The organism is Paenibacillus andongensis, from assembly GCF_025369935.1.
Taxonomy (GTDB): Bacteria; Bacillota; Bacilli; order Paenibacillales; family NBRC-103111; genus Paenibacillus_E; species Paenibacillus_E andongensis.
This window is the reverse complement of record NZ_CP104467.1, coordinates 6,452,940-6,568,282: the sequence shown is the minus strand read 5'-3', so window position 1 is coordinate 6,568,282 and position 115,343 is coordinate 6,452,940. Positions and strand designations below refer to the sequence as shown.

The window sequence follows — 115,343 nt, the reverse complement described above, 5'->3', positions numbered from 1 at the left end:
GAGCTGCATTTTCAAAAAAACGATACATTTTGGGAGTTGATATCATAATGACCCAATATCTCCGGATGAATGATTATGAGGCTATCCAGCTTGATATGGAATGGATTATTTTGAACACGGATGAGTATACCTTAACGAAGCTAAATGGCGTGGGCGGATTCTGCTGGTCATTGCTTGGTGAAGCTCAGACGGTTATCTCGATCAGCGAAGCAGTGCGGAAGGAGTACGAATCCGCCAGCGATACGGTCGAAGAAGATGTTGAAGCGTTCCTAAATGATATGATTAGGCGCGGCTTGGTTCAGCATGCCGTTTCATAAAGAATTCGTTCAAATGGTTTCTCATGTCATGGAGAAGAGAGGATGGATTGAGCTTCCAGCCGAGGGAACGAGTATGTATCCTTTCATCAAAAAGGGGGATATTTGCCGGTTTGTTTTAGCAGAGGCTGGAAACCTGAGGAAAGGTGATATTATCCTATTTCGTACGTCACACGGCAGCTTAGTCGCCCATCGTTTTTGCCGAACATTAACTAGGAACTTGCAACTGCATTTCCTCTGTAAGGGAGACACCAACCTAGCACATGATGAAGTGATTCGTATGGATCAGATGATTGGTAAAATGAGCTGGATAGAGCGCAATGGACGGATTATTAAGGTAACAGATCCTGCTTATTATGTTTGGGGCCAACTCATCCTCACTTTCCCTTTGATATCGTTACTTTTAAGAGTTTATCTCAATCGAAGAAAAATCATGTAAACTTTGAATTGCATGGAGTGTCGCCCCGTATGATTGGTAGGTTGGCCGTGAAAGATATTCGCAGAACGTATACCGTTTTGAAGCCCTATATCCTTGAGCATCGTACAGCGTACATGGGACTCTTCCTCCTGTTATTCGTAGATATTGCTCTAACCTTAGCCTTCTCATGGTTCTTTGGTCATATTACCGATGCGGCTATCCATAGCCAATTTAACCGAATGAAATGGCTAGTACCCCTAGGCACTTCACTGGTTATAATTAGCATTGCATCGACCTATCTAAATACCCTGTGGGAGGCCATTGCTACGAATGCGGTCAAAAGGGACTTCTCTGCACATGTATTCAAACATATCTTGCAATTACCTGGAAAACAAATAAGTGGCATACATTCTGGGGATCTACTGTCGCACTTCACCAACGATATTCACAACCTTGATGGTGTCATTGGCAGCAGCCTTATTAATCTAATCAAATTACCTTTCATCTATATTGCTGTATTTATTTATCTGACCCAAATCAATTGGAAATTAGCATTGGTATGCGTATTCGTTGCGCCGGTTGCGATGGTCTCTGGTGTTATATTCGGAATTATGCTCCGAGATAATAACCGGAGGATACAAGATCGGGTCGTACAAATCAATACGCTGCTTAATGAAACGTTCCATGGATTTTTCGTCATTCGTTCGTTTCTAATGGAAAGATCGGTATTTACCAAATATGTAAGTAAAAATCAAAAACTGTACAACTTAGAGCTGAGCAACGCCAGATTGCGCGGTTGGTTCTATGTAGGAAGCCAAGCAGCAGCTTCCTTCACTTTTCTAATTAGCCTATGTTTAGGTTCATACTATGTCTCGGGCGGTGTCATTACCGTTGGTGCTTTGCTAACGTTCGTTAACTTGGTAAACCATTTGGTATATCCACTGACAGAGCTGGCTGGACATTGGGCAGGGTTGCAGAAATCGGCATCAGCTATGGATAGAATTTTTAAGATTTTGGACATAGAAACGGAATCAGACAGCTTACCAGCCGAAAGCCCTTCTATGCCTATATTAACATCGATTCATTTCAAGGATATTACGTTCAGTTACGATGGACAAAAGAACCTATTTGAGCATTTTAATTTGCAAATTCCGGTCGGGAAAGTCGTTGCTATTGTCGGCTTGAGTGGGGCAGGGAAGACAACGTTATTTCATTTGCTTCAGGGATTTTATAAACCACAGTCAGGCAGCATCTACATGAATGATCGTTCAACCGCAACCCTTTCCGTTTCCGAGCATAGGAGCTTCTTCGCACATGTTTCTCAAGAAACCGTTCTATTTAGCGGTTCGATAAGGGAGAATTTGTTGTTGGCGCGACAGGACATTACGGATGTCCAGATGATGCAAGCTGCAACGACTGCGGGTATTCATTCCTTTATCACATCTCTTCCACGTGGTTATGATACCGAGATAGGGGAAAGAGGGTCTAAACTGTCCGGCGGACAACGACAACGATTGGCCATTGCGCGAGCCTTATTAAAGAATGCACCCGTTCTTTTACTGGATGAAGGAACATCAGCCTTGGATAGTGAAACGGAATATCTAGTGCAAGAGGCCATGCAGAGACTACGGGGTAATCGTACGACGCTAGTTATTGCTCATCGACTATCAACGATTCGAGATGCTGATCTTATCATTGTCATGGATGAAGGGAAGATCGTGCAAATGGGACACCATGAAGAAATCATCAGGCAGGATGGGCTATACCGTCGATTAAATCGCATGCAATCGCAGAAAGGAGATCCGAGATTTGATTATTCCTTTGATACAAGCGTTGTATGATCCGCGAACTCCCCTACCTCATGATTTACTGTTTTATGAGAAGGCACTCCAGGATATTGAATATTTTACGCTGTCGTCACAAATTTATTATTTATTCAATCAGCAAAGCAGATGGGGGCAAGTGCCGCTTTTTTTCCAAGAAAGATTAAAACAGAAATATGACGAAACCCTATATCTCAATTTGTTCATCAAAAATCAAACGAACCAACTGCTTCTGAAATTTGAAGAGCTGGGCATCCCAGTGATCCCGCTTAAAGGTGTATATTTTGCTGAAAAATACTTCGGTCATTTAGGAGCCAGGGGCACTACCGATATTGATTTGTTACTGCAGAAGCATGATTTGGAGAAAGCTATTGCGTGTGTGAAGCAGCTTGGTTACACCATAGAGCAGGAGCGGACTCCATCACATTTCCATTGGAGTTTCTCTAAGTTATTGCCGCACAGTTCCATTCCGCTAACCGTAGAGCTTCATTGGGATTTACTCATCGAAAAAACATCAAATTTAAATATGAGCGAATTTTGGGAACAGGCATCTCCATTGTCATCGTTCCGGTTTGTTAAGGAGTTATCTGATTATCATACGTTCTATATGATTTGTTTGCATGGCTGGAGTCATTATATGGATTCTCCGAAGTATTTTATAGACATTATTCAAATGATTCATGTGCGCCATGAGCATATTAACTATTCCCATCTATTAAGTGGTGCTGCTACTCACCAAACCTTAAGAAGAATGATCCGAACATTAGTCAATGTCTATCACCATTTTCCCCATTTGACTCACATCAAAGAGCTTCCCATTCACCGAAAAATCAGCTTATACGTGGAGTATAGAGCAATCAGAAGCCGAAATTTCAAACCATTTTTAAATAAAATTTATAACAAGTTTTTCAATTTTGATTCGTTAGGGCATACTTGGGCAGCGTTCGTTAATTTCACGTATAGCGTAGGAATTATGAGGTTCTCGCATAAGATAAAAAGGATGTAGGAAGTTGTTGACAGTCATGACAGAAGATGATATTCTGAAATTGTTCTCGATAAAGAACGGAATCGAAGTGAATAAATGAAATGCTTACATCATCATGTAAGCAAATAGAAGCATATTAATGAATAACGACGTTCTTTAACGAGAACATCGCAAGGGCGAGATTCCCTTTTACCAGTTAGCAAAGTGGAGGAAAAGAATGAGTGCAATAGCCGGAATCTTTCACCTAGATCAAGAGCCTGTGTATGCTGAACATGGCCAACTATTGATGGAAGGATTTGCAAAGTATCCTTCAGACGATGTTCAGATATGGCTGCAAGGGAAAGTTTTCCTGGGTTGTCATGCACAGTGGATTACGCCCGAATCGGTCGGTGAACGAAATCCTTACTATGAATCTGAAAGCCAACTGGCCATAACAGCTGATGCGATCATCGATAATCGTGAGGAATTATTTCAACTATTGCAAGTGGAGAATAGTCGGAGAAATGAAATGCCTGACAGCGAGCTGATATTGCTTGCTTATATGAAATGGGGAGTAGACTCGCCGAAATATTTAGTGGGTGACTTCGCCTTCATGATTTGGGATGAAAGAAACCAGCGGCTTTTCGGTGCAAGAGATTTTTCTGGAAGCAGAACGCTGTACTTTTTCCGGAGTCGCGAGCGATTTGCCTTCTCCACGATCATCGAACCACTGCTGTTGTTGCCCTATGTGAAGAGGGAGCTGAATGAACAATGGCTCGCTGAATACTTGGCTATATCTTCAGTGGTTGATGCGGTAGATGCTTCATTAACGCCTAATAAACATATTGAACAAGTACCTCCATCGCATAGTATTTCCGTAGTTGGAGATCAAATAACGCTGACCAGATATTGTACTTTAATTCCTGGAAAGCCATTAAAACTAAGTTCAAATGAAGAGTATGTAGAAGCGTTTCAAGAGGTCTTTCAAAAGGCTGTAACAGCGCGATTGCGTACTTACCGTGGCGTGGGGGCTCACTTGAGCGGTGGACTAGATTCAGGTGCAGTAGTTAGCTTTGCGGCAAAGGCATTACGTGCTGGAAAGAAACAACTGCATACATTCAGTTATATTCCTCCAAGTGATTTTGAAGATTATACGCCTAGACACTTAATGCCAGATGAAAGACCTTTTATTCAATCGACTGTACAGCACGTAGGTGGTATCAAAGACCATTACTTAGCTTTCGAAGGGGCAAACTCCTTTTCTGAGATAGACGATTTCCTGGAAATGATGGAGATGCCGTATAAGTACTTTGAAAACTCCTTTTGGCTCAAAGGTATGTTTGAGAAAGCCCAGGCGGAAGGAATTGGAGTTCTGTTAAGCGGTGCGAGAGGGAACTTGACCATATCTTGGGGTTCTGCCCTAGATCATTACGCGATCCTTTTGAAAAAAATGAAGTGGATTCACCTCATCCAAGAATTGCACCATTATAGCAATACCATGGGAGGACCCAGGCTGCGCAGGCTTCCTGTTGTGGCAAGAGTAGCATTTCCCTTTATTGATCGACTTTTTTCTTCAGATAAACCATATACGTTTCCAAAAATAATTAATGAAGAATTTGCCCAAAGGACTAATGTTTTCAAAAGACTAAGCGATTATGGCATCGATCAAACAGGATGGTTCTCGTCATCGAATTTATTTGAACTAAGAAGAAGGCATTTTGCAGATGTGTTTCATTGGAATGCTACGAACACGCTGACAACCAAATTGTCCCTGCGTTATTCCTTATGGCAGCGCGACCCAACTAACGATTTGCGTGTCGTCCGTTTTTGCTTATCTGTGCCTGAAGAACAATATGTTCAAAATGGTGTGGACCGAGCTCTTATCAGAAGGTCTACAGAGAAAATATTGCCTGATAAAGTGAGGTTAAATCAACATTATCGGGGGGTGCAAGGAGCGGACTGGCTGCATCGTGTGATTCCGTATTGGGATACATTTGTAGACGAGCTGAGGAAGCTTAGTACAGATCAAACCATTCTAAAGTTTTTGGATGGCAAAGTGATCCAAGCCGCGCTCTTAAAGGCTGAGGCTGGAGCCAAGCCAGAAGACGCTACGGATCCCGATTATAAGGTTTTAATGCGCAGTTTAATTTTATATCGATATATGAAAAAATTTGCTTGAAAGGAGGTGAAATATATGAAAAAAGAATGGTTGAAACCTGAGCTTGAAGTATTGGATGTTAATCAAACAATGCTTGATCCGAAAAATGGTAACCACCTTGATCATGCTTATCCGACAGGTACTCCTAAAGACCAATTAACATGGAGCTAAGATTGATTTAGATTCAAAGCTACTTACGAATTCGTACATATGTTAAAAGCCCTTATACATCAAGAGAGTATAAGGGCCTTTAACATAATAATGGATGTATTGGAGTGAAAAAATGATAGAAGTCGAAAAAAAAGTCGTCTACAAAGCTTTCGGTTTAACGATCGTAAGTGATGTCGCTTTACCGGAGCTGACGAAAGTGGACGAACAAATAGAAGACATCGATATCGAAATCAAAATAGATAACGATCTGACTAGGCTATATTTTGAATTAACGGATCAACTTCATCAATTTGTAGTGAAAGATCATGTCGTCCTATTTCATATTCCCGAAGTTGCTACATTTTCAATCAAAGAAGGAAAAAGTATCACCTATTCACCTATGAAAGAAGCAGAAGATGGCGAGATTCGACTTCTTATTCTAGGAACTTGTATGGGTGCCATATTGATGCAGAGGAAGATATTTCCGCTGCATGGCAGTTTAGTGGCTATTCAAGGAAAAGCATATGCCATCATTGGAGATTCAGGAGCAGGGAAGTCTACACTGGCATCAGCTTTCCTCAACGAAGGCTATCAACTGCTAAGTGACGATGTCATTGCTGTATCGCTTTCGGGGGACAACATGCCATATGTGACTTCTTCATATCCCCAACAGAAGCTATGGCAAGATAGTCTCACTAATTTTGGCATGGAGACGAGTAATTACCAATCCTTATACGGTAGAGTGGATAAATACTATATCCCAGTATCCTCCAAATACTTTACTGGCTCTTTACCGCTTGCCGGGGTGTTTGAACTAGTAAAAACAGAGGATAAAGAGATTACTATTCGTCAAATTGCAAAACTTGAACGGTTCAAAACCCTTTTCTACCATACCTATCGTAATTTCCTTATTCCGGGTTTAGAACTAACCGAATGGCATTTTAACACTTCTGTGAGTATTGTAAATAACGTTCAGATGTTCCAACTAAGCCGCCCGGCGTCTGGATTTACGGCTCCTCAATTAGTAACAACTATCTTGGAAACATTAAATTTGGAGGCATAGATCATGATCAAAAACCAAACGCTTTCGCTGCAGGACGTTGTTGTTCAAGGTAAAGGAAACATTGTAAGTGATATGGGCGGAGAAAAAGTCATGCTGAGTGTTCATAATGGAAAGTATTACAATTTAGGTGAAATTGGCGGAAAAATATGGGACTCTATTGAGGCGCCTATTACAGTTACGCAGTTAGTCGCGACCTTAGTGGCTGATTATGAGGTGGATCAAAGTGAATGTGAACAGCAGGTTATCTCTTTTTTGACTCATTTAATGGATGAAAAGTTAATTGGCGTGGAAAATCAATGGGCAATTTGAATAAGGTAAAAAAACTTCTCTCATTAGATACGAAAACAATGCTTATCTTTATAGAAGCTTATTTATATTTGGCATGGGCGCGGTTCCTTATCTTCCTGCCCTTTTCTAAAGTCGCACCCTCGCTAGGCGCGCAAATGGAGGAAACTTCGAATGCCCAGCTCCACAGTCACACAGCTACATTGATGAAAGTGCATGATGTGATTCAAATCATGAGTCAACATACATTTTGGGAAAGTAAATGTTTGGTTAAAGCGATAGCAGCTTTGAAAATGCTTGAAAAGCGCCATATCGAAAGCACGCTCTATTTAGGGACGGGTAGGGACGATTCAGGCAAAATGGTTGCTCACGCTTGGCTTCGCAGCGGACCGTTCTATATTACCGGAGCAGAAGGAATGGAAAGATTCGCAGTTGTCGGCAAATTTGCCAAATATATTAGTGAATAGAGAATGAAGGGGATTAAGATGGAAAACGATTTCCGTTCGGATTCGATGCGCTTTTCAAATGAATTGACGTTATTGCTATCCATTATGAGAATGGATAAAGGGGAATCTATGTTATGGCAAGATCAAGACCAGGCAAATGAAATCGATTGGGGAGCTTTTCTGCAGCTCGCAAGACACCATAGGGTCTTTTCCCTGCTTTATACCAATCTTCGGAATACAGATTCAGCTTGGGTCCCCCCGTATGTCATGAATGCCTTGCAAAAGGATTATCAAGAAAACACCTTTAACATGCTGCGCTTGAGTGCAGAGATGGAACAACTATGTAAACTGTTCTCCGAATCTGACATCCGTACGATTGTCTTGAAAGGGCCGGTTCTTGCGGCAGACCTTTATGGAGATGTATCCCTTCGTACATCGCGTGATTTAGATATTCTGATCCCGATACAGAATGTGGACCAAGCCGAGGAACGGCTCAGAAGTCAGGGCTATGTGAAAGAAGAAGAATACAACACGATCTTGAATGACTGGAAATGGAGACATCATCATGCCACCTTTATCCACGCGGATAAAAGGGTGACACTCGAAATTCATTGGAGATTAGGTCCAGGACCTGGGAAAGAACCGGGTTTTGATGAATTATGGGAAAGAAAACGGATAAGTACGATTACCAATCATCCTGTCTATTATTTAGGGAGAGAGGATTTATTTCTATTTCTTGCTTCTCATGGGGCACGACATGGATGGTCGCGGCTTCGCTGGTTGGCGGATATCGATCGGATAACCAGACAAAATGTGGATTATGCCAAGCTTCACTCGCTTCTTATGAAAAATAGGCAGCTTCATCTTGGGGCACAAGCAATGATTTTGGCTGCGCAACTTCTACATACACCTTTGACGGCTGAAATGGAGTCAATGACTACAGGAAAGCGCGCAAGGCGCTTGGCTAAGGATGCACTGTTTTACATTCGTCAAATGGTAAATCTGCATACAGCTCCCGTTCCGGAGCACGTGTCCAAGTATCATCAAAAGCATTTATTTTCACTAATGTCAGCTCAGCAAAAAATATTATTCGTGATGAGTTTCTTTTACCCTTATCCAGAGGATGCCGATACGTTGTCATTACCCAAAGGGTTGCATTTCCTCTATTTCCCCTTGCGACCTGCCTTGTGGGCCTGGCGAAAAACAAAGAAATATTCCTTATCACAGAGAGGGACTTAAACGAAATGGAACATCTCTTCTATTTTACAAAACAGATGCATGCCTTCGCCGGCAAAATTTTATATGTGAATCTTCTGGGGATGGTGTTGATCAGTTTCCTTGATGGTATGGGGATCTTCTTATTACTCCCATTACTGAGTATTAGCGGAATCATGAACATGAATATGGGATGGATATCACAGTTAGGTGTCATTGAAATTTTCAATGAGATTCCTAAACCACTGGCACTACTGTTGATCGTGGGCATATACGTCATACTTATCTCGGGTCAAAGTTTGATTCAACGGAATCTTAATCTACGAGATATCAAAATTCATACTGGTTTTATTAATCATGTAAGGTTAGAGACTTATAACGCTTTACTACAGGCGAACTGGGATTTTTTCATCAAGAAAAGAAAATCGGACCTGATCAATTCGCTGACAGGGGAATTGGGACACGTGACTAGTGGAACCTACATCTTCCTTCAATTTCTAACCTCTATTGTATTTACCCTGATTCAAGTTGGAATCGCTTTGTTCTTATCCGTTAAGTTGACGTTATTCGTGTTATGCTGCGGTCTGGCCGTTGCTTTCTTCTCCCGCACATTCATTAAAAGATCAAGAACACTGGGGAATCAATCGTTAGAGCTCGGACGCAGTTATATCGGGGGGATCACGGATCATTTTAATGGAATTAAAGACATCAAGAGCAATATGTTGGAGGAATCCCGCAGGAGTTGGCTCATAAACTGGAGTCAAAAATTCAGTCAGGAACGACTTGAACAAACTAAGTTAAGCGCAAACTCTCAGCTTTATTATAAGATTTCTTCCTCATTGATTATTGCATTTTTTATTTATGGAGCTAACCTGTTCTTTCAAACCCAAGGTCAGCAACTGATGTTGATCATTCTCATTTTTTTCAGACTTTGGCCGCGATTTCAAGGTGTTCAGACGAATCTGGAACAAATTTCTGCGGCAATACCAGCTTTTAAGTCTTTGAAAGAATTGCAAAATGAATGTATGGAAGCCAGAGAGATCAAGGGAAGCAGCGGTAATTATAACAATGAGAAGCCGATTCGTATTGAGGAATGTATCGAGTGTCGCGATGTATCTTTTCGGTATAACCGTAATGAACAGTTATATGCTCTCCAAGATGTAAATTTGCGTATCATGTCCAAGCAAATGACAGCGGTTATCGGTCGATCCGGTGCCGGCAAGAGCACCTTAATCGATATCTTGATGGGGCTGCTGCAACCGGAGAGAGGGCAAGTCCTTGTCGATGGAGTTCCCCTTACGGAAGCTAATTTATTATCTCTGAGGAAATCAATTAGTTATGTTCCCCAGGATCCATTCCTATTTAACGGAAGCATAAGGGAGAACATGCTGATGATTGATCCAAGCGCAACCGAGGAACAACTCTGGGAATCGCTCGAGTTTGCCGCATCAACCGAATTCGTCAATAAACTTCCACAGGGTCTCGATACGCTGATTGGAGACAGAGGTATCCGTCTGTCCGGCGGAGAAAGACAACGGCTTGTACTGGCCCGAGCGATATTACGTAAACCATCAATCCTTATATTGGATGAGGCAACCAGTGCGCTTGACTCCGAGAATGAGGCGAAGATACAACAGGCGCTGGAGCGACTGCAAGGAAAATTAACGATAATCGTCATCGCTCATCGTTTATCGACCATACGTAACGCGGATCAAGTCATTGTGTTAGATAAAGGAAGGATTATACAAAGTGGCGGATTTACCCAATTAACTGGAGAAAAAGAAGGATTGTTTGCCAGCTTATTAGGAAATCAAATTCAAGAAACCAATAAATCCTCTGTCACCTACTTGGGTTCGGTTGCAACTTGATATATCTGAGAAGACGTGTGTTGACATGTTCTCTATAAAGAACTAAAATGGATGTAGGTCTAAAATATATGCTGAGAACTTCAACCATTGTTCTTTATAAAGAAATTGTAACGAGGAGACAAGAAATGACAATTCCTAGAATCATTCATTATTGCTGGTTTGGCGGGAAAGAAAAGCCCGATATCGTGAAGCGATGTATAGCAAGCTGGCGTAACCATCTAACCGGCTATCAATTCATAGAGTGGAATGAAAACAACTTTGACACCAGCAGTAATGTATATGTAAAAGAAGCGTACGAAGCTGGCAAATTTGCGTTCGTCAGCGATTATGCGAGAGTGTACGCGCTTTATCACTATGGCGGTATTTACTTAGACACCGATGTGGAAGTGTTCAAATCCTTTGACGATCTGCTGCATCACGAATCATTCTGGGGATTTGAACAAGAGAACTTCATCGCGACAAGTACGATTGGAGCCGCGAAAGAAAATAAGCTGATCCGAGTATTTATGGATTCTTATCATACCAAGAGCTTCATCTTTGCGGATGGGACTTTTGATTCGCTAACGAATGTCGCGATGATAACGAAGATACTAAGCGATTGGGGGGTTACTCCCGATGGCAGCTATCAAGACATAGAAGGTGTTGGAACCTTTTATCCGCAAACGTATTTCTCGCCTTACGATTATATTAACTGTCGAACATTTAGGACAGAAAATACGTATGCTATGCACCATTTTTATAAGAGCTGGTTGCCGCCTAAGGCCAGATGGAAGGGGCGGATGAAGTTGTTTCTTGCTAGGATTATTGGTGGACATAATATTGCTAGATTAAGAGGGTTATTGAGATGAATTTATTGAGAAAAGTTATGACGACGCTTATTGCTGAAAGCCGCGGAAGGGGAATTTATTATACCGTAATGATGAATATTTCACACGTAATAGGTATCCTAAGAGCGTATATGAATAAACTTTTTTATCTTAAGAACATTGAATCCTCGATATTCTCTCTTCAAGCAAACAGCAGAATAGAAGCATTTAGTAAGCATGCCAAAATCCATATTGGGAAGTTTGTATTTATCAGGAAAAATGCGAGCATTAGAGTCGATCATTACGGCAAGCTCCATGTTGGCGATAAAGTGTTTATAAATGATAACTGTAACATTAATTGTGTACATAAGATTTCTATTGGAAAATACACCAAAATAGCCCCGAATGTAAGTATCAATGACCATGATCACAATTTCAAAAATGCAACAGATGATCACCTTATTAAGGGAGAGGTCATTATAGGTGAAAATGTGTGGATTGGCTCTAATGTTGTTATTTTAAGGGATACGTTCATCGGGGATAACGCTGTTATCGCAGCAGGAAGTGTTGTGAAGGGAAATGTTCCTGCGAATACTTTATTCTTAAATAAAAGGGAAAAGAGCTATATTCAATATGCATAAAAATAAAATCTTGATAACTGTTTACGATATGGAGATTGGCGGTATTGAAAGAAGCCTAATCAACATGCTGGAGAGCTTTGATTATGATAGATATGACGTGGATTTATTCATTTGTAGTCACTCAGGGGATTTCTTGAGTTTAATACCGGATAAAGTAAATCTTCTACCGCAAATACCTAACTACACAGTTTTTAGAAAATCAATGATCCGTTGCTTTAAAGAAGGACATTTCTCGGCTTTAATTATTAGATTACTTAGCAAAGCAATCGCAGGCATGAAAGCTAGAGTTAGACTTCTAAAAGAGGGCTCTGGCTATATTCAAATGCAGCTTGATCTTAAATATACATCATACGTGCTACCAAAATTAAAGAATAATTATGATTTAGCCATCAGTTATGCGTGGCCTCACGATATTGTGGCGAATAAGGTTGAAGCAGCTAAGAAGATCGCCTGGATCCATACAGACTACAGCGAATTAGAAATAGACAATAAGATAGACCTAGCTGTATGGAGCAAGTTCGATGCAATTGCTTCTATTTCAGATGCATGCACAGAGGCATTCATAAAGACTTACCCCTCTCTTGTAGATAAAATTAAACTAATTGAGAACATAACTTCTCCTATATTTATAAAAAAAATGGCCGATGATCCATCACAAATTAACGAGAGTGTTCAGGGTGCCTTCCATATTGTATCGGTTGGTAGATTGTCTTACGTGAAAGGTTTTGATATGGCGGTAAAAGCATTAAGGCTTTTACATGATAAGGGACTTACCCAAATCAAGTGGTTCATTGTTGGATATGGTGGATATGAAGGCGAACTAAGAAAGCTAATCGCAGAGAATCAACTAGAGGACAGCTTTGTACTTTTGGGGAAGAAAATAAACCCATATCCATATATTAAGAATTGCGATTTATACGTTCAACCGTCTAGGTATGAGGGCAAAGCAGTGACAGTAACTGAAGCGCAGATCTTAGGGAAGCCTATAATAATAACGAATTACCCGACGGCGGGTAGTCAGATAGAGGATGGTGTTAGCGGCGTAATTTGTGGGTTAAGTATCGAAGAAATAGCAGAAGAGATAGAACGATTATATTCGGATACTGCTCTAAGAAATAGCTTAGCCAATAACTGCTTGCAGACAGATTACAGTAACACCTATGAATTAAATAAACTATACAACATGGTGAATGTACCTGAACAGAGCTATGTCTTGAAGGAAGTGACCGTATGAAGGTTTGTACAATTACTTGTCATGATGTATATAATCATGGTGCTTCGCTGCAGGCTTATGGATTAATGAAATATCTAAAAAATTGCGGTCATGACGCAGAAATTATTGATTATAAACCTGATTATTTAAGTAATCATTATAATCTATGGAGTATTGATAACCCTAAATGGGAAAAGAATGTGCTAACAAAGTACCTCTATTTAACATTAAAAATACCAAAAAGATTACGTGAACGCCCTAGGAAAAGAGCATTCGATAAATTCAAAACTGAATTCTTACAAATAACAGATATAAGATATAAGTCAAATGAGGATTTAAAGAACGACATTCCTTACGCGGATGCTTATCTATGCGGCAGTGACCAAATTTGGAATTGTTTACATAAGAATGGCAAGGACCCTGCGTTCTACTTGGACTTCGTCCCAGATGAAAAAATAAAGGCCTCCTATGCGGCAAGCTTTGCTACGGACACCATTTCTGCTGAGTATCAACCGGTTGTGAAACAAAGAGTTGAGAAATTAGATGCGGTTGGGGTGAGAGAAAAAAGTGGTGTTGAAATCTTAAATAAGCTGAATATCAATAAAGCTAATCATGTCGTGGATCCCGTGCTCTTATTAGATAAAAATGATTGGAATCAAATTTGTAAAGAGGAGTTCCAAGATAAATACATATTAATATACGATTTCGATAACAGTAGACTAATAAAGAAAATAGCTTTGGAAATGGCGGAAGAAAAAGGTTATAAAATTTACTCGATTCATTCTGGTAAGCTCAAATACGCGGATAAGTATTTTACACTAGATGGACCCGAAACCTTTGTATCCCTCGTTAGAGATGCACAATTTGTCATATCGAATTCGTTTCATGCAGCTGTGTTTTCTGTTCTCTATGAGCGGTCGTTCGTTATTGTGAACAGGGAAGAAGCAATAAACACAAGAATGAGAGATCTATTAGATGATCTTCAGCTAAAAGACAGACTAGTAGATGAAAACTACAACTTAGAACAATTACTTACAGAAATTGATTATGGAGAAAGTAAGAAGCTATTGGACGAAAAAATTAGATTTTCAAAAAAATATTTACAAGATGTACTTTCCATTCAGAAATAAAGCGAGAGGACTCCTGTATGAAAAAAATAATCTTTGTGATTGATTCCTTGTCTAGCGGGGGAGCCGAAAAAAGCTTACTTTCATTACTTTCGTTATTTGACTATGAGAAATATAAAGTAGATTTACTTATGTTTTCACAAGGTGGGCTATATCTCCCCTTACTTCCTAAAGAAGTTACAGTGCTAGATGTGCCAACCTTTATACAAAGGCAAGCTGGTGGCGTAAAAAATTTAATCATCAACAAAAAATATAAAGATTTGTACTTAAGATTTAGAGGGTCCTTATCGCTGAGAAATCCATATAAAATCAGAAACATGCATGGCGCACAAATTAGTTGGAGTTGGACGTCAAAAGGAATCGACATGATAACTGAAAAATATGATGTAGCAATTGCATATAGTCAAGGAACTCCCACCTACTTTGTTGCAGAGAAAGTTATTGCAGATAAAAAGTTCTGTTGGGTCAATACTGATTATAAAGTAGCGCCCTATAATAAGAGCTTTGACATCGCCTACTATGAACAATTTGATAACGTCATTGCTGTTTCTGAGCTTAACAAAGAAGTATTCATTCAAGAAATGCCTATTGCTAAGGAAAAAACAAATGTTGTTTATGACATTATTTCACCAAGTTTAATTAAATCGATGGCTAATCAGCAAGGCGGGTTCACGGATGAATGCGATGGCGTAAGAATTTTAACTATTGGTAGGTTGGTAGATGCAAAAGGCTACGATATGGCAATTGAAGCCTGTTTTAAATTGAAAACTCAGGGTTTTAAGCATAAATGGTATGTAATCGGTGAGGGGCAGTTAAAGGAAAAGCTTGAAACGATGATTAAGAAATATAAATTAGAAGACACATTTATACTATTAGGGACCTTTCATAACCCCTATGTATATTTAAAACAATGCGACATTTATGTTCAGCCGTCCAGATTTGAAGGGTTTGGCTTAGCAATTGCTGAAGCTAGAATTTTACAAAAACCTGTAATTGCAACAAACTTCACTGTCATCCACGATCAAATAAAGGATGGTGAAAATGGCATAATTGTCAATATGAATTCTGAAGATTTGCATGTGGGAATAAGCAAAATATTGGGGGACAGCAGCTTAAGGGAACATATTCGTGAAAATTTAGGTAAGGAAAATATAGGAACAGAAGAAGAAATTAATAAAGTGTACGCTATGATCGAGTCATAATCAAAGATGGTGAGCTAATAATGAGAGTTCGAAAGGCAAGTATAAACGTTATCGTAAATTTATTAACCTTCATGCTAGGGCTTTTACCATCATTCATTGTTAGAAAAGCTTTCCTAGATTCACTGGGTAATGAATTGCTAGGCTTAACCTCGTTATATACCAATATTATAGGATTACTCTCCATAGTGGAACTTGGTATAGGGAGTGCTATTATATATTCCTTATATAAGCCCTTTGCAGAAAATGATCAAGTAAAGGTCAAGGGTTATTTGAACTTTTATTCCAAATTTTATAACAACGTTGGGTTTATCATTTTTGCTCTTGGCATAATCATGACTTTCTTTTTGCAGCTTTTTATAAAAGACCAAATTAACTTACTGGATGCACAGCTATATTTTCTATTATTTTTGATAAATACACTGATTAGTTACTTTTTTTCGTATAAAATTTGCATTTTAAATGTGGCACAAGAAGGTTATAAAGTATCTATAGGAACTACGGCCAGCAAATTATTAGTGTCTATTCTACAGTTATCAATGTTGAAACTTTATCCAAGTTTATATGTATTTTTAATTGTTCAAATTGTGGTTAGTGTACTCTATTTTTTATTTATGAATTTATACATAGACAAAAAATATCCTTGGATTAAGAAGACAGTGGGGAGAATAAACACCGAGGAAAGAATTTCGTTAATTAAAAATGTCAAAGCATTGTTTATGCATAAGATTGGCGGCATTTTAGTGTTAGGGACTGGTAATGTAGTTATTTCTGCTTTTATTAATTTAACGGTTGTAGGCATATTTAACAGTTATAGTATGATCCTAGGCGCAGCTCAAGGTTTGATTTCCAGCTCGCTTTCAGGCGTCTCAGCTAGCGTTGGTAATTTATTGGTAGAGGGAGATAAAGGTTCGGCTTATAGAGTCCATAAGAGGCTGTTCTTCTTAAGTTTCTGGCTAGTTTCCTTTGCAGCCATTTCACTACTGAATACGATTGAACAATTCGTACGGTTATGGTTAGGTGATAGCCAGTTACTTGATCCGTTGACTATTATCTTGCTAGTCATAAATTTCTATTTCTTTTTAATGCGCGGTTCTGTTGAACGTTTTAAAGAAGGGGGAGGGATCTATGTCCAAGATCGGTATGCCCCACTGGTTGAGGCAGCTATCAATTTAAGTACATCCATTGTCTTTGTTAATTTAATAGGGTTGCCTGGTGTGCTTTTAGGAACTTTATTAAGTAATGTGACTGTTATATTTTGGGTGAAACCAAAAATGGTTTATAAGTATATTTTTAAAGTCAGTTTAGTGGAGTATTTTAAAATGTATATAAAATACCTTCTAATCGGATTCATTCCTTTAACAATCACTTATTTGGCAACAATACCGTTGAAAGATATCAAAAGTATATATGCCTTATCGGGGAACTGTATCATCAATATCATTCTGATAAATGTTATTTATTACATCATTTTTAGGAAAAACGAGGAATTCGCTTATTTTAGAAATTTGCTCGGTAATCTGATTGGAAAATCTAAAATGCGATTGGTTACAGTGCGCTTAAAACAAAAAGATTTATAATTGATTTTTAATTTCAATATCGGGGGTGAATGCCATGACGACAATGGTACAGGGCAATAACAGATTTCCAGAATTAGATTTTGTCAGAGCTATAGCTGTAATCGCGGTTATTGTTATCCATGTGACTAGTATTACATTGACGAAGATGTTGCCAGATCAATTCACATTTCTTTCTAGTATTATATTGAATCAATTGAGCCGGTTTTGTGTGCCGGCATTTTTATTTGTTTCTGGCGTGTTAGCTTTTCACAGTTATAAGAAGAATAGTTATTCGCAATTAATCAAAGGAAAAATAAAGGATTTAATTGTTCCTTACCTAGCTTGGACTAGTTTGGGCTTATTCTTGTTCCTATCTTTCTCCAGTAATTATAAAGGCATCATTATGATTTTTCTAACAGGTAATGGCCCCTTCTACCAGCTTTATTATATCCCCCTTCTGTTTCAGATGTTTGTCCTCTTGCCATTGATAATGAAACTTGTTGGTAGTAAGAAAATAGTAATCAGTATCTTGCTTATAAACATTTTAATGTATGTTGGATATCAAGCTTTATTAGTGGGGGAAGTATTCAGCAAGGATTTAGTTGGATCCGCGAGCTCAATCTTGCAATCTACCTTTGTTGTTTGGATGGGTTACTTCTGTTTAGGCGTATGCGCGGCACAATATTATCCGAAATTACTTGAATTTGTACAATCAAAGTCAACAGCTTTCTTTGTTACTATTTATGTAATTTCTGCAATCGCATTAATTGCTGATGCTTATATAGGCTTTGTAATAAATAAACAAATGGAATTAATGGGCTATTTTAGAGTAACTGTCATGATCTATTCTCTTACATCTTTGGCACTACTCGTAAAATTGGGAATGACATATAAACTGAAATCAATAACATCCCTATATCGAAATTCCTTTGGTATTTATCTCATTCATGTGGCTGTTATAAAGGTTATTTTTATGTTGTCATCGGTTTTCTTCTCAAATCTATTTTTTATAATACTAAGCACACTTCTAACTCTAACTGTCTCATACTGGTGCGTTGAACTTATTAAAAGGACTCCTATCTCATCCTTATTACTCGGACAGAAAAATAAAAGCGTGAGGAAGTCTGTTTCTCTGGAACCTATAGGCAATAGGTTGGAGCGTTAATACGGTGCAAAAAAATTTAAATTGAGGTGTTTAATGAAAAATCGTTTGGAAGAGCTTGATTCATTGAGAGGTCTTGCTGCAATTTTCGTTTTATTTTTACATATGTATCTGATGGTACCGGGAAATAAGTTTTCAAAAATCATCTTTGAGTACAGCCCGTTTCGTTTATTAATCTCTGGTGGAGAATCTGTCGTATTATTCTTTGTGTTAAGTGGGTTTGTTTTGTCATTGCCATATTTTAATAATAAACAGTCAAGTTATTTATCTTTTATAGTAAAAAGGATTTGTCGAATATATTTGCCATACTTATTTACGGTAATCGTTGTAATTGGTTGTAGAGAATTATTTTATAAAGGGCAATTAAAAGGATACAGTGAATGGTTCAATTCCTATTGGGTATCTCCAATAAACATGGAAGTTCTTAAGGATCATGCCCTATTAATGGGTACATTCCTTAGTAATCTAGACCCTGTTATATGGTCTCTACTACACGAAATGAGAATTTCAATCATTTTCCCATTATTAATGTTAGTAATAGTCAGACTGGACTGGAAAAAAGGGTTAGCGCTAAGTCTATTATTTAGCATAATAGGAATTATCGTCTATCAGCTATCGAAACCCTCTAACACTGGGACAGAACTTGTAGCTACACTTAATTACACTGCCATGTTTATTGTAGGCGCACTACTTGCTAAATACAGAATACCTATTGCAAATAAATTTTCTCTTCTTACTAAAACGTTTAAGATCATATTATTCGTAAGTGGTCTTATTACCTATTTATTCATACATCCTTCTTTTGGAATTAAGCGGTTTTTATATCCACAGATATCACCATTTTACAGAACGGTTATTGACTCTTGGGCAGTAACAGGCGGAGCCGTTATTATAATCATATTTGCCCTTAACTCAAGTCTTTTTTCTAGATTGCTAATGAATTATCTGATTAACTATTTAGGTAAAATATCATACAGCCTTTATTTGATACATGTTGTAGTTTTATTTACAGCCGTTTACAGCTTGCACAATATACTTCCATTGTGGTGTGTTTTCCTTCTTACATTATTTGTTAGTTTAGCTATCTCGGTTGGCATGTATCATCTGATAGAAAGGCCATCCATCCAATTAGGCAAGACTCTAACAAGTAATCTATTCATAAGATCAAAGCCTCATTTTAATAATGGAATTGAAAAGGAATTTAATTAATTTATAATGGCTAATAAATCCATTTCTCATGGAGGTATTATGTGAATAACCGATTTGATGAATTAGATTCTTTAAGAGGATTAGCTTCATCGTCTGTATTAATTTCTCATTTATTCCTTGCCATTCCTAGCGCTTACCTACTTGAGAAGCTTAAGAACACTCCGTTTCATGTTTTTTGGAGTGGGCACGAGGCAGTAATTTTATTTTTTGTGCTTAGTGGGTTTGTGCTTTCGTTATCCTATTACAAAGATAAGACGCCTAAGTACAAAGATTATTTGATAAAACGGATATGCCGAATTTATCTTCCGTATTTAGCATCAATATTGCTTTCCATTGTCCTAATGAGTATGTTTTCCCGTATGCCATTAGTAGGGTTAGATAAAGCGATTAATAATACATGGGCTAGTCCTTTTTCAATTGAATCATTAATAAGTCATATGATCTTTTTGGGTGACTTCCAAAGTCAAAATTATAATCCTGTTGTATGGTCTCTCATTCACGAGATGAGAATATCTATTATTTTTCCATTCTTGATGTATTTTTTGATAAAGCTCAGTTGGAAAAAAAGTATAATGATAGGTCTGGCTTGCACAGTCCTTTATTTTTTAATTTGGTATTTTGTTTTTAATGTTTTACATGTAAATCCAACCTATCTGATTACCTTACACTATATTGGATTTTTCATCCTGGGTGCTTTATTAGCTAAGCATAGAGACTATCTAAAGAGTCTATATACTAAATTATCAAAAATGGTAAAGTTAACCATACTGCTTGCAGCCATCCTTTGTTATACGTATTCGTGGTGGTTCTTACCCAATGTTGTTTATGCCCATCTTACAATTATTAACGATTGGGCAATAGCTGTTGGGAGTTCTGTCTTCATTGTCTATAGCATTAATACAGCAATTATTAGAAGGCTGCTGCTTTTCAAGCCGATACATTTTGTAGGTAAGACATCGTATAGCCTTTATCTCTTTCATTTGCCAGCCTTTTTAACCTTGATTAATGTATTTTACGGGAAATTTCCAATTTGGTTAATACTAGTTTTATCGTTCTTCGCTTCCTTTGTTTTAGCTGGAATCATGTATTACTTAATTGAGAAGCCATCTATTTTATTGGGTAAAATACTGACAACTAAGAAAAAGATGACTTCAAATAGCAATCGATTAAACGAGATAAATGAACAAATTGTATAGGTAACTAGAAGTAATCCCCCACTGGCTGTATTGGCTGGCGGGGGATTTTTATTACTGAGACAACTCTTCATTTTTATTTTTAATGTCGTTTGTTTTTAAAATTAACTTTGCAACTTGAAAAATATTGTTGGAAATCGTATAGGCTGGTGCTCCTGTTCCTGCATCCATTGAGTTTATTCCGTGTAGAGCTTTATTCGTTATTATTGTGCTATTCCTGAATGTAAAGGATTTGACTTGAGTTGGTTTCGTTGCGCCACCCAATGATCCTATTTTGATATAAGGCGTATTATTAAGAGTAAGATTTTTAGCAGTAAACGTGCTGTTTAGAATCGATAACTGGTTTGCTCCTTGTACATAAATTGCAGCCGCGTAACCAACATCTTTGGAAATATTAAAATTAGAATTGTTAAAAGTGATATCAGGTACCCCATACAAACTATTCATTGTAAATATCTTACCTAAAGCATTAAAAGAACAATTGTTGAAAGCATATTTACCTGATTGATTAATACTTAAACCAACAGACTCTTTAGTTGTGGACGAAAATTTGCAATTATTATAAGTACCAGCTGGAAGTGTAGTACCATTGTATGCATTATAATCTTGGACGTAGACATTATCATAGATGCTTTGAGCGGTTCCTTTCCCGCCTAACGTTGAAAGCTTTGTTGATCCTTGTATGGTAATATTCGAAAGATGAACGGGATGATTACCAACATTTAGAGAAGTGAATACGGATGAATCCGTATTGGTCATTGTTATATTCTCTACTTTTGATCCAAAGGGATCCGTATTATTTAAGTTTAAATTACTATTAATGAAAGTAGCATTTGTTAATGTATTGCTTGTAGCGTTTAGATTAACTTCGGCGTTACTAAATTTGTTTAAATCCGCAGTTCCCGTACCGCCCATTGTAAGTCCACCATTATTAAAAGTGTTATTTTTAATGACGGTATTTGGAAAGGCCTTATAAATGTATACTCCTTTTTCGCTCTCAAATAGATTATTGCTTATTGAAGCTGTATCTCCATCAGCAAATACAATGTCTCCCCCTTTATTGTTATAAAAGTGATTATTAATAATAGTAAGGTTATTGTTGGGGAAAAAGCCTCCAGCCTCTGAATCAATTCCATACTGTGGTGCAGTACCTTTGATGTCATGAATTTTATTGTTACTAATTTCAATGCCATCGACACCAACAAGTGAAATTCCTTGCCTTCTATTAAACGCTAACTCTGAATTCTTGATCGTTACATTTCTAGAAACATCGTTGCTAAACAATTTAACAAAAAATTTAGCAATGCTATTAGAACTAAAAACAGGATAAAAGCTCTTAGCATCTTGCGGGATTTGAACTAGATCAATTCCGAATCTGACTTGTTTAACTGAAGATAAATACGTTCCAGCGCTATTATAGAAAAAGACATCGTAGTTATTGCTCATGACACCTTGCGGTTGCTCAAAAGCAAAATACTTTCTCCCCTTATAGTTGGGATTTGTGAAGTCCATTGCGATTTTAGGTCTAATCTTTGATGTCGAATTAATAAATTTGCCTGAACCGTCAATATCTCCATAAATATAGTCTTTCCCGTAGGTGCCTGAGATTCCAACGATCGAACCAGCGATGGTAATTCCATCACCTGTGAAATTAATTGTCTTAACTCCGTCTATAGTTAAATTGTACGCGCCTTCCGCGGATATTCCGCTTCCAAACTCATGGGTTCCTGCACTGCCAACAGTGTCTTTCCGACTATAAGTATGAGTTTCTCGATCTCCTTGATACGTACCGCCTTTTATTGTTGCATTATTTACTCCATAGCCAACATATAAGGTTCGATAATTCTCATATCCATTCGTTTCTTTTTGGATAATTGCTAAATCATCAAGTAAGAAAGTCATATTACTAACCATGTTAATTTGTGCTTGTGGATCATTAGGTTTATTTCCTTTACTAATTAGATATTTGCCAGTGGGTACTTTAAAGATTTGATATCCCTGTTCGCTCGACCACTGTAATGCTTTGTTTATTCCATTGGTCGTTTCAATTGGATGTGTTCCGTCATTATATACATTCCAACGGGAAAGTTCTAAGTTGTAAGTTCTGGGCCCTATTGTTTGCGTAGAGTCTCCTGGGGAAACAGCTTCAACAATTAAAGTTTGAAAAGAAAGCATGAAAAATAGTAGTGCTATTATTGCCTTTTTAGTCATTTTCTTACCATCCTTGTGAAGTTATTTAAATACTTGTACTATTGTACACCAAAAAAATGGAAATTTATCGAAAGAAGTCATAAAATGGATTTTAAAATTTTGTTGTAATTTCAGTTCTTAAATACATGTGCATATGACCAAATATTAAGATTTGGTATCATTCTGGCTATCTAGTGAATATCTTTCTATTAGGGAGGTGTTTGCAAGATGGCGGATGTAGGAAGTGCTTACATGATTGAGTTAGTTCGGTGGGGTATAAAGAATGATGGAACGGATGCGATAAAAACAAGTAAGGGGATAAATGATGCACTAAAGTTTGCATTTGATCAGGGATATGCAGAAGCACTTTTACCAAAGGGAATCTACTTGATAGATGAAAATAACCCTATTGAACCTCAAAGTTTTATGACCTTCAATCTCAACGGCGCAACGTTAAAGATAAAGCCGAATGGTTTGACCAATTACGCAATTATATTACTTCAAAGAAATCAGCAATTCTGTCGAATAACCAATGGAAAAATTGAAGGCGATAGAAATGCACACGACTATACGACGATAACGAGTACCCATGAGTGGGGACATGGTATTAGGGTAGATAATACCCCAATAATTGGCTCCAATATTAGGTTCATTTTAATAGATAATCTAGAGATTTTTAATTGTACAGGTGACGGTATTTCGCTAGAAAGTTTATATGGCCAGATTCCAGGTTATAATTTCGATGGTAAATTTGAGAAGGGCGGAATTAACCTGACTGATGGTTCGCTTGTAGTAGATGAAACTAGAATTAGATCTACTTTAAAAATAGATATGAATCAGGCTAATATTGCTAAGTGGGGCTATTTCGGGCTGTATGGCGGCAGTTATGGTGGATTAGGAACTGGAATACTCTCTAATCTGTATGACCTTGTATTTTACAATAATGATAACACATACCATTCAGCTAAAACGAATATACAGTTTTTTGACGAAGTAGAGGTTCCTTTAGGCGCTAGTTATGCAAAATTTATTATCCATCAGAATACAGTACCTACTGCTGGCCAAAGTTCAATAACCTTGAAAGTTGTAGAGTTTGCTAAACAGGTATATATCGAAAAATGTAATATACATGATTGTAGAAGACTTGGAATAAGTGTTAATGGTGCGAAGTATGTTTACATTAAAGAGTGCGAGATTCATCATATCAAAGGAACAGCCCCACAGGGTGCAATCGATATTGAAGATATGTATGATTTTAATCAATATATTTATATAGATAGTAATAATATCCATGATAATGCTTCTTATAATATTATTGCGATAGCTGGAAGGCATATAAGTATTACCAATAATGCGGTAAGAGGCGGTACACTTGCAATCAATGAGAACGTGGATAAGGCACTAATACATGGAAATGATTTCAGGGACATGGGTGGTCTAGTTGCGGCAGAAGTGATTATATCAAATAATCATTTTTATGGCTCCAAAATAATTCTAACGCAAGGAAGTAAAGAAGCTCTGGTAAATAATTGTTTTTTCCATAATAGTCCTCTAAATATAAGTAGAACTAAAGCATACTGTGTTCAATTGGACAATTGCAGCTTTTCAAATGACAGTGATTACAATAGTTCATTCGCAAATTTAGGCTCAACGATATCATTTTCTACTGAACCACAGACGTTGTCAAATTGTACGATTGAGGGCACTGGTCCTAAAGGCAGCGGCTTAACTTGGGTATCAAATACTTCAAAGAACGGATGGCTATTTAATAATGTTTCATTTGTAAATACTAAACATGAACAAAATGTTGTAACTGGTTTGCCTCCCGGAAATTATTCAAGCTGCAAATTTAAAAATCCTGGAGCAATTTCTACAATAAACAATCCTCAAGCAGAGTATCAATTTAACAATTGCTCCTTTGAGTGGGATGGTTATACGTTATTCACATTTGATCAAAATAAAAAGATTTCTTTACTAAACGTAAATGATAGCACTTTTGTTAGTAAAGAAAATACGGCCTTCTTTTTTAGAGATGTCGGTGGTGAAGTGATGTTTATTAATAATTCCTTTAACTACAATCCCACAAACGCTGGAACTATGATCGATTTTTGGTGGCCTTCGTTTGTCGGTAAATCATTAATCCTAGAAGGAAATATCTTTAGGTCTGAAAAAGTGATGAAAGCAATAAATGCAAACGATCCCAGATCTGCTGCAACTGAAATTATATGTAACAATAATATTGTTAGGACGGCCAAAATAGAAATTCTAGAGCATCCAAAGCATACAAAAATAAATAATTATATAGACGGTTTAGTAGATCCCTATTACAACTTAACAGCACAACCTACTTCTGGAAGTTATAGACGAGGCCAGGTCATATACAACTCCAATCCAGTTTCAGGTAGCTATGTAGGATGGGTCTCCACAGCGGCTGGGACTGCAGAAGATACTCCGTGGGCTCCGGATACTTCATATGTAATCAATACATTCATATATTCGAACGGTAAAGTTTATAAATCTAATACAGCAGGCAAAAGTGGTAAAGTGGCTCCTTCACATAGTAGTGGTACTTCAACTGATGGAAGTGTAATTTGGGAATTTGTAGATGTATTGGCGGAATTCAAACCATTTGGATTAATAAGCTAGATGAATGCTAGTTCAAAGGCCACCTTACAGCCGAGTGTGGCCTATTTTGATTTAATAAGACAGAAGAGTAGGCAACTTAGACGAAATTAAAAACTGTGTTGACACGTTCTCTATAAAGAACTAAAATAAGGTTAAGTGAATTTGTTCTTTATTGAGAATATTCTTTTGCTGTAGCAATCAGACTATCAACAGAGTGATTGTATGGAAATAAAAAGGAATAAGCAAATTTTTTTACATGATCGTTCTTAATAACGGACGATTAACCGGTGATGCCTCCTTACCGTTATCAATGGAAGCACTCGACCATGCTGTGGGTTGAATCAACCTTAGACGCGAGTCGTCAAAAGTGTGGTGCGAGGAAGGGTTAGATGCCCTAGAACATATTAAAGGATTTAATTATATGGTCTTTCTCCAAAGGCCTTATACTTAAGAACTTTAGTGAGAGGGTGGATTTATTTGTCATACCGACAAAGGTTATCTCTATTAGTCTTCATAGACTCCTTCATTGTATTAACGTCCATTTTTTTTAGCCGATTTTTATTGAGCGCAGATCTAAACGTCATAACGCTGCCTTTAGTCGTTAGTTCAATTACGTTACTCATTAGTCATCATGTGTTTTCGTTTGTGTATAAGCTGTATAAGAAAGCTTGGGAACATGCGAATATCGACGAATTATTATTTATTGTTAAGGCAATAACGTTTTCTATTATTACTGTGGCGTTCATTCAACAAATTATTGTGCAGGATATTTACTTCCGTTTACTCGCAGTCACTTGGATGCTCCATATCATGCTAATAGGTGGATCGCGATTCTGTTGGCGACTCCTTCGGAATCGTTATATCCATAAACAAGTGAATAAAAAACGTACGTTAATCGTTGGAGCCGGTTCGGCAGGGATGATGGTAGCCAGACAATTGATTAAAAATAATGACGCGGATCTAGAGCCTATTGCATTTATTGATGATAACGTACGAATACATAACCTGGATATTTTGGGAATACCCGTTGTTGGCGGCGTTGATCGCATGGAGATGACAGTAAAAGAGCTGCAAATCGATAATATTATTATTGCTATTCCTTCTCTAGGTAAAAAGGATCTTAACTTCATATTCCAAGAATGTGCGAAGACGACAGCTAAGACCCAAACACTCCCTAAGCTAGAGGATCTAATAACGGGCAAGCTTTCCGTTAATCACTTCTTAGACGTTCAGGTGGAAGATTTATTGGGTAGGGAACCTATAGAACTTGATATTGAAGGTATTTCCGAATTTATCACGGACAAAGTGGTCCTGGTAACGGGGGCTGGAGGCTCCATTGGTTCGGAAATTTGCCGACAAATTACGAAGTTTCTTCCTCGAAAGCTGATTCTCTTAGGACATGGGGAGAACAGCATTTATTCGATCGAAATGGAATTAAAGGATATTTGTTTACATACTGAGATTGAATTCATTACGGAAATTGCCGATATTCAGGACTCCTGGAAGATGATGTCGATCATGAACAGACATCGGCCTGATGTCGTATACCACGCAGCTGCCCATAAACATGTACCGCTCATGGAGCGAAACCCGGAAGAAGCGCTAAAGAACAATGTCATCGGTACGATGAACGTTGCCAAAGCAGCCAGCAAGTTCGAAGTAGGTACATTCGTCATGATATCAACGGATAAAGCGGTGAATCCGACCAGCGTCATGGGTGCCACCAAAAGAATGGCTGAGATGATTATTCAGGATATGGATAGAAGCAGCAATACCAAATTCGTTGCTGTTCGTTTCGGCAATGTACTAGGAAGCAGGGGCAGTGTCATTCCCAGGTTTAAACATCAAATTGAAAAAGGCGGGCCGGTTTCAGTCACTCATCCCGACATGATTCGCTACTTTATGACGATTCCTGAAGCATCCAGATTGGTCATCCAAGCCGGAGCATTAGCGAAAGGCGGAGAAATCTTTATCCTAGACATGGGAGAGCCCGTGAAAATTGTGGATCTGGCGAAAAATCTCATTAAGCTATCTGGCAACTCGCTCGAGGACATCGGGATTGAGTTTACCGGTATGAGACCGGGTGAGAAGCTCTATGAAGAGCTGCTGAAAGCAGACGAAATCAACGAACAGCAAGTTTATCCAAAGATTTACATAGGTAAAACCGCGGATCTTTATGTGGAAGAAATTAAAGAGATGATTTCCATTTACACCTCTCTAGATAAAGAGAGCCTAAGGGAATATCTCGTAAATTTAGGGAATAGCAATATTATTCCGTTACCGAAGAAACTAGTCTCAATTGGCTAAAAAGGAGAAGACATCTATGAAAGTAAGAAAAGCCATTATTCCAGCCGCTGGTCTGGGGACAAGATTTCTACCTGCAACCAAGGCCATGCCCAAAGAAATGCTGCCCATTGTCGATAAACCAACCATTCAATATATCGTTGAAGAAGCCGTTGAGTCAGGCATTGAAGATATTATTATTGTGACGGGTAAAGGGAAAAGAGCCATTGAGGATCATTTCGATATTTCCTTTGAGCTTGAACAAAATTTATTAGAAAAGCAAAAGTTTGACTTATTAACTGAAGTGCAGAAGTCATCCAAAGTAGATATTCACTATATTCGTCAGAAGGAACCCAAGGGACTGGGACATGCCATCTGGTGTGCGCGCAAGTTCATTGGGGATGAACCCTTCGCTGTGTTGTTAGGTGATGATATCGTTCGAGCAGAAAAGCCTTGTCTGAAGCAGATGATGGATCAATATGAATCTCGCTATGCTTCCGTCATTGGAGTGAAGCACGTATCCGATGAAGAGGTGTCTAGGTATGGAATTGTCGACGGAATTGAAATTGAGAAGCGTTTATATAGCATCAATCATTTAGTAGAGAAGCCCAAGAAAGAGGAAGCACCGTCTAATCTTGCGATTATGGGTCGATATATCCTGACACCAAGGATTTTCGACATTCTTAATAATCAACAGCCGGGAGCTGGCGGTGAAATTCAACTTACCGATGCCATCGCGGAATTGAATCATCTCGAATCGGTGTACGCTTATGAATTTAAAGGCATGCGATTCGATGTGGGTGATAAGTTAGGTTTTATACAGACAACGATTGATTACGCACTGCAGCGTGAGGATTTAAGATACGAATTACTGAGATACCTTTCTTCTACCTTGGAGAGAGAATTAATTAAGTAGGGGATGCAGATGCCTAAGAAAGTGCTGCTATGTGCCACGGTTGATTATCACTTTAAAGCTTTTCATGTGCCCTATATGAAATGGTTTAAAGAGCAGGGTTGGGAGGTCCATGTTGCCGCTAACGGGAATATGGACCTTCCTTATGTCGACGCGAAGTTTAACGTTCCGATCCAACGGTCGCCTTTTCATCGAACCAACATAAAGGCTTATACGGAGCTAAAGTCAATGATTGACGAAAATAAATATGATATTATCCACTGCCATACCCCGGTGGGGGGCGTACTGGCTCGTTTAGCAGCGAGGCATGCACGAAGAAATGGGACTAAGGTCATATATACTGCTCATGGGTTTCATTTTTGTCAAGGAGCACCCGTGCTTAATTGGTTGGTTTACTATCCCCTTGAGAAATTTCTTTCTTATTTCACGGATTGCTTGATAACCATTAATGAGGAAGACTACCAACTAGCCGTAAATCGCCGATTCGGAGCAAGTCGCATTGAGTATGTGCATGGCGTAGGTGTGAATACGGAACGGTTTAAACCTGTCCAAGAATCAGATAAGCGTGAGTTGAAGCAGGGAATCGGTTATCAACCTGATGATATCCTTCTATTCTATGCGGCTGAATTTAATACGAATAAGAATCAACAATTGCTTTTACGAGCTCTAGCTTCGGTCAAAGATGACGTTCCTAATGTCAAACTTCTGCTTGCTGGTGAGGGTCATCTGAAAAAACAATGCCAAGAGCTAGCCAAGGAGATAGGTATTGCGGATCAGGTTGATTTCTTGGGTTTTCGCAATGATATTGATCGCTTATTGCCGATGTGTGACATTGCTGTTGCTTCCAGTCTTCGTGAAGGGCTGCCGGTGAATATCATGGAGGCTATGGCTTGTGGACTTCCCATCATTGCTAGTGAGAACAGAGGCCACAGAGAACTGGTTCATAGTGACCAGAACGGTTGGATTACAGCGCCTAATGATCAAGCGGCAATGGCAGAGAAGATCAAGTTGTTAGCTCACAATAAGCAATTAAGAGTGAAGCAGGGAATGTTGGGTAGAGAAATGGTTGAAAGAAAATACGCCACCCAGCAGGTATTGAATGAGAAGAGTACGATATATTCCCTATATATGGGCGAAAAGGTGGAGGGCATGTGGGCGATCCAATAAGAATTCTACACGTTGTAGTCAATATGAATCGAGGCGGAGCGGAAACACTCCTCATGAATTTATATCGGAATATGGATCGTTCCAAGGTTCAATTCGACTTTCTAACCAGTAAAGTAGGTGCGTATGATGCCGAGATTATGGAGATGGGTGGAACCATTCACAGAATCCCCTATGTATCGGATATTGGTCATACCAAATATATTCAGGCTTTGGATCAATTCTTTATGACATATCCCAATTACAAAATTGTGCACGCCCATATGGACAAAATGAGTGGTTTCGTATTGCGCTCCGCTAAAAAAGCGGGAGCACCCATACGGATTGCGCACAGTCATAATACAAGCAGTGAGGGCGGTATTGCCGCCAAAATATATAAGTGGGTTGCTGGAACATTTATAGCGTCTTGTGCAACTCACTTTTTGGCATGTTCGAATAAAGCAGCCCAATGGTTATTTGCAAACAAGGAAAATAACGTCGTGATTTTGAAGAATGGGATTGAGAGTGATAAATTTGCCTTCTCACCTGAGGTTAGAGAGCAAGTGAGGCGAGAGCTGAATATTCCCTCAGCGAGCTATGTCGTCGGACATGTGGGGCGATTCGCTCATCAGAAGAATCATTCCTTCCTCCTTGATATTTTCGCCCAGTTGAACCGAGAACTGCCGGATACGGTGCTTGTCTTGGCAGGGGATGGGCTGCTTCGTCCAGAGATGGAGAAGAAAGTGAAAGCTTTGCAGCTGCAAAGTAAGGTGAAATTTCTTGGCGTTCGAAGTGACATTACGAGACTGCTACAAGCTTTTGATATGTTCGTATTTCCCTCCTTACATGAAGGACTGCCCGTTACGTTAATCGAGGCGCAGGGCGCAGGATTACCTTGTCTTATTTCCGATGAAATTACTCAAGAAGTGGATATGGGCATCCATTTGGTAGAGCGGTTATCGCTGAGTGACAAATTGCTTTGGGTAGAGCGAATGAAGAGTGTGATCGCAAGGAAATCACCAAGGCAGATCCCCGCTTTATCCTTATCAAACAAGGGTTACGATATTAAGAATACAGCGGCGTGGACAGAGGGTTTTTATTTGGGCATATCGAGGTGAATGATGAAGAAGCTTACTGTATTTACACCGACTTACAATAGAGCATATTGCCTTCACGTTTGTTACGAAAGTTTGAAGCGGCAAACATCCAGAGATTTTATTTGGTTGATTATAGATGATGGCTCTACAGACGATACGGGGGAATTGGTAGCAGGCTGGATGGCAGAGGATGAGATCGATATCCGTTATCATCGGCAGGATAATCAGGGGATGCATGGAGCTCATAATACGGCTTACAGACTAATAGATACGGAGTTGAATGTATGTATTGACTCTGACGACTATATGCCGGATGGCGCCGTGGAACAAATAATCTCTTTTTGGGAGCTGCATGGCAGCGAAGATGTAAGTGGTATCATCGGTCTTGATGCTTTTACAGATGGCCAGATCATTGGTTCAAAGTTGCCGGAAGATCTCAAGAGCTCCACACTTTTTGAGTTGTATAGTAAGCATCGTGTGACCGGTGATAAGAAGCTGGTTTATCGAACTGCATTAACCAGACAGTATCCTTATCCTATTTTCGAAAATGAAAAGTATGTTGGTTTAGCTTATAAGTACTACATGCTGGATCAGCAGTATGAAATGCTGCTCATGAATGAAGTGCTTTGCTGCGTGGAATATTTACCGGACGGTTCCTCGATGAACATGCTTAAACAATACCGCAAGAATCCGAACGGCTTTGCCTTTTACCGTAAGGAGCTAATGAAACTGCCTTTTGCCAGCTTACTTTTTAAATTCAGGCAATCGATCCACTATGTGTCCAGCAGTATGACATCAGGTAATCGTAGGTTTATGCAGGAAACACCTGCCAAGCTCCTCACATTTCTCGCTATTCCCCTAGGACTCATGCTTTATTGGTATGTGATTAGAAAAACAAGAATCTCTTAAGTATTCGAAAGGAATCAAATATGGCCATACTATGGGTTAATCTGGTTGTCGTCTATATCGCATCTTTCTTCTCTAGGCATTTGGCCACACCAGTGACAATCGGCGGTGGACCAGTATGGTATAAGCCCAATAAATGGCTGGCTGCAATCGTGATGGCAACATTCGTATTGATAGCAGGGCTTCGCAATAACATCGGGGATACGTTCTTTTACATGTATTCCTACACATTAAGTGATTTTACTTGGGCAGAAGTTAAAGTTGAGAAGGATATTGGCTTCGGCATCTTACAAATGATATTGAAATCATTCACTCAGGATCCTCAGTTGTTAATATTTATAACGGCGTTAGTGACCAATGTTCTTATCGTCTATGTTTTATACAAGTATTCTAGATTGTTTGAAGTGAGCATCTATGTATACATAACATCTGGACTTTACATTGTATCGATGAATGGAGTCAGGCAATTCTTAGCTTCGGCCATTGTATTCGCTGCTACCAAATATTTATTTGCTGGAAGTTGGCAGAAGTATTTTCTCGTTGTTGCCTTCGCAGCCACCTTTCACGAGAGCGCCTTAATCCTCATTCCCATTTATTTCATTGTGAGAAGGAAAGCGTGGACGTCATCTACTTTCGTTCTCATTATTTTAGCTGTGATGATAATTCTAGGATACAACGTATTATCGGATGCTATTTTCGCAGCTATCGCGGACACGCACTATAGCGAGTATAAGGAATTCCAAGAAGGCGGAGCTAACATTATTAGGGTAGCTGTTGGGGCTGTTCCTTTGATATTTGCTTATCTAGGAAGACACAAACTTAGGGAGATATTTCCCCATGGCGATTATGTCGTAAATATGTCTTTATTGAATTTTATTGTTATGGCTGTCGCTACACAAAATTGGATATTTGCAAGATTTACCATATATTTCGGGTTATATAATGTCATTCTCATGTCATGGGTCATCAGTTTATTCGTGAAAAGACAACAGAAATTTATTTATTACGCGATCCTAGGCTTTTATTTGATTTATTTTTACTACGAGAACGTGGTTACCTTAAACATTATTTATAAAAGTGATTACTTGAGATTCTGATAAACAGTTTGGGGGTCAAATGATGGCAGTTCTCGTAACGGGTGGAGCCGGTTATATTGGAAGTCACACCTGCGTGGAGTTATTGAATGCTGGATATGAAATAGTCGTTGTGGATAACCTTTGCAACAGCAGTTCGGAATCCTTAAGGCGGGTAAAAGAATTAACGGGAAAAGATTTCGAATTCCATCAGATTGATCTATTAGATCGTCAGGATCTTGAAATTGTCTTTCAGCAAAATAATATTGAAGCCGTTATTCATTTCGCTGGGCTTAAAGCAGTAGGCGAATCCGTTCGTTTACCGCTTCGCTACTACCATAATAATATCACGGGGACGCTCGTGCTTTGCGAACTCATGCAAGAATACGGGGTGAAAAGAATCGTATTCAGTTCATCAGCAACCGTATATGGAATGTCGGAATCCGTACCGATCTCCGAGGATTCTTCACTTGGTGCAGCGAACGCCTATGGGCGAACGAAGCTAATGATTGAAGAAATCTTGCAGGATATGTACGTTTCAGATCCAATATGGAGCATCGCGATCCTGCGTTATTTTAACCCTATTGGTGCCCATAGCAGCGGAAGGTTAGGCGAAGATCCAAACGGCAAACCGAATAATCTGATGCCCTTTATCACACAGGTGGCGGTAGGGGGATTAAAGGAATTGCAGATTTATGGGAATGACTACCCGACCCTGGATGGCACAGGTGTAAGGGACTATATTCATGTTGTGGATCTAGCGAGTGGGCACTTGAAGGCAGTGGAGAAGGTCATGGCATCCACAGGTGTGGAAGCTTACAACCTTGGGACAGGACGGGGATATAGCGTTGTCGAAATGGTTTCCGCTTTCGAAAGAGTAACTGGCAGACGCATTCCGTATCAGATAACGGATCGAAGACCTGGGGACATCGGGATTAGTTATTCGGACCCGACCAAAGCTGAACGGGAGCTGGGATGGATCGCCGAGAAAGGCATTGAAGAGATGTGTCTCGATGCATGGCGTTGGCAATCCAATAATCCGTGCGGCTATATTGAAGAGGAAGAAGTGTTGAGGACGACATGAATATTTCAGATATTTCACATCATCATAATCATATCATTCAGTTCCTGTCAGCAGGAGGGATCGTGGAGGTTAAGAAATTATTCATCGTTCCTTCCATTAGCCTCAAAATCTTCAGGAAATTGAAAAATGTATATTCGCTATTTCTGAAAGGGATTATTGTATCCAATTGGTCGATTACCGTGTTCGTCACCGATGACTTTGTATCTGGAGCTCTTCCAAATAGCAAATTGAACACTCCCTCATTACGCGCAAACGATGTAACGGACGTTTCGGCAGAATTTGTCGCGGATCCATTTATTATCCAACAGGATGCTTCATTCTATATGTTCTTCGAGGTTCTAAATAAGGCTTCGGGTCGAGGAGAAATTGGATTAGCTTCGAGTTCCGATGGATCCGAGTGGAACTATAAACGTCTAGTGCTTCGCGAAAATTACCATTTATCCTATCCTCAAGTGTTTGCCTATCAGGATGAATATTATATGTTGCCTGAGACAGCGGAAGCGAATGGAGTCCTGTTATATAAAGCTCGAAATTTCCCTTATGATTGGGAAGTGGAGTGTGAGTTGTTCAGCGGCAGGTATTTGGATCCCTCTATTGTGAATGTGAATGGGACATGGTGGATATTTGCAGGTACGGATGAAGGGAATTTACATCTGTTTTACTCCGATCATTTAAAGGGCTCTTGGCGCGAACATCCTCAAAGTCCGCTCTTGTCAAATAACATGATGATTAGCAGACCAGGAGGAAGATTAGTCGTTGCAAATGGAAGCGTATATAGATATACACAAGCTGACTATCCACACTATGGAGATTCGGTCCGTATATTCAAAGTCAATAAACTCTCTGAGTTTGAATACGAAGAAGAAGAAGTTTCCTGTATTTTAAGCGGCTCCCATATTGAGAATGATTGGAGAAAAGATGGGATGCACCATATCGACCAGCTTCAGATGAATGATAACCAATGGCTAGTAGCCGTAGATGGTCATTCGTTAAAGAATGTGAATTATCTATTATGGAAGCTTGACCGCATGAAATCAAAGTATTTTAGATGAAATCAGTAGGAGTAGATCATTCATGAAACGATTTTGTGACTTGTTGGTATCCGTGCCACTATTTGTCCTATTTCTTCCGATTATCGGGATCGTTGCCATACTGGTTAGGCTAAAGTTGGGATCTCCCGTCATATTTAAGCAGCAAAGACCGGGCTTATACGGGAAACCGATTAATCTTTATAAATTCAGGACCATGACGGAAGCGAGAGATCATGAAGGGAATTTATTACCCGATTCGATAAGACTAACCCCATTTGGCATGTTTCTTAGAAAATATAGTCTAGATGAATTGTTGCAATTAGTAAATGTCATCCAGGGAGACTTAAGTTTAGTCGGGCCAAGGCCCTTGTTGATGGATTATCTGCCCCTATACACCGAAGAACAGGCGAAACGGCATCAAGTTCGACCCGGAATTACCGGATGGGCTCAAGTCAATGGCAGGAATAAAATCTCATGGGAAGATAAATTTAAGCTAGATGTCTGGTACGTTGAAAATCAAAGCTTCCTCCTGGATGTCAAAATTCTAGCCTTAACTTTTGTTAAAGTAGTCAAGTCGGACGGGATCAGCCATGGAAATCATGTGACCATGGAGAAATTTTCCGGCTCAAATCTCTCATGAAAGAGGTGAGGCATGATGGATCTTGTTGTTATTGGTGAAGGCGGTCACGGTAAAGTGATAAGGGAGTTAATTCATTCTAAGCGTGACTACAAGATCATAGCCATTTTGGACGATAAGTACGATGAACTAACTGTAACCAATGACATATACATAGGACCAATTTCTTCTGCACACGATCTAATGAACCGAATGAATCATCTTAAATTTATTATCGCGATAGGGAATAACGAAGTTCGTAAGTTGATTGTATCGAAGCTAGGCTTATCCAAGGAAAACTACATTTCACTCATACATGATACAGCCGTTATCAGCCCGAGTGCTTCTATAGGGGATGGGACGGTTGTCATGGCGGGGACAATTGTCAATGCCGAAGCGGTGATAGGCGATCATGTCATTATTAATTCAGGCGCGATCGTTGAGCACGATAATCAACTTGGGGATTATGTCCACGTTGCGCCGAAAGCCACGTTAACTGGCTCCGTTATCGCGGAAACAGGAGCTATGATAGGTGCGGGAGCGACCATCATCCCCGGGAAAAAGGTTGGCGAGTGGGCGGTTATAGGAGCCGGTGCCACAGTTATCAGTGATGTCCCTTCGTATAGATCAGCTGTTGGGACTCCTGCGAGATTGATAGCAAAAGCCATGTTTGTTTAGTTGATAAACGAGCCCATGCTTGAAGGATAGCGAGGGGCGTATATCTTTGAGGCGCCGAATGGCGTTTTTTTTGTTTTATTAACCTCTGGAAAGGCTGTGAAGGCGGCAATGACTACACATAACAAAAGAATTTATCTTTCCCCTCCGCACATGAGCGGGAATGAAATGAACTACATCCAGGATGCTTTCGATACGAATTGGATCGCTCCTCTAGGCCCGCATGTAGATGCATTCGAGAAAGAACTTGCTTCTTATGTCAGATCTAATGCCGCAGCTGCCGTCAGTTCAGGAACCGCGGCAATCCATCTGGCCTTGCGACTGATAGGTGTCAAAGAAGGGGACAGCGTTTTCTGCTCAAGTCTCACCTTCGTGGCTAGCGCCAATCCGATTGTTTATTGTGGAGCGAGGCCGGTATTTATTGATTCTGAGCCCGAGACATGGAATATGTCACCTAGGGCATTGGAAATCGCTTTGCAAGATGCTGCTCTAGAGGGGAAATTGCCTAAAGCTGTTATTGTTGTGAATCTGTATGGCCAAAGCGCTAAAATGGATGAAATCATGTCGTTATGTGAATCCTACGATGTTCCTATTATTGAGGACGCAGCGGAATCGCTGGGTTCTACGTATAAAGGAAGGGCAAGTGGGACTTTCGGAAGATATGGTGTTTATTCCTTCAATGGGAATAAGATCATCTCCACCTCAGGCGGAGGAATGCTGGTTTCCGATGATGTAGAGGGATTAAAGCAAGCTCGTTTCCTCGCTACACAAGCACGGGATCAAGCCGTTCATTACCAACATAGTCAAGTGGGATTCAATTATCGAATGAGCAATGTATTGGCTGGAATTGGCAGAGCACAGCTTGAGGTGTTGGATGAGCGAGTCAATGCCAGAAGAGCGGTATTTAACCGCTATGATGAAGCCTTGTCCCATTTGCCAGGCATTGAATTCATGCCGGAACTAGCAAATACGCGCTCGAATCGGTGGCTCACCGTACTAACGGTAGAGGAGAAAGAAGCCGGGGTAACTGCAAAGCAAGTGTTAGAAGCATTGACAGAGCTAAACATCGAAGCCCGTCCAGTCTGGAAGCCGCTTCATCTGCAGCCGATTTTTGATGGAACTCGGTACTATCCGCATAGCAAGAACGAAAGTGTGTCGGAACGATTGTTTCAAACAGGGGTATGCTTGCCGTCGGGGTCACAATTGATGGAAGATGAACAACAACGGGTAATCACTAGTATCAAGAAAACGATTATGCAAACAATGCCGTTCAAGGTAATTATCTAATCTTAGGGGGAATAATCATGAGTGTAAATGTCCGTTATATCGGAAAACAAGGCGCGAATGAAATCCTGATAAAAGGGAACCTCGAACAAATAAATCTACCCAAAAGTGTCACCGTGGAGTGATGATAACCATGATCGGTCAAAACATTTCAAGTATCCGTAAGCAAAGGGGGTATACGTTGTCCGAGCTTTCAGAGCGGACCGGTATTTCCAAGTCTTATTTAAGTAACATTGAAAGAAATTTAAAACAGAACCCTTCTATTCATGTCATGGAAAAAATAGCGCTGGTTTTAAAAGTAGACTTGAAAACGCTATTAAAAATTGCCGCTGATGCGGAAACTAACCAACAGCTTGATCAAGAGTGGATGGATTTTATATCCGATTTGAAGCAGTCAGGCATTGATAAGGAACGGATTCATGAATTTAAAATTTTAATTGAGTTTATGAAGTGGAACAATGATAAAATTAAATAACATGAAACCATTGTTATGGTGGACTCTATTGATTATGTTCATACTACTTAAAATAGCCCCTCTTGGGGCTTTTTTGTTCTTTATAAGATACAAGTTTGTTCGTTAGAAGAAATTCTGATATAATAACATCAAAAGCAACATAACTTATAATAAGGGAAGATCCGAAAATGATTGGAAAACGTGTTCAACAATTGAGGAAAGAGAAGGGTCTGTCTCTTACAGAACTGGCAGAACGTGCTGGGGTTGCTAAGTCTTATATTAGCAGCTTGGAGCGGGATATTCAGAAGAATCCTTCGATTCAGTTTCTTGAGAAAATTGCAGCTGTTCTGAAAGTACCCGTCGATAGGCTAATTGATGACCAAGAAGAGATGGCTGCTAATGACCGTGAGCTCGATCCGGAATGGTATGAGATCATTAAGGAAGCCATGACTTCTGGGGTTGACAAGCAGCAGTTTCGGGAGTTTCTGGATTTCAATAAATGGAGAATGAAACGTCCAAACGACGAATAGTTCTATTTAGTTCTATGAAGATTGTGTGATGAATCCTTTCGAGGACATGAAACGATCATTTTCTGTTGAAAGTGAATTTATCGTGGGTTGGAAGGGGCTTCTTAGGAATGCGCGGATATCTTCCATCGTAAGACCCATCTTACGTGCGCTCATAATAAGATTGACCCACTCCACATCAAATTCTTCGGTATCTACTTGATTAATCCGATTCACAAAAGACCCCTCCAAATCATCTATCGCGATACAAAGTGTATCCGTTTATTTATTATCGCACGTTTTTTCCGTGAAATCAATCCCGAACACATTAAAATTATACAAATTGTATCACCATTTAATTGGGTCCCCTCGACAAAAAACGCGCAAATGATTAGAAATAGGCTCGAAAAATAGGAGAGGGGAGGGTACAGAAAGTGAAGAATATTCGCATAAATCGCAGGACGTTTCTTAAAAAAAGTCTGTTTGCGATGGAATCCTTAGCCCTATTAATTGGAGTTAGCGGATTATACGGCATCTTCGGAGAGAGGTATTGGATCCAGTCGACAACGGTTCGTCTGGCGTACCGTCGTTATCCTGCATCATTTGAGGGCGTGCGTATTGTTCAATTCAGTGATACGCATATCGGCAAGTATTATAGTCTGGAACAGATGAACAAAGTAGTTGATCTGCTGCAGCGGCAAAAACCTGACATCATCTGCTTTACAGGTGATTTATTTGATTCCAAGTACGGTGAAGTGAGTGATGAGGTGATTCCGATCCTATTGCGGCTCCGAGCAGAAATGGGTAAATTTGCAGTGCTCGGCAATCATGATATGCGACTGGATGCCAATCGAGTAAAGGATGTACTCGAGCGATCCGGCTTTACCGTCTTAGTTAACGAAAGCCGATCTATTAAACGTGGAAATGGACGCATACAGGTGGTCGGAATAGACGAAATGTTCTATGGTAAACCGGATTTGCCTTTAGCCTTGAAAGGTGTAAAGAAGGACGATTTCGTGCTGCTGCTTGCGCATGAGCCAGACTTCGCAGATACGTCACTGGCAAGCCAAGTCGATTTGCAGCTCTCTGGTCACAGCCATGGCGGACAGATTAGGATTCCATTGTATGGGAGTATATTCACGCCGGACCTAGGACAAAAGTACCCTATTGGCTTGTACGCCTTTGAAGGAAGCGAGTTCCACGTTTATACAAATCGCGGAATAGGTACAACGTTATTTCCAATTCGGTTCAATTGTCGACCAGAAATTACGGTGTTTGTCCTGGAAACGAAGGCCATAAACACATAAAACTCCGTTAGCCAAAGCCAACGGAGTGTGTAGTCATCAATAGCAAAACCATTTTTTCCAAATATCAAACGAATCTTTACAATCAATATCATCCCATTTGATATCATCCCAGTCTTTGTCGTTCCAGTGATTGTTGTTGTTGTTGTTGTTGTTGTTGTTGTGATTGTTATTATTATTGCTGTTATTGTTGTTATTACTTTTTCCTGTATTACTTGTAAAAATTGAAATAAACTTAGAAATAATGCTGTTTTTCTGAGAACCTCCTGATTCATTACCTGAGGCGGAAGCATAAGCAGGGAACATGATTGCACTAAAGAGTAAAATCAAACAAGATATTCTGATGATTTTTAACAATGTACATAACCTCCCTTCCCCATAAGTTATTGCATGCAATCGTTCTTTATTAAGAATTATACAGCAAATATTAGGTTTTGAGAACTATAAAAGGCATAGATCATTCTTTTATTTTATGATACAATATGTAACATAATATAGATAGGAGGAATGATAGAGCAAAATTAAGAGTTTTCCAGCTGTTATAAGATACAATTCGTAACATACAAATGGAACTGATTAAAATCATGCGAGGTGCAACTCATGCAGGTTGTTCAACCGATTAGAGAACAAGAGAAAATCGAACAGATACAGGCCGTATTGAAAGAACAATCGATTCGGGACTGGCTTCTTTTCACTATTGGGATTAATTCAGGGCTTCATCTGAGCGATCTATTGTCTTTGAAAGTGAGCGATGTGAAGGATCGGAGTGTAGTCAGCATCAAGGAAGAAAAAACGGGTAAAGCAAAGACGTTTCAACTTTCTCCACAGCTTAAAACTTATATTGAAGAATATATCCAATATATGGATGGTGATGCTTATTTATTTCCATCCCAACGAACGGGGAATCCGATCAAAAGAATCCGTGTTTACCGTATTTTAAATGAAGCGGCCAAGCAAGTTGGACTAAACGACATAGGTACACACACACTTCGAAAAACATACGGCTATCATTATTACCTAAGAACGAAAAACGTTTCGGTCCTCAGAGACTTATTCAATCAATCGGCTCCATCAGTGACTTTAAAGTACATTGGCGTGAAGGAATAGAAAATCAATCTAAGTTGACGATTGGTGAAAGCAGTGATTTAGGTTAGATACATATTGTATCAGGGTGATTACTACAATTTTAACTCTTTTTTAAAGTTAATAGCTGAGCGTTGGGAGTGGAGTTTCTTATGAAACAAGAAGAAAAGATTTTAGTGGAAATTCATCATGTTCTTCAGCAGTTAGGGATCGACCAGCAGAAGTTTCAGGATCAAGTTATGATGTCTTCCTCACAATCTACTCCAAGGAACGCTCAGCTCTTACAAAAGCGATGAATCGTTTTGCTTCCTCTGGGGTCAGAACTCGACCATCCACGGTTAATGAAAACTTTTTCAAAATGCTCTCATCCGTTAAATCGAGATGCTCGACGAACTCTCTAACATCATGATCAAGAACCGTTTGCGGCTGGTCAGTCCGGCCAAGCAAATAATCAACAGTAACATTAAAAAAATTGGCGATCTTGTTAATCGTTTCATAGTCCGGTTCACGTCGATTGGTTTCGTAGTGAGAAAGGGCTGCTCTAGATATGCCAATTTTATTGGAAAGTTCTTCTTGCGTTAATCCTCTTTTTTCGCGTAAAAGGGCAATGCGATCTCCATATTTCAGCGTGATCATTCCTCACTGTTTAATTATTCTTTAACATTATTACCACTGTGTTTCCGGCTATATACAGACAACTATTATAACAAAGCAGAGATTCATTGACTAGATACAAGATGTAACAAAAAGGAGGGATGAGGCAATTGGCGTTGGAGAGAAAAAGTAAATTATCATTAGTCGTACCACTTGATGGAAAGTTGAATATTATTCGAATTCGAAATCAACTCATTAATAGTAAATATGCACTAATCGAAATTACAGCACTTGAAAAGTCCCAATTCACATTTGCTAGTCCCCTATGTTTACCAACCAGCCATCAAGTCACCTACGGTTTTGAATTTACGATTTTCGGTCAATCATTTCAAGTGAATGGCAGCATAGAACTAGAAAGTAATAACGATAATGAATACATCTATAAAGCAGCTATTCAATCTGAGGATCATGTGGATTCTGAAATGCTCTATGCCATCAATCAACTTGCGGTCACACAGAATACGGAATACGTTAAGCTTTCTAAAAGCTACACCTCAGAACCTTCTTCAGCTGTAAATACAGTTGATTTGATTTGTTGAGGGAGAAATAAAGCCGCTCTGCTTGTGCTAATCCGTTTGTTGCTCTCATAAGGTTAGTATAAAAACCAATGAATGTCGAATAAAAATATGCGAATACATAATTTCTGTATCCATACACGAAAAAATGAATTCACCCCCTTGCAATGTTACAAAACGTATCTTATAATCAAGATATATACAGAATGTAACAACATACGACATTTTGAGCACGCAAGGGGGAGGAATATCATGAATTCGGATATCGTATATTGTATTCAATGTAGTTCAATTATAGGTAGAAGTAATTCAGATCAAATATTTAAGACGGGCTTCTATCATACAACGATTCCACTATGTCTCTGCAAAACGTGTGCATCCACGGAAGAGAACAGGTTAAGTATAGAAATTATAAGCAGTCCCCATAAGTGCTATTCCGATTTTGCCTTGCCCTTGTCTATCTAGCCTTAGGGTGGTGTAAGACGGTTTTTTTTGGTCATAATGGTAAGCGTTTTCAAAATACATGTAAAAAAAGCCTTCCTCTTACTTAATAAAGCGGAATGGCTTTTTTTAATTATTGCAGCAAATGCTTATGCGCACTATAGTCAATCTCCTGCTTTTCGAGAAAGCTAGTCAAGCTCTTATAGTCTCGCCGCGGTGTTGCAAGAATGTAACCCTGAATACAGTGGTCACGTGTTACTTCATTTGCTTGCGCCTCTAAAGCAACCTGTCCAATACGAGCTGCGATGGAATGTTTGGCAATATCTCTAAAGGCTGTCGGAACAGGTGATACCAATTGATCAAGAAATGCTTTGGAGTCCTCAGTCCATAAGTGCCGCGAACTATCCACATAATGATTTTGCCAATCCAGCTTCGATTTGCCATCTTCCTTGGGCAGCACCTTAAGGAACTTCCGGAACATGAAATAACCGCCAATGGACATGAACAAAAGCAGGACACATACCCAGAAAATGATGAACCACATGAAAAAATCATTTGCCATTTATTTGTCACCTCACTAGCCTGCATCAATAACTCATAAGAATTATACCTTATTTCTAGATTTCTTGCGACAATCCTAGTAAAATAGAAAGGTAGTAGACGTAGCTACTTTGGTCTTCCATACCTAAGTTGTTGCGTAGTAGACACACACAAAGGAGTTATCGATTATGCCCAAAATTGGCTCGCACGTTTCGTTCTCAGATAAAGGCTTGTTAAATGCAGCAGAAGAGGCAGTCACATACGGTTCTTCCACATTTATGATATACACAGGTGCCCCGCAAAATACGCGCCGCAAACCGATTGAAGAGCAATTTATCGAAGAAGGTAAGGCTGTGATGGAGAAGCATGCGATGAACGAAATCGTTGTACATGCTCCCTACATTATTAATCTAGGTTCTTATAAAGACGATACCTTTGAGCTAGCTGTACGTTTCCTTCAGGAAGAAATTCGTCGGACAGACTATATTGGCGTTCGCAATATCGTTCTTCATCCTGGGGCTTACACAGACAAAGATGCGGAGTATGGCATTGCCAGAATCGCGGAAGGTCTGAACGAAGTACTTGCAGGAGTTAAAGATACGAATGTGAACATCGCGCTGGAAACAATGGCTGGCAAAGGGACGGAGATTGGCCGCAGCTTTGAGGAATTAGCTGAAATTATGGAACAAGTAGAGTTCAACAACAAATTATCCGTTTGTTTGGACACTTGCCATATTCATGACGCTGGGTATGATATTGTGAACGACCTTGACGGCGTTCTGCATCATTTCGACAAAGTAATCGGTCTAGAAAAGCTTGGTGTTATTCACTTGAATGATAGTAAAAATCCTCGCGGAGCCAGCAAGGACCGTCATGCGCCTCTTGGCTCAGGTTGGATTGGTTTTGAGGCTATGAATAATGTTGCCAACCATGAGAAGCTGCAGCATTTGCCTATGATTCTTGAGACTCCTTGGATCGGTAAAGAAGACAAATCACAGCGGCCGATGTACGAAGCAGAAATAGCGCTGTTGTCCGGTAACCTTAATGGACGTTTTGGCAGCGAATTCTTGGATCATGTAGAGCGAATTGACTTTTTGTTAGCCAAAAAAGAGATTCATCACCGTGATTTCGTTCTGAATACTTGGGAATTGTTGAAAAATGATGCCAAAGCCAAGAAAGCGGACGGACGTGAGCCGCTGGAGCGATTGTATGATATTCTACACGAAGAGAATCTTTTCTCTGATCTTAGCGAGGAGCAGATTAATCAACGATTGATCGTTTGGCTCGCAGGTAAAGATATACTCAAGAAGGCTTAATAGAATGACAGCAAATTAAAAAGAAAACTTTCTTACAGAAAGTTAAAGCTATTAGGGGGATTAACATGGAACAGGGAAGTACGAATAACTTATTACGCAAGGAGAGCGTAATGGAGAATAGGGCGAGAATGCTGATCTCTTGTCCGGATCAGCCGGGAATCGTCGCGGCGGTCTCGCAATTTTTGTTTGAATATGGTGCGAATATCGTACAATCCGATCAATACACAATGGATCCTGAAGGCGGCATGTTTTTCATCCGGATCGAGTTCGATTTAACGGAGCTTGGGAGTCGGGTTGACCAGTTGAGAAAGGATTTCTCTGTCGTTGCGGACAAGTTCTCCATGGATTGGAGCCTTTCTCTTGCCAGCCACAAGAAGCGCATCGCTATTTTCGTATCGAAGGAAGATCATGCTTTACTTGAACTGCTTTGGCACTGGCGTGCAGGAGATCTCAACGCAGATATCGCGATGGTCATTAGTAACCATCCGGACATGCAGTCGCTGGTCGAGCCTTTCGGAATTCCTTATCACCATATTCCGGTTACCGCAGATACGAAGGCAGAAGCCGAGCGTCGTCAGCTTGAAGTCGTTGGAGACAATGTGGATGCGATCGTATTGGCTCGCTATATGCAGATCGTTTCGCCTTCATTTATTAAACACTACGCTAACCGTATTATTAATATCCATCACTCCTTCTTGCCTGCCTTTGTCGGCGGGAAGCCTTATGCGCAAGCGCATAATCGAGGGGTGAAAATCATAGGCGCTACCGCACATTATGTGACCGATGAATTGGATGGCGGCCCGATTATTGAACAAGACGTTCAAAGGGTAAGCCACCGTGATAACGTCGAAGATTTGAAGAGAATCGGTCGACATATTGAACGGATCGTCCTTGCAAGAGCGGTAGCATGGCATGTAGAAGATCGAATTATTGTGCATAATAATAAGACAGTTGTATTTAACTAAGTATAGACATAGGCTGTGTCCGTTGCTGGATGCAGCCTATTTTGTAAGAGACAACTGATGAGGTTTTAGTGAGTTATTGTGGCAAAGCCTTAAAGCAAATGGTACAATAATGCAAGCGAGAATAGTCACTTGTATGTACAAGTCATTGATTGACGAAAATACAGAAATATAGGAGGGAATTTTCGAATGACAGTAACAAACAAAACAATTGAACAATTAGCGGTCGACACGATCCGTACTTTGGGTATCGATGCCGTTGAGAAAGCCAAATCAGGTCACCCAGGTATGGTCATGGGGGCTGCTCCAATGGCTTACGTGCTGTGGAAGCAGCATATGAAGCACAATCCATCTAATCCTAAATGGGTCAATCGTGACCGCTTTGTGCTTTCTGCTGGCCACGGATCCATGCTGCTATACAGCCTGCTTCACCTTTGCGGATACGACCTGCCAATGGAAGAGATCAAAAACTTCCGCCAATGGGGAAGCAAAACGCCAGGGCATCCGGAATACGGTCATACAGCAGGTGTTGACGCAACGACGGGTCCACTTGGACAAGGTATTGGTATGGCAGTTGGTATGGCTATGGCGGAAGCTCACCTGAGAGAGACTTACAATAAAGAGAATTTCCCTGTAATCGATCACTATACATACGCAATCTGTGGTGATGGCGATATGATGGAAGGCGTTTCATCTGAAGCGGTTTCCTTGGCTGCTCACCTTAAATTGGGCAAATTAATCATGCTGTACGATTCCAATGATATCTCGCTGGATGGCGAGCTAAATATGGCATTTTCCGAGAACGTTGAGAAGCGTTTTGAAGCATACGGTTGGCAAGTGCTGCGCGTAGAAGAGCAGAATGATCTTGCGGCGATTTCCAAAGCCATTGCTGAAGCGAAAGCTGATACAACGCGCCCAACTTTGATTGAAGTGAAAACGACAATCGGTTTCGGCAGCCCGAACAAAGGCGGCAAAGGCGGACACGTTGGACCTCACGGTTCTCCGCTTGGCGGCGAAGAAGTGAAGCTGACGAAGCAAGCTTACGGCTGGCCAGAAGAGCCGGACTTCTTAGTTCCGGACGAAGTTAGAGCGCACTACGCAGAAATTCAAAAAGAAGGCGCTGCAGCTGAACAAGCTTGGAGCAACCTGTTGAATGACTACATCAAAGCATATCCAGAACTCGGTAACCAGTTCAGCGCGGCTGTGAATAATGAATTGCCAGCAGGCTGGGACGCAGATCTTCCGGTTTACAGCACATCAGACAAGCCAATGGCTACTCGTGTTGCTTCCGGTAATGCAATCAACGCGATTGCACCTAATTTGCCGCAATTGATTGGTGGCTCCGCGGATCTGGCAAGCTCCAACAACACCATGATCAAAGGCGAATCCAACTACAGCGCTAGCAACTATGCAGGCCGCAATTTATGGTTTGGTGTTCGTGAATTCGGTATGGGTACAGCGATGAACGGTATGGCTCTGCATGGCGGTGTTAAAGTTTATGGAGCTACATTCTTCGTATTCTCCGACTACCTGCGTGCATCGATTCGTCTGGCAGCACTTATGCAGCTTCCGGTTATCTACGTTCTGACACATGACAGTATCGCTGTTGGTGAAGATGGACCGACGCATGAGCCGGTTGAACAACTGCCAGCGCTTCGCGTCATTCCGGGCATCACCGTTATTCGCCCTGCAGATGGGAACGAAACATCAGAAGCATGGCGATATGCAATTTCTCAAGCTAAGGGGCCAGTTGCTCTCGTATTGACTCGTCAAAACCTGCCGATTCTTGAAGGAACTGTTCAAGGCGCGAAAGAAAACCTAAGCAAAGGCGGGTACGTTGTATCCGATGCAGCGAACGGCAAGCCGGATGCACAAATTCTGGCAACAGGTTCCGAAGTACAATTGGCTGTCGCGGCGCAAAAGCTTCTTGAAGCCGATGGCATTAACGTTCGTGTCGTCAGCTTGCCAAGCTTGGAGCTGTTCGAGAAACAGTCCAAAGAATATAAAGACTCTGTCATTCTGCCAGAAGTGAAGAAGCGTCTAGCTGTCGAGATGGCTTACCCACTTGGTTGGGAACGTTACGTTGGCGACCAAGGATCCATCCTGGGTATCTCTACATTTGGAGCATCCGCACCAGGGGATTTGGTTCTCAAAGAGTACGGATTCTACCCAGAGAACGTAGCAGCTAGAGTGAAAGCTCTATTGTCGTAATAAATTAACAGCACCTTGAGCCCACCTTAGCGTGGGCTCAGCATTTATTCTTAGTTATTTTAGAGGGGGAACCAATTACCATGTCTAGCTTTGAAAATGTAACTGTATTAACGAAAGCCAACGTTTATTTCGACGGTAAAGTAACTAGCCGCACCGTTCAATTCGCTGATGGCACCAAAAAAACACTCGGCATTTTGCTCCCGGGTGAGTACGAATTCGGAACCGATGTGAAAGAAATCATGGAAATCCAAGCTGGAGAGTTGAACGTATTGCTTCCAGGCAGCAGCGAATGGATTACTATTAGTGGCCAAGGTGAATTCACTGTTCCTGCCAATGCAAAATTCAAGCTCGAAGTGAAAACAGTTAGTGATTATATTTGCTCTTATATTCATGAGTAATTAAGGGAAGAGATATCCCCGCAGATCCCATACTTCTATCGGACAATTGTTCGATGGGAGTATGGGATTTTTTTTAGGCACAGAGCTCGAGCAAATAGGCGCGTTTTCCGCGCTTATTAAATTTATCATTTGGGCTGATTTAATCGGAAGTCCAGGGGTAGAGAGAGCGGGTATCCATCTGCAATACTTCTTCGATGTCACTCATGCGTATCCATAGCTGCAGGATGCTTTGTAGCGTATCTGGTGGAAGCGACATATGTCGCTGCTTAATCCTAGCGAGGCTGACGCCAATGCATTGGGGGTGTCTTGGATTGACGACAAGGTCATCTAGCAAGACAGTTATTCCTGCCTCTAGGTCGGGGATTTCTTCCATTTTAAGCTGCTGAAACGGAGCCGTTAATGGCACATACATCGAAGTCTTGTTCCAATCTAGCTCTTGAGGCCGAAAACGCAGCGCCATGAGAAATGGCTGGATGCGCTCTTCGTGGAAGTCATAAAAAACAGTCAGCTTAGCCATCAGAGGGTGCTCCTTTTTGCTTCAGATGCTCCAGCTTGTCCATGATAAGACGAGTGGCATCGGACCAATTGTCTGGATTGTACTTGCTAGCTTGGCTTTGTGTAAACAGTTGGTATTCATGATCCAAAATGCCTTGTAGGACGCGCCGTTGAATTTGTTCAATGCGCGCTGCTGCAAGCCGATGGGTTACTTGAAATTCTTCGGAGAGAAGGGCAATCATTTCGTTCTTTTGCTCGGGCAGCGGCAGTTTCTTTAGCATAGAAATAGGTATTGCCGCGTAAAGCTGGAAGGCCGATGCGTCCTGCTCCTGCCAATCGACATAGCGATCTGGCATGATCATTTGGTTGCCGGAATGGCGAAGCACATGACAAAGCTCATGAAGGAAGTCTTCCCACTGCTCTTTGGCAGATAATCGCCGGTCTACATTGATGCTGAATTGTCCGTTATTTTCAACAGCCATGCTGCTCATATCCATCGCATAAACCCAAATATTCAGTTTAGCAGCCAAACTAGTCATGCTTAGCTGAGTTGGCTCTGTGATATCATGTTGGAGATATAAAGCTTCGACCCATTGTTCCAGAGGGGTGGTTTGGTAGTGAGTGAACAGGACAAACGCCTCCATATAGGAATATATGTTCGTTTAATTGAGGTAAAGAAAAGCCCGCTAGGGCTTGGCTTTATTGTAAAAGGATAAGTTAGGGCTAACTGTCCGGATTGCGGGTCATCTGCTGTTCTTTGATGAAGTTCCAGAAGCGAAGCATTTCGTCCCTGCGCTCTTTGGGCGCATTTTTGAAATCTTTGAAAAATAAACTGACTTCAGGATCATCGACTTCCGCGGAACTGCTCGGGCCAAATGGTCCTTCTAGCGCCACTTCTTCCGTTGGAGCAAATCCTGCGAGCAGTAGAAGATCATCCTTCTCCGAGCTAGTAAGTGCATCGGCTAAGGCGATAACCGTTTCCCTGGATGGATTGAAGCGGTTATTTTCTATGGAGTTAATAAACGAATAACTGACACCGGATCTTTCTCCGAGTTCTCTAAGGGAGAAATTGTTCTGCTGACGCAAATGCCGGATTCGAATGCCGAATTGCACCATATCTTTCATCGCTTCATCACCTGTTTCTATTGTAAAGGGTTGGTGATGCAAAAAACAAGAGGGTTCAGCAAGAAAGTTTTGATTTTCAAAACATTTTGTGTTGAATTTTTAAACAAGAAGACGTATGATTTGTTTAGAAATTCAAAACGACAAATTTTAGGAGATGATCGGAGAATGGTGGAACGTATTTTACACATAGAGCAAGAACAAATTGATCGTCGGGCAACGCGCAAGCAGGTGGAAGATGTACTCGAAACGGTTCGTATGTACCGGTTGATCGGGTATGTGCGGAGAGAGAGAGGAGCGATTTCGGGCTCGAATCAGGTGCTCAAGGTGAAGGAACAGGCAGCTGTGTACCTGTCCGATACGGAGGAACAACTGGTTGGATTATGCGCTGAGGTAGAGCAGGCATTGTTGCTGCTTGATGAACTTGAACGGGAAATGATCAGCAAACGTTATTTGCAAAGGGACAAGTTGTTCGATTTCTTACTGTTTCATGAGCTGAATTTGAGCGAGCGCACGTATCGCCGGGTAAAGGCTAAGGCGATAGCTAAGCTGGCTTACATGCTGCGGCTAGAGGTGATTCTTTCTTAAGGAGCAATGTTGGTATGGGACTTAGGAGGGCGATCGGATGTGGGAAGTAAATGTATATTAAAGGCATATAAAGAGCTAAGGGAGTGTGACCGTAAGTTGGCCGCTTGTTGGCAGTTCGTTAGATTGGCACCGTGGTAAGATCGTTGTGTAGAGTAGTGAGGGAGGTGATTATGCTGAAAAGGATGGAAGGGATAATGTCCAGATTGAGCAGATCTGTGAGAGGGCTGATTAGGGGACGAATGGAAGGAGTGAAACGAGTGGTAGTTAGGACTTTTAGATAGTGTGTGTTTTGAAAAGAAAAAATGTTTTGAAATTCAAAACAGTGAATATTCAATACTCAACATTCAACACTTAAGGATTTGTAGTAAGCGGAAAGGAGGTAAGAAAAGTGAATGATTAACATGGCTAATCAACTAGCGCTATATCTTCAGTTTGAAGGTGTGGGAACACTCGGGAGAGACATGTTCGTGGACAGTGTTCCGCAGACCCCTGATGAGGCCATCTGGCTCACCCACGTTGGTGGCAACGCAGAGTTCAAGCTGGACGCGCCGGGTAGCTGGCGCAAGCTGAGCTTACATGTGAGAAGCGCGACATCGGCGGGGGCGCAAGATTACATCTGGAGTACTATGAACAGGCTGCTCAACCCAGTGGACGGTGTCATCGAGGTGGACGGGCAAACCTACACAGTGCAAATTACTACGTTGCCTGCTGTGCAGGACAAGGATGCGGCAGGGAGGTGCATCATAAAATCTGTTCTGATCCTTCGGCAAGTAAAGCCTGTGCAAGAAGCTTGGCTGAAGGCTATATGCGTATTTACGGAAGCGGCTTTAGGCTCGCGCTTTAGGCTCGCAGTGGCGCGTATACCGTGGATTCAACGGTACGTGTCGACCTAGCGTCTCATGGCAGTGTTTGAGCGTACAGAGTGCGTCGGAGTCAAGAGATGCTTGCCACCTTACGAAACAATTCGTTGGGCAGATTGCTGCGAGGTCGGCAAATGAGTATCAGTTGGCCGCTCAATTATTACTGCTGGGACTGGCTGAACAAGCTAAATTACCATTGGGAGGCGTTGGAGGCAGGTGGTTAACGGTGATTAATTCCAGCGCAACGATGCGCTCAGGGGATTTGTACACGGGGATTCTGACCGTTACTTTAACGGGAGCAGCTGCAGCTCCGCAAGGCACGGTACCTCTTATGGCTGGCGTACACACATCAACACAAATTTCATAATTGAGGTTTCTTTTGTCAAAGAGAATTGATGACGGATGGAACTTGGAAAGCCGGGCATCAACGGAGTAATGACTAAGCCAGTGAAGGCGAACTGTCAGTATAGAAAATATTGCATTCATAGAAAGGAGCAAAAACGAATGAATCAAATCGTTTTTAACCTGATTTCAGCTACGTTTGGCGCGCTCGCGACCTATGCCTTTGGCGAGTGGAATGAACTGCTTAGCCTATTTCTCATGGCGATACTCGTCGATTATGTAACGGGCATTGCCGCCTCGATGAAGGAGCAACATGGCCTTAATAGTCAAGTTGGCTACTGGGGCCTTACCCGCAAAGGACTAATGCTTCTCGTCATTATGTTGGCGCATCGCATGGATACTCTGATGGATACAGACTTGATGATGACGGGCGCGATTTATTTTTATTTGGCGAATGAGTTTATTTCAATTACTGAAAATTATGGGCGATTAGGGCTGCCGCTGCCCAGCTTTTTGAAGCAGATGATTCAAGTGCTGCGAGGCAAGGAGGAAGGGTTATGAGCAAAGAAAGCTTTATTGATCAATTAGCTCCAGCTGCACAAGCGGATATGCAGGAGTTTGGTATTTTAGCTAGTGTTACCATCGCGCAGGCTATTCTGGAAAGTGGCTGGGGTCGCTCAACTCCCGGGCAGCTGCAAGTTACGAAAGAATTCATAAACGGCAAGTGGATACAAATTGTAAACGGTTTTCGTGTTTATGACAGTTGGTGCGATAGCGTCAGTGATCATTCGCTGCTGCTTGCTGGCAATCCTAGAAACGCGAATGTGATAAATGAGAGGGACTACAGGTGCGCAAGCCAGGAGCTGCAGCGGGCAGGTTATGCGACGGATCCGCAGTACGCGGTCAAGCTGATTCGAATTATTGAAGGGAGCGAACACACACGTTTTGATCAGATAGAGGAGGAAAGGGGGGGATATGATGAGTTCTGATGATGCGAATAAGATTATTAACTTTTTATTCGCTGCTTGGATGAGCACAGAGGATGCAGAAGCTAGAGTGGAGTTTCACCGTTTGGCAGACGAGCTTAGGAAAGCGTCCGGGCAGCAGTAAGCTGCTGAATGCTCAACAATCTTTGATAATCACCAGTCTACGCTAGTAACTCTTCATCTCGCACCTAAATAAGAGTCCCGTGGGACTCTTATTTAGTCATTTTCTCTTCACCGGAGGAAAATAGAAGCCTCCAAAGGCTCTTATTTACACCAATATTCCAATCTGGCGCCACTTTTTTAACAAATAGAAGTCTCTAGAGGCTTCTATTTTCACTTAAAACCGTGAATTGGTGCAAATAGAAGTCTCCAAAGACTTCTATTCTGGAGCACCAATGCCGTCACCCCTTCTAAATTAGCCTATACGAAATATTTCCGCCCTCCTGGATCCAAAATGTACGAGCGAATTCTCTGCTCCCCACTGACTGGCATTATTATTCCTTTCCTGTGCAGGCTATGAAGCCACTTTCGTGCGTGTTCAACACGGATTCCGAGATGGTCAGCTACTACACGCGGTTTAAGCGGATCAATGGTAATTGCAGCAAGGCTAGCGATTTCTTTTTCCCGATGCGTGAGTGAAGAAAGTGGAGTTTGATCACCATACCATCTCCCCATGATGTTGAGGACGACTTGTTGGCAGCGTCGCGGATGCTGGGTGATATCATCGAGTGAGAACCGAAAAACCTTCCATTCGTCCAGAACCAACTGATTCTGCCGCATCAGGTTATCCCCGAAACGAGTGCGGTCAACATCTCTCGCATGTGGACCATACCCGTCGATCTCGATACAAATCCGATGCGGTGGACGCAAATAAACGAAGTCAACGAACCTTGTGTTGTCTTGAAAATCTCTTACTTCATACTCGGGATGAAGATGGCGAAAATGCCCAATGATGGGCCACCAGATATACTGCATAAATTGTTTTTCAGCATAGCCATGTCCATCTTTTAATCGGCGCAGACGCTCTCCCGTCCGTCGCTTCTCATGATAGCTAACAAAATTTTCATGTTCTCTATGAAAATCTATTGCGTCCAACCTCCCTGGAAAATAAAAATACCGCCTCTCCCAAAAGGGAAAGACGGCATGTTCTTCATGCGTCAGCGTAGATGTAATCTCATCGGTTGAATTCCCCTACAGCTAGGGGCGGGGAAAATATATCTCCTACAGTGCATACTGAATATGATCCTCAATATACTGCTCCAGCTTAATCCGCACATAAGGCGGCAAGGCTGAAAGCATGCAGCCATAACGGAAGTTGCGGCCTTCGGATTCGATGCGAATCACGCGAGCGGTGATGGGCGGCAGCTCCGCTTCCTGCGGGAAGTGGATGACGATGAACATGTCCGGCGCAAGCGGGGCGGCAGATGTGATCTGTAGACCGCTCTCGGACAAGTCGAAGAGGGTGCCGTCGATGTTTTGGCCGGAGAAGGAACCTTCCTGCTCCCATTGGTAAATGGACAGTTTCAGGCTAATGTCCAGCTTCACGCGCGTGTTCCGGCGGCGTTCGCGGCCAGAAAGCGGCGATACCGGTTTCTCGGCAGCAACGACTGGCTCGCTAGGTCGAACGACCTGTTGCCCCATCCATTCTTCATAACACTGGATGACAGAGCTTAAATCTTCTTCACCCAGGCCTTTACTTAGGCCAATTTGAAATAAGTTGGCAGCCGATTGCAGCATAGGAGTCGGCAGTTGGAACTTGCCCGAAATTTCCTGAGCAAGCTGCAAATCCTTCAGCATCAGCTTCAGGGAGAATTGGTTGCTGAAATCGCGATCGATAATCTTATCGCCTTTCAGCTCTACCATCTTGCTGTTCGCTCCGCCGGAGCGAACAATCTCTAAAAATTGAGCAGGATTCACCCCTGCTTTGACCGCTATCGATAAGCCTTCGGCTAAGCCGGCTAAATTAATGCCCACCATCGTGTTGTGGGCAAGCTTGGCGAACGAACCGGAGCCACTCGGCCCGAGGTAAAGTGCTTTGGTACCAAGTGCGAGGAATACATCTTGATGCTCGTCGAACACTTCTTGGCTGCCGCCGACCATGAAAGTAAGTGTGCCTGCTTCGGCAGCTGGTTTACTGCCTGTGACAGGCGCGTCAAGGAAGTCGACGAAATGTGCCGCGAGCTCCTCAGCCAGCTTTTGACTTGTTTGCGGGGAAACGGTACTGGAATCTATAATCGTGAGTGCGGGATGAATGCCACTCAGAATGCCCTGCTCACTGTAGAACGTTTCTAATAGTGAAGCATCATTGCTGAGCATTGTAATCAGAACATCCGAACTGCGAGCTACTTCAGCAGGGCTCAAACCTACTTCGGCACCAAGATGGGCGAGCTCGTCCGCTTTTTCAGCAGTCCGGTTATATACAGTTACCATAAAACCTTTTTGAATAAGGTTAGCAGCCATGGGTTTGCCCATTGTGCCAAGTCCAATAAAGCCGATACGTTTCATGTCCTTCACCTCTTGACTTCATTTTAGCATGGGAATTAATACCTGTGAATTACTTTATAGGGACCTTTGGCCCTCCGACCAAAGTCTCTCCGCTTACGCGATCGCTCATCGTTGAATATCATTTAATATAGGATCGCTTACTTGCTTTTAGACAGGCAAATAAGTATGCTAGGAAAAGGAAAAAAATAGAGATGGAGGCGAACATAGTGAGTAAGAAACTACAATTTGATTACAGTAAAGCACTATCCTTTTTATCCCAGCATGAGGTTGATTATTTGGCGGCTCAAGTGGAGCTAGCTCATGAACAGCTGCATAACAAAACGGGTGCAGGTTCCGATTATTTAGGGTGGGTTGATCTTCCTGAAAATTATAATCGTGAGGAATTCGCTCGTATTCAGGCTTCCGCTAAACAAATTCAATCCGACTCCGAGGCGCTTGTTGTGATCGGTATCGGCGGCTCCTATCTGGGCGCGCGTGCTGCGCTGGAAATGTTGTCTCATTCTTTTTATAATATTTTGCCAAAAGATAAACGTAAGACGCCTGAGATCTATTTCGTAGGAAATAACATCAGTTCTACATATGTTACGCATTTGCTTCAACTGCTTGAAGGCAAAGATTTCTCAGTCAATGTGATCTCGAAGTCCGGTACAACAACAGAGCCAGCGATTGCTTTCCGTATTTTCCGTGAATTGTTAGAGAAGAAATATGGAAAAGAAGCTGCGCGCAAACGTATCTATGCGACAACGGATCAAGAGAAGGGTGCGCTCAAAACACTCGCTACAGCAGAAGGTTACGAAACTTTTGTCATTCCAGATGATGTAGGCGGACGTTATTCGGTATTAACAGCTGTTGGTTTATTGCCAATTGCGACAGCAGGCATTGATGTGGAAGCAATTATGAAAGGCGCGGCGGATGCTCAGCACGAGTTCTCTAATCCGAAGCTAGCCGAGAATCAAGCTTATCAATATGCTGCTGTTCGAAATTCGCTCTACCGCAAAGGGAAAACGATCGAAATTCTCGTCAACTACGAGCCTTCCCTGCATTTCGTATCGGAATGGTGGAAGCAGCTGTTCGGTGAAAGCGAAGGCAAAGATTACAAAGGAATTTATCCAGCATCGGTAGACTTCTCGACGGATTTGCACTCCATGGGTCAGTTCGTTCAAGATGGCAACCGGATTCTGTTTGAAACGGTCATTCAAGTGGATCAAGTGGCTGATCATATTACGATTGGCACAGATCCTGACGATTTGGACGGACTCAACTTCCTGAGCGGGAAAACGATGGATTTCGTGAATAAAAAAGCTTTCCAAGGTACGATGCTTGCTCACACGGACGGTAACGTACCGAACCTGATTGTAACGCTGCCGGATATGACGCCTTACTCCTTCGGATATATGGTGTATTTCTTCGAAAAAGCATGCGGTATCAGCGGTTACCTAATGGGTGTGAATCCTTTTGACCAACCAGGTGTTGAAGCTTATAAAAAGAACATGTTTGCTCTCTTAGGCAAACCGGGTTATGAAAAGGAAAAAGCTGAGCTTGAAGCACGCTTGCAGAATTAATTCATAATGCCAAGCAGGAAACGATCAATCCTATCGGATTGGTCGTTTTTTCCATGGATAATTTCCATTATTTATGTGGTAAATTTTCTTTCTATATTGTCGAAGTCAAAGGATGTGTGTAGAATATAATGAAACAGATGTTTCCTTCTACCAAGAAAGGTCGGCTATGCTAGCACATTTCAAAACTATCCAATCGTACGGATCGTCGGAAATCATCATCAAGAAGTCGCGTTTCATCGGTCATGCCAAACCGGTAGAGTCAGAAGAAGAAGCTACCCAATTTATTGAAGCAATCAAGAAGGAACACAGGTCGGCAACACATAATTGCAGCGCCTATGTCATCGGAGAAAATGATCAGATTCAAAAGCAGTCTGATGATGGGGAACCGAGCGGTACAGCAGGAAAGCCGATTCTGGAAGTGATTAAGCATCAAGGACTTAAGAATATCGTGATTGTCGTTACCCGTTATTTCGGCGGCATCATGCTTGGCGCGGGCGGACTCATTCGAGCTTATACGGATGGAGCCGTGGTAGGCATTGAAGCAGGACAGCCAATTTATAAAGTCAATCATCAGCAAGTGCTGATTGAGGTGGATTATACGTGGTATGGCAAACTCGAGAACGAGCTAAGAAGTCAGGGGATGCTCCTTGGGGACATTCAGTTTACGGATAAAGTGACTGTAGCATGTTATCCTTTGGCAGCGGCAGCAGAAGCATTTATCAACTGGGCAACAGATTTTACACAAGGTCAAGGCATTGTTATTGCAGGAGAGAACGAATACTTGGTTCATAAGAGCTTGCCGGAATAGGCAGGCTCAGGCTACAAGGCACAACTAATTTCATAGAAGCTAAGGATGCGGAGGGATAGGAATGGCTAGGAAGGCAGTCGCGCAAGAGCTTAGCAGAGAACGAATACTTGCGGAAGCGCGGGAATTATTCGCTACTTTTGGCTATCGCGCTTTAACGATGCGCAGCATCGCAAAAGCAATGGGGTACAGCCATGGTGCGTTATATTACCATTTTAATGAGAAAGCTGAACTGTTTTATGCGTTAATTAAGGAAGATTTCTCGGAATTAATACAGCGTCAGCGGGAAATGATTGTTCGTGAGCAAGGGTTTAGCGTGAATCTGCTTCAAAAGTTGATGATGGAATTCGTATGGTTTGGTTTGAACAATCCACATCATTACGAAATGATGTTCATGATTAACGAGCCAGAACTGCAGCAATATTCGCGTACCGAACAAGCTCAATCCTTGGAAATGTTTGCTATTGTCATCCGTAATGTGATGGGCGATCAACCGGGAGCCGAGAGCAGGAAGTTTACGCTTCCTTGGAATTTGTTTATGTCCTTACATGGCCTAATTTCGTATTGTATTCAGTTTAAACAATCCTATGAGGAAGCGCGGAAACTGGCTGAAGAGCACATCCGTCTCATCTGTGTCAGCTTAGATTTAGATTCCTATGAACAACAGCGTCCGCTTGTGACCCTCGTCAGTACAGAATCTGCATAAATCAGTAAACGGATTTCATTTTACAACATCCGATAAGTGCTTTAGAATAACAAAAGGGGAGCTTGCTCCTTAATGTGGCACACGCGCTTAGAGGAAGGAAGAATATAAAGCTATGGATTTGAATATTTGGTCGGAAGAAAACGTGGAATATATGTTTGAAGAAATTAAGAGAAAGCTGCGCATGGCTACCGGTGGGTCGATTAAAGCCTCGAACGTCAAGCAAGAAGTATATGAGGACTTGAAGGACTTGTACGACTTGGTCGTCAGCAAAGAAAATTTCAGCATTAGCGAAATTGATGCGATTACCACAGAGCTGGGTAAGATTCGTAAAGCTTAAGCACTTTTTATCATAAAATTGTCGTTATCTTGGCCTTAGGGCTGGAGATGCGGCAATTTTTTTGCGTTGAACCTTAAGAGGGACAACTGCGTATTTTTACCGGAGAATGGACAGCTATCCAAGCGATGTTACCAACACAGTCGTACACTATAGAGCAATGTATCTCTGTTGGCTGAAGGAGGTGGACGTTCGTGGCATCCAAAATTCGTAAAGACGACGTTCGGAAATTGATCGGGAAAAATATCGTAGCTCTTAAGAAAGACGGTACTAGCGTAACTGGTAAATTGGTGCGGATTAGCGGTAACACGTTGATTGTTGCTCCACAAAAAGGCAAAAAAGTTCAAGTAAAAGCCATTATTCCATTGGTTTTGTTTGATCTGTTAGCGATTGGTACAGCACCTTATGCTTATGGTGGATTTGGATATGGCGGCGGGTTTGGTTATGGCGGTTATCCGTATGGCGGCTTCGGCGGTCCAGGATTCTTCTGGTAAAGGAGGACTCTTTCCCAAAATAGGGAAAGGGTTCTTTTTTTATGGCACCATTTCGGCTCTGGATGAATAGGCTAACATACAAGTCTCCGGCCCAAGTCCCTCAATCTGGGCAGAAGAAGCTGAAGTTATCCAATACAGGGAGTGAGCAGTGTGCCGAGTTCCATCGTTTTTAACATGATTAATATTAATAATCAGAATACGAATGCAACCATCGGGATCGGTGAAAATGCCCAATCCAGCTGGGATTCACACAGCAAAAACAATTACGGAACCGGTCAATGGATCGGCAATTCCGTCTCCGCCAATATTGTAAATTTCATTTATGACAACGACTTTATTGATTCACCAATTAATGATCAGGATTTTAAACCAGCTGTTAATAACCAAGCATAGTTGAATGGTGGGTGAATGCCATGCTGAAATTACCGTGCCCGCTTGAGCCGCCGCTCATTGAATTTGATTCTATCCATGTGAATTCCATCTCCGATGCATCCGGTATCTTTATTGGCACCAATACACAAGTGAATTGGTCGACAAGTGGGAAAGCGAACAACGGACTTGGAGAAATAAACGGTGATTATAATTACGTGCTTTATAATATCAACACAGTTTACGATAATGACATCATCGATGCACCTTATACCAAAGGGGATTTGATCCTTGGCCGTGTATAAAAAAAGAATGCTCCGCAGCTGCTCTAATCAGCAGTTTGTGGAGCATTTGTCATAGGTTCGGCCTGCGGGCTGGCGGGAGCAGGGGGGGAGCCGGATGTCTGAGCCTGATTGGCAATCATCTCCTGCAGCCACTCGGGCGTTTCGTTATCATCGATATTGAGCATATCAATGAAATCGGAGTCGCTCAGCATAGAACGAGTTCCGACTAACTGATTGTTGTCGCCTTCAACAGCGCCAAAGCCTTGAACCGTTTTCTGATTGCTTTGAAAATCGGTCGGCCAATTATTGCCCATATTGAGGCAGGACGCGCTTTGAACTGATCCGATGCGGATTGAGCCGATAATGAACGTTGGGGACATGAAGGAGGACACCTTGTATCACCTCTTTAGGATTTGGACTGTGGCGTGTATTTATAGCCGGTCGAGGTTCGCTCTGTTTTCGGAGCGGCATAAGCTTGTGAAGCAGCATCTACACCTTCAGCAGCTGTATGAGAGCCGGCGGATTTACTTTCTTTTGACACTTGAGCACGTTTAAAAGCTTCATCAACCGGTACACTTTTCTCACTTGGCTTGGCACCGAAATTGTTGCCTAAATTCAAAGAACCGCTCAGTTCCTTGATATCGAGTTGATCCAGCCGAAAGGTTAGGTTTTCTAAAACGGGTTGATGAATATGCAGGGTATCGATATGTATCTTCGGGTGTTTGGCAGTCAGATCAGCTAATTCTTCTTCCAATTTACGAAGACGCCGTTCTAATTGCTGAACATGCTGCTCATGAACGTGAGATATGGCTGCAGTTTTCGCTTCGGATCTAGCTCCAGAACTAGCTTCGGATCTAGCTGGGGGTGTTACTTTCGCATTAGCTGCTTCTGTAGTTGGCTGCGTTTTGGGCGGGGACGTTTTCTTTTTTTGAAACCACATAAGGAATCTCAGCTCTTCCGTGTAGATGGTTTAACATCGAAGGTGTCGCCATCTTGGACCGTATGCTTGCCACCTAGAATAACATTGTGCTCCCCGCTTATTTCCCCGAGCCCCTGATTAATCTTCTCGGAATGACGCCTACCGATGATCCGATTCGTACCCCTATTCACGCTGGATGTTTCCGCGATTCCATCAATATGAATAGATTGAAATTGTATGCGCACCACAGTTAATCCCTCCAATCCTGCATTTCCGAACGATCTCTTTTATTTATATGGGGACAAAGGGAGAATCATTTCTATTTTGCTAAAGATTAATTTTTGGATATGAAAAAGATTACCAACCAATCGGCCAGAAAGGCCGGTTAGAAGGTAATCTTTATTTGGCTTACAGTGTGCTCATTACGTGAACTGTATAGGAATAACTTTCTCTCCATCCGGAGGAGCAAGCGGGATTCGAATGATGAGCAAACCGTTGTGATACTGCGCCCGCATTTGACTGGTCAAAGCGTTACCGGGCAGGCGGAAAACTCTCTCGAATGCACCGAAGTATCGCTCGGACAACCGCATTTGCTCATCGAGTACTTGGTAGGGCCGAACGAGCATCCCGCGCATAAGCAGCGATTGGTCACGGAAAGAAAGCTTAATCTGCTCGGGTGAAGACAATCCGGGAACTTCAGCCACAACAACGAGTTCCTGTGGTGTCTCATACATATCAACTCTTGGCCCGGTTAGCGGGATGATACTGGCAATATCCTGCCAGAATTCGGGGCCCAGCACATCGCCGGCTTGCGCCGACAGCCCTTTCCAATCGGGCTTAGGCGTTCGGTTGCCTGGGGGATTCATCGGCCATCATCACCTGACTTCTACATAGAAAGTAGCGCTGCGAGCAGCTTGCTACTAGTTTATGTGCACCCGCGGCGGAATATGGCTTCTCTCATGAACCTATCGCTGCGGTGGCCGCTGATTCGCGAGCTGCTGCTGCGCCATGCGCACGAGCTCTCGCACCATGGCCCCACCAATCGGTCCGCCGACCTTGCCTGCGTCTTCCGAGCTAAGCTGCCCGTTGTAGCCTTGCTGAAGGGGAACGCCAAGCGTTCGGGCTACTTCGTATTTGACAAGATCAGGTCTTTCGGGGTTAACAGAATACCCCTGATTCTTCATTACTTGCGCCTTGAGCAGTCCCAGGCCGTGCTCCGATCCGGGCACGATGGCCCGGTTGCTTCTTCTTCGTGCCATTAGGCATCACCTCTTGGTGATTAGGATACCCCAGGGTTGTCCGTGCCATGAGTTTGGAATGTAAAATATTTATGTCCCAAATAATTTCCAATCGTATACAAGCCATTCCCAACCAAAATGGCCGCATTGTGCAGCCAATCAACCCTCACGGATGGCATGACGGACATTGCCGCTTCAGCAAGCGCCCAACTTAGACCATAAGAGAGGCCATAACAGCTCAAAATAACAACAGCAAATTTCCACCAACTGCTGCCGACGCTAACCTTGGAACGAAACGTAAATGTTCGATTCAGCGTGTAGCTAACAATAGCGCCTAGGGTATTTCCTGCGAAAGTAGATATCCAATAATTGAGGTGAAACAGATTAAAGAAAGCAAAGCTGGCGGAAAGACCAACCAACGTATTGAACAGGCCGACAAGTAAGAAGCGCGCGAAGCTGCTAGTCAACAAAGTTTTTATCCGGTTCATCGAATCATCACCGGGTAGATCTTACTTGGGTGGATGGCGTATGGACCGCTTCCTGATCCTGTCCAGCTGTTGTCAAATCCTTCTCAATGACGAAAAGCGGACGCTGCTTCACCTCTTTATATATTTTACCTATGTACTCACCGATTAAGCCGAGAGCGAGAAGTTGAACGCCGCCAATGAACCAAACTGAAAGAATAAGCGATGTCCAACCAGTAACGTTCGCTCCGAGGATTTTGCCAACAATTGCGTATAAACCGGCAACGACACTGAGTGCGAATAGGAGGAAACCCATCATGGTTACGAAGCGAATGGGAGTTACACTGAACGATGTGATGCCATCGAAGGCGAATGCGAGCATTTTGCGAAGCGGATATTTGGATTCTCCGGCAAAACGCTCTTTACGGTCGTAATAGACCTGAGTGGATGGGAAGCCGAGTAGAGGCACCATACCGCGCAGAAATAAATTAACCTCTTGAAATTTCTCCAAATTTTCGAGGGTACGCTTACTCATTAAGCGGAAATCGGCATGATTGTAATGAATTTTCACACCAAGCGATGTCATTAACTTATAAAAACCTTGGGCTGTGACTCGCTTGAAAAACGTATCCGCTGAGCGATCCTGACGGATGCCGTAAACGATATCGTATCCTTCATGGAATTTGACGATAAACTCGCGAATGACATTGGTGTCATCTTGCAGATCGGCATCGATGGAAACGACGCAGTCCGAATAGGTCTTGGCTTTCATAAGCCCGGCAAGCAAAGCGCTTTGATGCCCAGCATTTTTCGCTAGCTTAAGCCCCGTAATAAAGGGACTGGAGGCATGGAAGCGCTCGATAAGCGTCCAAGTTGCATCCTTGCTGCCATCGTCGACAAACAGCACTGTGCTTGTGGTGGCAATTAGTTTATCAGAGATGAGAGTTTGTAAAACGTTGGTAAGTTGGAATACTGTTTCTGGGAGTACTTCTTCTTCGTTATAGCAGGGGACCACAATGGTCAAAACGGGATAAACCACAATTCTCGTCTCCATTCTGCAAAGGGGATTAAAAGGAAGATATATGGCTTTCATTATATCGTAATGTATGTAAAATATTAATTTTTAACGAAAATTAAACATTTTTAACCAATAAACGTCCATTTTAATAAGTTCTTTACGAATCCTTAACTTGGTAAAGGAGGAGAAATCAGGTAAATTTACAGAAAAGATAAAAGATGCTCGGATAGGAGAGATGGAGGATGGAACTGCTGCAAGAGAAAGTGCCAAAAAAAGGAAAGATCAATGTGATTCTATCGATTGTCTTACTTGTCATTATTTCTCGTGCACTCATGTTATTTACTGGATATATCGGGATGAATTTGTTCAGTAAATCTTCTCAGGTACCGGTATATGTGCAGAATATCCCAGGCACCTTGTCCCAGTGGACGCTGAAATTTCCTGGAGAACTGGCTTCCACGGAGAAGCTGAAGTTAGAGGATTTTATCAAGTTTGATACGTATTCCTATTTAAAAATTGCCACCCAAGGCTATGATAAGTTCCGGATGGACGAACCACATACTGCTGCCAATTGGGTTTTCTTTCCATTATTCCCGCTGCTTATTTTCTTGCTTGGCAAAATTTTTTGGTTCGAACCCGCGATAGTCGGTATGATTGTTTCGAATCTATGTTTGCTCGGAGCTCTAATTTATATCTATTTTATTGCCCTCCAGCGGGGACTCAGTGAGCGTCAGGCGGGAACTGTACTGTTACTAATTGTGATTTACCCATCGTCGCTTTACTATACCCTACCGTACACAGAGAGTCTATTTCTGCTGCTCTCGGCAGCCTCCATCTATTATGCAGGCAGCAAAAAGTATGCACTCGCCTTTATAGCGGCCAGCTTATCCACCGTAACAAGGGTACCTGGGTTCATCAACCTTGCATTTGTGATGGGTACCGTGTTTATGGACGAAGGGTTCACATGGACCTGGCGCTATCTGAAATGGTCGGTGTATAGCATTTTATCCCTGATCCCAATGGGAATTTATCTTCTACATATGAAAATCATTACCGGTGATTTATTGGCTCCTTTCCATGAGCAGAGCTTGCACTGGTTCCGCTACACAACAATACCATTTATCAATTATGTTGGTTATTTGAAAAAGCCTTACTTCTCCACGCCGGATGGCTGGGATAACGGCTTCATTGCTTTTACCATGTCGACCGCTGTATTTATCGTTTTTGTGAGTTACCTCATTGTTCATTTGAAAAAGCTTTTGACAAATAAGCATGAGCTGCTATTTTTCGTTTATGGCTTGATGCTAATCGTCATCCCATTTTCAAGTCAACCCTTATTTCTCGTAAGCGTCGTACGCTACATGATGGTGAGTATCCCTCTTTATTTCTACTTAGTAAGGTTAACTGAAAAGTGGGAAAATGCCCGAATTTTCTTTATGATGCTGTTTATGATTCTACAGGTTTTCGTGACGATTGGTTTTTTTAATGGGTATTATTTTGTGATTTAAACAGGAGTGAATAACAAAGCGGCTGGAACGTAAAATCATCGTCCCAGCCGCTTATTACTTCATTACCATCCAAATCCGAAAGTACTAAGAACGATAACCAAGAGGATGTATAAAACGAGGACTACAGCTGTTCCAGTATAAGGTACAGCAGGACCGCAACCATAACTCATGTCAATCCCTCCCTTCACAAAATTACTATATGTCATTCAACTAGAGGGCGCTTGGATGAATGCCCTGATTATGACAATTTAATTGGGTAACGTGTCCAATACCTTACGTGTAGCTGCGGAATGAGAGAGTGGATCGAGCAAAGGAAGCAATCGAAGAATTTCGTATTTTTACAAGACGAATAAGGAAAGTTAATGTTATGATTCCAACTGAGACAAGCGTTAAATCAACAAACACAAACAGGGAGGAATCACTCATGATTCAGAAAATAGCAACGGTTGGCATTTATGTGGCGGATCAGCAAAAGGCCAAAACATTTTGGACAGAAAAAGTTGGATTTGAAGTCGTTCGTGAGACGCCAATGGGTCCGGATTCCTTCTGGCTGGAGGTAGCTCCGCAAGGAGCGGAGTCCGCACTAGTCATTTATCCGAAGAGCATGATGAAAAACTTTGCCGAACTTAAGCCTTCTATCGTCTTTGTTACGGATGATATTCAGACGACCTACGCGAACATGAAGTCTAAAGGCGTTGAATTTGAAGGGGAGCTAACCGAGATGCAGTGGGGAACATTTGCCACATTTAAGGATGAGGATGGTAATTCGTTTCTTTTAAAAGGATAAGGACATGAAGGCAAGGACGAGTTCTGGTCGTGTAATCGACGGGGATCGTCCTTTTTTTTCGGTTTGGGGTGAGCGAAACTTACCCCTAAGTGCAGTTTATTTGTTTGACTTGTTGGAAACGGAAAAGATACGGTTTGATGTTGTACGGGATTTTGATCGGACGGGTTCAGGAGATGCCACTGTTCTCTCATAGTTCGCCGTTTTTTTTATAAATCCATTTTTGAATTAGGATAAGTTTTCCCATTTGGCCCACATCTCAACTGGATTGAGTTCGTATATCTCGTTCTCGCGAAACATGAACTGGTGCATGATGAATTCTCGTCGAATCGTTGCGAAATCAGGATGGTAGTTCTTAATAAATGCATTCAGTTCCTTCTCTGTGTAGGTGCGTCCTTTTTCAAGCTGTTCTACTAGATGTTCTAGGATGATAAGTTTTTTCTTGAGCTGCGCAGGGATATGCTTTAGTTTGCCCTCTAAGGTGATAAAGTTTCGAATGACAGATTGCTTGAGGTTCTGATTTCGGTCTTTAAGGTCTTCATCCTTCATCGGTTCTGTCTCTCCTTTCTTATTTTTGAAAATGAGATCAGCCGTCGCGGTGGCATTACTACGAATGAAATACTCATTTAAAGTGAAGTAAATCGTGTTCTTGTCTCTACGCTCATTGATGAGGCTGGCCTCGCGAAGCTTGGCGGCATGATGGGTAATGGTTGCTGGGGTAACTCCCAGTTTCTCGGCCAGAACTTGACCGTTCAGCTCTCCATCGGCAAGTAAAATGAGCATGCGTATACGCGTTGTGTCGGCTAGGGCCTTATGATAGGTAATGATTTTATCTAATTGCATGGCGGGTGCACCTCCTTAAATGTGTTTCTAATTTGATTAACATCTAATTAGATAATAATTAAATTAGTTGGGATTGTCAACTCGATAGAATTGATCAAGACAAGTTGGTCATTCCTTGAAAGTTTCTTATTTGATCATGGTCATGTAAAATAATCGTATATCCGTATGGTTATTTATCTTAAAAGGGGATTGAAACAACGATGCGTGTACTTGTAATGACAGCTGTAGCTCCTGAAAGAGATGCAGTCCAGCGCGGCCTTGGCCATGACAGCAGGTTCGAATTTGCCTTAGCCGGTGTTGGAGTTGCTGCGGCAGCAGTGAATGGAGCGATAGAGCTTGCGAAAGCTGAATATGATTTGATTATTATCGCCGGTATTGCCGGCGGATTTGTAGGGCAAGCGGAGATCGGCTCGCTTGTTGTGGCGAGCGAGATCATTGCGGCTGACCTAGGCGTGGAGCTGCTGGATGGCTTCAGCAGCTTGGACGAGCTTGGCTTCGGCTCGACGCGCGTTGGTGTTGCCGCAGATGCAGCCGAGCGAGTGACGGCGGCGTTGTTAGCCGCTGGTCTGCAGGCGCAGATGGCGCCAGTGCTCACGGTGGCAACGGCCACCGGCACTTCAGCGACAGCGGCCAAGCTGGCTGCGCGCGTGCCTGGAGCGGCTGCCGAAGCCATGGAAGGCTTCGGCATTGCGACAGCTGCGCAGCAGCGCGGCGTGCCTGTGTTGGAGATCCGCGCGATCTCCAACGCGATCGGTCCTCGCGACCGAGACGCTTGGCGTATCGGTGATGCTTTGAAGGCTTTAGAAGCAGCAAGTTCAGTCCTAGCGGAGGTGCTTTAATATGAAGATCGCGTACTCACCTTGTCCGAACGATACATTTGTTTTCCATGCTTGGGCGCATGGATTAATCCCAGGTGCCCCTGAGCTGGATGTCTTATATGCTGACATCGATATTACGAACAAGCTGGCTGCTGAAGGCAGCGGACCGGATGTTCTCAAGATCTCTTATGCAGCATTGCCTTGGGTGCTGAAGGATTACGCACTGCTGCCCTGCGGCGGCGCCTTGGGCAGAGGCTGCGGACCGCTGGTCCTGATGAAACAGAGCGGAGCAGAGGGAACGGCCGGGAGAACGGAAACGGCCGGAACAATGCCGGACCCGGCTATGCTCAGCGGCCGCCGGGTCGCTGTGCCGAGTGAGCGCTCGACCGCGTACTTACTGTTCCGCCTCTGGGCGGCACAGAACGTTCCGGGCGGCGTTGGTGAAATCGTGGTCATGCCGTTCCACGAGATCATGCCCGCCGTGCGGGACGGCCTCATCGACGCCGGCCTCGTCATTCATGAAGCGCGCTTCACTTACCCGTCTTACGGGTTAGCGCTTCTCACAGATCTGGGCAGTTGGTGGGAGTCGGACACCAACCTGCCGATCCCACTGGGCGCCATCATTGCACGGCGCTCCATGGATCTTGAGGCGCTTGCGGGCTGGGCCCGCGCCTCGGTCGAGTACGCGTGGGCGCATCCGGAAGCTTCGCGCGACTACGTCATGGCGCACGCGCAGGAGATGGACCCGCAGGTCGCGCAGCAGCACATCGACCTGTACGTGAACGAGTTCACCGCTGATCTAGGAGAGAGCGGCTATGGCGCCGTCTTGACCTTGCTCCAGCGGGCTGCCGAGGAAGGGCTTGTGCCGCAGATGGATTATGCGGCATTGCTGAAATAATTAAAACCGCTTAAGTGTACTGACACTTAAGCGGTCAAATATCAAGGCTGTGGACACCCACTAGACAAAGCAAAGCCCGAGGGAAAGCATCCCCGGGCTTTTTATTCTTACCGCCAGTACTACCCATAATACAATGACATTATTTTTGCTTCTTCTTTTTTCTGCTACCATGATTTGGTTTGTTATCATTTTGATCTTTAGCGTGATTTTCTTGTTGTTGGTCGTGTGTTGACATGACATTAGCCCACCTATCTGGTCGTTTAATTTGTAACAACAATAGTGTGCGCCTTATTGAGCGATATACACCATATATTTTATGGATATTTTATCGGGTTCAACTCACTCACCTACACGCTACCCAATCACATTCACCGGACGCCCATCTAGATAAGCACGCACATTCCCTATCGCCGTATCCATCAGCCTAGCTCTTGCTTCTTTAGTAGCCCACGCAATATGAGGGGTAATGATCACATTTTTCGCATGCAGCAAAGGATTGTCCGGCTGAGGTGGTTCTACGGATAGCACATCGAGACCAGCGCCTGCTAGTCTGCCTTCGTTCAAAGCATGAGCGACATCCTTCTCATTGAGCAGTCCACCTCGTGCTGTATTGATTAAAATAGCCGTCGGTTTCATCTGAGCTATCCGATTAGCATCTATCAGTTGATTCGTTGCCGGTGTCAGCGGACAGTGAAGACTAACGACATCAGAGTGCTGCAGCAGCTCGTCGATTTGCACCCACTCGATCCCCTCAACAGGTTGAGGGACATTTCTTCCGTTGCCAGTTGCGATAACCCTCATTCCCATTGCCTGCGCAATCAAAGCGGTTTGTTTGCCGATTTGTCCAAGACCAATCAGTCCCATGGTTTGGCCACTTAGTTCGACAAGCGGAGATCGGGTGTAACTGAAGTCAATCGACTCAGACCAATCCCCATTAAGTACGCTGTCACTATGCTGCTGCACCCGATGGCAAAACTCCAATAATAAAGCAAAGACCAGCTGAGCAACAGAATGCGTGCTGTAAGCAGGAACGTTAGCGACAATGATGCCATTCTCCTTGGCTGCCTGAATATCAACGATATTGTATCCGGTCGCAAGTACGCCGATATAGCGAAGCTTAGGCAATTGTTGAATCATCTGAGCGGATAGCGGGGTTTTATTCGTCAATATAATCTCTGCATCAGTAGCGCGCTCAAGGATCTGTGACTCAGCAGTGCGATCATAGACAACAAGCTCGCCAAGCGATTTTAAACTGTTCCAGTCCAGATCGCCGGGATTTAGTGTGTAGCCATCAAGCACAACGATTTGCATCTCTTATCTCTCCCCAAAAGCCAATTATTTCTTCGCTGGTAACTCTTTAAACGGATTCAAAAACACCTTCGGAATATGCGTCTCAAATCGCAGCAGCTGACCCGTTGTCGGATGCAAAAAGGCAAGCACACGCGCATGAAGTCCAAGACGGCCGATTTCCTTCGTTTTTGAACCGTATTTCTTATCGCCAACAACGGGGTGGCCGATGTCCTGCATATGCACGCGGATTTGATTTTTGCGGCCGGTTTCGAGATTAACCTCTAACAGTGAAAAGCTCTTGTTCGCTTGCAGTGTTTTATAATGCGTAACTGCGTGCTGCCCATCGTTCGGATACGGTGTCGAAAACATTTTCAGCGACTTCGTATGCTCTTTGAGCCAAGAGGAAATGGTCCCTTCCGGCTTCTTTACCATACCTTCAACTAAAGCAACATAAGTGCGCTCTTTGACACTCTCCTGCCAAGTGTTCTGTAGGTGCTGTTGAGCCTTCTCGTTTTTGGCAAACATCATCACGCCGGAGGTATCTCGATCCAGTCTATGCACGACGAAAATCCGAGCCTTCGGATCGTGGTTTCGAACATGCGCCGTGAGCTGGCGATAGGCAGTAATCTCATTTTCTTTGGTATTAGTGGCGATAGATAATAGCCCGGCATCCTTTTGAATGACAATCACATCTTCATCTTCATGCAAAATGCTCATGCCAGCGAGCGGGATATCTTCGGCAATTTTTTCCTTGTTAATGGTGACTGTTTGCTCTGGCTGTAAGGGATAGTTGTAAGCTGTTACGGCTTTGCCATTCACTGCGACTTGTCCACGGGCAAGTATGGCTTTAACCGAATTCCGACCCAAACTCGAAAGCTTTTTTATTAAAAAAGGGAGTAGCTCAGAGGACTCCTTAACGGTGTACTGCCGAGTGCTCAACTCTTGGTTTCCTTTGGACGGAGTAGGATTCTGGCTCTGATTCGTAGTTTGCTTGAATTTGGAATTCTGGTTCTGATTTTTATTTGGACCTTGAAACTTACCTGGCTTCTTTTGCATAAAAAAGACCTCCTATTGCGATCGCTTACCTTCCGGTCAGATCATTTACCTTACAATATACCACGTTCGCAAAAGCAAAAGAAACGCTGTGAGGGAAGATCCTACATATCCGTATGCCCACCTTGCAAAAAGGGAACACTTCTACTTACATGCTGAAATATTACATGTGAGAAAAGGTGGGAATTCCCTATGCTTTTATATCAGTTAACGCAATGGTTTGAAGAGCGGTCCAGCTTGCAAGAGGCTTTGCAAAGTGGCCCCGCTGAAAATACCGGTGAGTTGCAACAAAGAATGCAAGAAGTCGAAGATCAGCTGTATTCCCATGCCGAACGGTGGAAAAATGCGATTCAGGAAGCCTCCTATTTGCAGTTCCCTTATGAGAACCCACAGTTGGATGATGATATGGTTCTTTAGTCTTCTTTGGGAGGGCTTACCTTTGTATTTCCTCGGTTTTCGTGTAGAATTAGATTGAACGATAAACGAGAACAGAACGAGGTTTTTTGATAATGAAAGTACTTGTATCCACACTTAATGCCAAATTCATTCATACCTCCTTGGCTTTACGCTATCTAAAAGCGTTCTGCGAGAAGGATTTTGACGTTGAAATTACAGAATATACGATCAAGGACCCTGTCATGAACGTCGTTTCGGACATTTACCAAAAGGCCCCGGATGTACTGGGTTTTTCTTGTTATATTTGGAACATTGAAGAAACGATAACGATTATTAAAATGATCAAAAAGATTCGGCCAGATCTCCTGATCATGCTTGGAGGTCCCGAAGTCTCTTATGATACTGAGTACTGGATGAATCGCATTCCAGAGGTTGATTTCATTGTCATGGGTGAGGGCGAAGAGACGTTCCACCAACTGCTGACGGAAATTTCGACGACTCGCAAATATCATTTTGTTTACGGACTGGCTTATCGCAAAGGCGAGGAAGTCGTACTGATGCCAGGCAGACCTAAGCTGAAGCTGGACGATATCCCGTCTCCGCACCGTTTTGCAGAGGATGTGCCGAGTCTGGCCAATCGTGTTGTTTACTTCGAAACGAGCCGAGGCTGCCCTTTCTCCTGCCAATTCTGCTTGTCGAGTATTGAGGTCGGTGTGCGGTATTTTGATATGGAACGTACCAAGTCTGACCTGCTGTACTTAATCGACTCCGGTGCGAAGCTAATCAAATTCGTGGATCGGACGTTTAATATTAAGCGTGATTATGCGATGGAAATCTTTGAATTCCTCATTGCGAATCATCGCGGCACCGTGTTCCAGTTTGAGATTACTGCGGACATTATGCGTCCAGAAGTACTCGATTATCTGGCGGAGAATGCCCCTCCGGGTACATTCCGCTTTGAGATCGGTGTTCAATCTACGAATGACACAACCAACGATTTGGTGCAGCGCAGGCAGAACTTCTTCAAGCTGAGCCGTACGGTATCTAAGGTGAAAAATAGCTTGAAAATCGATCAGCATCTCGATCTTATTGCCGGCCTGCCGGAAGAGGATTATAATTCGTTCCGCAAGACGTTTAACGATGTCTTTGAACTAGGACCAGAAGAGCTTCAGCTCGGATTCCTGAAAATGCTGCGGGGCACCGGTATGCGCAATGACGCGCATAAATACGGCTATGTCTACATGGACCATGCGCCGTATGAGATTCTCGGCAACGACATACTACCGTTCACTGACTTGATTCGCATCAAACGGGTGGAGGATGTTCTGGAGAAATATTGGAACGCTCACCGCATGGATCATACGGTCAAATATTTAATCGCCAAAGAATTCTCCTCTGCGTTTGATTTCTTTCAAGAGTTCGGCGACTTCTGGGAAGGCCGCGGTTGGCAGAAGATTGGGCATCAGCTCGAAGATCTGTTTACCCGCTTGCGCGACTTCCTGATGTATCGTGAGACGAAGAACATGCACGTAGTCCTCGGCTTGATGAAACTGGATTATTTCCTGGGCCATAAATATAAGCCGCGTAAAATCTGGTGGGACTTCACCTTGGAGAAGTCCGAGCAGAACGCATACCTCAGGCTGCTGGCTGAGCAGCCTGAGCTCGTGAGCGGCGACTTCCAGAGCCTCCGCATCAATGAAAAAGATCTCCACAAGCACGCGATGCTTGAGGTGCTGCCTTTCGCTTTGCAGACGTATCTGCAGAGCGGAGAGATCGACGAAAGCAGCAAAGAGCTGCTTGTTGTGCACTTCCCGCCGGACGCGCAGCAGCCGGCCAGCTACTACACCATGCCGCTGCAGCAAGTGGCAGCCGTATAATCGAAGCCTCACTCCCCGTGCCATGAGGGAGTGGGGCTTTTTAACTTAGCCTGTGAAGGTACTAAGTGCTAATCGAGTTTGCTTTTTTGCAACAGTAGACAACGGCAAGCCAGAAGCAGCTGCTTGAACCTTTTTACATCCCATCGAAAGATTTCCCTGAAAAATCCATTGACCACAGGTAAGGTTCAGTGATAAGATTGAAAAAATTTACCTATGGATCAAAAGCGGAGAGACTTTGAGCTACGCTCAAAGATCCCAAAGCGGAGAGACTTTGAGCTACGCCCAAAGATCCCTATATTAGGAGGAAATCGTAAAGTGGCTACGTATTACTTAGAACCATCCCGTACGTTTAGTGAGTTTTTGTTGATTCCTAATCTTACAACGAAGGAATGTACACCGGCGAATGTGAAGCTTAAGACACCGTTAGTTAAATTCAAAAAAGGCGAGGAGCCTGCAATCTCGCTCAATATCCCGTTTTCATCTGCTGTCATGCAGGCCGTATCCGATGATGGAATGGCGATTGCTTTGGCGCGGAGTGGCGGGATTTCGTTTATTTTTGGCTCGCAATCGATTGAAGAAGAAGCACTTATGGTGCGTAAAGTAAAAGGATATAAGGCAGGATTTGTCGTTAGCCGCTCCAATTTAACTCCCCAGCACACACTTAGTGATGTATTGGCGCTGAAAGAAGAAACAGGTCATTCTACGGTTGCCATTACAGATGATGGTACAGCGAACGGAAAATTGCTTGGTATCGTAACGGGGCGTGATTACCGGACAAGTCGTGACCCTCTGGATCGCCAAATCCATCAATTTATGACGCCTTTTGATAAACTGATTTACGGCAAATCAGGAATTACTTTGTCAGAGGCAAACAATTTAATCTGGGATCACAAGCTGAATTGTTTACCCATTGTGGATGAGCATCAGAAGCTCGACACTCTCGTTTTCCGCAAGGATTATGATGAGCATAAAGAAAATCCGATGGAACTGCTTGACGCTAACAAAAGCTATATTGTTGGTGCGGGGATTAATACGAAGGACTACAAAGAGAGAGTGCCTGCACTTGTTGAAGCGGGAGTAGACATTCTGGTCATCGATTCCTCGGACGGTTACAGTGAATGGCAGCGGGAAACGGTTCAGTATGTGAAAGAGAATTTCAATGTGAAGATCGGTGCAGGTAACGTTGTAGACCGTGAAGGGTTCCTTTATCTTGTGGAATCAGGAGCGGATTTCATTAAAGTCGGCATCGGCGGCGGATCTATCTGTATCACTCGGGAGCAAAAAGGGATTGGTCGCGGACAAGCCTCTTCCCTCATGGAGGTTGTTGAAGCCAGAGACCAATACTTCAAAGATACAGGTATCTACATTCCAATCTGTTCCGATGGTGGTATCGTACATGACTACCATATTACATTAGCCTTAGCCATGGGCGCTGATTTCGTCATGCTGGGTAGATATTTCGCACGGTTCGATGAGAGCCCGACCAGAAAGCTGAAAGTTGGCAACAACTTCGTGAAAGAATACTGGGGAGAAGGCTCCAATCGTGCCCGCAACTGGCAGCGTTATGATACGGGCGGCAAAAATAAGCTCTTGTTTGAGGAAGGCGTCGACTCGTATGTTCCATATGCTGGAGGCCTGCAGGAGAACTTGGACAAGACACTTGGCAAAATAAAGTCCACCATGTGCAACTGTGGATCATTAAGCTTGGACGAGCTGAAAAACAAAGCGAGAATTGCGCTCGTATCCGCAACTAGCCTTGTTGAAGGCGGAGCGCACGACGTTATTTTAAAAGAGAGCAGCTTATCCGAAGAATAATAGCTGGGAATAGATAAGGCTCTCCACAATCATCTTAGAGGATGATTGGTGGAGAGCCTTTTTGGACATATTCATCCTAGGCATAACAAAAAAACGCCCCTTATCCATCAAATGATGAGTGGGACGTTCTTCGCCGAACATCAATTATGGCAAGTAGCTGCGAATAACCGTCATGCTGCCTTCTAGTGCATAGCTGCCAAGATTGGCAGGAAGCAGGAAGCAGTCGCCTGGCTTCGTGGTGATGCTGCCATCGGCCCACTGGAGGGTTCCGTTACCGTCTGCAATAACAAGGATGACGAAACTTTCAGGGGAGGTGCTTAGCTCCCATTTCGGTCCTACAAGGCCTTTTTCCACGGTGAAGAAAGGCGATTCGGCGAGCGTTAACCAAGTACCGGCTTCATTTAAATCTGTTTTCATTCGTGTGGAGCCGGAGCCTTCATACGCGATAACATTGAGTGAATCTTCAATATGAAGATCACGAGGTTTACCGTCGAGTCCCGGACGATTATAATCGTACAAACGATAGGTCGTATCGGAATTTTGCTGAATCTCGGCAACTAGAACACCTGCGCCGAGGGCATGGACCGTTCCTGCTGGGATGTAGAAGGAATCACCGGCTTCAACAGGCACTTCCTGCAAACAATCCAAAATACGGTTCTCTGCGATTGCTTGAGCTAAGCTTTCACGTGTAACGCCTTCTTGCATGCCATATATAATTTTGGCGCCGGGCTTAGCATCAAGGATGTACCACATCTCTGTTTTGCCTAGCTCGCCGGCAGCCAAATTCTTGTAATGATCGTTTGGATGTACTTGTACGGAAAGGTCGTCTTCGCAATCCAATAACTTGATGAGTAGAGGGAAGCGGCCGTTTTTCTCGGAAAATCCTTTTGTACCGAATAATGTTTTGCCGTACTTCTCGCGAATTTCGTCTAGACCAAGGCCTGCTAATTCGCCATTAATCACCTTCGTTGTTCCATTTGGGTGATCGCCAATCATCCAGCCTTCGCCAATAGCGCCTTCTGGAAGTTGAAAACCAAACTTTTCTAGGGCTCTTCCACCCCAGACACGTTCTTTCATTTCAGGTTGAAATTGAAGCGGGTATGATTTCACAAACTATCCCTACTTTCTTCTCTAATTTCTCCTACTCTCCTACAAAAGAGATGCTATTGCACTCTCTAGCATTATATCATGCGTCTATCTTTTTTCTAGAGCTAAGAGATAGGGAGCATGCTGGCTGGTATTCATGAATTGGTAACGCAGCACCTGAACGGCTGCGAGGGGAAGGCGCTGGGCCCAGCTTTCGACGGCCGCAGCTTCTTCCGAGCCTCCATCGTGTCCGCTGTAGAGCACGATGGTCACGATACCGCCTTTGCGGAGCAGGCGGAGGGCAGCTTCGAGAGCAGGAATCGTGGATTCCTGCTTCGTAATGGTTGCCGGATCGGCACCGGGCAGATAGCCGAGATTGAACGTGACCGCGGCGACCTTCCCGTGACGGTCTTGCGGCACTGCCGCCTCCATGAGCGCATGGCTGCATAGGCTCATGTGTACACAAGAAGATGCGTCTGGAAGTTCTTTCTCCAGACGCATCTTTGTTTGATCCAGCGCTTGCTGCTGGATATCGAAGCCGTACACGCTGCCGCGGGTGCCCACTAGCTTCGCTAAGAATAAGGCATCCACGCCGTTGCCAAGGGTCGCATCGACGACCGTATCGCCCGGCTGAGCCCGCTGATTAATTAATTGATGAGCAAAACTTAGTACCGAAACAAAACCCATGCGATGAAAGCCCTCCATGCTGCTTATACGATCATTTTTTGTCTGCTAGCCATGCAGCCAGCACTTCGATTTCTTCGGATTTCAATGCGCTTTTGAAAGGTGGCATATCGCCTTTACCTCCCAGAATTTGCGCTATGATCTCATCCTTGGTTTTGCGCGAACCGACCTTCGTCAGGTTCGGTCCGAAGTCGCCTGCAAGCCCTGCCCCGTGGCAGGACATGCAGTTGTCCTTGTACAGCACCTGCGCCTGCGCTGCGGTGCTGGTCCCGCCATCCGCAGGCTTGGCGGATGGGGATGGCGCCGCGCTGGCAGGCGCTGGCGCAGCCGTCTCTTTCACGGCCGGCTTCGCCGCAGCCGTCTCTTTCACTGCTGGCGTAGCCGCTGCAGCAGTCGGTTTCGCTGTCGCCGCTGCGCTCGGCTGCGGAGTGCTGCTTGCCGTCGGCTGCACCGTAGCGGCTGCGGGTGTTGCTGTCGCCGCAGCAACCGGCGGCGCACTTACTGCCGCCGTCGGTGACGAAGGCGGCGCCACAGTACTTGGCGTCACAGCAACCGACGCCGGCTCTCCTCCACATCCAGCAACAACTAGCATCATCCCAACAATAGCTGCTTGCGCCCGTTTCATCATCATAATGATCCATCTCCTTTAGTCATTCTACCTATATAAAAGGAAACGGATCATTATCTATTTTGGTTTTAGTTGTATATTTTTTATTTATTTTGTTATCTTTTCTTTTGACTTTTCCTTAGTCAGCTTTCCCCTTCCAAAGCTTACCCTGCCAAGTATTTCTTTCTTTTAAAAGGCTATCAAAAGCATTCAATACTTCCCACTTTTTGAGGCTCCACATCGGACCAATCAATAGATCACGGGGAGCGTCTCCAGTAAGGCGATGGACAATCATTTCCGGTGGCAGAAATTCGAGTGTATCTACGATAAGCTTCACATATTCGTCTTTTTCCAGAAACTGAAGCAAGCCAGCTTCGTATTGTTTCACCATAGGTGTTTTACGCATTAAATGAAGCAAGTGGATTTTAATGCCCTGAACATCCATTTGAGCGACGGCTCGTCCGGTGTCCAGCATCATTTCGTGGGTCTCCCCTGGTAAACCATATATAATGTGTGCACAGGTACGGATATTATGCTTTCGAAGCTTGGCAACCGCATCCAGATAGCATTGCGTATCATGAGCCCGATTGATGAGTTCAGAGGTTGATTCGTGTACAGTTTGAAGGCCCATTTCGACCCATAGATAGGTACGTTCATTCAACTCTGCCAAGTATTCAATAACATCATCCGGTAGACAATCCGGTCTGGTCGCAATGGATAAGCCCACAACGCCTGGCTGCTTTAAAATAACTTCATAATATTCCCGCAGCTCCTGGACGGGTGCATACGTATTGGTGTAGGCCTGAAAGTAGCCGATATATTTGGCTTCCGGCCATTTCTGATGCTGGAGATCACGAATCTTATTAAATTGGGTAACCAAATCATCACGGCGGCTTCCAGCGAAATCACCTGACCCCCGCGCGCTGCAAAATGTGCACCCCCCGGTTGCGATACTGCCATCGCGATTGGGACAAGTAAAGCCTGCATCCAACATGACTTTAAAAACCTTCCCGCCAAAAGCTTCACGCATTTCATAATTCCATGTATGGAAACGTTTGTCTCCCCATAATTGAGGCGACTCCTGAATAATTGTAGACATATGGTTGCTCCTTTCTTTCTATCTAATTGTAGCGAAATTGTAGCATGAAAGCGACCCCTGCCTTTCCAAGAAGTTCCCCGTTAAAAGGGAGCTATTCGGAGCATGATAACTTTGCATAACTATTACATGCCGAAAGGGGATTTGAAACAAGTGAAAAAGTTTCGTACAATTACTTTGGCGGTAGCTTTGACAACAGCATTAAGCTTTGGGGCAACCAGTGCAATGGCTAACACAGTAATGGGGACAACGCCAAGTGCAACACCAGGAACTATGGGGACAGGAACTACGACAACATCGGGATATACAGGAAGTAATTACGATGCTACAACGGGTATAACGGGTACAACTAGCACAACAGGTACAACTGGTACAACTGGCACAACTGGGCCCTATACGGGATACGGTACTGGCACAGGTTCCTATTCCGGTACTGGAACAGGTACTGGTGTTATTGGTCACATCAATCAATATAGCAACAATATGATGGATCGAATGAGTATTAAGGGTACACCCGGTACACACACTGGGAATTATGATACTTCATCTTATCGAACTTATGCGACTACAACAACAGACGGTAATCGTACGAATTGGGGCTGGCTTGGTCTCTTAGGTCTTTTAGGCTTAACAGGCCTAAGAGGTAAAGACAAACGAAGAGATGAAGCTAGATAAATAAATATGATCTAAATGCGCCTTCCAAGTTGGGGGGCGTTTTTCTTTGTGGCTAGAATGATCTGCCATTCATAAAGAACTTCATCATAACGAAAGCTATCATTAATGAAGCAATAGGAAAGCAGGTGAATGAGTTGGTTAAAATGTCCCTTTCTACCGATACGATATCCGTTGAGCTTACCATCAAAGAAGCATTCGCTTTGAGCAGTGGCGTGAAATTCACTGCAGATCCGAGCATATCGAAGGATGCAAGACGCAAAGTACTGCGTTCCCTTGATCAAAAGTTGTTTCCAGCTACATCGAATACCATTGATTATCATACCCTTGAAGTGTAATTCCCTTTGATTTTTTTCCTCGAATCGTCTATGATTTGTATTCGATAGCTTGTACGTGTAGGAGGCAAAAGTAGATGCGTTTACGGGGAAGAAAAGGAATTCGAGAAGATATAGAACGCCAAAAAGAACTCGTTGTTTTAAATGCCAAGGATTATAAAGGCAAATGGGCCGAGTTATTTGGTAACAACAACCCGATTCATGCCGAGCTTGGTATGGGCAAAGGGCGCTTCATTAGTGAAATGAGTAAGAAGTATCCGAACATTAATTTCATTGGTGTTGATATGTATGACGAGTTGATTCGCAAAGCAAGCGAGAAAGCAAGAATTGCTCATGAAATCAAGACGGATGAAGAGGCTGAGTCAGCGCCCAGCATTCCGAATTTGAAGCTCATGCTTTTCAATATCGAGCATATTGAGGAAGCTTTTGCTGAAGGTGAATTAGAGCGGGTTTATTTGAATTTCAGTGATCCATGGCCGAAGAAAAAGCACGCGCGTAGACGTTTAACGCATCCTGGTTTTGTTGAGAAATATCAGCAAATATTAAATGCGAACGGCGAGATCCACTTGAAAACGGATTCGCAATCCTTGTTCGAATTCTCGCTCAATTCTTTTGCAGATATGGGACTGAGAATGCGAAATATTTCCTTAAACCTGCATGTGGATGGGATTCATCCTGACCATGTTATGACTGAATACGAAACGAAGTTCGCCGGACAAGGGATGAACATTCATCGCTGTGAAGTAGTTATTGGCGAAAATGTGCTTGCTTCACATCTGGAGCAGTTGAATAAGGCCAAATCGGAATAGGTTTATACAATAATAAAAGCTAATCTCACACTGCATAAACTGTAGTAGGAGATTAGCTTTTTTCTGTTTTACTCAAATCACCCAAGCAATTGCATGATAACCTCTGAGCAATCGGCTGAAGGTAGGCACATCTTCTTTTTATGATAATTAGAAACGCGCTTAGCCTCTACATCCGTATATCTGCTAGCCAGCATCGATAACCAGTTCGCAATCGTATCTGCAGATCGGATCGGTTCGCCAAAGCCAAGCTGTGTAAAATAGTGGACATTCTCTTCTTCCTGACCCGGTATCGGATCATAGAACAGCATGGGGATCGATTTCGCAAGCCCTTCCGAGCAGGTCATACCGCCAGGCTTCGTAACGAGCAAATCGGAAGCTTCCATTAACTTGCCGATCTCTTGGGTGAATCCAAGTAAATGAATATTGGGATGCTGATATCGGGCGTCCATAGCCAGCTTGGTTAATGCTTTCTCATTATTGCCTAAGCAGAATATGAACTGGATTCGATCTCTCCATGTCATCAGGTGCTCACTGAGCGAATCGCCGCCGATTAATCCCCAGCCGCCTCCCATAACTAGTACAGTAGGCAGAGATGCCAGCTGGAATTGCTGTCGAATCATCGCTTTATCGTGGGCAACACGAAAGCTTGGATGAACTGGAATTCCTGTGATTTCGACTTGGGCTGCTGTGATTCCGCGGCCAAGGAGTTTATTTTTGACGTCTTCTGTCGAAACCATATATTTATTTACTTCTCTGCTGACCCATGTCCCATGAACATCGTAGTCCGTAATGACCGTACATAACGGGATGTCTAAGCCAGCTCTTTTCAATCTAGATACCACAACACTGGGAAATGGATGTGTGCAGACAATTGCTTGAGGAGCCCACTGCTGGATAATCGCTGCTGTCTGAGCATAAAAAATGCGGTGTAAGGCCAATTGCGTCAAACGGTTGAGCGATTTTTTATATTGAGAGCGGTACAAACGGCCGTACAGCTTGGGCTGAGCGGTTAGCGTCTTTTTGTAAGCGTGAATAATCCATGGTGCTATTGTCGGATGAAGGAATGAACCTAATTCCAAAACACGTGTCTCAATGGTCGAACAACGCTGCTCTAAACTTACGGCAAGTGCATAAGCCGCTTGCGTATGTCCGGCTCCGAAGCCTTCAGAAAGAATGAGAACCCGTTTTTTACCATGCAAGACATTCATTCGTTTACCCCCAGAAAGCTACTGTCACTAGAGAAGCCGTCGTTCCAATCAAGCATCCAACGATACAATCGGAAGGATAGTGCAGCCCTAGGTAGATACGTGATAGACCAATGATTAATGCAAGTGGTATGAGGATAAGTCCAAGAGCAGGTACAGCTGCAACAAAAGGAAATATGATCGAGAAGATGGCGGTTGTATGCCCGGAAGGAAAGGAATGATCCGTCAGCGGGTTTTTGTAAGTAATCGTTTGTGGAAGTACCAGATACGGCCGTAGTCTCGGATATTTCTTCTTAATAATAGCAACTGGAATATGACTGATGGTTAAAGCAATAAGTGCTTGAATACCTGCTATACGCAGCGAGCCCTGCCCGAACAATGCAAAGCATAAGGATATCGCAATGGAGGCTGTGGCCCCGCCTAAATGTGTGATTTTATTAAAGAAATGATCAAGGAAGAAGTGCTGGATACGTTGATTCACAAAGTGGAATACGCGTGTTTCATGATGCTGAAGCCAGTGGACGACCCTGCTCATGAGTAGTAGCCTCCTTCGCTGTTTGGATTGCTTTCTTAAGTCAATTGTAAAGGTCAATTATTAAAGGAAGATTAACGCAGTAATAAATTTTAAGAAATTCAATTTAACGCTCATCTGATCTCCCGATAACAATCCCGTGCTACCATGATGTGAAATAAGGGAATTAAAGGTCAATGGTAAAAGGGGCTGATGAGATTGAGAGTTGCCTTATTTACAGATACTTTCCTGCCAGATGTAAATGGAGTTGCCAAGACACTTGGCAGATGGACGCGGTTTTTGGAATCCAAAAATGTGGCTTGTAAAGTTTTTGCTCCTACTAGTATGACAGAAGGAGACAACGATCCGTTCCGTGTAGAACGTTTTTACAGTATTCCCTTTTTATTGTACCCCGAATGTCGATTAGCTATCCCAAATCCTCTCAATATTCGCAAATCCCTCCATGCCTTTCAGCCTACAATTATTCATTGTGCAACCCCTTTCAATTTGGGACTATTTGGCTTGCACCATGCTCGCAAGCACAAAATACCATTAGTTGCGTCCTACCATACTCATTTCGACCAATACTTAAGTCATTATAAAATTCCTTGGGTGGAGCCTACGCTCTGGAAATACATGCAATGGTTTCACCAAAGCTGTCAGAAGGTATATGTGCCCTCTAAGTCTACCTTGCAGCATCTGCATGCCAAAGGGTTAAGCCATTTAGAGATTTGGAGCCGCGGTGTCGATGCAGAACGTTTCCAGCCAATTGTCGACCGAAAGTCAGTACTCGGGACATATGGTGTAGATCCTGCAAAGTTCGTTATGCTTTATGTCGGTCGTTTGGCTCCTGAGAAGAGTGTAGAGGTCGCACTTGACAGTTTTACTGCACTGCCGGCTGATATCAGAGATGATTGTCATCTAATTATTGCTGGTGACGGACCGTCTTCCGGTGTGCTGCGCGAATGTTATGGAGGGGCCTCGGGAGTTACCTTCACCGGATTCGTTCAAGGGACACAGCTAGCTGAGCTTTATGCGGCTGCAGATGTGTTTCTTTTTCCGTCGGCGACAGAGACTTTCGGCAATGTTGTTCTGGAGTCAATGGCTTCTGGGACAGCTGTGATTGGAGCTGCGGCTGGCGGGGTACAAGATACTATTGAGCATGAAGTGACGGGATTACTCTGTCCGTCTGGCGACGTAGCCGCCTTCACACAAGCCATCGTAAGACTGTATGAATCACAGGAAACACGTCATAGACTTGCCATTGCGGGCAGGGAGTTTGCCCTGCGTCAATCGTGGGATCACATATTTAACCAATTGCTGACCAGCTATGAAGAAGTAGTCTATAGGTCATCTGCAAATCAGCCCCACTTACAATCAACACGTATGATCCAATAAAAGGGCAGTTGAGCAAAAGTTGTCAGGAGGAGCTCAGGTGAATTATAATAAACCCCGTATCACATGGGGGACGGCTAGTTCGTCTAAATGGTGAACTTTTGGTACACAATAAAATGAAAAACGTTGAAAACAGGACTTTAACGATCTGATTTCAAGCACATGCTGCATAGTCTGTGCGCGTTCCGCTCAAATCTCAGAGAAATGGCTTAAATTCGTCATTGTGAACTTTGACAAATGAGTGGAAAGAGAGGAAAATCAAGAACGGTTATTCACATGGTACATAAAACTGCGCATACGCGTATAAAAAGATAGCTTGTGTGCATAAACAAAAAAAGGGGGACTTTGCTTCATGCTTGACAAGATTATGCTTACCTTTCAAATTGGCTTGGCTTTGGTTGGTGCGTATCAGTTGTTTTTAACTTTTTTCGGATGGTACCGTCCCAGAAACAAACAGAAATTTGCTCCCCAGAAATCGTTTGCCGTATTGGTCGCCGCTCATAATGAGGAGCAGGTCGTTGGCGCATTGATCGAGAATTTGAAGGCTTTGGATTACCCCAAAGAGCTTTATGACATCTTCGTGATTTGTGATAACTGTACAGACAATACAGCGGATATTGCACGCAGTCATGGTGTTCATGCCATGGAACGCCATAACCCGAACCTGAGAGGGAAAGGTTACGCGATCGAATGGATGCTGAAAGAGCTTTGGAAGCGGGAGCGTCAGTACGACGCCGTTGTTATGTTTGATGCCGACAATCTTTCTAGCCCTGACTACTTGATACACATGAATAATGATCTTTGTTCCGGCTCCAGAGTTATTCAGGCTTACCTAGACAGCAAGAACCCGAACGATTCTTGGGTTACCGGTTCCTATGCCATCTCGTATTACTTTGCAAATCGCTTCTGGCAAATGCCCCGTACAAACTTAGGGCTTGCTAATTATTTGGGCGGCACAGGAATGTGCTTTGAATCCAAGCTGCTTAAACAGATCGGTTGGGGTGCAACCAGCCTTGTTGAGGATTTGGAGTTCTCCATGCGCTGCATTAAGCTCGGTATCAGGCCGACTTACAACTATGAGGCGATTGTGTATGATGAGAAGCCACTGACGTTTAAAGTATCTGCCAAACAGCGTTTACGCTGGATGCAAGGACATTTTGATGTGGCCAAGCGATATTTCTTCCCTCTATTGTGGCAGGGTATCAAAGAGGCCAGCTGGACGAAGATTGACGCGGCTATCTACTCCGCTAACGTATATAACTTCTTTTTCGGTGCGATTATCTCCGTGCTGCTATGGATTAAGTCCGTGACTCCGGGCTGGGCTGACGCGCCTATGCTGGCCGATATCAATCCGATTTTCTTTAACACTGTCAGCATAGCGATTTATGTGCTGCTGCCTATCTCCATGTTAATTGAGAAGGCTCCTGGCAAGGTATATAAATATTTAATCCTTTACCCAGTATTTATGCTTTCTTGGTGGCCAATTACGTTCTATGCGTTCTTCACACAAAACAACAAACAGTGGAGCCATACCGAGCATACACGTGTTATTCGTCTGGATGAAATGAAAAGTAAACAAGTGAGTTGACTTTCACTGAATGAGATGATATTATATTTCAAGTAAAAGCAGAAGCGCCCGCTTCTCACCTGACCAACATCGTTGGCTGGTTTGAATGAATCATCATGAATGTAACAATAGGTTTGGATGAACCTGTTATTGATGAAGATGTGGGCCACTGAGCCCGCATCTTTTTTTATATTGTTGGAGAGAGCGTTACATACTTTTTGGAGGTGGAATACTATTAGCAAAGACCATATGATTAATGACGAGATTCGTGTGAAGGAAGTGCGCCTAATTGGGGCGGACGGAGAACAACTCGGCATCACGCCGATTCGCGAAGCTCTTCAAATCGCACTTGACGCGAATTTGGATTTGGTAAATGTGGCACCAACGGCGAAACCGCCTGTATGCCGCATTATGGATTACGGTAAATTCCGTTATGAAACACAGAAGAAAGAAAAAGAAGCTCGCAAGAACCAGAAGATCGTGGACATCAAAGAAATTCGCTTAAGCGCGACGATCGATGAGCACGACTTCCAAACGAAGCTTCGCAATGCCGTTAAGTTTCTTGGCGAAGGCGATAAAGTGAAAGCCAGTGTCAGGTTCCGTGGTCGCGAAATAGCGCACTCGGAGATTGGCCGTAGAGTGCTTGAACGTTTAGCTACTGAAACAGCTGATATTTCCTCACAAGAGCGCGCTCCAAAGCTTGAGGGAAGAAGCATGATCATGATCTTAACGCCGAAAGCAACAACCTAGGCGCGTATACTAAATTAGGAGGAACAATACACCATGCCGAAAATGAAAACACACAGCAGCTTGAAAGGCCGTTTCAAAATTACTGGCACAGGCAAAGTGATGAGATACAAACAAGGTAAAAATCACTTGCTTTCCGGTAAATCATCACGTACTAAACGTGTTCTTGGAACAAACCCAGTTATGGCTCCAGGCGATGTACGTCGTTTGCAACAACAACTGTCCCTTATCAAAGGTTAATCGTAACTCAGTAAAAATTTGAACATCATTTATATATACCAGGAGGTAGTTCACAATGGCAAGAGTCAAGGGCGGATTTATTCGCGCTCACCGTCGTAAGAAAATTTTGAAACTAGCAAAAGGTTATTTCGGTTCCAAACACCGTTTATTTAAAACAGCTAAAGAACAAGTAATGAAATCTTTAGTGTATGCTTACCGTGACCGTCGTCAAACGAAACGTAACTTCCGCAGACTGTGGATTACACGTATCAATGCAGGCGCTCGTCAAAACGGCTTGAGCTACAGCAAATTGATGCATGGCCTGAAATTGGCTGGTATCGACATCAACCGCAAAATCTTGGCTGATCTAGCTGTGAATGATTCCAAAGCGTTCAACGATTTGGCAACAGCGGCAAAAGCAAAAGTAAACGCGTAATTGCGTATTTAGAAGCCTGCTCCCTTTTGGGGGCAGGCTTCTTTTGGCTTGAAATGGACGAGGTTTTAAACGTTGGATGGTGTTTCTGATCGACGATGCTTACGAAACAATACAACGAAGTACATCAATAACGGGATAACGACTTGAAAGACAGGGAAAAACTTTACACTAACATTCAAGCCAAGCCACACGTGATAGGTATAGTTGGGTTCTATAAAAGATGTGATAAAAATAATAAAACCCACATAGAAAATCCACAGACGCCTGCTTGTTGAACTTGATAATTGGGTACAAGCATAAACAGCTCCCCAGTAGAATGCTGTCATTTTCACAAATAATCCCAGAAATAAAAGTAAAGTGACCATAACATCCAGTCGCTCCAAAATATCACCCACCTGTATTAACTGAACAGCCTGCAAAAAAGGCAAGGTACTATTTGCTACAAGGGTTGTCCCTAGCACCATCAGGTTTAATATATTCATCAAAATTAAAAAAGCGGCAACACCGAGATAAGAGAGTATACTGGTTCGCTTAATCTTACTTTTCTCAGACAACAGGTGCCATATCATGAAAAAAAGCACCATTTGTCCAAATGGAAACGATAAAATATCAGGGAACGCGGCTTTGACAACGGGACCAAGTCCGTTATCGAGAATAGGTAACAGGTTGCCTTTGTGAAGAATTCCAGAAATCAAAATCAATAATATCAATGCTCCGTAGCTAAGGAGAACCAACGGCAAAAGGGCCTCATTCACTCTGGAGAATGTTTCGATACCCATGACAACCGCGTAAGTAGCAAGTAACACAATGACGAGCATAGTTACATATTGGGGAGTCGAGCTAAGCAGTGTTAAATTCGTTATCTCTCCAAAATCTCGAAGGTTCCTCATAGATTCATAAGCAAAGTAAAGGGCAAAGCATCCCCCGATTACCGTTCCTATTTTGGTCCCGAAACATAGTTTTAAGAGCCCGATCAGACACTCTTCTGGTGCTATTTGTTGTATGTACAAAAATATAAATAACAAAAGCAAGCCCGCTGCAGCGGCGAATAGCATGGCAAGCCAAGAATCCTGCTTAGCGCCGCTGCCTAATGCAAATAAGGGTGTACTTCCTATTTCGAAAAGAATGATTGTGACGGCTAGTTGGTAATTGCTAATGCGCTCCATAGCAAGCTCCCTTCCATAACTTACTATTCGTGATCATGTAGTAGTTGTTTAAAAGGCTTACTACTCATTCCAATTCGCTCAATGTGAATCTGAACACTGGGTTCTAATTCGAGGGTAGGGAATTGTTGTTCCCAGTCGTTTTTCATTTTCTTCCAAACCTTGGGATACTTTCTGTGAATCGCATCAGCAAAACCAAAAACATCCGCATTTTTCTCGATAGCAGATTGAAAAGCTTTGATCATCAAGTTCTTAACTTTCTCATTCGCAATGTCTTCCGTGGCTTTAACACCCTCTCGCTTTGAGAGGTCGTCGTTGCAACCATTCTCAATAAGAACACCTGAAGCATTTACTTCCACTTTCATAACCCAATGCCCGTCACTTGTAAGGATTGGCGTAAGTTTGCTTGTCGCTTTGGTGATTCGAATCGCGGATTTAAAATCTTTACTTCCTTTGGAACAGCCAATATACAAAACGGTCTTATTAATCGTATCCCGGATCCAATTAATTCCGTAACCTTCATCGGAAGTAAACCAGCCAACGATCTTATCCTGTTTGAAAATGCCAAGTCTACCCAATTTTAATTTGTTTGCAGAAGTTGTTTTTTTTAACTCTGCAATAGAAGAGTCAGGCCTAATGCCGGTGCCAGAAATGATCACTTCAGGAATTAAAGTAAAGGAAGAGTCACTCGTCATCCCCATCATGACATTGTGAACCATCACTTGATTAAAATTAGAACCATTTTTTTCTTCATTGTGAATCATATTGCGCACGGCAGCTCCTGGCAGCTTCTCAATAGGCGAAACTTGCTCCAGAATTCTTCTTCCTTCACCGCTGGTTACGAATATGTTGACAGTCTCTCGAGATTCCGCATTGCGCAAATAGATGTCCATGAGTTGGGAAATACCATGCTTAGCAGCCTCCGCACCAATGACAACAATTCGATTATGGGCAAAAAACAGAGCACGCGGCATTTCCAAGCTTGATTTTTGAATCGCACCTCGAATGGAATCTCCACTCGTAGAGAATACGATGACGGGTGCTTGCTGGCCGGCATTTCCACCCATGCTTTGACTCGAAATCGTCTGAGGAATGACAATCTGGTAAGAAACAGTCCAGTCTTTCCCGTTCCAATCGATGGCTGTTGCCGATGTGATTCCGAGTTGATTTAACTCGATTCGATCCCAGCATCCGGATAGCAGTAGGCATAAGAAGATACTTGATAGTAGGCGAAGCCAGCCGTGAAAGAAGCTTGTTCCCATTTACATAGCACCTCCTTAATTGCATATCAGTGATTATCTCTCTTTGAAGGAGACGGCTTCATGTTCGGTGCTTGTCTGGTGTAATTTTTGCTTAAGGGACGGCCAGCCATTTTCCCCCAAGGCACTCGGAGAAAAATATCTCTAAATTTTGATAAAACAAGAGGGGCAAGAGGAGTCAGATAAGGGACCCCGAAAGAACGGAGAGAGGCCAAATGAATCAAGATGGCCATGCATCCTGCCATGATCCCAAACAAGCCAAATGTGCCAGCGAGCAGCATAAGGGCAAACCTGATTAATCGGGCAGCTATACCCATATTCAACGCAGGCGTAACGAAATTGGAAATGGCTGTGAAGGAAACGATAATGACCATAGCCGCTGAAACAAGACCAGCTTGCACGGCAGCTTGCCCCAACACAAGTGCACCGACGATAGATATGGCTGAACCAATGACACGAGGCATTCGTATGCCGGCTTCCCGAAGAACCTCGAACGTAATTTCCATCAGGAAAGCTTCCACAATGGCGGGGAAAGGGACGCCTTCCCGCTGTGCAGCCAAGCTGATCAGCAAGGTTGTCGGCAGCATTTCTTGATGAAAGGTAGTGACGGCGATATAGCAGGAGGGGAGCAGCATGGAAACAAAAAAAGACATATAGCGAATACAGCGGACGAAAGTAGCAATATCAAAACGTTGATAATAATCTTCACTCGATTGTAGAAATCTGAAAAAGGTTACCGGAGCAAGCAAGACGAAAGGAGTCCCATCGACAATAATGGCAACTTGCCCTTCGAGAAGACCGGCTGCCACGGCGTCTGGCCTCTCTGAGTTCATGATGGTAGGGAAGGGTGTATAGGTTCTATCTTCGATGAATTCTTCAATATACCCGCTCTCTAAGATGCTGTCGACGTCAATCCTGTCAAGGCGATTCTTGACTTCTTTAACGACATGCTCTTCAGCAATCCCATCCAAATAGGTGATGACGATTTCAGTTTGCGTATACCGACCTAAGCGCAGGCTAATAAACCGAAGATCGGGCGATTTAATTTTCCTCCGCAGCAGGGAGGTATTCGTTCGCAAATCTTCTGTAAAGCTTTCTTTCGGGCCTCTAACGACGGTTTGTGTCTGAGGCTCCTCAATGGCACGTTTGTCCCACCCTGTTGTACCGGCGATTAATACTTCATTGTAGCTGTCAGCCATAATGGCGGTGTTACCGTCCAAGAGAGCTGCCAAGAGGTCTACGCCCTCAATTGTGGCGGTCAAATTACTAATGGTTAAAGCTTGTCTCAATAAGTCATGAAAACAGATTTCTTGATTCCAGTAAAACTCTGTTTCTTGAGTGGTAAGAAGAGGTTTGATAATATGTTCATTAACGGCTTCCGATTTAACGAGACCCTCTATGTACACAAGAGCAATCGCATTGGTATCAGGAAAGATGCCAATATCCATACGGCGAATGATGACATCAGAGCTTGTCCCAAGCTTTTTCAGGATCAGTTCAATATTCTCTTGCAGGTTGGTTGAAAGCGGGAAAGGGATTGGCAGGGACGATTTCATCGTTAGCCCCCTTATTTTCCTAGATTGGTATTATCTTCTCTCACATGATTTTGTTTTATTCAGTTTGACTATTGACTATTCTTCAAGGGATGCATATAATAATCTTTAATCATATTCTATATGATGATCTACACTAACGAATCGGCTATGAAGAGGAAGAAGTAATAAGGGCACTTATGCGCAGAGAGCGTTGGACTTGCTGAAACCATCGCCTTAATCCCTTACGTACGAAGTCACCTCGGAGCTGTTTTCCTGAAACATGTGGCACAGCCGCAGGCAATAGGGGAAATCGGAGGAGCACACGTTATCGTGCTGAGGGTATTGTTCTTCATGAACATACCTGCTAAGGCTATGTGCTGTGAGGCGCGTAGCAAATTTGGGTGGTACCACGGAAGCTTGAACCCCTTTCGTCCCGTTTACACGTTACGTGCGTGTATGGGATGAATAGGGGTTTTTCTTATTGTCTAAGAAAGCTCACTGAATGACATGGACTTACTTTTTGAGAGGAGGATCACAATGAATGTTCAAACTGAACCAAAGAGGTCAAAAGAAGAACTGATTGAGAAGCTTATGAAGCCGGACCTGATTACAGGCTCCGAGATTCTGCTAAGAAGCTTATTGCTGGAGGGTGTAGACTGCGTCTTTGGATATCCGGGCGGCGCTGTTTTGTACATCTACGATGCGATGCATGGCTTTTCCGATTTTAACCACCTACTGACAAGACATGAGCAAGGAGCCATTCACGCAGCTGATGGATATGCACGTTCCACAGGCAAAGTTGGCGTATGTATCGCAACTTCCGGACCGGGGGCAACGAACCTCGTCACAGGAATAGCTACAGCATATATGGACTCCGTTCCGCTCGTCGTTATCACAGGGAACGTAGCTACCAACTTCATTGGTACGGATGCTTTCCAAGAGGCTGATATTACGGGTATTACGATGCCTATTACGAAACACAGCTACTTGGTAAGAGACGTAAACGATCTGCCGCGCATCATTCATGAAGCGTTCCATATAGCGAACTCAGGTCGTAAAGGTCCGGTTCTCATTGACATTCCAAAGGATGTCTCCGCTCATAAAACGATATTTAAACCGGCAACGGATGTAAGCATCCGCGGTTACAACCCAACGGTGCAACCGAATAAACTGCAAGTGGATAAGCTGATCAAAGCTATCGAAGAAGCAGAACGTCCGGTCATTATTGCAGGCGGCGGTGTTGTATACGCAGACGCATCCAAAGAATTAATCGAGTTCGTCAATAAAACACAGATTCCGGTAGCAACGACCTTGCTCGGATTAAGCGGCTTCCCAAGCGGACATGAGCTATGGCTCGGAATGCCAGGGATGCACGGGACGTTTACAGCGAATACAGCCATTCAGAACGCGGATCTCTTGATTTCTATCGGTTCCAGATTCGATGACCGTGTGACGATGAATTTGAACGGTTTTGCTCCAAAAGTGAAGAAAATCGCTCACATTGACGTGGATCCTGCGGAAATTGGCAAGAACGTGAAGACGGATATCCCGTGTGTTGGCGATGTGAAAGCTGTTCTGGAATATGCGAACATCAAAGCAAAGTCTGCGAAGAGCGAAGCTTGGATTGCTGAACTTCAGGAAAGCAAAGAGAAGTTCCCGCTGAAATACGGCAATACCGATACGGAACTGAAGCCACAATTCGTTATTGAAATGATTAGTGAGACGACGAAAGGCGAAGCAATCGTAACGACAGACGTTGGTCAGCATCAAATGTGGGCTGCTCAATTCTACCGTTTCAAAAACCCGCGTTCCTTGGTTACTTCCGGTGGTCTTGGTACGATGGGCTTCGGATTCCCATCAGCGATTGGTGCTCAAATGGGGAACCCGGATAAACTCGTTGTATCCATTAATGGCGACGGCGGCGTTCAAATGTGTGCGCAAGAGCTTGCGATCTGTGCGATTAACAACATTCCGGTGAAGGTTGTTATTATTAACAACCAAGTGCTGGGCATGGTTCGTCAATGGCAGGAGATCATTTATGATAACCGCTATAGTCACATTGATTTGGCTGGCAGCCCTGATTTCGTGAAATTGGCAGAAGCTTACGGTGTAAAAGGCTTGCGTGCCACGACGAAGGAAGAAGCAAGAAGAGCATGGCAGGAAGCACTCGATACACCGGGGCCTGTCGTTATTGATTTCGTCGTACCAAAAGGAGAGAACGTGTTCCCAATGGTTAAAGCAGGCGATACAATTAGTGACATGTTAATGGGGGATTCGGAATGACGACAACTAAACATACAGTTTCCGTACTCGTAAACAATCAGCCTGGTGTCCTGCAGCGTGTATCCGGTTTGTTCGGACGCAGAGGCTTCAATATTGAAAGTATCACCGTAGGGGAGTCCGAAGAACTCGGACTTTCCCGAATGGTTATTGTTACCACAGGGGACGACAACACGCTTGAGCAAATTTCCAAGCAATTGTACAAGTTGATTGACGTGATTAAAGTCATCGACCTGAGCTCGAACCCAATGGTTGCCAGAGAACTGGCACTCATTAAAGTCAATGCAGAACCGATTATGCGCCCGGAAATTCTCGGCATTGTAGAGACATTCCGCGCAGCGGTTGTAGATATTGGGCCATCGTCAATTATCGTGCAAGTTGTCGGAGATTCAGATAAAATAGATGCTATGGTCGAATTACTTCGTCCTTATGGCATCCGTGAACTTTCCCGCACGGGAGTCACAGCCATGATTCGCGGTTCAGTTAAATAAGTCATAAAGCAGTTAGGGTAAAGAGGGAAAGCCTCCTTGAGTGGGGCTTTCAGCGGGTTACTCTTTAGCGCTTGAAAAGGGTAAATCGTTGAAACACCCACTCAAGGGGTAGACAATACGGATTCATCATATCAAAGGAGGATTTATTCGAATGGCAGTTACTACTTACTATGAAAAAGATGCAGACTTAGCGGTACTTAAAGGTAAAACGATTGCAGTTGTTGGTTATGGTTCCCAAGGACACGCACAAGCACAAAACTTGCGTGACAGCGGATTGAACGTTATTATCGGGCTTCGTGAAGGACGTTCTTGGAATGCTGCAAAAAATGATGGTTTCGAAGTTGTATCCGTTGAAGAAGCAGCAAGACGCGCTGACGTGATCCAAATCTTGATGCCGGATGAAACACAAGCTCGCGTTTACCGTGAGTCCATTCAACCGAACATGAAAAAAGGCGCAGCGATTATGTTCTCCCATGGTTTCAACATCCATTTCGGACAAATCGTAGCTCCTGAAGGTACAGATGTATTCTTAGTAGCTCCTAAATCCCCAGGTCACATGGTACGTCGTACGTATGTTGAAGGCTTTGGCGTTCCTGGCTTGATCGCAATCGAGAAAGACGCTACTGGCAACGCAAAAGCAATCGGTCTTGCTTATGCAAAAGGTATCGGCTGTACACGTGCAGGCGTTATCGAAACTTCTTTCCGTGAAGAAACAGAAACTGATTTGTTCGGTGAGCAAGCTGTTCTTTGTGGCGGTGCTTCTGAACTGGTTAAAGCAGGTTTCGAAACATTGGTTGAAGCTGGTTATGCACCTGAAATGGCTTACTTCGAGTGTCTACATGAGCTTAAATTGATCGTTGATATGATGTATGAAGGCGGACTAGCTTCCATGCGCAGCTCCATCTCCAACACAGCTGAATACGGTGACTATGTAACTGGACCTCGTATTATCACAGCTGAAACGAAAAAAGCAATGAAAGAAGTTCTTTCCGATATCCAACAAGGTAAATTTGCTCGCGACTTCATCTTGGAAAATCAATCTAACTTTGCTTTCATGAACGCAACTCGCCGCAATGAAGCACAGCACCCTATCGAAGTTGTTGGTTCCCAACTTCGCGAAATGATGCACTGGATCAAAAAGTAATTATAAGTACTAATTTATAGCTATACCTTCCACAGGGAGTGATTGAGGAGAATTTCCCAATCACTCCCTGTGAATACTATAAAGACGAGTAAAGATTTATATCTAAATCTTTAAATCCTTCTTCGAAATGCCCAGTGGAGGGCTCAGTGTTTGTCGGAGAAGCGTAGCGTTCGTATTTGAAAACGTGTCCCTACCTTTTGTTTATTCAGATGAGGGGACACGTTTTCAAGAAACGATCGGAGACAAATGCTGAAGAACGGAACGGTCAGCAGTTAGAATTAGGTTTAATCAATTTAATAGAAATCTTTTAGGAGGTGACATGGTGCGCAAAATCTACATCTTTGATACAACGCTTAGAGACGGAGAGCAATCGCCAGGTGTGAACCTGAACACACAGGAGAAGGTCGAGATCGCGCTGCAGCTAGAGAAGCTTGGCGTTGATCGTATGGAGGCTGGTTTCCCAGCTGCATCGCCTGGTGACTTGGCAGGCGTGAATGCCGTAGCTAGAGCCGTCAAGAATGCCTCTGTCATCGGTTTGTCCCGCTCGAAGGAAAGTGACATCGAGGCTGTCCGCGAAGCGCTGCAGGGCGCACAGGACCCATGTATTCATTTATTCCTAGCGACGTCTCCAATTCATCGCCAGCATAAGCTGAAGATGGAGAAACACCAAGTGCTAGAGACAGCCGAAGCAGCGATTAAATATGCGAAGAAGTATTTCAGCAAAATCGAGTTTTCACTCGAAGATGCGGGTCGAACTGAGCTGGATTTCATCGCAGAAGTAACAGCAATGGCTATTCGCGCTGGCGCTTCCGTCGTGAATATTCCGGATACAGTCGGTTTTATGACACCGTACGACTATGGTAATATTTTTAAAATGCTGAAGGAGACCGTGCCAGGCATTGAGAAGATTCAGCTGAGCGCGCACTGCCATGACGACCTCGGAATGGCGACGGCTAACGCGCTAGCGGCGGTGCTTAATGGTGCCGATCAAATCGAAGGTACCATCAACGGGATCGGCGAGCGAGCGGGCAACACCTCGATCGAGGAAGTTGTCATGGCGCTCGAGACGCGCCAGGATTTCTACCAAGCGAAAACGTCGCTTGTGCTGAAAGAGATCTACCGCACCAGCCGTTTGGTCAGCAAGCTGACCGGCATGGTGGTGCCAGGCAATAAGGCGATCGTCGGCGCTAACGCGTTCGCCCATGAGTCCGGCATCCATCAAGATGGGATGCTCAAAGAGAAAACGACTTACGAGATTATTTCCCCTGAGACCATCGGGGTCAAGGAAAGTAAGCTCGTGATGGGTAAACACTCCGGACGCCATGCGTTCCGTGAGAAGCTAATCGATCTCGGCTACGACCTCGGAGACGAGCAAGTGAACGCGGCTTTCGCCAAGTTCAAAGATTTGGCCGATCGCAAGAAGCAGGTTGAAGACGAAGATATTCGCGCATTGATCGAAGAGAAATTGATCGAGACGCCGGAAATTTTCGCGTTAGGCACGCTTCAGGTTGCTTATGGCAACCAAATGACACCAACGGCAACGGTACATGTTCGCTTTCAGGACGGCACCGAAGTGGCGGAAAGCGCGGTCGGTAACGGCTCGGTTGATGCGATTTATAATGCGATTGATAAAGCAACAAAGGAAGACGTTGAACTTGATGACTACTCCATCAAATCCGTGTCCCACGGGAAAGATGCGCTCGGCGAAGTTCACGTTGTTCTTAAGCAGAACGATGTATCTGTTCAAGGTCGCGGTATTTCAACGGATATTCTGGAAGCAAGCGCCAAAGCGTATTTGGACGCTGTGAACAGGCTCATTGATAAACGCAAAACCCCAACAAGCAACAGAAGCAACGTCACGTTGATTTAATAACCTAGATCCAAACGGCACCACCCAGATAAGCACCTCACCTCCAAGCATCGCGAGGAGGGGTGCTTTCTCCAAATGCGAAAGGATGCGTCCATTTATGAAATATCGATTTTCTAAATCGCTGGAAGGTTTCTCATCCTCGGCGGTAAGAGAAATTCTCAAGCTGACACAAGGCAGTTCGATTATCTCTTTTGCCGGTGGATTGCCTGCTGAAGAGTTTTTTCCTTTGGACGCGGTGGCTGATGCGTTTCAAAGAGTGATTGGCGGCGGGAAGTCAGCGCTGCAATATGGTTTGACTGAGGGCTACAAGCCGCTTCGTGAATCCTTATGCAAGCGGATGGCTGCTAAGAATATGCAAGTAACACCTGATGAGATGCTGCTGACGACGGGTTCTCAGCAAGCGATTGATCTTCTTACGCGTGTTTACATTGATGAAGGCGATGTCATTCTTGTTGAAAGCCCAACGTATTTGGCGGCGATTCAAGTGTTCCAAGCCAAAGGCGCTAAGATTTATTCGGTTGATAGTGATAATGACGGTATGATTCTTGAAGATCTATCGGCCAAAATTACGAAGCACAATCCGAAGATGGTCTATGTCATCCCGACCTTCTCCAACCCTGCAGGCCGTGCATGGAGTTTGGAACGCCGTCAAGGCTTACTGGATATTTGCCGCGGCGCGGAAGTGCTTATTCTGGAAGATGATCCGTATGGAGAAATCCAGTTTAACGAAAGCGAAACATACCCATCCATCTTCTCTTTGGGGGGAAAAGCCGAAGGCGGGAATGTTGTTTACACCAGCACATTCTCCAAAACCGTCGCGCCTGCCTTCCGAACAGGATGGGTGATGGGCGATGAAACCATTATTCGGCAAATTGCTCGTTTTAAGCAATCTGCGGATCTGCACTCCAGCACAATTGATCAGCAAACGCTGTATCATTTGCTTGAGCACTTTGATCTCGACGCCCATATCTCCTTAATTCGTGAGCAATATCTGGATCGGATGAAATTCATGTCAGGCCTATTGAAAGATTTAAACTGGCCTGGACTGAAGTGGGAAGAACCGAAGGGCGGCATGTTCATCTGGGTAGAGCTGCCAGCTCATATTCGTGCAGAGGATCTGCTAAAAATCGCGGTAAAAGAAGGCGTAGCCTTCGTTCCAGGATCCACATTTTACGCCGAAAATCCACAGTACAACACAATGCGCCTGAATTACACACATACGGATCGTGCGAACACGATTCTCGGTATGCAGAAATTAGCTAAGGCTATGGAATCATATCTACAAAATGCATAAAAGATAGCGCACCCTCATGCGAATTGGTCGACCAAGACCATCAGCAGGAGGGTTTTTTTTGTTGTTTTTATGGAGCGTACCTTAGAGATTCACTACAGATCAGATTTCCTTAGCAATAGTTCAGAATTGACATGGAATATATTTCAAATTATGATAAAAAGAAGGACGATGGAAAGGATTGGTGACTTCATGTTGATACAGATTTCCAATTATTTGTTCATGGGTTCCTTATTATTGCTTATTGTAACTTGTATTGCAAAAGGCGCACTGAGCCAGGGATTTACTAGTGTAACTGGTTTGGGTGGCATTAGCGGGTCAGCTACTGATTTGAATATGGAGCATGATCAAAAAAAACAATTTCACTTTCAAGATTCTTTACTAGGAAGAATCGTAAAGTCCTATTTCTTTTGGATTTCAGTTCTGGGTATTATTATTTCCGTGATTATCTCCAAACTCTAAAAGAACAAGAAAGCCGTCAGGCCTGTGAATGACTACTGGCATTGGCGGTTTTTGCTCAAGTTGTAGGAGGCGAATCTTTGCTTAAACCAATCAACCGAAGCCGAGCAAGAATATTCTTGGGCAAAAAAGTATATCGACTTAAAAGATATCTTCAGTGGTATTTGGATGATAAGACTTATGCCAAAGCGAAGCAAGCGGAGCCTTTCCCTTATCTTTTATTTTCACATAAAACGCCGCTCCTTAGACAGTTGAAGGATGTAGACATGTGGCTTCAGCATAATAAAGTGATTAATCTAAGGATCGCAGCCAAGCAGTTAAATGGTGTCATCGTGAAGCCAGGAGAAACATTCTCCTATTGGCGGCTAATTGGCAGCACGACACGGAGAAAAGGTTATCTGGACGGTATGGTGCTTTTTCATGGGAAGGTGCAGGCAGGGGTTGGGGGTGGGTTATGTCAGCTTTCGAATTTAATCTACTGGATGACATTGCATACGCCACTTACCGTAACGGAAAGGTATCGCCACAGCTATGACGTGTTTCCGGATGCAGGTAGAAGTCAGCCTTTTGGAAGCGGAGCAACTTGTTTCTACAATTATTTAGACTTGCAGATTCTTAATGGGACGACGGAGGAGTTTCAACTCGGTATTCGGGTGACGGATACGCATTTGGTTGGGGAGTGGCGTGATGTTAGGCCAGCCATGCATACCTATGAAATATATGAGAATAAGCATTGGATTACGCGCGAATACTGGGGCGGCTATGTTCGCCATAATGAGATATATCGCAGAGTGCTGAACTTGGAACGTGAAATCGTAGGTGATGAATGGGTGACTGAGAATCATGCCATAATGATGTATGAGCCCCTATTGCCGCAAGGCACTTCATCAACAGCAAGTCCAGAAAATATCGTTGATAATACGGGCAACTAGTATTTAAACTCTTTTGAAGCTATTTGGATGATTCATCCAGATGGCTTTTTTGCATTCGGTTGCATTCGCTTGCATGACGTTGGCATCCGAATAATTCTGCCTTAATATGGGAAACTATTGAGTACATGTTATCAGAATGGTGGTGCAGAGATGGGGACGATCCGTAGATGGTTAAATGGCATAAAATCAGCTCCAATCAAGAAATCATCCAATTATAATAATCAACCGATTTCAGGGAGCCTTGAAAATAACCTGACTACCCTACACGCCTTATTTAGTCATGCCCCAGATCTTGTTACTCGTCAGTTTCAATTAAGAACAGGGGAAAATGCTGTACTTGTTTATTTGGAAGGGCTCATTGATAAATCAGCGATTAATAATAACATCTTAAAACCGCTCATGTATGAAATCCAATCGGTTAACGATATTTGGAACTCTTCCACTACGATTGCAAAAACAGAAATTGCATCTTTCTGGTCCCAAATTGAACAATTTATTTTCCAAGGCCAAAGCATTCTATTTATTGACGGGCAAGAGCGTTCGCTTGTTTTATGTACGCAGGGCTGGCCACAGAGAGCGATTAAAGAGCCGCAAATCGAATCAACGTTAAAGGGATCACACCAAGGATTTGTCGAGACATCGGGGCAGAATATTGCCTTGATCAGACGTTATCTTCCTAATCGGGAATTGAAAATAAAAGAATACAACGTCGGATCACGGGGAAATACGAGAGTTTCTGTGATGTATCTCGAAGATGTTGTGGAGCCTGATTTCGTGAAAGAAATGGAGGACCGTTTGCTTCAAATTAATGTGGATGCCATTCTAAATACCGGAGAATTAGCGGAATATATAGAAGATCATCCCATCAGTTTATTTCCACAGTTAATCATGACGGAACGTCCGGATTCTGCTGCGGCTCATATTTTGCAAGGAAGAATAGTCGTTATCGTCGACCATTCTCCCAGTGTAATCGTTGCTCCTGTAACCTTTTCGGCATTCTTTCAAAGTGTCGATGATTACAGCAATCGCTGGATCATAGCCACTTTTCTACGTATATTACGTTATCTAGCCTTAATTACGACGATCTCTTTATCGGCTGTATATATAGCCATTGTTTCGTTTCATTATGAAGTACTTCCTTTGGATTTGTTGGTATCGATTGGAGAATCCAGAGCAAAGGTACCTTTTCCTCCGATTGTAGAGGCATTTCTAATGGAGATAGCCCTTGAGATGTTAAGGGAAGCAGGTTTACGACTTCCAGGGCCTATCGGGCAAACAATTGGTGTCGTAGGGGGTATTGTCATCGGTCAGGCGGCGGTCCAAGCGGGAATTGTAAGTAATATTATGGTGATTATCGTTGCCATCACGGCAATTTCCTCATTTATTATCCCTGATTATGACATGTCATCTTCGCTGCGATTGCTCCGCTTTCCCATGATGATTATGGCCTCTTTGTTCGGTATGGTAGGCATTGTGATAGGTCTGATGATTATTGGGGCTCACCTTATCTCGATGGAATCGTTCGGAATATCCTATGGAAGTCCGATCACTCCCATCCGACTCTCTGATTGGAAAGATGTATGGATTAGAGTCCCTATGTGGAAAATGAAAAAACGCCCGCTCTCGGCCGATCCAACTCAACTAACAAGACAGGGTGCAAACAGAGAAGGTGAAGATCAACCATGAAAAAATATTCGTTTAATCAAATTTCTTTGAAACAATACATCTTCATTATATTTGGAACGCAAGTCGGGATCGGTGTCTTATCCCTTCCCCGCGATTTAGCTAAAACTGCCGGTAACGATGGATGGATATCGATTTTATTGGGTTGGATATTGTCTATGTTATTAAGCTTAGTCATCATCCGAATTATGGAGAAAAACCCCGAATATACGTTATTCGAACTTTTATCCAAATACTTTGGCAAGTGGGTGGGTAAAAGCTTATCTGTTCTTTGGAGTCTGTATGCGGCATTTGCAGCAAGTGTGGTCCTGTTTTCAACGATCCATATCATAAAGATATGGATCCTACCGAATATCCGAGACTTTATCTTGATGATCCTGTTTATCATTCCCATCTATATGATTACGAAGCATGGGATAAGGGTGATCGGACTCTTCGCAGAGTTAGTTTTTATAGTCTCCTTGTGGATGCCGTTCTTGTTGTTTTATGCATTGAAGGATACCCATTGGCTATTCCTGCTTCCAATCGGTAAAGAAGGATTGTTTCCCATTTTGTCTACCGTAAAATCAACGATCCTTTCTTTCCTTGGGTTTGAACTGGCTTTTATTCTATATCCGTTTCTAAAGGACAAGAAAGCCGCGTCTAAAGGAATTATTATTGCTAATTCGTTATCCATGCTTACATTTGTCATGGTGACAGTTATCTGTTTTGTTAGGTTTTCTCAAGATCAAATCAAAGATTACGCTTATCCCACGCTCAACTTACTAAAGCTCATCCGGATGCCGTTTTTAGAACGGTTGGAAATCACATTTCTTTCCTTTTATTTGTTTCTGCTATTTATGTCGATCATTCCCTACCTCTACACAGCTGTGCTAGGAACAAGTCAATTATTCGGCAAGCAGGATCATCGAAATGTTTTACGAATACTCATGTGCCTATGGATCCTAGCGTCAATCTTTCTACATCCTTCTTCTTCCCAAATAACTCAAATAAGCAAATTGTGGGGGACGTCAGGTACCTATTTCGCTTTTGTGTTCCCCATTTTCCTATGGATCTACGGATGGCTGTTTCATCTCACTAGAAAGGAACAGAAACAATGAAGAAATGGCAGGGCATTTTCTTAATATGGGCAGCTTTAGTAGGGTTAACCGGGTGCGGCAAGGCGGTTTTTATAGAGACTCAACAGTTTCTTTTTGCTGAGGGGATAGAATTGGATGATGAAAACAAGGTGGTCGCCTACACATCAAGTCCTGTCTTCAGTAACATAGCTAAGGATAGATCTAAAATTACAATCACAACTGCGGATACGATGCGTGAAGCGAAGAAAAAACTCGAGGCGAAAATAAACGGTAATATTGCACCTGGGAAATTGCAAAGTATTCTTATAGGGAAAAAAATGCTGCAGCAAACCAATGTAATGCCCTACCTGGATGTCTTCTTTCGCGATCCTAAAAATGAAATTAATGCAAATGTGATTGTAGTTGACGGGTCTGTGAAAGATGTGATGTATACAAATATGAATGACAAAGGCCGATTAGGTGCTGTGATCAAACAATTGATAGAGAGTACATATAAAAGCAGAATTACAGTATTAACTACACTGCAGAAATTTCATAAACAAATGTCGGATACTGCAATGACGCCATGCATAACTGAAATGAGAGTAGAGAAAAATGATCTCGTTATTTCAGGGACTACTCTTTTACATAAAGATGGTACTTATGCTACTTCTTTGAATAAACAAGAAAGTTCTCTAATGTTATTGTTGCAGCGCAATATGAACAATCCCATACCGTTAACGTTTCACCTTTCTCCTGAGATGTTTCATACGGATGAAGAAATGTCTTATGTGAGTTTCAATATGAAAAGGGTAAAGGTTAAATTCGAGACAAAATTCGAAGGAATCCATCCTACAATCGATATCCAGATGAAGGTTCCCATCGATTTAACGGAACGCATGTTTAAGTTAGACATGGAGAAACAGAGAAAACTGCTGGAACAAGCGATTGAACAAGAACTTGAAAAAGAATGCCAGGCCTTAATCAAGAAAGCTCAAAAGTATCAAGTAGATCCCTTTGGTTTTGGGATTTATGTACGGGCAAAAGATTATAAAAATTGGAAGAAGGTAGAGGGTGATTGGGGAAAAGCTCTATCTGAAGCAACAGTAAATATTTCTTCAAAAATTGCCATCAAGAGTATTGGAGTTTCCGAATGAGCAAATATTCGATGAATCAAATCTCCTTGAAACAATACATCTTTATTATATGTGAAACCCAAGTTGGGATCGGTGTCCTGTCCCTTCCCCGCGATTTAGCTAAAAATGCAGGTACCGACGGATGGATATCCATTGTACTGGGTTGGATTGTGTCTGTGCTGGTAAGCTTGGTCATCATAAGAGTTATGGAGAAAAATCCCGAGTATACGTTATTCGAACTTTTAACTAAATACTTTGGTAATTGGGTGGGTAAAGGTTTAATAGCAGCATGGATACTATTCGCGGCCTATTCAGCAATTACTATCATGCTTGCAACGATTCACATCATAAAGATTTGGATCGTTCCAGATATACAGAACTTCATCTTAATGATCCTGTTTATCGTTCCCATCTATATGATTACCAAGCAGGGAATAAGGGTGATCGGACTCTTTGCTGAGTTTGTTTTTATGATCACTTTATGGATGCCTTTCTTGTTGTTATTAACATTAAAGGATATAGAGTGGATGTACCTTCTTCCGATTGGAAAGGGAGGACTATTTCCCATTCTTTCTTCCATAAAATCAACCGTATTTTCTTTCCTGGGATTTGAACTGGCTTTCATTCTTTATCCTTTTCTAAGGGACAAGAAATCAGCATCCAAGGGAATTGTTGTTGCAAATACCTTATCTATGATTATTTATTTAACGATTACAGTCATCTGTTTTGTTAAATTTTCTCCAGTTGAGGTGACAGATTACGTCTATCCTGTGCTCAACTTATTGAAGGTTATTCATTTGCCTTTTTTGGAACGGCTGGAGATTATCTGCTTATCCTTTTATTTGTTTATCATATTTATGACGATTATTCCTTACACCTACATGGCTGCATTAGGAACGAGTCATTTATTTGGCAAGCAGGATCATCGAAATACAATACGGATAAATATGATCCTATGGATCGTAATGTCATTCTTTTTTATCCCAACTTCTTCTCAAATTACACTAATGGGCGCATCACAGGGGACGATAGGTTTATGTTTCGCTTTTGTGTTCCCGATTTTCCTTTGGATTTACGGGTGGCTTTTTCAGCGCAATAGAAAGGAACAACGACAATGAAGAAATGCAATTCCATTTTTTTAATAATGGCCGTTTTATTGTTTGTAACTGGGTGCGGTAATACCGTTTATTTAGAGAATCAACAGTTTGTTCTTACGGAAGCTTTAGATTTTGATGAGAATAATAAATTAATCGTATATACGTCAACGCCTGTCTTCAACAAAGAAGCCAAAGATAGATTTAAAATCACATCCACAAGGGCTAATACGATGCGCAAATCAAAAGGGGAAATTGATAGTAAAACGAGCGGCACCCTTGCTTACGGAAAATCGCAAAATGTTCTTATAGGAAAAAGACTGCTGCAGCACAGAAATGCATTTCCCTATATGGATGTTCTCTTCCGCGATTCCCGAAATGAGATTAATGCGAATGTGATTGTGGTTGATGGGACCGTTAAAGATGTGATGTATACGAACATGAGTGATAAAGGCTTAATCTCCAACGTGATTAAACAACTGGCAGAAAGCTCATATAAGAGCAGGATTACCGTACAAACTTCGCTGCAGGAATTTCATCAACAAATAAAGGATAAAGCAATGACGCCTGTTTTAACCGAAATGAAAGTAGAGAAAAATGACCTCGTTATTTCAGGTACGGTTCTTTTACATAAAGACGGCACCTACGCGGCTTCTTTGAATCATCAAGAAAGTTCTCTTCTCCTATTATTACAGCGAAATGTGAAAAATCCTATACCCTTAACGTTTCATATCCCTCCTGAAATGTTCCATACGGATGAAAAGTTGTCCTATGTGAGTTTCAATATAAAAAAGGCAAAGCCTAAGATGAAGGCAAATTTCGAAGGTGGCGATCTTACAATCGACATTAAGATGAAGGTTCAGATCGATTTGACGGAGCGCACTTTTGCCCTCAACTTAGATGAGAAGAAAAAACAGTTAGAACAAGTCATTGAAAAAGAGTTAAAAAAAGAATGCGAGGCATTAATCAAGAAAGCTCAAAAATATCAAATAGATCCTTTTCAGTTTGGCGTTCGCGTACGCGCATATCAGAATAAAGACTGGAAGAAGGTAGAGGATACCTGGGGAAAAGCGCTATCTGAAGCAACGGTAAATGTTTCACCTAAAGTAATCATCAAAAGCATAGGGGTTTCCGAATAGTAATTGAAAAATGTTGATAGGTGATACCTATAAATGCGATAGCTTTTATATCTAAAGAAGAGGGGCTACTTATGATACAATGTTAGCAGTATATAACGATAGTAAATGCTTTCAATAGCAGGTTTACTAATCTAAGGAGTGAATGGCAGTCATGGCAGATGTGAAAAAAATTGCTGTAATCGCTGGAGATGGTATTGGTCCAGAAGTAGTTGCAGAAGCGGAAAAAGTATTGAAACGTACCGAAGAATTATTCGGTTATCAATTTGAAACAGAGCACGCCTTGTTCGGCGGGATTGCGATTGATGAGAAAGGGACACCGCTTCCGGAAGAAACGTTGAAAGTTTGCCAATCGGCAGACGCTGTACTTCTAGGAGCTGTTGGCGGACCGAAATGGGATAACAACTCCAAAGAGCTTCGTCCTGAAACAGGCCTTCTCGGTATTCGTAAAGCGCTTGGATTATTCTCTAACATTCGTCCAGCTTTCATCTTCGACTGCTTGAAAGAAGCTTCCACGCTCAAGCCTGAAGTGCTGGAAGGAACGGATTTGATCGTTGTTCGTGAATTGACTGGCGGGATCTACTTCGGTGAGAAATTCCGTCGTGAAACAGCGAATGGTCAAGAAGCTGTCGATACTTGTGCTTATAATGTTACAGAAATCGATCGTATTGCTCGTCAAGCATTTGAAATCGCACAGACACGTCGCAAGAAGCTTGCTTCTGTAGACAAAGCGAACGTTCTTGAAACTTCCCGTCTATGGCGCGAAACTGTGAACCGCATTGCCGTTGATTACCCGGATGTTGAGCTAGAGCACGTGCTCGTTGATAACTGTGCGATGCAATTGCTGCGCCGCCCATCCAGCTTCGACGTCATCGTGACTGAAAACATGTTCGGCGACATCTTGAGTGATGAAGCAGCCATGCTGACAGGTTCCATCGGGATGTTGGCATCCGCTTCTCTCGGCGAAGGCAGCTTCGGCTTGTACGAGCCGGTACATGGCTCCGCTCCGGATATTGCAGGTCAAGGTATCTCCAACCCAATCGCAACCATTCTTTCGGTAGCGTTGATGTTCCGTTTGACATTCGGTTACCACGAAGCAGCGGATTCCATTGAGCGTGCAGTGAAAGAAGTACTGGATGCGGGTCACCGTACAGGCGACATCGCGGTTGACAAGAGCCAAGCCATCGGTACTCTTGCAATGGGCCAACTGATCGTAGACGCTATGCGTAAATAATAAAAAAGCTTGCCCGACGAGGCCGTAGTTGCCTCGGAGAGCGAGCTTTTTTTGTAAATATGTAGATTAAATTTAGTTTTGTTTTCTTGTTAGGCTTGCTTCGAACATATCAATGATGGTTAGAAATCTTTCAGCCTCACGAAACACATGGTCAGCCAGTAAAGGATGAATGATACTTTTGATACGACAAGCTTCGATTAAATCCCTAGCTGTTTTTTTGAAATCACGCAGAGAAACGACAGAAACGCGATTCTGATCAAGGAATTGGTCGAGAAGCGGCTCCGTTTGGGACCCAGGACGCATACCGCTTAAATCAATGGCTTGAAAGAGCAGCTGGTCGAAATCTTGACTAAAGCTGCGAGCTTGCTCAACGAGTTTCCGTTCAGACGGATCAAGGAGATGTCCGATGAACTTCGCATGGTCAGCCATTATTCTCAAAAAGAAGACATTTTCATCAATGATGGCATCGGGCAGTGGTTCTAATCGACCTGTATTTAATTCCTCTAAGCGATTTCTAAAATAATTGGCCTCTCGGCTGGTATGATCAACTAATAAAGGGAAATTGTTACCGCCAGGAAGTTTACATTGGATGATGAGACCTAAGACCCTTCTTTTAAAAGCCCAAATATGAGTTGCGGCAAAGTGAGCCTCCATGTTAAAGCGTTTGATTTCTTCAGGATCAGTTAACTCCGTGAATGCATAGGATTTGCCTTCGATTTGTTCAAAAGTATGATAAAAATGATCGGCTTCTTGGATTAATTGCGTATCCTCACAGCGAAATCCCAGCTTCAGAAATAAGGAATGCTCTTTCATAATACGTGACCAGAATCGAATCTCATCCAACGAACGACTAACAAATTCATTTGACAATTCCGACACACTCCTCCAGAAGTTCTAATACCTTATGTATAATCTTAGGAGATGGAGCTTATGCAGAAGTCTTGAAAATAGGTTAATGGATGACTTACGCGATTGATTAGTATAGAAAAAAAGAACAAGAAGAGGCTCGCCGTAGCAAACTGCTCCTTGTTCTTGTTTGGTTATTTTACCATTACCTAAACTCTGGCGGGGTTCTCCGAGCAACATTCGTTAAAATAGCCGCTTCAATCACAGCTTTGCGCACTTGTACCACGACTTGCTCATTGAAAATACTAGGGATAATGTAATGTTGGTTGAGCTCTGCCCCTGAAACGACGGAAGCAATCGCTCTCGCCGCGGCCAGCTTCATCGGCTCATTAATTCGCCGTGCTCGGCAGTCCAGTGCGCCTCTGAATAATCCTGGGAATACAAGCACGTTATTAATTTGGTTCGGATAATCGCTTCGTCCCGTAGCAAATACAGCAACATGCGGGAGCGCCTCCTCCGGCGTAATTTCAGGTTCGGGATTGGCCATTGCGAACACGATGCTTTGAGGAGCCATCTTCTTCACGTCTTCTTCTTTCAATAGGCGACCTCTTGACACCCCGATAAATACGTCTGCGCCTTGAATCACTTCTTGAAGGGTTCCCTCTGTCGATTCCACCTGAGGCTGTTCGGCAAGCCACTGCCACATGGGGTGAGTGTAAGTCCCGCCGCGCACGATAGCGCCTTCCCGATCTACAGGAACCAGGTGCGTAACGCCCGCCTGAAGCAGCATTTTGCAAATCGAAACACCTGCAGCACCTATTCCATTAACGACAATACGGATATTTTCAATCCGCTTGCCAACGACTTTAAGTGCATTGAGCAGTCCCGCGATCACAACGACGGCTGTTCCGTGCTGATCATCATGAAAGACTGGGATCTCCAACTCTTCAGCGAGCCTATCCTCGATTTCAAAGCAGCGCGGAGAGCTGATGTCTTCCAAGTTAATACCGCCGAAAATAGGACTAATCGCTTTGATCGTGCGAATGATTTCTTCGGTATCCTGTGTATCCAAACAGATCGGGAACGCATCTACGCCAGCGAGCTGCTTGAAGAGCATGGCTTTACCTTCCATAACCGGAGCTGCCGCATGCGGGCCAATGTCGCCTAAACCTAGAACAGCAGTACCATCTGTAACAACTGCCACCGTATTTCGCTTAATGGTAAGTGAATACGCTTTCTTCGGATTTTCAGCTATCGCCGTACAGACTCGAGCAACACCTGGGGTATATACCTTGGATAAATCATCGCGATTCTTGATCGGAAGTGTCGGCTGAATCGTAATTTTGCCACCTAAATGCACGAGAAAGGTGCGATCAGAGACGTTGATAATTTTAATGCCCTCAAGTTGTTTCAGAGACTCAGCGATTAATGCTTCATCCTTATCCGAGAGATCGACTGTAATATCCCGAATGGAGAAATCATGACCTGGACGTATCACGTCAATAGAGGTAATATCTCCTCCGGACTTGCTGATGGCAGCCGCTACATCGCCAAAACTAACCTTATTATGATCTAATTCTAAACGGAAAATAATACTTGTTTGTGCCACTTTATACCCAACCTCTCCACTTTACAGCTTCAGCCATGCGCTTCAGTCCAACCATGTAAGCTGACAAACGCATGTCCACTTTTTTCTCTAGTGAAGTTCGATAAACGTTATGGAAGGAATCAACCAGAATTTTATGCAATCTCTCGTTAACCTCTTCCTCCGTCCAATAATAACCTTGATTATTTTGAACCCACTCAAAGTATGATACCACTACACCACCCGCGCTGGCTAGAACATCAGGAACAATCATGATGCCCCTCTGCGTTAAAATTTCTGTCGCGATAGTAGTAGTTGGTCCATTAGCTGCCTCAACCAGCAGCTTCGCCTTGATTTGCCAAGCGTTTTCCTCCGTAATTTGATTCTCTATAGCCGCTGGCACTAAAATGTCACATTCCTGAACTAATAACTCTTTATTCGTAATACGGTTAGGAAATAAATTCGTAACGGTTCCGAAAGAATCCCGTCTATCCAGCAAATAATCAATATCTAGTCCATTCGGGTCATACAATGCACCAACTGCGTCTGAAATGCCTACCACTTTAGCGCCCGCATCATGCACGAACTTGGCCAAATAGCTACCCGCATTGCCAAACCCTTGGACGATAATTTTCGCACCTTGGATAGGAATCCCAAGAACGTTAGCAGCCTCATTCATCACAATACTTACACCTAATGCGGTGGACGTTTCACGTCCTATAGATCCGCCAAGAACCAGCGGCTTGCCTGTAATAAATCCGGGTGAGTCAAACTCGCGGATATGACTGTATTCATCCATCATCCATGCCATAATCTGCGAATTGGTGAATACATCAGGTGCCGGAATGTCTTTGGTGGGACCGACAACTTGGCTAATAGCGCGAACATAGCCCCGGCTGAGCCGCTCTAACTCTGGAAAAGACATGGAACGCGGATCACATTGAATTCCGCCCTTGCCGCCACCATAAGGCAGATTGGTAATGCCGCATTTGATACTCATCCACATGGAAAGCGCTTTAACTTCTTCTTCAGTAACATCTGGGTGGAAGCGGACGCCCCCCTTGGTTGGTCCAACCGCATCATTATGTTGAGCGCGATAGCCTGTAAATACGGTAACCGATCCATCATCCATCTTTAATGGGATTCGTACCGTCAATAGGCGCAATGGTTCCTTAAGCAGTTCATAAAGGGAGTCCGCGTACCCCATTTTTTTCAATGCTGTTTCAATCACCAGCTGCGTTCTTGCCAACACATCTACATTTTCCACGTTTTCTACCTTAACGCTCATCTTATTAGCCCCCTAATATATATATGTTGAGAAATACTCTTAAAAAAGAGCCCTCCATTGAATGATAGAGGGCCCCACACAGCCTTACATTTTGCGGGACGTTAATTTAGCTTGTGTAAAGAGCAGGAGGTAGTCATAACCGCCAGCTTTGGAATCTGTACCTGACATATTGAATCCGCCAAACGGGTGTACGCCGACCAACGCGCCTGTGCATTTGCGATTGATGTACAAGTTACCGCAATGCACGGTCTCTAGAGCTTCAGCGATACGTTCCTCGTCCGTGGAGAAGTAAGCGCCTGTCAACCCGAACTCGGTGTCATTGTACATCGCGATTGCTTCATGCCAATCTTTCGCTTTCGCAATAGCGAGCACGGGTCCGAAGATCTCTTCTTGCATAATCCTTGCTTTGCCGCTCACATTACCGAATACGGTCGGTTGGATGTAATAGCCGTTTCCTTCAGCCTTCTCACCGCCGGCAAGCAGAGTGCCTTCTTGTTTCCCGATTTCGATATACTCCAAAATTCTTTCGTACGAAGTCTTATCGATAACTGGACCTGCAGCGAAATTATTTTCTGGCAGCCCGATTTGCAGCTGCTTCGTCAAAGCGGTTACTTTTTCTACAACCTCGTCATACACCGATTCCACAATAACCGCTCTGGAACCAGCCGAACATTTCTGTCCTTGGAATCCGAACGCTGATGCGACAATCGCAGATGCTGCTGCATCCAGATCAGCCGTTTCATCGACGATAATGCCATCTTTTCCACCCATTTCAGCAACGACGCGTTTGATCCAAATCTGACCTGGAACCGTGTCCGCTGCCAACTTGTTAATGCGTAGACCAACCTCTTTAGAACCTGTAAAGCTAATGAAACGAGTCTTCGGATGTGTCGTCAAATAATCGCCAACTTCAGCACCGCTTCCCGGAATGAAATTGATCACACCGTCTGGAAGTCCTACTTCTCTCATCAAAGCGACAAACTTGTGCGCAATGATTGGCGTTGTAGAAGCGGGTTTAAGAAGAACCGTATTACCTGAAACAACTGCAGCTGTCGTCATGCCCACGCAGATAGCGAGCGGGAAGTTCCAAGGCGGAATAATGACGCCAACACCAAGTGGGATATAGGAAATCTTATTGTCTTCACCGGCAATTTTGGTTAACGGCTGAGTCTCATTGATTTCACTCAAACGAATGATTTCCCGAGCGTAGAACTCGATGAAATCAATGGCTTCTGCAGTATCTACGTCAGCTTCTACGTAGTTCTTACCTGATTCCAAGATCATAAGCGCAGAAAATTCATGCTTACGTTCACGCATAAGCGCTGCCGCTTTAAACAAGTATTCCGCTCTCTCTCTTACATGAACGCGCTTCCAAGATTCGAAAGTCGCCAAAGCGGCTCCCATTGCTTTTTCCGCTAGTGCCTGATCCGCTTTGCTCACATAACCAATCACTTCATCCACATTACCTGGGTTAATGGATTTGATTTTCGCTTCCGTAACTACTTTCTCTGATCCAATATATAGCGGGTACTCTTGACCTAATTCCGATTTCACTTTCGCAATAGCGGCTTCCATGGCTTGCTTATTTTCATCCAAAGAAAAATTAGTGAAGGGTTCGTTTGCATAAGGGGTTACTTTTGTATATGTGCTCATATTCGTTCTCCTCTCCCTTTGTGGGCTTATTTAAACATATTTTTAAGAACAAACCAGACATTCGCTGGGCGTTCGGCCAACCGTCTCATAAAATATCCAAACCAATCGACACCATAGGGAACGTAGACGCGGACCCGGTATCCTTCCTTAACCAATTGCTTCTGCATCTCTTCACAAATGCCATAAAGCATCTGAAATTCGAATTGATCTATGGAGATTCCATTCTCACTTACGAATTGTTTCGTGAAGTTAATGATCGCTTCATCATGGCTGGCAATTGCCGAGTAATGACCATTTTTCAAATGCATTTGAATGATTTTTTTATAATTTTCATCGACGTCTTTCTTTTCTGGAAAAGCAACTTGAGGGGACTCCTTATAGGCCCCTTTAACGAGACGCAAGTTGGCTCTAATCGCACTCAAATCCTGGATGTCTTGCTCCGTTCGGAACAGATAAGCTTGAATCACGATCCCTACATTGTCGAACTCTTCACGAAGTTCACGGTAGATATCAAGAGAAACTTGGCAGTGCGCGTAATCCTCCATATCGATCCGAACAAAATTACCATATTGACGCGCTCGATTCAGAATTCGTTTCATATTGCTTACGCAAAGCTCTCTGCTAATATCTAGGCCGAGTGATGTCATTTTCAACGAAAGATTGGACTGTACGCCTGAGCTGGCAATAGCATCTAATGTTTGTATGCACATATCAGCGGACAATGTAGCTTCTTCTTCGCTAAAAACGAATTCTCCTAGATGGTCTAAAGTCGCGATTCTACCATCCTTATTGAGACCGCTTACAGCATCAATCGATTGTTTGATGGTTTCACCGGCTACAAAACGGGCGGCTCCAAACCGAAGGCCGTACTTTTTGGCTAATCGATTCGCAGAGCGGCTTTTGCCCAAGGATTGAAACATGTTTCTCAGCATCATTTCCATGTATGATTCCCCCAGAATAATTGAACAATGTTGTTTAATTGTGTAATTGAAATATACACTAATATTTTAAATTTGAACAGTCATTGTTTAAAAATAATGTAAATTGGAGGGGGTGATTGAACAATTTCCGTTGAACAACCATTTTCATACACGTTCTGCTGATTCGAGCAAACAAGTAACAACCAACCAACCGACCGACCGACCGACCGCATAGGAGATAGGAGGTAGGAGGTAGGAGGTAGGAGTAGGAGATAGGGGATAGGGGACGAAGCTTAGCTTAGTTAAGATAGTTAGCTATGGATCTTTGCAAGGTAAGCGAGATTGTGGAATATAAAAACATTCGATCAGTTACTATGTTTCCTTGAGTTTTGATTTGTTTGCTGGTTTTTGAAGAAATAGGAGAATTAGAAGATTTAGAAGGGCTTTTCAGTTTGGAAGAAATGTGTAAAAATGTTCAAGAACAACAATGAATTACTCAAATAATATACACACTAAACACAAATGTAAAATATTTCTTGTACACTTTTTTCTAATTTGTGTATAGAATGAGCAATGAACACAAAACTAGGGGGTCTACTATGAAGAACCGAATTAAAAACATGTTTGTTGTAAGCGCTATCACGAGTTTGATGATTTTGAGTGCTTGCGGACAAGGAACGACCTCGACGACCTCCAGCGGTAAAGCTGCCGAAGGCGACATTTTGATTGGACTGCAGCTTCCTCTAAGCGGTAACGAAGCGAAAATGGGACAGGATATGAAACAAGCTGCTGAACTCGCTGTCGAGAAAATCAATGGGACGGGCGGAATCAACGGCAAAAAGATCAAACTGACTGCGGAAGATGACGCTTGCGATCCGCAAACTGCGACGGCGGCCGCTAACAAACTGGTATCTCAAGGCGTTACCGCAATTGTGGGCGGTTATTGCTCCGGGGCTACGATTCCGGCAACAGGCGTGTACCATCAAAGCGGAATCCCGATGGTCATTACTGCCGCGAATTCGATGAAAATCTCCGATCAGAAGTTCCCGGAAATATTCATGATCAACGGTACGACTCTTCACCAAGCCGAAATTGCAACCGATTACATGATGAAAAAGAAAAACGCGAAAAAAATCGCCATCATTCACGATAATTCCGGTTATGCGAAAGATTTAGCCGAACGCACAAAAGCGGCAGTTACCGCTGCAGGCGGACAAGTTGTCGTCTATGATGCAATCAATCCGGATGAAACCGACTTTTCCCCGCTTGTTTCCAAGCTGAAGCAAGCTCAGCCGGACGCAACGTATTGGACGGCTTACTATAAAGCAGGCGGATTGTTTATCAAACAATTCAAGCAGCAGGGCGTTAGCGGAATTATCGGTGTAGGTGACGGAGCGAACGACAAAACAATCGTCGAGATTGCTGGCAAAGGCGCAGTTGAAGGAGCCTTCATCACAACGCCGCCAACAGCAGATTTGCTGCCTGAAGCGAAGAAGTTTACGGATGAATACAAAGCGAAATTCAACCAGGAGCCGGGTCCCTACTCCGCACTTGAATATGACGGTATGAACATCATGGCCGATGCAATCAAACGTGCGGGCTCTACGGATAAAGCCGCAATCGCAGCTGCTTTGAAGAAAACGGATCTGAAGACTCTGAATTCCGATCAAACAGCTTTTAATGACAACGGTACGTTGAAAAAATCAAACTTCGTGATGCTGCAAATCAAGAACGGCAGCTTTTTGAAAGCTGAATAATAGAGATTTTCAAAACAATTTTGGAGTGGTACGGTGCCAGATGGCGCCGTACCCATTCTAACAGGAATAGGAGTGCCCGCCTTGCAAATAACGACTGACTTGTTTATTCAACAGTTGATCAACGCGCTCATCATCGGCTCGTTCTACGCTTTAATCGCTCTGGGCTATTCCATGGTTTACGGCATTATCAAATTGCTGAACTTTGCCCATGGAGACGTGTTCATGGCCGGCGCTTTCGTTGGCTATACGGTTCTTGCGAAGCTTACTGGGGTGGGAGGAAGCGTACTAGGATTAGTGGCTGCCTTTGTCATTTCGATGGTTGTAACCGGATTTCTCGGGATGGGTATTGAACGGATTGCTTACCGTCCTCTGTTGAAGGCACCGAAGCTGTCCATTCTCATTACCGCGGTAGGCATGTCGCTTGTTCTTGAAAACGGCGTGATGGCAGCATACGGCTCCAAGCCGCACATCATGCCAATTACGCTCCCGACGGCAGGTTTTCAATTGTTGGGTGCCCAAATCACTTATACGCAGATCGGCATCATCATCATATCCGTTCTACTCATGGTCGGACTGCAGCTGTTTATCCATAAAACCATTTATGGGAAGGCGATGCGGGCAATCGCCCTTGATCAGACGGCATGCAGCTTGATGGGTATCAATGTGAAACGTGTCATTGCGCTTACGTTCTTTGTAGGCTCATCGCTCGCAGCTTCGGCAGGAATGATGAACGCAACGTACTACGGTACCATCACTTTCATGATGGGTTTCATTTTTGGTTTGAAAGCGTTTACTGCAGCGGTCATCGGCGGAATCGGCAGCATCCCGGGTGCCATGCTAGGCGGCCTTGTGCTCGGACTTCTAGAAACATTCGGCACCTATGCGCTCGGAAGCGAGTGGAAGGACGTATTTGCCTTTATGATTCTCATTTTATTGCTTGTCTTGAAACCAACCGGCATGCTTGGAAAAAAAGTGACGGAAAGGATGTAGATGATGGAGAAAACGATACACCAAACCGTTACCAAACTGAAATTATCGGTGCAGCGCAAGCCTATATTGCTTGGGATTCTGCTCGTTGCCGCGGCGCTATTTCCGTTTTACGCAGGCAACTACTGGCTTGACGTTGGGTTTCTTGCTGTGTTTTACATTTGTCTTGGACTCGGGCTGAACATCGTCGTCGGTTATGCCGGTTTGCTCGATCTCGGGTACTCCGCCTTCTTCGCAGTAGGAGCCTATACAACAGGCATTCTGATGACCCAGTTTCATATGAATTTCTGGCCGACGATGCTGATCGGCGGTGCTTTAGCAGCCTTAGCCGGCATTCTCGTGGGAGCGCCGACGCTTCGTTTGCGCAGCGACTATCTGGCTATTGTTACGTTAGGTTTCGGCGAAATTGTCCGCATTTCTGCCAAAAATCTCGATTTTACCGGAAGCGCCTCTGGTATCTACGGCATTATGAGCCCGTTCCCGGCACCGGTGCGAATTGGTGGCGTGACGATCAACAATTTAAGCTATTCGTTCTGGGCAATCCTCGCCCTTATGTTGATCATCATCTTCGTATCCTTGCGTTTGAAAAATTCCCGGATCGGTCGTTCCTGGGCTTATATCCGTGAAGACGAAGATGCAGCGGAAGCAATGGGTATCAACCGCACGCGGTCGAAGCTTGCCGC

121 protein-coding genes (2 of these 121 cut by a window edge) are annotated in these 115,343 nt (G+C 43.2%); 87 read left to right on the top strand and 34 right to left on the bottom strand.

Features of this window, described 5'->3' with window-relative positions:
- From NYR53_RS29380 to NYR53_RS29280, 21 genes are all read left to right on the top strand, one after another.
- Positions 1-48, top strand: partial view of a hypothetical protein gene (locus NYR53_RS29380; RefSeq protein ID WP_261302594.1) — the end only. 735 nt of this gene lie to the left of the window's left edge; the window shows 48 of its 783 coding nt (coding positions 736-783); its start codon lies off the left edge, out of view; the stop codon is at positions 46-48.
- Positions 48-317 carry a PqqD family protein gene (locus tag NYR53_RS29375; RefSeq protein ID WP_261302593.1) on the top strand — a complete coding sequence of 90 codons (270 nt, stop codon included), beginning with the start codon at positions 48-50 and terminating at the stop codon, positions 315-317. The genes NYR53_RS29380 and NYR53_RS29375 overlap by 1 nt, the downstream gene beginning before the upstream one ends.
- A complete protein-coding gene (locus tag NYR53_RS29370) occupies positions 304-753 on the top strand; it encodes a signal peptidase I (protein WP_261302592.1) in 450 nt (149 codons plus the stop codon). The genes NYR53_RS29375 and NYR53_RS29370 overlap by 14 nt, the downstream gene beginning before the upstream one ends.
- 29 nt (positions 754-782) lie before the next feature.
- The gene (locus NYR53_RS29365; protein WP_261302591.1) at positions 783-2,573 is read left to right on the top strand and encodes an ABC transporter ATP-binding protein; all 1,791 of its coding nucleotides are present in this window, start codon (positions 783-785) and stop codon (positions 2,571-2,573) included.
- A complete protein-coding gene (locus NYR53_RS29360; RefSeq protein WP_261302590.1) occupies positions 2,542-3,561 on the top strand; it encodes a nucleotidyltransferase family protein in 1,020 nt (339 codons plus the stop codon). The genes NYR53_RS29365 and NYR53_RS29360 overlap by 32 nt, the downstream gene beginning before the upstream one ends.
- A 196-nt stretch (positions 3,562-3,757) precedes the next feature.
- A complete protein-coding gene (locus NYR53_RS29355; RefSeq protein ID WP_261302589.1) occupies positions 3,758-5,698 on the top strand; it encodes an asparagine synthase-related protein in 1,941 nt (646 codons plus the stop codon).
- A 15-nt stretch (positions 5,699-5,713) separates the two neighbouring features.
- The gene (locus NYR53_RS29350) at positions 5,714-5,848 is read left to right on the top strand and encodes a paeninodin family lasso peptide (protein ID WP_261302588.1); all 135 of its coding nucleotides are present in this window, start codon (positions 5,714-5,716) and stop codon (positions 5,846-5,848) included.
- 112 nt (positions 5,849-5,960) lie between these two features.
- A complete protein-coding gene (locus NYR53_RS29345) occupies positions 5,961-6,890 on the top strand; it encodes an aldolase (RefSeq protein ID WP_261302587.1) in 930 nt (309 codons plus the stop codon).
- Between the two features lie 3 nt (positions 6,891-6,893).
- Positions 6,894-7,199: a lasso peptide biosynthesis PqqD family chaperone gene (locus NYR53_RS29340; RefSeq protein WP_261302586.1), complete on the top strand. Its 306-nt coding sequence runs from the start codon at positions 6,894-6,896 to the stop codon at positions 7,197-7,199.
- Positions 7,196-7,642 carry a lasso peptide biosynthesis B2 protein gene (locus tag NYR53_RS29335; protein WP_261302585.1) on the top strand — a complete coding sequence of 149 codons (447 nt, stop codon included), beginning with the start codon at positions 7,196-7,198 and terminating at the stop codon, positions 7,640-7,642. The genes NYR53_RS29340 and NYR53_RS29335 overlap by 4 nt, the downstream gene beginning before the upstream one ends.
- 18 nt (positions 7,643-7,660) lie before the next feature.
- On the top strand, positions 7,661-8,860 hold the full coding sequence (locus NYR53_RS29330; RefSeq protein ID WP_261302584.1) for a nucleotidyltransferase domain-containing protein: 1,200 nt from the start codon (positions 7,661-7,663) through the stop codon (positions 8,858-8,860).
- Positions 8,861-8,865: 5 nt separating this feature from the next.
- The gene (locus NYR53_RS29325) at positions 8,866-10,704 is read left to right on the top strand and encodes an ABC transporter ATP-binding protein (protein ID WP_261302583.1); all 1,839 of its coding nucleotides are present in this window, start codon (positions 8,866-8,868) and stop codon (positions 10,702-10,704) included.
- Positions 10,705-10,772: 68 nt separating this feature from the next.
- Positions 10,773-11,552 (top strand): glycosyltransferase family 32 protein, encoded by a 780-nt coding sequence (locus tag NYR53_RS29320; RefSeq protein WP_261302582.1) that lies wholly within the window; start codon positions 10,773-10,775, stop codon positions 11,550-11,552.
- Positions 11,549-12,151, top strand: coding sequence for an acyltransferase (locus tag NYR53_RS29315; protein WP_261302581.1), 603 nt, complete (start codon positions 11,549-11,551; stop codon positions 12,149-12,151). Before NYR53_RS29320 ends, NYR53_RS29315 begins: the two co-directional genes overlap by 4 nt.
- Positions 12,144-13,385, top strand: a complete 1,242-nt coding sequence (locus tag NYR53_RS29310; protein ID WP_261302580.1) for a glycosyltransferase — start codon at positions 12,144-12,146, stop codon at positions 13,383-13,385. Before NYR53_RS29315 ends, NYR53_RS29310 begins: the two co-directional genes overlap by 8 nt.
- On the top strand, positions 13,382-14,494 hold the full coding sequence (locus tag NYR53_RS29305) for a polysaccharide pyruvyl transferase family protein (RefSeq protein ID WP_261302579.1): 1,113 nt from the start codon (positions 13,382-13,384) through the stop codon (positions 14,492-14,494). The genes NYR53_RS29310 and NYR53_RS29305 overlap by 4 nt, the downstream gene beginning before the upstream one ends.
- Positions 14,495-14,511: 17 nt before the next feature.
- Positions 14,512-15,693, top strand: a complete 1,182-nt coding sequence (locus tag NYR53_RS29300) for a glycosyltransferase (RefSeq protein WP_261302578.1) — start codon at positions 14,512-14,514, stop codon at positions 15,691-15,693.
- Positions 15,694-15,713: 20 nt separating this feature from the next.
- On the top strand, positions 15,714-17,270 hold the full coding sequence (locus NYR53_RS29295; RefSeq protein ID WP_261302577.1) for a lipopolysaccharide biosynthesis protein: 1,557 nt from the start codon (positions 15,714-15,716) through the stop codon (positions 17,268-17,270).
- Positions 17,271-17,304: 34 nt separating this feature from the next.
- On the top strand, positions 17,305-18,414 hold the full coding sequence (locus tag NYR53_RS29290; protein ID WP_261302576.1) for an acyltransferase: 1,110 nt from the start codon (positions 17,305-17,307) through the stop codon (positions 18,412-18,414).
- 33 nt (positions 18,415-18,447) lie between these two features.
- Positions 18,448-19,620 carry an acyltransferase family protein gene (locus tag NYR53_RS29285; RefSeq protein WP_261302575.1) on the top strand — a complete coding sequence of 391 codons (1,173 nt, stop codon included), beginning with the start codon at positions 18,448-18,450 and terminating at the stop codon, positions 19,618-19,620.
- A 41-nt stretch (positions 19,621-19,661) separates the two neighbouring features.
- A complete protein-coding gene (locus NYR53_RS29280) occupies positions 19,662-20,816 on the top strand; it encodes an acyltransferase family protein (RefSeq protein ID WP_261302574.1) in 1,155 nt (384 codons plus the stop codon).
- A 51-nt stretch (positions 20,817-20,867) separates the two neighbouring features.
- Here the strand turns inward: NYR53_RS29280 and NYR53_RS29275 are convergent, their stop codons facing one another.
- Positions 20,868-23,024, bottom strand: a complete 2,157-nt coding sequence (locus NYR53_RS29275; RefSeq protein WP_261302573.1) for a right-handed parallel beta-helix repeat-containing protein — start codon at positions 23,022-23,024, stop codon at positions 20,868-20,870.
- A gap of 207 nt (positions 23,025-23,231) precedes the next feature.
- Between NYR53_RS29275 and NYR53_RS29270 the strand changes: the two genes are divergently transcribed.
- The 14 genes from NYR53_RS29270 (at position 23,232) to NYR53_RS29205 (ending at position 38,717) form a co-directional block, all read left to right on the top strand.
- Positions 23,232-25,649 (top strand): right-handed parallel beta-helix repeat-containing protein, encoded by a 2,418-nt coding sequence (locus NYR53_RS29270; protein WP_261302572.1) that lies wholly within the window; start codon positions 23,232-23,234, stop codon positions 25,647-25,649.
- Between the two features lie 456 nt (positions 25,650-26,105).
- Complete coding sequence (locus NYR53_RS29265; RefSeq protein ID WP_261302571.1) at positions 26,106-27,935, top strand: polysaccharide biosynthesis protein; 1,830 nt, start codon at positions 26,106-26,108, stop codon at positions 27,933-27,935.
- Positions 27,936-27,951: 16 nt separating this feature from the next.
- Complete coding sequence (gene galU / locus NYR53_RS29260) at positions 27,952-28,827, top strand: UTP--glucose-1-phosphate uridylyltransferase GalU (RefSeq protein WP_261302570.1); 876 nt, start codon at positions 27,952-27,954, stop codon at positions 28,825-28,827.
- Positions 28,828-28,836: 9 nt separating this feature from the next.
- Entirely contained in the window at positions 28,837-29,991 is a 1,155-nt protein-coding gene (locus NYR53_RS29255) for a glycosyltransferase family 4 protein (protein WP_261302569.1), read from the top strand.
- The gene (locus tag NYR53_RS29250) at positions 29,976-31,085 is read left to right on the top strand and encodes a glycosyltransferase family 1 protein (protein WP_261302568.1); all 1,110 of its coding nucleotides are present in this window, start codon (positions 29,976-29,978) and stop codon (positions 31,083-31,085) included. The genes NYR53_RS29255 and NYR53_RS29250 overlap by 16 nt, the downstream gene beginning before the upstream one ends.
- A 3-nt stretch (positions 31,086-31,088) precedes the next feature.
- Positions 31,089-31,973 carry a glycosyltransferase family 2 protein gene (locus tag NYR53_RS29245; protein ID WP_261306566.1) on the top strand — a complete coding sequence of 295 codons (885 nt, stop codon included), beginning with the start codon at positions 31,089-31,091 and terminating at the stop codon, positions 31,971-31,973.
- Positions 31,974-31,993: 20 nt separating this feature from the next.
- On the top strand, positions 31,994-33,067 hold the full coding sequence (locus NYR53_RS29240; protein WP_261302567.1) for an EpsG family protein: 1,074 nt from the start codon (positions 31,994-31,996) through the stop codon (positions 33,065-33,067).
- Between the two features lie 22 nt (positions 33,068-33,089).
- Positions 33,090-34,127, top strand: a complete 1,038-nt coding sequence (gene galE / locus NYR53_RS29235) for a UDP-glucose 4-epimerase GalE (RefSeq protein ID WP_261302566.1) — start codon at positions 33,090-33,092, stop codon at positions 34,125-34,127.
- The gene (locus tag NYR53_RS29230; RefSeq protein ID WP_261302565.1) at positions 34,124-35,179 is read left to right on the top strand and encodes a glucosamine inositolphosphorylceramide transferase family protein; all 1,056 of its coding nucleotides are present in this window, start codon (positions 34,124-34,126) and stop codon (positions 35,177-35,179) included. The genes galE and NYR53_RS29230 overlap by 4 nt, the downstream gene beginning before the upstream one ends.
- Positions 35,180-35,201: 22 nt before the next feature.
- Positions 35,202-35,798 (top strand): sugar transferase, encoded by a 597-nt coding sequence (locus NYR53_RS29225; protein WP_261302564.1) that lies wholly within the window; start codon positions 35,202-35,204, stop codon positions 35,796-35,798.
- A 15-nt stretch (positions 35,799-35,813) separates the two neighbouring features.
- Entirely contained in the window at positions 35,814-36,452 is a 639-nt protein-coding gene (locus tag NYR53_RS29220) for an acetyltransferase (RefSeq protein ID WP_261306565.1), read from the top strand.
- Between the two features lie 108 nt (positions 36,453-36,560).
- Entirely contained in the window at positions 36,561-37,736 is a 1,176-nt protein-coding gene (locus NYR53_RS29215) for a DegT/DnrJ/EryC1/StrS family aminotransferase (protein WP_261302563.1), read from the top strand.
- 121 nt (positions 37,737-37,857) lie between these two features.
- Positions 37,858-38,208, top strand: a complete 351-nt coding sequence (locus NYR53_RS29210; protein ID WP_367618680.1) for a helix-turn-helix domain-containing protein — start codon at positions 37,858-37,860, stop codon at positions 38,206-38,208.
- Between the two features lie 167 nt (positions 38,209-38,375).
- Positions 38,376-38,717, top strand: a complete 342-nt coding sequence (locus tag NYR53_RS29205) for a helix-turn-helix domain-containing protein (RefSeq protein WP_261302561.1) — start codon at positions 38,376-38,378, stop codon at positions 38,715-38,717.
- Positions 38,718-38,729: 12 nt separating this feature from the next.
- On the opposite strand, the gene NYR53_RS29200 is transcribed toward NYR53_RS29205, so the two are convergent.
- Entirely contained in the window at positions 38,730-38,930 is a 201-nt protein-coding gene (locus NYR53_RS29200) for an anti-repressor SinI family protein (RefSeq protein WP_261302560.1), read from the bottom strand.
- A 197-nt stretch (positions 38,931-39,127) separates the two neighbouring features.
- Here NYR53_RS29200 and NYR53_RS29195 point away from each other — a divergent pair, with 197 nt between their 5' ends.
- Entirely contained in the window at positions 39,128-40,000 is an 873-nt protein-coding gene (locus tag NYR53_RS29195; RefSeq protein WP_261302559.1) for a metallophosphoesterase, read from the top strand.
- A 36-nt stretch (positions 40,001-40,036) separates the two neighbouring features.
- Here the strand turns inward: NYR53_RS29195 and NYR53_RS29190 are convergent, their stop codons facing one another.
- Positions 40,037-40,354 (bottom strand): hypothetical protein, encoded by a 318-nt coding sequence (locus NYR53_RS29190; RefSeq protein ID WP_261302558.1) that lies wholly within the window; start codon positions 40,352-40,354, stop codon positions 40,037-40,039.
- 243 nt (positions 40,355-40,597) lie between these two features.
- On the opposite strand from NYR53_RS29190, the gene NYR53_RS29185 reads away from it, so the two are divergent.
- Positions 40,598-41,104: a tyrosine-type recombinase/integrase gene (locus tag NYR53_RS29185; RefSeq protein WP_261302557.1), complete on the top strand. Its 507-nt coding sequence runs from the start codon at positions 40,598-40,600 to the stop codon at positions 41,102-41,104.
- A gap of 234 nt (positions 41,105-41,338) precedes the next feature.
- Here the strand turns inward: NYR53_RS29185 and NYR53_RS29180 are convergent, their stop codons facing one another.
- A complete protein-coding gene (locus tag NYR53_RS29180; RefSeq protein WP_029196339.1) occupies positions 41,339-41,707 on the bottom strand; it encodes a helix-turn-helix domain-containing protein in 369 nt (122 codons plus the stop codon).
- Positions 41,708-41,844: 137 nt separating this feature from the next.
- On the opposite strand from NYR53_RS29180, the gene NYR53_RS29175 reads away from it, so the two are divergent.
- Complete coding sequence (locus NYR53_RS29175) at positions 41,845-42,273, top strand: hypothetical protein (RefSeq protein WP_261302556.1); 429 nt, start codon at positions 41,845-41,847, stop codon at positions 42,271-42,273.
- Between the two features lie 550 nt (positions 42,274-42,823).
- On the opposite strand, the gene NYR53_RS29170 is transcribed toward NYR53_RS29175, so the two are convergent.
- Entirely contained in the window at positions 42,824-43,252 is a 429-nt protein-coding gene (locus tag NYR53_RS29170) for a DUF2621 domain-containing protein (protein WP_261302555.1), read from the bottom strand.
- 166 nt (positions 43,253-43,418) lie between these two features.
- Between NYR53_RS29170 and NYR53_RS29165 the strand changes: the two genes are divergently transcribed.
- From NYR53_RS29165 to ppnP, 4 genes are all read left to right on the top strand, one after another.
- Positions 43,419-44,546, top strand: a complete 1,128-nt coding sequence (locus NYR53_RS29165; protein ID WP_261302554.1) for a deoxyribonuclease IV — start codon at positions 43,419-43,421, stop codon at positions 44,544-44,546.
- A 65-nt stretch (positions 44,547-44,611) separates the two neighbouring features.
- Positions 44,612-45,511: a formyltetrahydrofolate deformylase gene (gene purU, locus NYR53_RS29160; RefSeq protein WP_261302553.1), complete on the top strand. Its 900-nt coding sequence runs from the start codon at positions 44,612-44,614 to the stop codon at positions 45,509-45,511.
- A gap of 186 nt (positions 45,512-45,697) precedes the next feature.
- The gene (tkt, locus tag NYR53_RS29155) at positions 45,698-47,719 is read left to right on the top strand and encodes a transketolase (protein WP_261302552.1); all 2,022 of its coding nucleotides are present in this window, start codon (positions 45,698-45,700) and stop codon (positions 47,717-47,719) included.
- A gap of 80 nt (positions 47,720-47,799) precedes the next feature.
- Entirely contained in the window at positions 47,800-48,117 is a 318-nt protein-coding gene (gene ppnP / locus NYR53_RS29150) for a pyrimidine/purine nucleoside phosphorylase (RefSeq protein ID WP_029199427.1), read from the top strand.
- A 139-nt stretch (positions 48,118-48,256) separates the two neighbouring features.
- Here the strand turns inward: ppnP and NYR53_RS29145 are convergent, their stop codons facing one another.
- The 3 genes from NYR53_RS29145 to NYR53_RS29135 all read right to left on the bottom strand — a co-directional run bounded on the left by NYR53_RS29145 (position 48,257) and on the right by NYR53_RS29135 (position 49,737).
- The gene (locus NYR53_RS29145; RefSeq protein ID WP_261302551.1) at positions 48,257-48,634 is read right to left on the bottom strand and encodes a hypothetical protein; all 378 of its coding nucleotides are present in this window, start codon (positions 48,632-48,634) and stop codon (positions 48,257-48,259) included.
- Positions 48,627-49,256, bottom strand: coding sequence for an ImmA/IrrE family metallo-endopeptidase (locus NYR53_RS29140; protein ID WP_261302550.1), 630 nt, complete (start codon positions 49,254-49,256; stop codon positions 48,627-48,629). The genes NYR53_RS29145 and NYR53_RS29140 overlap by 8 nt, the downstream gene beginning before the upstream one ends.
- 79 nt (positions 49,257-49,335) lie before the next feature.
- On the bottom strand, positions 49,336-49,737 hold the full coding sequence (locus NYR53_RS29135; protein ID WP_261302549.1) for a helix-turn-helix transcriptional regulator: 402 nt from the start codon (positions 49,735-49,737) through the stop codon (positions 49,336-49,338).
- Positions 49,738-49,902: 165 nt separating this feature from the next.
- Here NYR53_RS29135 and NYR53_RS29130 point away from each other — a divergent pair, with 165 nt between their 5' ends.
- The 6 genes from NYR53_RS29130 (at position 49,903) to NYR53_RS29105 (ending at position 52,634) form a co-directional block, all read left to right on the top strand.
- Positions 49,903-50,322, top strand: coding sequence for an ArpU family phage packaging/lysis transcriptional regulator (locus NYR53_RS29130; RefSeq protein ID WP_261302548.1), 420 nt, complete (start codon positions 49,903-49,905; stop codon positions 50,320-50,322).
- Positions 50,323-50,714: 392 nt separating this feature from the next.
- Positions 50,715-51,215: a minor capsid protein gene (locus NYR53_RS29125; RefSeq protein WP_367618589.1), complete on the top strand. Its 501-nt coding sequence runs from the start codon at positions 50,715-50,717 to the stop codon at positions 51,213-51,215.
- Positions 51,216-51,231: 16 nt separating this feature from the next.
- Complete coding sequence (locus tag NYR53_RS29120) at positions 51,232-51,549, top strand: hypothetical protein (RefSeq protein WP_261302547.1); 318 nt, start codon at positions 51,232-51,234, stop codon at positions 51,547-51,549.
- A gap of 137 nt (positions 51,550-51,686) precedes the next feature.
- Complete coding sequence (locus NYR53_RS29115) at positions 51,687-52,085, top strand: phage holin family protein (RefSeq protein WP_261302546.1); 399 nt, start codon at positions 51,687-51,689, stop codon at positions 52,083-52,085.
- Entirely contained in the window at positions 52,082-52,513 is a 432-nt protein-coding gene (locus NYR53_RS29110; RefSeq protein WP_261302545.1) for a glycoside hydrolase family 73 protein, read from the top strand. The genes NYR53_RS29115 and NYR53_RS29110 overlap by 4 nt, the downstream gene beginning before the upstream one ends.
- On the top strand, positions 52,500-52,634 hold the full coding sequence (locus tag NYR53_RS29105; protein WP_261302544.1) for an N-acetylmuramoyl-L-alanine amidase: 135 nt from the start codon (positions 52,500-52,502) through the stop codon (positions 52,632-52,634). Before NYR53_RS29110 ends, NYR53_RS29105 begins: the two co-directional genes overlap by 14 nt.
- A gap of 296 nt (positions 52,635-52,930) precedes the next feature.
- Here the strand turns inward: NYR53_RS29105 and NYR53_RS29100 are convergent, their stop codons facing one another.
- A complete protein-coding gene (locus NYR53_RS29100) occupies positions 52,931-53,605 on the bottom strand; it encodes a DNA-binding response regulator (RefSeq protein WP_261302543.1) in 675 nt (224 codons plus the stop codon).
- 126 nt (positions 53,606-53,731) lie between these two features.
- Positions 53,732-55,015: an NAD(P)-binding domain-containing protein gene (locus NYR53_RS29090; protein WP_367618588.1), complete on the bottom strand. Its 1,284-nt coding sequence runs from the start codon at positions 55,013-55,015 to the stop codon at positions 53,732-53,734.
- Between the two features lie 206 nt (positions 55,016-55,221).
- Here NYR53_RS29090 and NYR53_RS29085 point away from each other — a divergent pair, with 206 nt between their 5' ends.
- The 7 genes from NYR53_RS29085 (at position 55,222) to NYR53_RS29055 (ending at position 59,590) form a co-directional block, all read left to right on the top strand.
- Positions 55,222-56,577, top strand: coding sequence for a glucose-6-phosphate isomerase (locus NYR53_RS29085; RefSeq protein WP_261302542.1), 1,356 nt, complete (start codon positions 55,222-55,224; stop codon positions 56,575-56,577).
- Between the two features lie 166 nt (positions 56,578-56,743).
- Positions 56,744-57,385, top strand: coding sequence for a YigZ family protein (locus NYR53_RS29080; protein ID WP_261306562.1), 642 nt, complete (start codon positions 56,744-56,746; stop codon positions 57,383-57,385).
- Between the two features lie 61 nt (positions 57,386-57,446).
- Complete coding sequence (locus NYR53_RS29075) at positions 57,447-58,088, top strand: TetR/AcrR family transcriptional regulator (protein ID WP_261302541.1); 642 nt, start codon at positions 57,447-57,449, stop codon at positions 58,086-58,088.
- 112 nt (positions 58,089-58,200) lie between these two features.
- Positions 58,201-58,425 carry a DUF1128 domain-containing protein gene (locus NYR53_RS29070; protein ID WP_057305055.1) on the top strand — a complete coding sequence of 75 codons (225 nt, stop codon included), beginning with the start codon at positions 58,201-58,203 and terminating at the stop codon, positions 58,423-58,425.
- 191 nt (positions 58,426-58,616) lie between these two features.
- Positions 58,617-58,916 (top strand): hypothetical protein, encoded by a 300-nt coding sequence (locus NYR53_RS29065; protein ID WP_261302540.1) that lies wholly within the window; start codon positions 58,617-58,619, stop codon positions 58,914-58,916.
- 174 nt (positions 58,917-59,090) lie between these two features.
- Positions 59,091-59,309 (top strand): hypothetical protein, encoded by a 219-nt coding sequence (locus NYR53_RS29060; RefSeq protein ID WP_261302539.1) that lies wholly within the window; start codon positions 59,091-59,093, stop codon positions 59,307-59,309.
- A 20-nt stretch (positions 59,310-59,329) separates the two neighbouring features.
- The gene (locus tag NYR53_RS29055) at positions 59,330-59,590 is read left to right on the top strand and encodes a hypothetical protein (protein WP_261302538.1); all 261 of its coding nucleotides are present in this window, start codon (positions 59,330-59,332) and stop codon (positions 59,588-59,590) included.
- 23 nt (positions 59,591-59,613) lie between these two features.
- Here the strand turns inward: NYR53_RS29055 and NYR53_RS29050 are convergent, their stop codons facing one another.
- The 7 genes from NYR53_RS29050 to NYR53_RS29020 all read right to left on the bottom strand — a co-directional run bounded on the left by NYR53_RS29050 (position 59,614) and on the right by NYR53_RS29020 (position 63,244).
- Positions 59,614-59,883: a hypothetical protein gene (locus NYR53_RS29050; RefSeq protein ID WP_261302537.1), complete on the bottom strand. Its 270-nt coding sequence runs from the start codon at positions 59,881-59,883 to the stop codon at positions 59,614-59,616.
- Between the two features lie 92 nt (positions 59,884-59,975).
- A complete protein-coding gene (locus NYR53_RS29045; RefSeq protein WP_261302536.1) occupies positions 59,976-60,509 on the bottom strand; it encodes a hypothetical protein in 534 nt (177 codons plus the stop codon).
- 8 nt (positions 60,510-60,517) lie between these two features.
- Complete coding sequence (locus NYR53_RS29040; protein WP_261302535.1) at positions 60,518-60,736, bottom strand: hypothetical protein; 219 nt, start codon at positions 60,734-60,736, stop codon at positions 60,518-60,520.
- Positions 60,737-60,910: 174 nt separating this feature from the next.
- Positions 60,911-61,354: an Hsp20/alpha crystallin family protein gene (locus tag NYR53_RS29035; protein WP_261302534.1), complete on the bottom strand. Its 444-nt coding sequence runs from the start codon at positions 61,352-61,354 to the stop codon at positions 60,911-60,913.
- 99 nt (positions 61,355-61,453) lie between these two features.
- Positions 61,454-61,747 carry an alpha/beta-type small acid-soluble spore protein gene (locus NYR53_RS29030; RefSeq protein WP_261302533.1) on the bottom strand — a complete coding sequence of 98 codons (294 nt, stop codon included), beginning with the start codon at positions 61,745-61,747 and terminating at the stop codon, positions 61,454-61,456.
- Between the two features lie 20 nt (positions 61,748-61,767).
- Complete coding sequence (locus NYR53_RS29025; protein ID WP_261302532.1) at positions 61,768-62,214, bottom strand: GtrA family protein; 447 nt, start codon at positions 62,212-62,214, stop codon at positions 61,768-61,770.
- A gap of 7 nt (positions 62,215-62,221) precedes the next feature.
- Entirely contained in the window at positions 62,222-63,244 is a 1,023-nt protein-coding gene (locus NYR53_RS29020; protein WP_261302531.1) for a glycosyltransferase family 2 protein, read from the bottom strand.
- Positions 63,245-63,450: 206 nt separating this feature from the next.
- Here NYR53_RS29020 and NYR53_RS29015 point away from each other — a divergent pair, with 206 nt between their 5' ends.
- The 3 genes from NYR53_RS29015 to NYR53_RS29000 all read left to right on the top strand — a co-directional run bounded on the left by NYR53_RS29015 (position 63,451) and on the right by NYR53_RS29000 (position 65,696).
- The gene (locus NYR53_RS29015; protein WP_261302530.1) at positions 63,451-64,716 is read left to right on the top strand and encodes a mannosyltransferase family protein; all 1,266 of its coding nucleotides are present in this window, start codon (positions 63,451-63,453) and stop codon (positions 64,714-64,716) included.
- Positions 64,717-65,140: 424 nt separating this feature from the next.
- On the top strand, positions 65,141-65,503 hold the full coding sequence (locus tag NYR53_RS29005; RefSeq protein ID WP_261302529.1) for a VOC family protein: 363 nt from the start codon (positions 65,141-65,143) through the stop codon (positions 65,501-65,503).
- A 4-nt stretch (positions 65,504-65,507) separates the two neighbouring features.
- On the top strand, positions 65,508-65,696 hold the full coding sequence (locus tag NYR53_RS29000; RefSeq protein ID WP_261302528.1) for a hypothetical protein: 189 nt from the start codon (positions 65,508-65,510) through the stop codon (positions 65,694-65,696).
- A gap of 32 nt (positions 65,697-65,728) precedes the next feature.
- Here NYR53_RS29000 and NYR53_RS28995 read toward each other — a convergent pair whose 3' ends face one another.
- Positions 65,729-66,343, bottom strand: coding sequence for a DUF2087 domain-containing protein (locus NYR53_RS28995; RefSeq protein ID WP_261302527.1), 615 nt, complete (start codon positions 66,341-66,343; stop codon positions 65,729-65,731).
- A 200-nt stretch (positions 66,344-66,543) separates the two neighbouring features.
- Here NYR53_RS28995 and NYR53_RS28990 point away from each other — a divergent pair, with 200 nt between their 5' ends.
- Both NYR53_RS28990 and NYR53_RS28985 read left to right on the top strand, forming a co-directional pair.
- Complete coding sequence (locus tag NYR53_RS28990) at positions 66,544-67,182, top strand: futalosine hydrolase (protein WP_261302526.1); 639 nt, start codon at positions 66,544-66,546, stop codon at positions 67,180-67,182.
- 1 nt (position 67,183) lies between these two features.
- Positions 67,184-68,059 (top strand): 1,4-dihydroxy-6-naphtoate synthase, encoded by an 876-nt coding sequence (locus tag NYR53_RS28985; RefSeq protein ID WP_261302525.1) that lies wholly within the window; start codon positions 67,184-67,186, stop codon positions 68,057-68,059.
- A 354-nt stretch (positions 68,060-68,413) separates the two neighbouring features.
- On the opposite strand, the gene NYR53_RS28980 is transcribed toward NYR53_RS28985, so the two are convergent.
- On the bottom strand, positions 68,414-69,370 hold the full coding sequence (locus NYR53_RS28980) for a D-2-hydroxyacid dehydrogenase (protein WP_261302524.1): 957 nt from the start codon (positions 69,368-69,370) through the stop codon (positions 68,414-68,416).
- 24 nt (positions 69,371-69,394) lie between these two features.
- A complete protein-coding gene (locus NYR53_RS28975) occupies positions 69,395-70,405 on the bottom strand; it encodes an RluA family pseudouridine synthase (protein ID WP_261302523.1) in 1,011 nt (336 codons plus the stop codon).
- Between the two features lie 189 nt (positions 70,406-70,594).
- Between NYR53_RS28975 and NYR53_RS28970 the strand changes: the two genes are divergently transcribed.
- The 3 genes from NYR53_RS28970 to NYR53_RS28960 all read left to right on the top strand — a co-directional run bounded on the left by NYR53_RS28970 (position 70,595) and on the right by NYR53_RS28960 (position 74,490).
- Entirely contained in the window at positions 70,595-70,819 is a 225-nt protein-coding gene (locus NYR53_RS28970) for a hypothetical protein (protein WP_261302522.1), read from the top strand.
- A 92-nt stretch (positions 70,820-70,911) separates the two neighbouring features.
- Positions 70,912-72,675, top strand: coding sequence for a B12-binding domain-containing radical SAM protein (locus NYR53_RS28965; protein ID WP_261302521.1), 1,764 nt, complete (start codon positions 70,912-70,914; stop codon positions 72,673-72,675).
- 315 nt (positions 72,676-72,990) lie between these two features.
- Positions 72,991-74,490: an IMP dehydrogenase gene (locus NYR53_RS28960; RefSeq protein WP_261302520.1), complete on the top strand. Its 1,500-nt coding sequence runs from the start codon at positions 72,991-72,993 to the stop codon at positions 74,488-74,490.
- Positions 74,491-74,634: 144 nt separating this feature from the next.
- Here NYR53_RS28960 and NYR53_RS28955 read toward each other — a convergent pair whose 3' ends face one another.
- The 4 genes from NYR53_RS28955 to mnmL all read right to left on the bottom strand — a co-directional run bounded on the left by NYR53_RS28955 (position 74,635) and on the right by mnmL (position 77,966).
- Complete coding sequence (locus tag NYR53_RS28955) at positions 74,635-75,600, bottom strand: type I phosphomannose isomerase catalytic subunit (protein ID WP_261302519.1); 966 nt, start codon at positions 75,598-75,600, stop codon at positions 74,635-74,637.
- 84 nt (positions 75,601-75,684) lie between these two features.
- Positions 75,685-76,263, bottom strand: a complete 579-nt coding sequence (mnmM, locus tag NYR53_RS28950) for a tRNA 5-(aminomethyl)-2-thiouridylate-methyltransferase MnmM (RefSeq protein WP_261302518.1) — start codon at positions 76,261-76,263, stop codon at positions 75,685-75,687.
- A gap of 31 nt (positions 76,264-76,294) precedes the next feature.
- Complete coding sequence (locus NYR53_RS28945) at positions 76,295-76,891, bottom strand: c-type cytochrome (protein ID WP_261302517.1); 597 nt, start codon at positions 76,889-76,891, stop codon at positions 76,295-76,297.
- A 115-nt stretch (positions 76,892-77,006) separates the two neighbouring features.
- Complete coding sequence (gene mnmL / locus NYR53_RS28940; protein ID WP_261302516.1) at positions 77,007-77,966, bottom strand: tRNA modification radical SAM protein MnmL/YtqA; 960 nt, start codon at positions 77,964-77,966, stop codon at positions 77,007-77,009.
- 102 nt (positions 77,967-78,068) lie between these two features.
- Between mnmL and NYR53_RS28935 the strand changes: the two genes are divergently transcribed.
- The 3 genes from NYR53_RS28935 to trmB all read left to right on the top strand — a co-directional run bounded on the left by NYR53_RS28935 (position 78,069) and on the right by trmB (position 79,779).
- On the top strand, positions 78,069-78,638 hold the full coding sequence (locus NYR53_RS28935; RefSeq protein ID WP_261302515.1) for a WGxxGxxG-CTERM domain-containing protein: 570 nt from the start codon (positions 78,069-78,071) through the stop codon (positions 78,636-78,638).
- Between the two features lie 134 nt (positions 78,639-78,772).
- Positions 78,773-78,973 carry a hypothetical protein gene (locus NYR53_RS28930; RefSeq protein ID WP_437180106.1) on the top strand — a complete coding sequence of 67 codons (201 nt, stop codon included), beginning with the start codon at positions 78,773-78,775 and terminating at the stop codon, positions 78,971-78,973.
- Between the two features lie 74 nt (positions 78,974-79,047).
- Positions 79,048-79,779 carry a tRNA (guanosine(46)-N7)-methyltransferase TrmB gene (trmB, locus tag NYR53_RS28925; RefSeq protein WP_261302514.1) on the top strand — a complete coding sequence of 244 codons (732 nt, stop codon included), beginning with the start codon at positions 79,048-79,050 and terminating at the stop codon, positions 79,777-79,779.
- A 77-nt stretch (positions 79,780-79,856) separates the two neighbouring features.
- On the opposite strand, the gene NYR53_RS28920 is transcribed toward trmB, so the two are convergent.
- Positions 79,857-80,987, bottom strand: coding sequence for an MGDG synthase family glycosyltransferase (locus NYR53_RS28920; protein ID WP_261302513.1), 1,131 nt, complete (start codon positions 80,985-80,987; stop codon positions 79,857-79,859).
- A gap of 4 nt (positions 80,988-80,991) precedes the next feature.
- Positions 80,992-81,519, bottom strand: coding sequence for a phosphatase PAP2 family protein (locus tag NYR53_RS28915; RefSeq protein ID WP_261302512.1), 528 nt, complete (start codon positions 81,517-81,519; stop codon positions 80,992-80,994).
- A gap of 189 nt (positions 81,520-81,708) precedes the next feature.
- Here NYR53_RS28915 and NYR53_RS28910 point away from each other — a divergent pair, with 189 nt between their 5' ends.
- The 5 genes from NYR53_RS28910 (at position 81,709) to rplT (ending at position 85,859) form a co-directional block, all read left to right on the top strand.
- Positions 81,709-82,893: a glycosyltransferase family 4 protein gene (locus NYR53_RS28910; protein ID WP_437180105.1), complete on the top strand. Its 1,185-nt coding sequence runs from the start codon at positions 81,709-81,711 to the stop codon at positions 82,891-82,893.
- Positions 82,894-83,242: 349 nt separating this feature from the next.
- Positions 83,243-84,478: a glycosyltransferase family 2 protein gene (locus NYR53_RS28905; protein WP_261302510.1), complete on the top strand. Its 1,236-nt coding sequence runs from the start codon at positions 83,243-83,245 to the stop codon at positions 84,476-84,478.
- 228 nt (positions 84,479-84,706) lie between these two features.
- Complete coding sequence (gene infC / locus NYR53_RS28900) at positions 84,707-85,207, top strand: translation initiation factor IF-3 (protein ID WP_141224956.1); 501 nt, start codon at positions 84,707-84,709, stop codon at positions 85,205-85,207.
- Between the two features lie 33 nt (positions 85,208-85,240).
- Positions 85,241-85,444 (top strand): 50S ribosomal protein L35, encoded by a 204-nt coding sequence (gene rpmI / locus NYR53_RS28895; protein WP_171649758.1) that lies wholly within the window; start codon positions 85,241-85,243, stop codon positions 85,442-85,444.
- 55 nt (positions 85,445-85,499) lie between these two features.
- Positions 85,500-85,859 (top strand): 50S ribosomal protein L20, encoded by a 360-nt coding sequence (gene rplT, locus NYR53_RS28890; RefSeq protein WP_029199204.1) that lies wholly within the window; start codon positions 85,500-85,502, stop codon positions 85,857-85,859.
- A 65-nt stretch (positions 85,860-85,924) separates the two neighbouring features.
- On the opposite strand, the gene NYR53_RS28885 is transcribed toward rplT, so the two are convergent.
- From NYR53_RS28885 to NYR53_RS28875, 3 genes are read right to left on the bottom strand one after another with little or no spacing between them, the layout of a single operon-like run.
- Positions 85,925-87,025 carry a GerAB/ArcD/ProY family transporter gene (locus NYR53_RS28885; RefSeq protein WP_261302509.1) on the bottom strand — a complete coding sequence of 367 codons (1,101 nt, stop codon included), beginning with the start codon at positions 87,023-87,025 and terminating at the stop codon, positions 85,925-85,927.
- Between the two features lie 23 nt (positions 87,026-87,048).
- Positions 87,049-88,284, bottom strand: coding sequence for a Ger(x)C family spore germination protein (locus tag NYR53_RS28880; protein ID WP_261302508.1), 1,236 nt, complete (start codon positions 88,282-88,284; stop codon positions 87,049-87,051).
- A gap of 26 nt (positions 88,285-88,310) precedes the next feature.
- Positions 88,311-89,837, bottom strand: coding sequence for a spore germination protein (locus NYR53_RS28875; protein WP_261302507.1), 1,527 nt, complete (start codon positions 89,835-89,837; stop codon positions 88,311-88,313).
- A gap of 516 nt (positions 89,838-90,353) precedes the next feature.
- Here NYR53_RS28875 and ilvB point away from each other — a divergent pair.
- The 13 genes from ilvB to leuB all read left to right on the top strand — a co-directional run bounded on the left by ilvB (position 90,354) and on the right by leuB (position 105,624).
- Positions 90,354-92,099, top strand: coding sequence for a biosynthetic-type acetolactate synthase large subunit (ilvB, locus tag NYR53_RS28870; RefSeq protein WP_261302506.1), 1,746 nt, complete (start codon positions 90,354-90,356; stop codon positions 92,097-92,099).
- Positions 92,096-92,587 (top strand): acetolactate synthase small subunit, encoded by a 492-nt coding sequence (ilvN, locus tag NYR53_RS28865; protein ID WP_261302505.1) that lies wholly within the window; start codon positions 92,096-92,098, stop codon positions 92,585-92,587. The genes ilvB and ilvN overlap by 4 nt, the downstream gene beginning before the upstream one ends.
- Positions 92,588-92,738: 151 nt before the next feature.
- Complete coding sequence (gene ilvC / locus NYR53_RS28860; protein WP_236291908.1) at positions 92,739-93,731, top strand: ketol-acid reductoisomerase; 993 nt, start codon at positions 92,739-92,741, stop codon at positions 93,729-93,731.
- Positions 93,732-94,053: 322 nt separating this feature from the next.
- Positions 94,054-95,601, top strand: coding sequence for a 2-isopropylmalate synthase (locus NYR53_RS28855; protein ID WP_261306560.1), 1,548 nt, complete (start codon positions 94,054-94,056; stop codon positions 95,599-95,601).
- A gap of 97 nt (positions 95,602-95,698) precedes the next feature.
- Positions 95,699-96,895, top strand: coding sequence for an aminotransferase-like domain-containing protein (locus tag NYR53_RS28850; protein ID WP_261302504.1), 1,197 nt, complete (start codon positions 95,699-95,701; stop codon positions 96,893-96,895).
- Between the two features lie 189 nt (positions 96,896-97,084).
- Positions 97,085-97,354: a hypothetical protein gene (locus tag NYR53_RS28845; RefSeq protein WP_261302503.1), complete on the top strand. Its 270-nt coding sequence runs from the start codon at positions 97,085-97,087 to the stop codon at positions 97,352-97,354.
- Positions 97,355-97,431: 77 nt separating this feature from the next.
- Positions 97,432-98,283: a VanW family protein gene (locus NYR53_RS28840; protein ID WP_261302502.1), complete on the top strand. Its 852-nt coding sequence runs from the start codon at positions 97,432-97,434 to the stop codon at positions 98,281-98,283.
- A 150-nt stretch (positions 98,284-98,433) separates the two neighbouring features.
- Positions 98,434-99,969 (top strand): spore germination protein, encoded by a 1,536-nt coding sequence (locus NYR53_RS28835; protein WP_261302501.1) that lies wholly within the window; start codon positions 98,434-98,436, stop codon positions 99,967-99,969.
- Positions 99,966-101,066, top strand: a complete 1,101-nt coding sequence (locus tag NYR53_RS28830; protein WP_261302500.1) for a GerAB/ArcD/ProY family transporter — start codon at positions 99,966-99,968, stop codon at positions 101,064-101,066. The genes NYR53_RS28835 and NYR53_RS28830 overlap by 4 nt, the downstream gene beginning before the upstream one ends.
- Positions 101,063-102,181: a Ger(x)C family spore germination protein gene (locus tag NYR53_RS28825; RefSeq protein ID WP_261302499.1), complete on the top strand. Its 1,119-nt coding sequence runs from the start codon at positions 101,063-101,065 to the stop codon at positions 102,179-102,181. Before NYR53_RS28830 ends, NYR53_RS28825 begins: the two co-directional genes overlap by 4 nt.
- Positions 102,178-103,278 (top strand): GerAB/ArcD/ProY family transporter, encoded by a 1,101-nt coding sequence (locus NYR53_RS28820; protein WP_261302498.1) that lies wholly within the window; start codon positions 102,178-102,180, stop codon positions 103,276-103,278. The genes NYR53_RS28825 and NYR53_RS28820 overlap by 4 nt, the downstream gene beginning before the upstream one ends.
- Positions 103,275-104,393: a Ger(x)C family spore germination protein gene (locus tag NYR53_RS28815; RefSeq protein ID WP_261302497.1), complete on the top strand. Its 1,119-nt coding sequence runs from the start codon at positions 103,275-103,277 to the stop codon at positions 104,391-104,393. Before NYR53_RS28820 ends, NYR53_RS28815 begins: the two co-directional genes overlap by 4 nt.
- Positions 104,394-104,544: 151 nt before the next feature.
- Positions 104,545-105,624: a 3-isopropylmalate dehydrogenase gene (gene leuB, locus NYR53_RS28810; protein ID WP_261302496.1), complete on the top strand. Its 1,080-nt coding sequence runs from the start codon at positions 104,545-104,547 to the stop codon at positions 105,622-105,624.
- A gap of 72 nt (positions 105,625-105,696) precedes the next feature.
- On the opposite strand, the gene NYR53_RS28805 is transcribed toward leuB, so the two are convergent.
- The 5 genes from NYR53_RS28805 to NYR53_RS28785 all read right to left on the bottom strand — a co-directional run bounded on the left by NYR53_RS28805 (position 105,697) and on the right by NYR53_RS28785 (position 111,937).
- Positions 105,697-106,494, bottom strand: coding sequence for a DUF2935 domain-containing protein (locus NYR53_RS28805; protein ID WP_261302495.1), 798 nt, complete (start codon positions 106,492-106,494; stop codon positions 105,697-105,699).
- A gap of 181 nt (positions 106,495-106,675) precedes the next feature.
- A complete protein-coding gene (locus NYR53_RS28800) occupies positions 106,676-108,079 on the bottom strand; it encodes an NAD-dependent malic enzyme (protein WP_261302494.1) in 1,404 nt (467 codons plus the stop codon).
- A 1-nt stretch (position 108,080) separates the two neighbouring features.
- Positions 108,081-109,343 (bottom strand): Glu/Leu/Phe/Val family dehydrogenase, encoded by a 1,263-nt coding sequence (locus tag NYR53_RS28795; RefSeq protein ID WP_261302493.1) that lies wholly within the window; start codon positions 109,341-109,343, stop codon positions 108,081-108,083.
- An 84-nt stretch (positions 109,344-109,427) separates the two neighbouring features.
- Positions 109,428-110,996 carry an L-glutamate gamma-semialdehyde dehydrogenase gene (gene pruA, locus NYR53_RS28790; protein ID WP_261302492.1) on the bottom strand — a complete coding sequence of 523 codons (1,569 nt, stop codon included), beginning with the start codon at positions 110,994-110,996 and terminating at the stop codon, positions 109,428-109,430.
- 26 nt (positions 110,997-111,022) lie between these two features.
- Entirely contained in the window at positions 111,023-111,937 is a 915-nt protein-coding gene (locus tag NYR53_RS28785) for a proline dehydrogenase family protein (protein ID WP_290428968.1), read from the bottom strand.
- 578 nt (positions 111,938-112,515) lie between these two features.
- Here NYR53_RS28785 and NYR53_RS28780 point away from each other — a divergent pair.
- The 3 genes from NYR53_RS28780 to NYR53_RS28770 form a co-directional block, all read left to right on the top strand.
- Complete coding sequence (locus NYR53_RS28780) at positions 112,516-113,673, top strand: branched-chain amino acid ABC transporter substrate-binding protein (RefSeq protein WP_261302491.1); 1,158 nt, start codon at positions 112,516-112,518, stop codon at positions 113,671-113,673.
- A gap of 81 nt (positions 113,674-113,754) precedes the next feature.
- Positions 113,755-114,663, top strand: a complete 909-nt coding sequence (locus tag NYR53_RS28775; RefSeq protein ID WP_261302490.1) for a branched-chain amino acid ABC transporter permease — start codon at positions 113,755-113,757, stop codon at positions 114,661-114,663.
- Positions 114,664-114,666: 3 nt separating this feature from the next.
- Positions 114,667-115,343, top strand: the 5' portion of a protein-coding gene (locus NYR53_RS28770) for a branched-chain amino acid ABC transporter permease (protein ID WP_261302489.1). It continues 331 nt past the right edge of the window; 677 of the gene's 1,008 nt are visible here — the first part of the coding sequence; its start codon is at positions 114,667-114,669; its stop codon lies beyond the right edge, outside the window.

Excerpts from the sequence above, each read along its gene's own strand:
- NYR53_RS29130 (WP_261302548.1), top strand. The coding sequence starts at position 49,903 with ATGGTGGAACGTATTTTACACATAGAGCAAGAACAAATTGATCGTCGG.
- NYR53_RS29270 (WP_261302572.1), top strand. The coding sequence starts at position 23,232 with ATGGCGGATGTAGGAAGTGCTTACATGATTGAGTTAGTTCGGTGGGGT.
- NYR53_RS29325 (WP_261302583.1), top strand. The coding sequence starts at position 8,866 with ATGGAACATCTCTTCTATTTTACAAAACAGATGCATGCCTTCGCCGGC.
- ppnP (WP_029199427.1), top strand. The coding sequence starts at position 47,800 with ATGTCTAGCTTTGAAAATGTAACTGTATTAACGAAAGCCAACGTTTAT.
- NYR53_RS28880 (WP_261302508.1), bottom strand. The coding sequence starts at position 88,284 with ATGGGAACAAGCTTCTTTCACGGCTGGCTTCGCCTACTATCAAGTATC.
- pruA (WP_261302492.1), bottom strand. The coding sequence starts at position 110,996 with ATGAGCACATATACAAAAGTAACCCCTTATGCAAACGAACCCTTCACT.
- NYR53_RS29375 (WP_261302593.1), top strand. The coding sequence starts at position 48 with ATGACCCAATATCTCCGGATGAATGATTATGAGGCTATCCAGCTTGAT.
- NYR53_RS29185 (WP_261302557.1), top strand. The coding sequence starts at position 40,598 with ATGCAGGTTGTTCAACCGATTAGAGAACAAGAGAAAATCGAACAGATA.
- NYR53_RS28835 (WP_261302501.1), top strand. The coding sequence starts at position 98,434 with ATGGGGACGATCCGTAGATGGTTAAATGGCATAAAATCAGCTCCAATC.
- NYR53_RS29110 (WP_261302545.1), top strand. The coding sequence starts at position 52,082 with ATGAGCAAAGAAAGCTTTATTGATCAATTAGCTCCAGCTGCACAAGCG.
- NYR53_RS29035 (WP_261302534.1), bottom strand. The coding sequence starts at position 61,354 with ATGAATCCCCCAGGCAACCGAACGCCTAAGCCCGATTGGAAAGGGCTG.
- NYR53_RS29070 (WP_057305055.1), top strand. The coding sequence starts at position 58,201 with ATGGATTTGAATATTTGGTCGGAAGAAAACGTGGAATATATGTTTGAA.
- NYR53_RS29295 (WP_261302577.1), top strand. The coding sequence starts at position 15,714 with ATGAGAGTTCGAAAGGCAAGTATAAACGTTATCGTAAATTTATTAACC.
- NYR53_RS29135 (WP_261302549.1), bottom strand. The coding sequence starts at position 49,737 with ATGAAAGATATGGTGCAATTCGGCATTCGAATCCGGCATTTGCGTCAG.
- NYR53_RS29340 (WP_261302586.1), top strand. The coding sequence starts at position 6,894 with ATGATCAAAAACCAAACGCTTTCGCTGCAGGACGTTGTTGTTCAAGGT.
- NYR53_RS29215 (WP_261302563.1), top strand. The coding sequence starts at position 36,561 with ATGACTACACATAACAAAAGAATTTATCTTTCCCCTCCGCACATGAGC.
- NYR53_RS29105 (WP_261302544.1), top strand. The coding sequence starts at position 52,500 with ATGATGAGTTCTGATGATGCGAATAAGATTATTAACTTTTTATTCGCT.
- NYR53_RS28905 (WP_261302510.1), top strand. The coding sequence starts at position 83,243 with ATGCTTGACAAGATTATGCTTACCTTTCAAATTGGCTTGGCTTTGGTT.
- NYR53_RS29275 (WP_261302573.1), bottom strand. The coding sequence starts at position 23,024 with ATGACTAAAAAGGCAATAATAGCACTACTATTTTTCATGCTTTCTTTT.
- NYR53_RS28910 (WP_437180105.1), top strand. The coding sequence starts at position 81,709 with ATGAGATTGAGAGTTGCCTTATTTACAGATACTTTCCTGCCAGATGTA.
- NYR53_RS29030 (WP_261302533.1), bottom strand. The coding sequence starts at position 61,747 with ATGGCACGAAGAAGAAGCAACCGGGCCATCGTGCCCGGATCGGAGCAC.
- NYR53_RS29310 (WP_261302580.1), top strand. The coding sequence starts at position 12,144 with ATGCATAAAAATAAAATCTTGATAACTGTTTACGATATGGAGATTGGC.
- NYR53_RS29000 (WP_261302528.1), top strand. The coding sequence starts at position 65,508 with ATGAAGGCAAGGACGAGTTCTGGTCGTGTAATCGACGGGGATCGTCCT.
- NYR53_RS29225 (WP_261302564.1), top strand. The coding sequence starts at position 35,202 with ATGAAACGATTTTGTGACTTGTTGGTATCCGTGCCACTATTTGTCCTA.
- NYR53_RS29365 (WP_261302591.1), top strand. The coding sequence starts at position 783 with ATGATTGGTAGGTTGGCCGTGAAAGATATTCGCAGAACGTATACCGTT.
- galU (WP_261302570.1), top strand. The coding sequence starts at position 27,952 with ATGAAAGTAAGAAAAGCCATTATTCCAGCCGCTGGTCTGGGGACAAGA.
- NYR53_RS29345 (WP_261302587.1), top strand. The coding sequence starts at position 5,961 with ATGATAGAAGTCGAAAAAAAAGTCGTCTACAAAGCTTTCGGTTTAACG.
- NYR53_RS28935 (WP_261302515.1), top strand. The coding sequence starts at position 78,069 with ATGATAACTTTGCATAACTATTACATGCCGAAAGGGGATTTGAAACAA.
- NYR53_RS29320 (WP_261302582.1), top strand. The coding sequence starts at position 10,773 with ATGCTGAGAACTTCAACCATTGTTCTTTATAAAGAAATTGTAACGAGG.
- NYR53_RS28975 (WP_261302523.1), bottom strand. The coding sequence starts at position 70,405 with ATGCAAAAGAAGCCAGGTAAGTTTCAAGGTCCAAATAAAAATCAGAAC.
- NYR53_RS29290 (WP_261302576.1), top strand. The coding sequence starts at position 17,305 with ATGACGACAATGGTACAGGGCAATAACAGATTTCCAGAATTAGATTTT.
- NYR53_RS29015 (WP_261302530.1), top strand. The coding sequence starts at position 63,451 with ATGGAACTGCTGCAAGAGAAAGTGCCAAAAAAAGGAAAGATCAATGTG.
- NYR53_RS28980 (WP_261302524.1), bottom strand. The coding sequence starts at position 69,370 with ATGCAAATCGTTGTGCTTGATGGCTACACACTAAATCCCGGCGATCTG.
- NYR53_RS29210 (WP_367618680.1), top strand. The coding sequence starts at position 37,858 with ATGATAACCATGATCGGTCAAAACATTTCAAGTATCCGTAAGCAAAGG.
- NYR53_RS28885 (WP_261302509.1), bottom strand. The coding sequence starts at position 87,025 with ATGGAGCGCATTAGCAATTACCAACTAGCCGTCACAATCATTCTTTTC.
- NYR53_RS29255 (WP_261302569.1), top strand. The coding sequence starts at position 28,837 with ATGCCTAAGAAAGTGCTGCTATGTGCCACGGTTGATTATCACTTTAAA.
- NYR53_RS28995 (WP_261302527.1), bottom strand. The coding sequence starts at position 66,343 with ATGCAATTAGATAAAATCATTACCTATCATAAGGCCCTAGCCGACACA.
- NYR53_RS29220 (WP_261306565.1), top strand. The coding sequence starts at position 35,814 with ATGGATCTTGTTGTTATTGGTGAAGGCGGTCACGGTAAAGTGATAAGG.
- NYR53_RS28850 (WP_261302504.1), top strand. The coding sequence starts at position 95,699 with ATGAAATATCGATTTTCTAAATCGCTGGAAGGTTTCTCATCCTCGGCG.
- leuB (WP_261302496.1), top strand. The coding sequence starts at position 104,545 with ATGGCAGATGTGAAAAAAATTGCTGTAATCGCTGGAGATGGTATTGGT.
- NYR53_RS29115 (WP_261302546.1), top strand. The coding sequence starts at position 51,687 with ATGAATCAAATCGTTTTTAACCTGATTTCAGCTACGTTTGGCGCGCTC.
- NYR53_RS29300 (WP_261302578.1), top strand. The coding sequence starts at position 14,512 with ATGAAAAAAATAATCTTTGTGATTGATTCCTTGTCTAGCGGGGGAGCC.
- mnmL (WP_261302516.1), bottom strand. The coding sequence starts at position 77,966 with ATGTCTACAATTATTCAGGAGTCGCCTCAATTATGGGGAGACAAACGT.
- trmB (WP_261302514.1), top strand. The coding sequence starts at position 79,048 with ATGCGTTTACGGGGAAGAAAAGGAATTCGAGAAGATATAGAACGCCAA.
- NYR53_RS29330 (WP_261302584.1), top strand. The coding sequence starts at position 7,661 with ATGGAAAACGATTTCCGTTCGGATTCGATGCGCTTTTCAAATGAATTG.
- NYR53_RS29285 (WP_261302575.1), top strand. The coding sequence starts at position 18,448 with ATGAAAAATCGTTTGGAAGAGCTTGATTCATTGAGAGGTCTTGCTGCA.
- NYR53_RS28915 (WP_261302512.1), bottom strand. The coding sequence starts at position 81,519 with ATGAGCAGGGTCGTCCACTGGCTTCAGCATCATGAAACACGCGTATTC.
- galE (WP_261302566.1), top strand. The coding sequence starts at position 33,090 with ATGGCAGTTCTCGTAACGGGTGGAGCCGGTTATATTGGAAGTCACACC.
- NYR53_RS29245 (WP_261306566.1), top strand. The coding sequence starts at position 31,089 with ATGAAGAAGCTTACTGTATTTACACCGACTTACAATAGAGCATATTGC.
- NYR53_RS29025 (WP_261302532.1), bottom strand. The coding sequence starts at position 62,214 with ATGAACCGGATAAAAACTTTGTTGACTAGCAGCTTCGCGCGCTTCTTA.
- NYR53_RS29060 (WP_261302539.1), top strand. The coding sequence starts at position 59,091 with ATGATTAATATTAATAATCAGAATACGAATGCAACCATCGGGATCGGT.
- NYR53_RS29140 (WP_261302550.1), bottom strand. The coding sequence starts at position 49,256 with ATGGAGGCGTTTGTCCTGTTCACTCACTACCAAACCACCCCTCTGGAA.
- NYR53_RS28820 (WP_261302498.1), top strand. The coding sequence starts at position 102,178 with ATGAGCAAATATTCGATGAATCAAATCTCCTTGAAACAATACATCTTT.
- NYR53_RS29145 (WP_261302551.1), bottom strand. The coding sequence starts at position 48,634 with ATGGCTAAGCTGACTGTTTTTTATGACTTCCACGAAGAGCGCATCCAG.
- NYR53_RS28785 (WP_290428968.1), bottom strand. The coding sequence starts at position 111,937 with ATGGAAATGATGCTGAGAAACATGTTTCAATCCTTGGGCAAAAGCCGC.
- NYR53_RS29240 (WP_261302567.1), top strand. The coding sequence starts at position 31,994 with ATGGCCATACTATGGGTTAATCTGGTTGTCGTCTATATCGCATCTTTC.
- NYR53_RS28965 (WP_261302521.1), top strand. The coding sequence starts at position 70,912 with ATGAAAGTACTTGTATCCACACTTAATGCCAAATTCATTCATACCTCC.
- infC (WP_141224956.1), top strand. The coding sequence starts at position 84,707 with ATGATTAATGACGAGATTCGTGTGAAGGAAGTGCGCCTAATTGGGGCG.
- NYR53_RS29090 (WP_367618588.1), bottom strand. The coding sequence starts at position 55,015 with ATGAAACGTATCGGCTTTATTGGACTTGGCACAATGGGCAAACCCATG.
- NYR53_RS28830 (WP_261302500.1), top strand. The coding sequence starts at position 99,966 with ATGAAAAAATATTCGTTTAATCAAATTTCTTTGAAACAATACATCTTC.
- ilvN (WP_261302505.1), top strand. The coding sequence starts at position 92,096 with ATGACGACAACTAAACATACAGTTTCCGTACTCGTAAACAATCAGCCT.
- NYR53_RS28990 (WP_261302526.1), top strand. The coding sequence starts at position 66,544 with ATGCGTGTACTTGTAATGACAGCTGTAGCTCCTGAAAGAGATGCAGTC.
- NYR53_RS29355 (WP_261302589.1), top strand. The coding sequence starts at position 3,758 with ATGAGTGCAATAGCCGGAATCTTTCACCTAGATCAAGAGCCTGTGTAT.
- NYR53_RS29350 (WP_261302588.1), top strand. The coding sequence starts at position 5,714 with ATGAAAAAAGAATGGTTGAAACCTGAGCTTGAAGTATTGGATGTTAAT.
- NYR53_RS28780 (WP_261302491.1), top strand. The coding sequence starts at position 112,516 with ATGAAGAACCGAATTAAAAACATGTTTGTTGTAAGCGCTATCACGAGT.
- NYR53_RS28970 (WP_261302522.1), top strand. The coding sequence starts at position 70,595 with ATGCTTTTATATCAGTTAACGCAATGGTTTGAAGAGCGGTCCAGCTTG.
- NYR53_RS28795 (WP_261302493.1), bottom strand. The coding sequence starts at position 109,343 with ATGAGCGTTAAGGTAGAAAACGTGGAAAATGTAGATGTGTTGGCAAGA.
- NYR53_RS29020 (WP_261302531.1), bottom strand. The coding sequence starts at position 63,244 with ATGGAGACGAGAATTGTGGTTTATCCCGTTTTGACCATTGTGGTCCCC.
- NYR53_RS28875 (WP_261302507.1), bottom strand. The coding sequence starts at position 89,837 with ATGAAATCGTCCCTGCCAATCCCTTTCCCGCTTTCAACCAACCTGCAA.
- NYR53_RS28985 (WP_261302525.1), top strand. The coding sequence starts at position 67,184 with ATGAAGATCGCGTACTCACCTTGTCCGAACGATACATTTGTTTTCCAT.
- NYR53_RS29050 (WP_261302537.1), bottom strand. The coding sequence starts at position 59,883 with ATGGGCAATAATTGGCCGACCGATTTTCAAAGCAATCAGAAAACGGTT.
- NYR53_RS29075 (WP_261302541.1), top strand. The coding sequence starts at position 57,447 with ATGGCTAGGAAGGCAGTCGCGCAAGAGCTTAGCAGAGAACGAATACTT.
- NYR53_RS29370 (WP_261302592.1), top strand. The coding sequence starts at position 304 with ATGCCGTTTCATAAAGAATTCGTTCAAATGGTTTCTCATGTCATGGAG.
- ilvC (WP_236291908.1), top strand. The coding sequence starts at position 92,739 with ATGGCAGTTACTACTTACTATGAAAAAGATGCAGACTTAGCGGTACTT.
- tkt (WP_261302552.1), top strand. The coding sequence starts at position 45,698 with ATGACAGTAACAAACAAAACAATTGAACAATTAGCGGTCGACACGATC.
- NYR53_RS29055 (WP_261302538.1), top strand. The coding sequence starts at position 59,330 with ATGCTGAAATTACCGTGCCCGCTTGAGCCGCCGCTCATTGAATTTGAT.
- NYR53_RS29170 (WP_261302555.1), bottom strand. The coding sequence starts at position 43,252 with ATGGCAAATGATTTTTTCATGTGGTTCATCATTTTCTGGGTATGTGTC.
- rpmI (WP_171649758.1), top strand. The coding sequence starts at position 85,241 with ATGCCGAAAATGAAAACACACAGCAGCTTGAAAGGCCGTTTCAAAATT.
- NYR53_RS29230 (WP_261302565.1), top strand. The coding sequence starts at position 34,124 with ATGAATATTTCAGATATTTCACATCATCATAATCATATCATTCAGTTC.
- NYR53_RS28920 (WP_261302513.1), bottom strand. The coding sequence starts at position 80,987 with ATGAATGTCTTGCATGGTAAAAAACGGGTTCTCATTCTTTCTGAAGGC.
- NYR53_RS29080 (WP_261306562.1), top strand. The coding sequence starts at position 56,744 with ATGCTAGCACATTTCAAAACTATCCAATCGTACGGATCGTCGGAAATC.
- NYR53_RS29165 (WP_261302554.1), top strand. The coding sequence starts at position 43,419 with ATGCCCAAAATTGGCTCGCACGTTTCGTTCTCAGATAAAGGCTTGTTA.
- NYR53_RS29045 (WP_261302536.1), bottom strand. The coding sequence starts at position 60,509 with ATGTGGTTTCAAAAAAAGAAAACGTCCCCGCCCAAAACGCAGCCAACT.
- rplT (WP_029199204.1), top strand. The coding sequence starts at position 85,500 with ATGGCAAGAGTCAAGGGCGGATTTATTCGCGCTCACCGTCGTAAGAAA.
- NYR53_RS28815 (WP_261302497.1), top strand. The coding sequence starts at position 103,275 with ATGAAGAAATGCAATTCCATTTTTTTAATAATGGCCGTTTTATTGTTT.
- NYR53_RS29205 (WP_261302561.1), top strand. The coding sequence starts at position 38,376 with ATGATTGGAAAACGTGTTCAACAATTGAGGAAAGAGAAGGGTCTGTCT.
- NYR53_RS29005 (WP_261302529.1), top strand. The coding sequence starts at position 65,141 with ATGATTCAGAAAATAGCAACGGTTGGCATTTATGTGGCGGATCAGCAA.
- NYR53_RS29315 (WP_261302581.1), top strand. The coding sequence starts at position 11,549 with ATGAATTTATTGAGAAAAGTTATGACGACGCTTATTGCTGAAAGCCGC.
- NYR53_RS29305 (WP_261302579.1), top strand. The coding sequence starts at position 13,382 with ATGAAGGTTTGTACAATTACTTGTCATGATGTATATAATCATGGTGCT.
- NYR53_RS29125 (WP_367618589.1), top strand. The coding sequence starts at position 50,715 with ATGATTAACATGGCTAATCAACTAGCGCTATATCTTCAGTTTGAAGGT.
- mnmM (WP_261302518.1), bottom strand. The coding sequence starts at position 76,263 with ATGGGTTTTGTTTCGGTACTAAGTTTTGCTCATCAATTAATTAATCAG.
- NYR53_RS28845 (WP_261302503.1), top strand. The coding sequence starts at position 97,085 with ATGTTGATACAGATTTCCAATTATTTGTTCATGGGTTCCTTATTATTG.
- NYR53_RS28825 (WP_261302499.1), top strand. The coding sequence starts at position 101,063 with ATGAAGAAATGGCAGGGCATTTTCTTAATATGGGCAGCTTTAGTAGGG.
- ilvB (WP_261302506.1), top strand. The coding sequence starts at position 90,354 with ATGAATGTTCAAACTGAACCAAAGAGGTCAAAAGAAGAACTGATTGAG.
- purU (WP_261302553.1), top strand. The coding sequence starts at position 44,612 with ATGGAACAGGGAAGTACGAATAACTTATTACGCAAGGAGAGCGTAATG.
- NYR53_RS28945 (WP_261302517.1), bottom strand. The coding sequence starts at position 76,891 with ATGATGATGAAACGGGCGCAAGCAGCTATTGTTGGGATGATGCTAGTT.